The organism is Streptomyces tamarix, from assembly GCF_032423885.1.
Taxonomy (GTDB): Bacteria; Actinomycetota; Actinomycetes; order Streptomycetales; family Streptomycetaceae; genus Streptomyces; species Streptomyces tamarix.
Genome location: NZ_JAWCTQ010000031.1, coordinates 1 through 83,635, shown reverse-complemented (window position 1 = coordinate 83,635; position 83,635 = coordinate 1). Strand labels below are relative to the sequence as shown.

70 protein-coding genes are annotated in these 83,635 nt (G+C 74.3%); 32 read left to right on the top strand and 38 right to left on the bottom strand.

Annotated features, from left to right (window positions below):
• Window positions 1–330: 330 nt before the first annotated feature.
• Window positions 331–1,338, bottom strand: coding sequence for a stage II sporulation protein M (locus RND61_RS22485; RefSeq protein ID WP_315879851.1), 1,008 nt, complete (start codon window positions 1,336–1,338; stop codon window positions 331–333).
• 119 nt (window positions 1,339–1,457) lie between these two features.
• Here RND61_RS22485 and RND61_RS22480 point away from each other — a divergent pair, with 119 nt between their 5' ends.
• On the top strand, window positions 1,458–2,411 hold the full coding sequence (locus RND61_RS22480; RefSeq protein ID WP_315879850.1) for an RDD family protein: 954 nt from the start codon (window positions 1,458–1,460) through the stop codon (window positions 2,409–2,411).
• A 20-nt stretch (window positions 2,412–2,431) separates the two neighbouring features.
• On the opposite strand, the gene RND61_RS22475 is transcribed toward RND61_RS22480, so the two are convergent.
• From RND61_RS22475 to RND61_RS22440, 8 genes are all read right to left on the bottom strand, one after another.
• Window positions 2,432–3,046 (bottom strand): hypothetical protein, encoded by a 615-nt coding sequence (locus RND61_RS22475; protein WP_315879849.1) that lies wholly within the window; start codon window positions 3,044–3,046, stop codon window positions 2,432–2,434.
• A gap of 148 nt (window positions 3,047–3,194) precedes the next feature.
• A complete protein-coding gene (gene ahcY / locus RND61_RS22470; protein ID WP_315879848.1) occupies window positions 3,195–4,652 on the bottom strand; it encodes an adenosylhomocysteinase in 1,458 nt (485 codons plus the stop codon).
• A gap of 314 nt (window positions 4,653–4,966) precedes the next feature.
• Complete coding sequence (locus RND61_RS22465; protein WP_315879847.1) at window positions 4,967–5,884, bottom strand: cation diffusion facilitator family transporter; 918 nt, start codon at window positions 5,882–5,884, stop codon at window positions 4,967–4,969.
• A 96-nt stretch (window positions 5,885–5,980) separates the two neighbouring features.
• Window positions 5,981–7,156, bottom strand: coding sequence for a mannose-6-phosphate isomerase, class I (gene manA / locus RND61_RS22460; protein ID WP_315879846.1), 1,176 nt, complete (start codon window positions 7,154–7,156; stop codon window positions 5,981–5,983).
• 163 nt (window positions 7,157–7,319) lie between these two features.
• Window positions 7,320–8,462 carry an SIS domain-containing protein gene (locus RND61_RS22455; RefSeq protein ID WP_315879845.1) on the bottom strand — a complete coding sequence of 381 codons (1,143 nt, stop codon included), beginning with the start codon at window positions 8,460–8,462 and terminating at the stop codon, window positions 7,320–7,322.
• 47 nt (window positions 8,463–8,509) lie between these two features.
• Window positions 8,510–8,692, bottom strand: coding sequence for a Trm112 family protein (locus tag RND61_RS22450; RefSeq protein WP_315879844.1), 183 nt, complete (start codon window positions 8,690–8,692; stop codon window positions 8,510–8,512).
• 310 nt (window positions 8,693–9,002) lie between these two features.
• Window positions 9,003–10,364: a phosphomannomutase/phosphoglucomutase gene (locus tag RND61_RS22445; protein ID WP_315879843.1), complete on the bottom strand. Its 1,362-nt coding sequence runs from the start codon at window positions 10,362–10,364 to the stop codon at window positions 9,003–9,005.
• 165 nt (window positions 10,365–10,529) lie between these two features.
• The gene (locus tag RND61_RS22440; protein WP_315879842.1) at window positions 10,530–10,958 is read right to left on the bottom strand and encodes a DUF3499 domain-containing protein; all 429 of its coding nucleotides are present in this window, start codon (window positions 10,956–10,958) and stop codon (window positions 10,530–10,532) included.
• A 285-nt stretch (window positions 10,959–11,243) separates the two neighbouring features.
• On the opposite strand from RND61_RS22440, the gene RND61_RS22435 reads away from it, so the two are divergent.
• Entirely contained in the window at window positions 11,244–11,672 is a 429-nt protein-coding gene (locus RND61_RS22435; protein ID WP_315879857.1) for a metallopeptidase family protein, read from the top strand.
• 69 nt (window positions 11,673–11,741) lie between these two features.
• On the opposite strand, the gene RND61_RS22430 is transcribed toward RND61_RS22435, so the two are convergent.
• The 3 genes from RND61_RS22430 to RND61_RS22420 form a co-directional block, all read right to left on the bottom strand.
• Window positions 11,742–13,355, bottom strand: a complete 1,614-nt coding sequence (locus tag RND61_RS22430) for a DUF5719 family protein (protein ID WP_315879841.1) — start codon at window positions 13,353–13,355, stop codon at window positions 11,742–11,744.
• Window positions 13,352–17,083 (bottom strand): glycosyltransferase family 2 protein, encoded by a 3,732-nt coding sequence (locus tag RND61_RS22425; RefSeq protein ID WP_315879840.1) that lies wholly within the window; start codon window positions 17,081–17,083, stop codon window positions 13,352–13,354. The genes RND61_RS22430 and RND61_RS22425 overlap by 4 nt, the downstream gene beginning before the upstream one ends.
• A gap of 228 nt (window positions 17,084–17,311) precedes the next feature.
• Window positions 17,312–17,575, bottom strand: coding sequence for a WhiB family transcriptional regulator (locus RND61_RS22420; protein WP_023588371.1), 264 nt, complete (start codon window positions 17,573–17,575; stop codon window positions 17,312–17,314).
• A gap of 678 nt (window positions 17,576–18,253) precedes the next feature.
• Here RND61_RS22420 and RND61_RS22415 point away from each other — a divergent pair.
• Genes RND61_RS22415 through RND61_RS22405 form a run of 3 tightly spaced genes read left to right on the top strand, consistent with a single transcriptional unit; the run spans window position 18,254 to window position 21,051 of the window.
• Entirely contained in the window at window positions 18,254–18,781 is a 528-nt protein-coding gene (locus RND61_RS22415) for a cysteine dioxygenase (protein ID WP_315879839.1), read from the top strand.
• A gap of 12 nt (window positions 18,782–18,793) precedes the next feature.
• The gene (gene cofD / locus RND61_RS22410; RefSeq protein WP_315879838.1) at window positions 18,794–19,750 is read left to right on the top strand and encodes a 2-phospho-L-lactate transferase; all 957 of its coding nucleotides are present in this window, start codon (window positions 18,794–18,796) and stop codon (window positions 19,748–19,750) included.
• A complete protein-coding gene (locus RND61_RS22405) occupies window positions 19,747–21,051 on the top strand; it encodes a coenzyme F420-0:L-glutamate ligase (protein WP_315879837.1) in 1,305 nt (434 codons plus the stop codon). Before cofD ends, RND61_RS22405 begins: the two co-directional genes overlap by 4 nt.
• Window positions 21,052–21,131: 80 nt before the next feature.
• Here the strand turns inward: RND61_RS22405 and RND61_RS22400 are convergent, their stop codons facing one another.
• The 3 genes from RND61_RS22400 to RND61_RS22390 form a co-directional block, all read right to left on the bottom strand.
• Window positions 21,132–22,223 (bottom strand): DNA-3-methyladenine glycosylase family protein, encoded by a 1,092-nt coding sequence (locus tag RND61_RS22400; RefSeq protein WP_391653910.1) that lies wholly within the window; start codon window positions 22,221–22,223, stop codon window positions 21,132–21,134.
• Window positions 22,224–22,424: 201 nt separating this feature from the next.
• On the bottom strand, window positions 22,425–23,507 hold the full coding sequence (locus RND61_RS22395; protein WP_315879835.1) for an NDP-sugar synthase: 1,083 nt from the start codon (window positions 23,505–23,507) through the stop codon (window positions 22,425–22,427).
• A gap of 153 nt (window positions 23,508–23,660) precedes the next feature.
• Window positions 23,661–25,340: a peptidoglycan recognition protein family protein gene (locus RND61_RS22390; RefSeq protein ID WP_315879834.1), complete on the bottom strand. Its 1,680-nt coding sequence runs from the start codon at window positions 25,338–25,340 to the stop codon at window positions 23,661–23,663.
• 128 nt (window positions 25,341–25,468) lie between these two features.
• Between RND61_RS22390 and RND61_RS22385 the strand changes: the two genes are divergently transcribed.
• From RND61_RS22385 to RND61_RS22370, 4 genes are all read left to right on the top strand, one after another.
• Window positions 25,469–26,242: a TIGR03089 family protein gene (locus RND61_RS22385; RefSeq protein ID WP_315879833.1), complete on the top strand. Its 774-nt coding sequence runs from the start codon at window positions 25,469–25,471 to the stop codon at window positions 26,240–26,242.
• A 289-nt stretch (window positions 26,243–26,531) separates the two neighbouring features.
• Window positions 26,532–27,752 (top strand): LCP family protein, encoded by a 1,221-nt coding sequence (locus tag RND61_RS22380; RefSeq protein ID WP_315879832.1) that lies wholly within the window; start codon window positions 26,532–26,534, stop codon window positions 27,750–27,752.
• Between the two features lie 258 nt (window positions 27,753–28,010).
• Window positions 28,011–29,816 (top strand): LCP family protein, encoded by a 1,806-nt coding sequence (locus tag RND61_RS22375; RefSeq protein WP_315879831.1) that lies wholly within the window; start codon window positions 28,011–28,013, stop codon window positions 29,814–29,816.
• 29 nt (window positions 29,817–29,845) lie between these two features.
• On the top strand, window positions 29,846–31,678 hold the full coding sequence (locus RND61_RS22370; protein WP_315879830.1) for an LCP family protein: 1,833 nt from the start codon (window positions 29,846–29,848) through the stop codon (window positions 31,676–31,678).
• Between the two features lie 70 nt (window positions 31,679–31,748).
• Here RND61_RS22370 and RND61_RS22365 read toward each other — a convergent pair whose 3' ends face one another.
• A complete protein-coding gene (locus RND61_RS22365; RefSeq protein ID WP_315879829.1) occupies window positions 31,749–33,032 on the bottom strand; it encodes an LCP family protein in 1,284 nt (427 codons plus the stop codon).
• A gap of 119 nt (window positions 33,033–33,151) precedes the next feature.
• Between RND61_RS22365 and RND61_RS22360 the strand changes: the two genes are divergently transcribed.
• Entirely contained in the window at window positions 33,152–33,685 is a 534-nt protein-coding gene (locus tag RND61_RS22360; RefSeq protein ID WP_315879828.1) for an acyl-CoA thioesterase, read from the top strand.
• Window positions 33,686–34,000: 315 nt separating this feature from the next.
• Here the strand turns inward: RND61_RS22360 and RND61_RS22355 are convergent, their stop codons facing one another.
• Entirely contained in the window at window positions 34,001–35,527 is a 1,527-nt protein-coding gene (locus tag RND61_RS22355; protein WP_449343281.1) for an LCP family protein, read from the bottom strand.
• A 205-nt stretch (window positions 35,528–35,732) separates the two neighbouring features.
• Between RND61_RS22355 and RND61_RS22350 the strand changes: the two genes are divergently transcribed.
• Entirely contained in the window at window positions 35,733–36,743 is a 1,011-nt protein-coding gene (locus RND61_RS22350; protein ID WP_315879826.1) for a glycosyltransferase family 2 protein, read from the top strand.
• Between the two features lie 216 nt (window positions 36,744–36,959).
• Here the strand turns inward: RND61_RS22350 and RND61_RS22345 are convergent, their stop codons facing one another.
• Window positions 36,960–38,117, bottom strand: a complete 1,158-nt coding sequence (locus tag RND61_RS22345; RefSeq protein WP_315879825.1) for an acyl-CoA dehydrogenase family protein — start codon at window positions 38,115–38,117, stop codon at window positions 36,960–36,962.
• A gap of 197 nt (window positions 38,118–38,314) precedes the next feature.
• Between RND61_RS22345 and RND61_RS22340 the strand changes: the two genes are divergently transcribed.
• Complete coding sequence (locus RND61_RS22340) at window positions 38,315–39,658, top strand: UDP-glucose dehydrogenase family protein (RefSeq protein WP_315879824.1); 1,344 nt, start codon at window positions 38,315–38,317, stop codon at window positions 39,656–39,658.
• A gap of 183 nt (window positions 39,659–39,841) precedes the next feature.
• On the opposite strand, the gene RND61_RS22335 is transcribed toward RND61_RS22340, so the two are convergent.
• Genes RND61_RS22335 through RND61_RS22325 form a run of 3 tightly spaced genes read right to left on the bottom strand, consistent with a single transcriptional unit; the run spans window position 39,842 to window position 42,724 of the window.
• Complete coding sequence (locus RND61_RS22335) at window positions 39,842–41,056, bottom strand: dipeptidase (RefSeq protein WP_315879823.1); 1,215 nt, start codon at window positions 41,054–41,056, stop codon at window positions 39,842–39,844.
• Window positions 41,053–41,550 (bottom strand): 5-(carboxyamino)imidazole ribonucleotide mutase, encoded by a 498-nt coding sequence (gene purE, locus RND61_RS22330; protein ID WP_315879856.1) that lies wholly within the window; start codon window positions 41,548–41,550, stop codon window positions 41,053–41,055. Before purE ends, RND61_RS22335 begins: the two co-directional genes overlap by 4 nt.
• A 28-nt stretch (window positions 41,551–41,578) precedes the next feature.
• Complete coding sequence (locus tag RND61_RS22325; RefSeq protein WP_315879822.1) at window positions 41,579–42,724, bottom strand: 5-(carboxyamino)imidazole ribonucleotide synthase; 1,146 nt, start codon at window positions 42,722–42,724, stop codon at window positions 41,579–41,581.
• A gap of 153 nt (window positions 42,725–42,877) precedes the next feature.
• On the opposite strand from RND61_RS22325, the gene RND61_RS22320 reads away from it, so the two are divergent.
• Complete coding sequence (locus tag RND61_RS22320) at window positions 42,878–43,420, top strand: GtrA family protein (protein ID WP_315879821.1); 543 nt, start codon at window positions 42,878–42,880, stop codon at window positions 43,418–43,420.
• Window positions 43,421–43,505: 85 nt separating this feature from the next.
• Here the strand turns inward: RND61_RS22320 and RND61_RS22315 are convergent, their stop codons facing one another.
• Entirely contained in the window at window positions 43,506–44,795 is a 1,290-nt protein-coding gene (locus RND61_RS22315) for an ATP-binding protein (protein ID WP_315879820.1), read from the bottom strand.
• Window positions 44,796–44,807: 12 nt separating this feature from the next.
• A complete protein-coding gene (locus RND61_RS22310; RefSeq protein WP_315879819.1) occupies window positions 44,808–45,485 on the bottom strand; it encodes a response regulator transcription factor in 678 nt (225 codons plus the stop codon).
• Window positions 45,486–45,907: 422 nt separating this feature from the next.
• Here RND61_RS22310 and RND61_RS22305 point away from each other — a divergent pair, with 422 nt between their 5' ends.
• From RND61_RS22305 to RND61_RS22295, 3 genes are all read left to right on the top strand, one after another.
• Window positions 45,908–47,428 (top strand): peptide MFS transporter, encoded by a 1,521-nt coding sequence (locus RND61_RS22305; RefSeq protein ID WP_315879818.1) that lies wholly within the window; start codon window positions 45,908–45,910, stop codon window positions 47,426–47,428.
• 176 nt (window positions 47,429–47,604) lie between these two features.
• The gene (locus tag RND61_RS22300) at window positions 47,605–48,729 is read left to right on the top strand and encodes an LCP family protein (RefSeq protein ID WP_315879817.1); all 1,125 of its coding nucleotides are present in this window, start codon (window positions 47,605–47,607) and stop codon (window positions 48,727–48,729) included.
• 346 nt (window positions 48,730–49,075) lie between these two features.
• Window positions 49,076–49,864 (top strand): CDP-alcohol phosphatidyltransferase family protein, encoded by a 789-nt coding sequence (locus tag RND61_RS22295; RefSeq protein ID WP_391653903.1) that lies wholly within the window; start codon window positions 49,076–49,078, stop codon window positions 49,862–49,864.
• Here the strand turns inward: RND61_RS22295 and RND61_RS22290 are convergent.
• The gene (locus RND61_RS22290; RefSeq protein ID WP_315879816.1) at window positions 49,818–50,327 is read right to left on the bottom strand and encodes an adenylyltransferase/cytidyltransferase family protein; all 510 of its coding nucleotides are present in this window, start codon (window positions 50,325–50,327) and stop codon (window positions 49,818–49,820) included. The two genes, RND61_RS22295 and RND61_RS22290, sit on opposite strands and share 47 nt — an antisense overlap.
• Window positions 50,328–50,466: 139 nt before the next feature.
• On the opposite strand from RND61_RS22290, the gene RND61_RS22285 reads away from it, so the two are divergent.
• The 3 genes from RND61_RS22285 to RND61_RS22275 are packed head-to-tail and all read left to right on the top strand — an operon-like array spanning window position 50,467 to window position 54,778.
• Window positions 50,467–51,795: a glycosyltransferase gene (locus tag RND61_RS22285; RefSeq protein ID WP_315879815.1), complete on the top strand. Its 1,329-nt coding sequence runs from the start codon at window positions 50,467–50,469 to the stop codon at window positions 51,793–51,795.
• The gene (locus RND61_RS22280) at window positions 51,792–53,525 is read left to right on the top strand and encodes a lipopolysaccharide biosynthesis protein (RefSeq protein WP_315879814.1); all 1,734 of its coding nucleotides are present in this window, start codon (window positions 51,792–51,794) and stop codon (window positions 53,523–53,525) included. Before RND61_RS22285 ends, RND61_RS22280 begins: the two co-directional genes overlap by 4 nt.
• 26 nt (window positions 53,526–53,551) lie before the next feature.
• Complete coding sequence (locus tag RND61_RS22275; RefSeq protein WP_391653917.1) at window positions 53,552–54,778, top strand: hypothetical protein; 1,227 nt, start codon at window positions 53,552–53,554, stop codon at window positions 54,776–54,778.
• A gap of 12 nt (window positions 54,779–54,790) precedes the next feature.
• Here RND61_RS22275 and RND61_RS22270 read toward each other — a convergent pair whose 3' ends face one another.
• Window positions 54,791–56,431, bottom strand: a complete 1,641-nt coding sequence (locus RND61_RS22270) for a hypothetical protein (protein WP_391653900.1) — start codon at window positions 56,429–56,431, stop codon at window positions 54,791–54,793.
• A gap of 33 nt (window positions 56,432–56,464) precedes the next feature.
• Here RND61_RS22270 and RND61_RS22265 point away from each other — a divergent pair, with 33 nt between their 5' ends.
• Together RND61_RS22265 and RND61_RS22260 are read left to right on the top strand one after the other, a co-directional pair.
• Window positions 56,465–57,004, top strand: coding sequence for a WcaF family extracellular polysaccharide biosynthesis acetyltransferase (locus RND61_RS22265; protein ID WP_315879812.1), 540 nt, complete (start codon window positions 56,465–56,467; stop codon window positions 57,002–57,004).
• Between the two features lie 11 nt (window positions 57,005–57,015).
• On the top strand, window positions 57,016–58,149 hold the full coding sequence (locus RND61_RS22260; protein ID WP_315879853.1) for a glycosyltransferase: 1,134 nt from the start codon (window positions 57,016–57,018) through the stop codon (window positions 58,147–58,149).
• On the opposite strand, the gene RND61_RS22255 is transcribed toward RND61_RS22260, so the two are convergent.
• From RND61_RS22255 to gmd, 3 genes are all read right to left on the bottom strand, one after another.
• The gene (locus RND61_RS22255) at window positions 58,128–58,868 is read right to left on the bottom strand and encodes a hypothetical protein (RefSeq protein WP_315879811.1); all 741 of its coding nucleotides are present in this window, start codon (window positions 58,866–58,868) and stop codon (window positions 58,128–58,130) included. The genes RND61_RS22260 and RND61_RS22255 overlap by 22 nt on opposite strands.
• 305 nt (window positions 58,869–59,173) lie before the next feature.
• Window positions 59,174–61,888: a CBM96 family carbohydrate-binding protein gene (locus RND61_RS22250; protein ID WP_315879810.1), complete on the bottom strand. Its 2,715-nt coding sequence runs from the start codon at window positions 61,886–61,888 to the stop codon at window positions 59,174–59,176.
• 148 nt (window positions 61,889–62,036) lie between these two features.
• Entirely contained in the window at window positions 62,037–63,050 is a 1,014-nt protein-coding gene (gmd, locus tag RND61_RS22245; RefSeq protein ID WP_315879809.1) for a GDP-mannose 4,6-dehydratase, read from the bottom strand.
• A 122-nt stretch (window positions 63,051–63,172) separates the two neighbouring features.
• Between gmd and RND61_RS22240 the strand changes: the two genes are divergently transcribed.
• Window positions 63,173–64,189, top strand: a complete 1,017-nt coding sequence (locus RND61_RS22240; RefSeq protein ID WP_315879808.1) for a GDP-L-fucose synthase family protein — start codon at window positions 63,173–63,175, stop codon at window positions 64,187–64,189.
• 19 nt (window positions 64,190–64,208) lie between these two features.
• On the opposite strand, the gene RND61_RS22235 is transcribed toward RND61_RS22240, so the two are convergent.
• The 3 genes from RND61_RS22235 to RND61_RS22225 all read right to left on the bottom strand — a co-directional run bounded on the left by RND61_RS22235 (window position 64,209) and on the right by RND61_RS22225 (window position 66,949).
• Window positions 64,209–65,717 (bottom strand): sugar transferase, encoded by a 1,509-nt coding sequence (locus RND61_RS22235; protein ID WP_315879807.1) that lies wholly within the window; start codon window positions 65,715–65,717, stop codon window positions 64,209–64,211.
• Window positions 65,718–65,880: 163 nt separating this feature from the next.
• Window positions 65,881–66,405 carry an ATP-binding protein gene (locus RND61_RS22230; protein ID WP_315879806.1) on the bottom strand — a complete coding sequence of 175 codons (525 nt, stop codon included), beginning with the start codon at window positions 66,403–66,405 and terminating at the stop codon, window positions 65,881–65,883.
• Window positions 66,406–66,580: 175 nt separating this feature from the next.
• Window positions 66,581–66,949, bottom strand: coding sequence for an STAS domain-containing protein (locus tag RND61_RS22225; RefSeq protein ID WP_315879805.1), 369 nt, complete (start codon window positions 66,947–66,949; stop codon window positions 66,581–66,583).
• A 255-nt stretch (window positions 66,950–67,204) separates the two neighbouring features.
• Here RND61_RS22225 and RND61_RS22220 point away from each other — a divergent pair, with 255 nt between their 5' ends.
• The gene (locus tag RND61_RS22220) at window positions 67,205–68,086 is read left to right on the top strand and encodes an RNA polymerase sigma factor SigF (RefSeq protein WP_315879804.1); all 882 of its coding nucleotides are present in this window, start codon (window positions 67,205–67,207) and stop codon (window positions 68,084–68,086) included.
• A 370-nt stretch (window positions 68,087–68,456) separates the two neighbouring features.
• Here RND61_RS22220 and RND61_RS22215 read toward each other — a convergent pair whose 3' ends face one another.
• The 5 genes from RND61_RS22215 to hutU all read right to left on the bottom strand — a co-directional run bounded on the left by RND61_RS22215 (window position 68,457) and on the right by hutU (window position 74,470).
• On the bottom strand, window positions 68,457–68,705 hold the full coding sequence (locus RND61_RS22215) for a DUF4287 domain-containing protein (protein ID WP_315879803.1): 249 nt from the start codon (window positions 68,703–68,705) through the stop codon (window positions 68,457–68,459).
• An 89-nt stretch (window positions 68,706–68,794) separates the two neighbouring features.
• Entirely contained in the window at window positions 68,795–70,090 is a 1,296-nt protein-coding gene (gene hutI, locus RND61_RS22210) for an imidazolonepropionase (RefSeq protein WP_315879802.1), read from the bottom strand.
• Window positions 70,091–70,116: 26 nt separating this feature from the next.
• Window positions 70,117–71,460, bottom strand: coding sequence for a formimidoylglutamate deiminase (locus RND61_RS22205; protein WP_315879801.1), 1,344 nt, complete (start codon window positions 71,458–71,460; stop codon window positions 70,117–70,119).
• Window positions 71,451–72,653, bottom strand: a complete 1,203-nt coding sequence (locus tag RND61_RS22200) for an allantoate amidohydrolase (protein ID WP_315879852.1) — start codon at window positions 72,651–72,653, stop codon at window positions 71,451–71,453. Before RND61_RS22200 ends, RND61_RS22205 begins: the two co-directional genes overlap by 10 nt.
• 149 nt (window positions 72,654–72,802) lie before the next feature.
• On the bottom strand, window positions 72,803–74,470 hold the full coding sequence (gene hutU, locus RND61_RS22195) for a urocanate hydratase (RefSeq protein WP_315879800.1): 1,668 nt from the start codon (window positions 74,468–74,470) through the stop codon (window positions 72,803–72,805).
• 139 nt (window positions 74,471–74,609) lie between these two features.
• Here hutU and RND61_RS22190 point away from each other — a divergent pair, with 139 nt between their 5' ends.
• The 5 genes from RND61_RS22190 to RND61_RS22170 all read left to right on the top strand — a co-directional run bounded on the left by RND61_RS22190 (window position 74,610) and on the right by RND61_RS22170 (window position 78,187).
• Window positions 74,610–75,944: a diaminopimelate decarboxylase gene (locus tag RND61_RS22190; protein ID WP_315879799.1), complete on the top strand. Its 1,335-nt coding sequence runs from the start codon at window positions 74,610–74,612 to the stop codon at window positions 75,942–75,944.
• Between the two features lie 146 nt (window positions 75,945–76,090).
• Entirely contained in the window at window positions 76,091–76,525 is a 435-nt protein-coding gene (locus tag RND61_RS22185) for a hypothetical protein (protein WP_315879798.1), read from the top strand.
• The gene (locus tag RND61_RS22180) at window positions 76,525–77,262 is read left to right on the top strand and encodes a transcriptional regulator (protein WP_315879797.1); all 738 of its coding nucleotides are present in this window, start codon (window positions 76,525–76,527) and stop codon (window positions 77,260–77,262) included. Before RND61_RS22185 ends, RND61_RS22180 begins: the two co-directional genes overlap by 1 nt.
• 39 nt (window positions 77,263–77,301) lie before the next feature.
• Window positions 77,302–77,739 carry a roadblock/LC7 domain-containing protein gene (locus RND61_RS22175; RefSeq protein ID WP_315879796.1) on the top strand — a complete coding sequence of 146 codons (438 nt, stop codon included), beginning with the start codon at window positions 77,302–77,304 and terminating at the stop codon, window positions 77,737–77,739.
• 73 nt (window positions 77,740–77,812) lie between these two features.
• Window positions 77,813–78,187 (top strand): hypothetical protein, encoded by a 375-nt coding sequence (locus tag RND61_RS22170; RefSeq protein WP_315879795.1) that lies wholly within the window; start codon window positions 77,813–77,815, stop codon window positions 78,185–78,187.
• A gap of 130 nt (window positions 78,188–78,317) precedes the next feature.
• Here the strand turns inward: RND61_RS22170 and RND61_RS22165 are convergent, their stop codons facing one another.
• Together RND61_RS22165 and RND61_RS22160 are read right to left on the bottom strand one after the other, a co-directional pair.
• Window positions 78,318–78,884: a hypothetical protein gene (locus RND61_RS22165; RefSeq protein ID WP_315879794.1), complete on the bottom strand. Its 567-nt coding sequence runs from the start codon at window positions 78,882–78,884 to the stop codon at window positions 78,318–78,320.
• 94 nt (window positions 78,885–78,978) lie between these two features.
• On the bottom strand, window positions 78,979–79,845 hold the full coding sequence (locus tag RND61_RS22160) for a MurR/RpiR family transcriptional regulator (RefSeq protein ID WP_315879793.1): 867 nt from the start codon (window positions 79,843–79,845) through the stop codon (window positions 78,979–78,981).
• A gap of 319 nt (window positions 79,846–80,164) precedes the next feature.
• Here RND61_RS22160 and RND61_RS22155 point away from each other — a divergent pair, with 319 nt between their 5' ends.
• The 4 genes from RND61_RS22155 to RND61_RS22140 form a co-directional block, all read left to right on the top strand.
• Entirely contained in the window at window positions 80,165–80,644 is a 480-nt protein-coding gene (locus RND61_RS22155; RefSeq protein ID WP_315879792.1) for a hypothetical protein, read from the top strand.
• 34 nt (window positions 80,645–80,678) lie between these two features.
• Window positions 80,679–82,109 carry a hypothetical protein gene (locus RND61_RS22150; protein ID WP_315879791.1) on the top strand — a complete coding sequence of 477 codons (1,431 nt, stop codon included), beginning with the start codon at window positions 80,679–80,681 and terminating at the stop codon, window positions 82,107–82,109.
• A 10-nt stretch (window positions 82,110–82,119) separates the two neighbouring features.
• Window positions 82,120–82,731 (top strand): hypothetical protein, encoded by a 612-nt coding sequence (locus tag RND61_RS22145; RefSeq protein WP_315879790.1) that lies wholly within the window; start codon window positions 82,120–82,122, stop codon window positions 82,729–82,731.
• A 76-nt stretch (window positions 82,732–82,807) separates the two neighbouring features.
• Window positions 82,808–83,635 (top strand): histidine kinase (locus RND61_RS22140; RefSeq protein ID WP_315879789.1); only part of this gene is annotated, 828 nt, incomplete at its 3' end.

Below are 83,635 nucleotides of genomic sequence, written 5' to 3'. Positions count from 1 at the left end.
GTTTCCAACTCTACCAGATCCGTTTTCCGTTCCGTTCCCGGTCCGAATTTCGTATCCAGTGGCCGTTGGAGGGCCTTTTGTCTTTCGACTTGATTCGACTTTATCAGACTCATCTCCGCCGATTGAAATCGGCTTCGCGATCCGAATGAGGAATCAATTTGCTCCGGCGAGAACCTGTCCGGTTCACTGCGGAGCGAGAGAGATATTAACCGTCGCACTTGAGCTTGTCCAGCTCCCGGCAACCGTTTAAATCTACCTCCCCGTCTCACCTGTGTCAACAGGTTTGGCGGGCGAAGAGGACAGTAGCAGGTCGGAGGGGCCGGACGCACATCAGGCGGCGGTCGGCAGCTCCGCGCTGCGGTCGGCGGACACGACGTCGCCCGCCTCGCCGGCCCGGGCCGCCCGGCCGCCGAGCACGTACACGTACAGGAGGAAGGCGGCCTCGGCCGCGACGCCGATGGCGATGCGGGCCCAGGTGGGGAGGCCGGACGGCGTCACGAAGCCCTCGATGACCCCGGACACGAACAGGACCAGGGCCAGGCCGATGGCCATGCCGATCGCGGCGCGCCCCTGCTGGGCGAGGGCCGCGCGGCGCGAGTACGGGCCCGGGTCCACGAGGGTCCAGCCGAGGCGGAGGCCCGTACCGGCGGCGACGAAGACGGCCGTCAGCTCCAGCAGGCCGTGCGGGAGGACCAGGCCGAGGAAGGTGTCGAGGCGTCCCGCGGAGGACATGAGGCCGATGCCGATGCCGAGGTTGAGCATGTTGAGGAAGAGGACCCACAGCACCGGTACGCCGAAGAAGGCGCCGAGGACCAGGCACATGGCGGCGGCCTGCGCGTTGTTCGTCCAGACCTGGGCGGCGAAGGAGGCGGCCGGGTGGCTGGAGTAGTACGTCTCGTACTCGCCGCCGGGGCGGGTCATCTGGCGCAGCTCCTCGGGGGCGGCGATCGCTGCCTGGACCTCGGGGTGCGTACCGATCCACCAGCCGATGACCGCGGCGAGGAGGGTGGAGAGGACCGCAGTGGGGATCCACCAGTGCCGTGAGCGGTAGACCGCGGCGGGGAACCCGGCGGTGAGGAAGCGGGCGGCGTCGCGCCAGGAGGCGCGGCGGGTGCCGGTGACGGCGGCGCGGGCGCGGGCGACGAGCTGGGTGAGGCGGGCCGTGAGCGCCGGGTCGGGCGCGGTGCTCTGGACGACGGAGAGGTGGGTCGCGGTGCGCTGGTACAGCGCGACGAGCTCGTCCGCCTCGGCGCCGGTCAGCCGGCGGCCGCGGCTCAGGAGGTGGTCCAGGCGGTCCCACTCGGCGCGGTGGGCGGTGACGTAGACGTCGAGGTCCATGATCGGCTGATGCTCCAGTGCACGGGGTGCGTACGGTTCGTACTACTGCGGCGCGCTGCCGGTCAGCTTGGCAGACTGGCGTGGGGAGCGGTCGGGCAAGGTCGGAGAGGGTGGGCGGCGTGAGTGAGGTCGTGACGGGGGACGCGGTCGTGCTGGGGCTGCGACCGGCCCGGTTGCCGAGCCGGGCGCTGGCGCTGCTGATCGACCTCGTCGTCGTGTGGACGGCGTACCTGCTGATATCCATCGGGCTCGTCTTCGCGTCGGCGTCGCTCGACGAGGCGGCGATGACGGCCGTGTCGATCGCGTCGTTCCTGCTGGTGCTGGTGGGCGGGCCGGTCGCGGTGGAGACGCTGAGCCACGGGCGGTCGCTTGGGAAGCTGGCGTGCGGGTTGCGGGTGGTGCGGGACGACGGGGGGCCGATCCGGTTCCGGCACGCGCTGGTGCGGGGGCTGATCGGGGTCGTGGAGATCCTGATGACCTTCGGGGTGATCGCGTGCATCGCTTCGCTGGTGTCGGCGCGGGGGCGGCGGATCGGCGATGTGTTCGCGGGGACGCTGGTGGTGCGGGAGCGGGTGCCGGTGGGTCGTACGGCGCCGGTGCCCCCGCCGCCGCCGTGGTTGGTGGGGCGGTTCGCGCAGTTGGACCTGTCGGCGGTGCCGGACGCGTTGTGGCTGGGGATCCGGCAGTACCTGACGCGGATGGGGCAGTTGGATCCGGAGGCGGGCCGGGCTCTGGCGGAGCGGCTGGCGGACGAGTTGGCGGCGCGTACGGGGACGCCGCCGCCCCCGGGGGTACCCGCCGCGGCGTTCCTGGCGGCGGTCGTGCACGAGCGGCAGGCGCGGGACGCGCGGCGGGTGGTGCCCGCGGGGGCGGGTGTCGGTGCCGGTGGGGTTGCCGGTGGGGGTGGGGCTTCTGTGTTGGCTGGCTCGATTGTTTCGGTTGGGGCGGTCGGCGCGGGTGGTTCTGCAGGGGTGGCCGTGGGGGGTGCCGGGGCTTCTGCGGCGCGGTCTGCGGCGGAGGTGGGGGAAGGGCTGCCCCGGGGGTCCGGCACCGGGTTCGTGCCGCCTGCCTAGCGACGGGGAGCGCGGGACCGTCAGGGGAAGACGGACGGCGGGGTCTGGAGGTCCTCGAGCTCGACGCCCGGGGCCGCGAGGACGACGTCGCCGGCGATGTGGACGCCGTGTCGCTCGCCCGTGTCGAGGGCGGTGACCTGGTACTCGTCCACGGTCAGGGGGCCGTTGTCAGTGGTGTGCGTTTCACTGTTCACCAGGGCCCAGGACTGGTCGACGGTGAGGGGGGCGAGGACCGGGTCCGTGAAGGCGACGAGGCGGACGCGGGTCGAGCCGGAACGGGGGGTGAGGCGCAGGAGCCGGGTGAGGGCCACGAGGAAGGCGGGGGAGCTGCCGGTGAAGGCGTGGGCGCGCACGTTGCCTTCCGCGGCGTGCGAACCGGTCGGGTCGGTGCGGACCCAGGTGACGCCGTCGAGGGCGGCGCCGCGTACCTGCCAGGCGCCGGCGTGGAGTTCGAGGCGGATGGGGCGGCCGAGGTCGTCGAGGGCGAGGTCGACGGAGCCGGCGTGGTCGCCGGAGGGGGTGGTCCGTTGCGAGACGTAGCGCCAGCCGGAGGGGCCGGGCGCGCAGTGGAAGTGTTCTTCGCCGAGGGGGGTGCGGTCGTGCGGATCGTGGAGCGAATAGCGGCCTCGGGGCATGGGTCCTCGGGGTTCTGGTCGGGGTCTCGGCGCCGCCGCTGAGCGGTGGTCGGGCCGGCCGGGTACGGGGCAGGCCCCCGGCACGGGGGTGCGGGGGCCTGCCTGGGTACCTGCTGCCGGTGCGGCCGCGGGGCGGTCGCGGGGCCGGTCAGTAGCGGTAGTGGTCCGGCTTGTACGGGCCTTCGACCTTGACGCCGATGTAGTCGGCCTGCTCCGGGCGGAGCGTGGTGAGCTTGACGCCGAGCGCGTCCAGGTGGAGGCGGGCGACCTTCTCGTCGAGGTGCTTGGGCAGGACGTACACGTCGGTCGGGTACTGCTCCGGCTTCGTGTAGAGCTCGATCTGGGCCAGGGTCTGGTCCGCGAACGAGTTGGACATCACGAAGGACGGGTGGCCGGTGGCGTTGCCCAGGTTCAGCAGGCGGCCCTCGGACAGGACGATGATCTTCTTGCCGTCGGGGAAGGTCCAGGTGTGGACCTGCGGCTTGACCTCGTCCTTGACGATGCCGGGGATCCTGGCGAGGCCGGCCATGTCGATCTCGTTGTCGAAGTGGCCGATGTTGCCGACGATGGCCTGGTGCTTCATCTTGACCATGTCCGAGGCCATGATGATGTCACGGTTGCCGGTGGTGGTGATGAAGATGTCGGCGGTCTCGACGACCTCGTCGAGGGTGGTGACCTGGTAGCCGTCCATCGCCGCCTGGAGGGCGCAGATGGGGTCGATCTCGGTGACGATGACACGGGCGCCCTGGCCGCGGAGGGACTCGGCGCAGCCCTTGCCGACGTCGCCGTAGCCGCAGACGACGGCGACCTTGCCGCCGATCAGGACGTCGGTGGCGCGGTTGATGCCGTCGACCAGGGAGTGGCGGCAGCCGTACTTGTTGTCGAACTTCGACTTGGTGACCGCGTCGTTGACGTTGATCGCCGGGAAGAGCAGCGTGCCGTCGCGGTGCATCTCGTACAGGCGGTGGACGCCGGTCGTGGTCTCCTCGGTGACGCCGCGGATCTCGGACGCGAGGCGGGTCCACTTCTGCGGGTCCTCGGCGAGGGTGCGGTTGAGGAGGCGGAGGATGTGGCCGTACTCCTCGCTGTCCGCGGTGGACGGGTCCGGGGCCTGGCCGGCCTTCTCGAACTCGACGCCCTTGTGGACGAGGAGGGTGGCGTCACCACCGTCGTCGAGGATCATGTTGGGGCCGCCGGTGGAGCTGTCCGGCCAGGTCAGGGCCTGCTCGGTGCACCACCAGTACTCCTCCAGCGTCTCGCCCTTCCAGGCGAAGACGGGGACGCCCTTCGGGTCGTCCGGGGTGCCGTCGGGGCCGACGGCGACGGCGGCGGCGGCGTGGTCCTGCGTGGAGAAGATGTTGCAGGAGGCCCAGCGGACCCGGGCGCCGAGGGCGACGAGGGTCTCGATGAGGACGGCGGTCTGCACGGTCATGTGCAGGGAGCCGGTGATGCGGGCGCCGGCCAGGGGCTGGGCGTCGGCGTACTCCTTGCGGATCGCCATCAGGCCGGGCATCTCGTGCTCGGCGAGGGTGATCTCCTTGCGGCCGAACTCGGCCAGGGAGAGGTCGGCGACCTTGAAGTCCTGTCGGTTGTCGACAGTCGTCATTTCGTGCTGCTCCTCGTTGTCGGGTCGAGGTGGGTACGGCTGGCTCCGCGCCGGCGGACACAAGGATGCCCGGGCACGCGCGGTGCAGTCGTCGGAGGCCCTCTCTCCCTCGGCCGGTCCGTCGGGACCGCCCGACCGCCATCAGCAGCGACGTCTGGCTCGGTATTCGAATCTACACCGATCGGGTGCGCGGTCTTCAAGTCCGCCGGGGGCGGGTTCCGGCCGTCGCGCGGGAGGGGCGGAAGCCGAAGGCCCCGGCGGGGGGCCGGGGCCTTCGGATGCCGGGCGGGCCGGCGGGGTGGTGCGGTGGGCGTTCAGCGGGTGGCGCGGAGGATGTCGGGCTCCAGGTAGATGACCCGGGCGATGGGGACGGCGGCGCGGATGCGCCCCTCCGCGGCGTCGATCGCGGCGGCGACCTGCGCGGCGGTCTCGTCGTGCTCGACGGCGATCTTGGCGGCGACGAGGAGTTCCTCGGGGCCGAGGTGGAGGGTGCGCATGTGGATGACGCTGGTGACGGTGGTGCCGTCGACGAGGGCTTCCTCGATCTTCCGGACCTCGTCGAGGCCGGCGGACTCGCCCAGGAGGAGCGACTTGGTCTCGACGGCGAGGACGATGGCGATCAGGATGAGCAGCGCGCCGATGCACAGGGTGCCGATGCCGTCCCAGACGCCGTCGCCGGTGACGAGGGCGAGGCTGACGCCGACGAGGGCGAGGATCAGGCCGATGAGGGCGCCGAGGTCCTCCAGGAGGACGACGGGCAGTTCGGGCGCCTTGGCGGTGCGGACGAACTCCTTCCAGGAGCGCTTGCCGCGGAGTTCGTTGGACTCCTTGATGGCGGTGCGGAAGGAGAACGACTCGGCGATGATCGCGAAGACGAGGACGCCGACGGGCCAGTACCACGCCTCGATCTCGTGGGGGTGCTTGATCTTCTCGTAGCCCTCGTAGAGGGCGAACATGCCGCCGACGGAGAAGAGGACGATGGAGACGAGGAAGGCGTAGATGTACCGCTCGCGGCCGTAGCCGAAGGGGTGCTGGGGGGTCGCCTCGCGCTGGGCCTTCTTCCCTCCGAGGAGCAGGAGCCCCTGGTTGCCGGAGTCGGCGAGTGAGTGCACCGATTCGGCGAGCATCGACGACGAGCCACTGAAGACGAACGCCACGAATTTGCTCGCGGCGATCGCGAGGTTGGCGACGAGTGCTGCCACGATCGCCTTGGTTCCGCCTGACGCGCTCATGCGTGTCCTGTCCCTTCGCTGGTCCCCGGTGGGTTCGTGGGTTCGGCCGGTTCTGTACGGCGGGACATTGTTGCAGCACCGGATGGCGGCGGTGGATCAGGGCATCGCCGTGGCCCTGAAGAGAGTGCCGACACCCGACAGTTCGACGGCCTCCCCGGCCGGGACGAAGACGGAGTGGCCGGGGGCGAGGGTGAGGTCGCCGAGGCGCGGGGTGCCGGCGGTGGCGAGGAGGATCTGCGGGGTCGGGGCGGTGAGGTCGGCGGGGGCGGCGCCTTCGGGGCGCACGTACCGGGAGAGGCGGAACTCGTCGACGGGGGCGTCGTACACCTCCTCGCCGGAGGGGGACGCCTCGGGGCGCAGGACGCCGGGGTCGCCGGCCTCGAAGCGGACGACGCGGAGGAGTTCGGGGACGTCGACGTGCTTGGGGGTGAGGCCGCAGCGCAGGACGTTGTCGGAATTGGCCATGATCTCGACTCCGAGGCCGCCGAGGTAGGCATGGGGGACGCCGGCGCCGAGGTAGAGGGCTTCGCCGGGTTGGAGCCGTACGTGGTTGAGGAGGAGGGCGGCGAGGACGCCGGGGTCGCCGGGGTAGTGGTGGGCGAGGGTGGCGTACGGGGCGTGGGCGCCGCCGAGGCGGGCGCAGGCGGCGGCGGTGTCGTGGACGGTGGCGGCGATGCCGTCGGGATCGGCGGTGAGGACGGCGGTGAGGACCTCGCGGAGGGCGGCGTCCTCGGGGTGGGCGTGGAGGAGGTCCACGTACGGCTTGAGGGAGTCGACGTCGAGGGCGGCGAGGAGGTCGGCGGTCCGGGCGGGGTCGCGGAAGCCGCAGAAGCCCTCGAAGGGGGTGAGGGCGCAGATGAGTTCGGGTTTGTGATTCGGGTCCTTGTAGGTGCGGTGCGGGGCGTCGAGGGGGATGCCGGCGCGTTCCTCGGCGGCGTAGCCGGCCCGGGCCCGGGAGAGGTCGGGGTGGACCTGGAGGGAGAGGGGGGCCGCAGCGGCGAGGATCTTCAGCAGGAAGGGCAGGCGGGGGCCGAACCTGGTGACGGTGGCGGGGCCGAGCTCCTTGTCGGGGTCGGCGGCGATGACCTCGTCGAGCGGCTGTTCGCGGGCGCCTTCGGGGGTGGGGCGGGTGATGCGGGAGGGTGCGCCGGGGTGGGCGCCCATCCACATCTCGGCCTGGGGCTCGCCGGTGGGGGCGGTGCCGAGCAGTTCCGGGATGGCCGTCGTGGAGCCCCAGGCGTAGGGGCGGACGGTGGTGGAGAGGCGGTCCATGGGCGGCGGGCTTTCCGTGTGCGGGCGGCGGCGGGTGCGGCCGGGGCGCGGCGGTCCGGGGGGGGCGGGGCGGATTCGGGCTCGGAGGGTCCGGGTCCGGGCTCGGAGGGTCCGGGGCTCGGGGTTCCGGGCGGGGCGGTCGCGGGGCGGCGGCCGGGCGGGGTCAGAGGCGGCGGCCGGAGGCCAGGGCGAGGTAGCAGGCGGCGAAATCGGTGACGGCGAGGAGTTCGGCGAGGGCTTCGAGGGGGTTGCTGCCCTCCTCGGGCTCCAACTCGCTGAAGGGCGTGTCGTGGGCGAGGGCGAGCTCGCGGGCGGCGGGGGCGGCGGTGAGGCCGCCGACGTCTGCGGGGCGGTCGCGAAGGAGGACGACGCGCGCGTGCAGCGCCTGCGGGTCCTCGACGCGGTCGCGGAAGAAGTCGTCGGGGTCGGCGCCCCCGGCGAAGTCGCCGGCGAGGAGGCCGCTGTGGGCGGCGAGCGCCTCGGGGAGCTCCCCGGCGAGAGCGGGGCGGCCGGCGAGCTCGGCGAGGACGGCGGCGAAGCGGCGGCCCACGGGCGCGGCGGCGGTGCCCTCGGTCCAGATGAGGGGCAGCGCGTCGGAGAGTTCGGCGGCGAGGGTCTTGGCCGGGTTGCTGTACGTGGCGACGGCGGGGCCGCAGCGTTCGGCGGTGCGGTCGAGGCGGTCGGCGACCGTCTCCAGCGTGCCGGCGGGGGCCGTGAACAGGCCGACGCGGTCGAGGAGGGCGAGGAGCGGGGTGAACAGCGCCCACAGGGCGCCGGGGCCGGCGGCCTGCGGTTCGTCGTACAGCTCGTGGGGCGCGGTCGCCATGGGGACGACGAGGCCGTGGGTGTTGCCGACGGCCTCCGCGATGGGCGAGCGCCGCGGGGCGACGGCGACGACGGTGACGCCGCGGCGGTACGCCTGCTCGGCGAGCGTGGCGAGACCGGGTTCGGAGCCGTCGTTGGTCGGGATGAGCAGCAGGTCGACGGCGCCGGCCCAGCCCGGGAGGGTCCAGCGGAGCGCGCCCGCGGCCGGGGCGACGCCGGTGGGGCACAGCCGGATGACGGGCGCGGAGGCCCCGGCGAGGGCGGAGATCAGGTCGGCGGCTCCGGTGGCCGCCGTACCGGTGCCGGCGACGAGGACGGTACGGGGGCGCCCTTCCGGCTGGAGGGCGGTGATGCCGGCCTCGGCCGCGTGCCGGGCGGCCGTGCGTACCCGGGCACCGGATTCGGCGGCGCCGCGCAGGAGTCCGCGGCGGTCCGCCCGGGCCAGTCCCTCAGGAGCGTCGAGCAACGAGTCGTCGAGCATGGGCGGGATCTCCGATCGCCGGTGCGGGATGTCGCCGGGCGTGGGGGTCAGACGGGGCGGCGGGCCTCGTCGACGAGGAGTACCGGGATGCCGTCCCGTACGGGGTAGGCGAGGCCGCAGTCGTCGCTCGTGCAGACCAGCTCGGGGGTCTCGTCGGCCGTGCGGTCGCTGAGGGGGGCGCGGCAGGCGGGGCAGGCGAGGATGTCGAGGAGGCCGGCTTCGAGCGGCATGGAGCGGTTCCCTTCGGGTGCGTTCGTGGCGCCGGCGGGGCCGGGGTGTGGGTCCGACCGGTCCGGCGCGGTGTCGCGGTGTGCTGCGGTTTCCTGGCGTCGTCAGCCTACCGCCGGGGAGCGGAGGGCGTCGGGTCGGCGGGAGGCCGGGACGCGGGCGCCCGCGGGGGCGGGATGCCTGGAGGTGCCGCCCGGTGCCGGCGCCCGTCCGCGTGGGTGCGGGACGGGCGCCGGTGCCGGGGGCGGGCGCCGGGGCCGGGTGTCATAGGGCGGTGGCCGGTGGGGCGGAGGCCCGTGGGGCGGAGGCCGGTCAGGCGCGGACGAGGGCGAGGACCTCGTCGCGGACCTCGGCCATGGTGGCCTCGTCCTTGGCCTCGACGTTGAGGCGGAGGAGCGGCTCGGTGTTGGACGGCCGGAGGTTGAACCACCAGCCGTCGCCGCTGATGGTGAGGCCGTCGAGCTCGTCGACGGTGACGCCCTCGCGGGACGCGAAGGCCCCGCGTACGGCGGCGGTGCTGGCGGCCTGGTCGGTGACGGTGGAGTTGATCTCGCCGGAGGCCGCGTAGCGGTCGTACTCGGCGACGAGCGCGGACAGCGTGCCCTCCTGGCCGCCGAGCGCGGCGAGGACGTGGAGCGCGGCGAGCATGCCGGTGTCGGCGTTCCAGAAGTCGCGGAAGTAGTAGTGCGCGGAGTGCTCGCCGCCGAAGATCGCGCCCGTGCGGGCCATCTCGGCCTTGATGAAGGAGTGGCCGACGCGGGTGCGGACGGGGGTGCCGCCGTTCTCGCGGACGACCTCGGGGACGGACTGCGACGTGATCAGGTTGTGGATGACCGTTCCGCCGGAGTGCTTGGCCAGCTCGCGGGCGGCGACCAGCGCGGTGATCGCGGACGGGGAGACGGGCTCGCCCCGCTCGTCCACGACGAAGCAGCGGTCGGCGTCGCCGTCGAAGGCCAGGCCCAGGTCGGCGCCCTCGGCGCGGACGCGCTGCTGGAGGTCGACGATGTTGGCGGGGTCGAGCGGGTTGGCCTCGTGGTTGGGGAACGTGCCGTCCAGCTCGAAGTACAGGGGGACGAGCGTCAGGGGCAGGCCCTCGAAGACGGTGGGGACCGTGTGGCCGCCCATGCCGTTGCCCGCGTCGACGACGACCTTCAGGGGACGGATGGACGTGAGGTCGACCAGGGACTTCAGGTGGTCCGCGTAGGCGGTGAGGGTGTCCGTCTCGGTGATCTCGCCGGGGGTGGCGGCCGGGGCGGGCGCTCCGGAGTCCCGCCACGTCTCGACGAGGGCGCGGATGTCGGCGAGGCCGCTGTCCTGGCCGATGGGGGCGGCGCCGGCGCGGCACATCTTGATGCCGTTGTACTGGGCCGGGTTGTGCGACGCCGTGAACATGGCGCCCGGCAGGCCCAGGTGGCCGGAGGCGAAGTACAACTGGTCGGTGGAGCACAGTCCGATGAGGGTGACGTCGGCGCCCCGGGCGGCGGCTCCGCGCGCGAAGGCACCGGACAGGCCGGGGGACGACGGGCGCATGTCGTGGCCGACGACGATCGCGTCGGCACCGGTCACCTGGACGAAGGCCGCGCCGAACAGCTCGGCGAGCGCCTCGTCCCACTGATCCGGCACCACTCCGCGGACGTCGTACGCCTTGACGATCTGCGACAGATCAGCAGTCACTGACCAACCTCCTGCGAGCCTGTGTGGGGTACACAAGCTACCCGCAGAGGTGACGGGAACGTGCGGAGGGACCTACGGGGCGTCGTCGGCGGCGGCGGACGGCCGGACGGCACCGGGGCCGGGGCGTCCCGGGCGCGGCGTCAGGAGTCGGTCCCGGGCGCGGTGTCAGGAGTCGGGGGAGCGCAGCACGCGGAGGTGGCCGCGGCGGCCGACCTCGACCGGGTCGCCGGGCCGGGCGCCGCCCTTGCCCTCGGCCTGGACCGCGCGCTCCTGGGGGCGGGCCGCCTCGCGCACGGCGTTGGCGAGGGCCTCCAGGTCGTCGCCGCTGGGGCGGGTGGGGCCGGAGGCGTCGGACAGCCGGACGACCTCCCAGCCGCGGGGCGCGGTGAGGCGCTCGCTGTGCTCGGCGCACAGGTCGTAGCAGTGGGGTTCCGCGTAGGTGGCGAGCGGGCCGAGGACCGCGGTCGAGTCGGCATAGACGTACGTCAGTGTCGCGACGGCAGGGCGGCCGCACGCGGTGCGCGAACAGCGACGTACAGGGCTCACGACGTTGGACGGTACCGCACTCTTGAGCGGGCCGCGACGACTCTCCACCAGGTCACTCGCCCGTGTCGCGGTGTGACGTCGGGCACAGAGGGGTTTCGGTGGGCCGCCGTGACCTGCGCGGGGAGGGGGCGGAGGGGGCCCGGGGACGGGCGGGGCGGTCGTCCGGGCGGGCGGTTCGGCGAACGAATCCGGTCATTTCCCACGGGCAGGTCGATCCGGCAAGGGTGCCGGAACACGCCCCCGCGTGGCTGGAACACCCACCCGGCGACATGCCGGGGCGCGGGGCCGGACGGGCAACGCCGCGCCTCCGGGCGGACTACGCTGCGTCAGGTGATGGACAGTCCAGGAGCAGCCCGCCCGACCGATCCGCGACCGCGCCGCCGTGATCGCCACGGCCGGGGGATGCGCGGCCCCGTGGCACCGCCCCAGGTTCCCCTGTCCGCCACGCGGGCGGACACTTTCCGTGACCTGGTGCAGGACTCCGTGGAGCGGCTGGAGCGGCGGTGGCCCCAGCTCGCCGAGGTCGACTTCATGGTGCTGGAGGTGCCGGCGCCGCAGGACGACTCCGTGCCGCTGGGCAGTTCGGCGCCGGCGACACGGGACCGGCACGCGCGCGTGGTCGTGTACCGGCGGCCCGTGGAGCTGCGGGCCAAGAGCCGGGACGAGCGGGCGCTGCTGGTGCACGAGGTCGTGGTGGAGCAGGTCGCCGAGCTGCTGGGCCTGGCGCCCGAGTCGGTGGACCCGCGCTACGGGCAGGACTGAACCGGCGGCGGCCGGCCCCGGGAGCCGGTGAGCCCGTGCGGGCGTGCCGGGCCGGGTCCGCCTGCTCGTCTACTCCTCCAGGACGGCGAGGTCCTGTTCCGCCTCCGGCACGGCCACCTTCGCGTGGTCGTCGGCGAAGGTCTGCAGGGTGAACATCGCGATGCCGTCCTGCGGCAGCGCCAGCATGCGGGCCGCGTGGACGGGGCCGCCGGACAGGGTCTCGACGGTCAGGGCGTAGGAGCCCTTGAGACCGGCGGGTACGGGCGGGGCGACCGCCAGGGTCGTGCCGGCCTTGACGGTGTACGTCTTGGTGGCCGGCGTGCCGCCCTCGGTGCCCGGGGAGGCGGTGACGCGGACCTCGGCGGTCTTGCCGGGCGCGGTCAGCGACAGGGTGGTGCCCTTGGCGCGGTTGTCGGCGACGGTCGCCCGCTCCCCCACCGGGCCGGTGGCCGGGATGAAGGCGACCTCCTGCTTCTCGCCGGAGCCGCGCACCACGCGCAGCGCGGCGACGACGGGGGTGGCGCGCCCCGCCTGGGCCGGGGTCAGCAGCAGGGCGCCGGCCTCGCCGCTGGTGAGGTCCTTCAGGTCGGCGGAGGCCGTCATCCCGGACTTCACGCGGATCGTCTGCTGGACGGCGGGGGTGATGGTGCCCGTGGCGCCGGCGAGCTGGATCTTCAGCTCGGCGTCGTCCTCGCCGGGCGCGTACGCCGTGAGCTGCACGGACGTGGCGTCCGCCGGGATGCCGGGGAGGACCAGGGAGGGGGCGGGGTCGGCGGAGGCCGGCAGCCAGTCGCTGCCGAGCTGGTCGACGGCGGAGCGGATGACCGCGCCGACGCGGCCGCTGCGGGTGGTGACGTGGACGGTGACGTCGGAGGTGGCCGGGTCCGCGGTGAGCGTGGACAGCAGCACGGGGACGCTGGACCGGGCGGGGACCGGGATGCCGTCGGTGAGCTGCGACTTCAGGGCGCCTTCGGGCCCGTACAGCTCGATGTCGACGACGGCGGCGGTGTCGTCGGGGTTGGTGAGGTGGACGTAGTCGCGGCGGTTCTCGGCGGTGGAGGTGCCGGGGAACCAGAAGTCCGTGTCGGGGGGCGTGCAGGTGACGCCGAGGAGGCCGCGGGCGCCCCCGGCGGGGACGACGGTGGTCTGCTGCGTGGTCCAGCCGGGGGCGAGCCGGCCGGAGGCGACGCCGACGAGGGCGGGCACCTCGGCGCCGTTCGCCTCCGCCGCCACGGGCGTTCCGGGGGTGGTGGCGGTGATGACGGCCTTGTCCGCGGCCGGTTTCCTCGCGGCCGCCGCGGTCTTCTTCTCGTCCTTCCGCGCCTTCTCGTCCCTGTTCCCGTCGTCCTTCTTCGGGGCGACGGTCGTCGTTTCCTGCGTGGCGGCGGACGGCTTCAGCTCGGCCTTGTCCGGCAGCGCGTCCTTGCCGGCCGGGGCGCCCGCTCCGGGCTTGCCGGCGTCGCCGGTGGTGGCGGGCGTGAACGAGGTGTACGTCGTCTCGGCGACCTCGGAGGAGCTCGGTGCCGGGCACAGGAGGCTGCTGCGTTCGACGGGCAGCCTGGCGGGCGCCGCGCCGGCCGCCGGGGCGGAGCCGTCCGCGCCGGGGGACGTCAGGGCGGCGAGGCCGGTGAGGGCGGCGAGAGCGGTCGCGGCCGCGAGGAGGGAGAGGGCGCTGCGGTTCACTGGTGGCTGCTCCCGTCGGGACGCTGCTCGTTCTCGTAGCCGTACGGGTCGTACGGGTCGTACGGGCTCTGCTGCTGGTACGGGTACGGCTGCTGGTCGTACCCCCCGGTGTACGCGGCCGGGTCGTACGGGTCCTGTTGGTACGGGTCCTGCTGGTACGGGGTCCCGTCGTAGGGCTGGTCGTACGGCCGGCCGTGGGGCTGTTCGCCGTACGGCGCCTGCTGCCCGTGGTCCTGGTCGCCGTAGTGCCCGTACGGCTGCTGCTCGCCGTACCCCTGCTCGGCGGGGTGGACGGGCGGCGTGTCGGGCCAGTCGGTGCCGGGCCGCCCCTGGGGCGGGGTCCGCGGGGCGGGCATGGCGTACGGATCGGCGTCGGTGTCGGACGCCGGGTCCGGTACGGGGGCGGGGGCGGCGTCCGCGTCGGCGGCCGCGGCGCGGAGCCTGCGCGCGCGGCGCCCGTCGCCCGTCGCGTCCTGGGCCGGGACGACCGGGGCGACCTCCTCGGGCAGGTCGTCGTCGATGTCGCGGCGGCGGCCCGGCAGGGCGAGGACGAGCAGGACGACGGCGAGGGCGCACTGGGTCCAGATCCACGCGGTGTGGGTGAGCGGCGCGTCGTAGGTCAGGTCGAGGCGGCCGCCCTGGGCGGGCAGCTCGAAGCCCTGCGCCCAGCCGTCGACGGTGGTCTTCTCCAGGGGTTTGCCGTCGAGGGTGGCCTGCCAGCCGTCGTCGGCGCGGTCGGCGATGCGCAGGACGCGGCCCTCGCCACCGGCGGGGATGTCGCTGTGCGCCTCGACGGGGCCGGAGCCGACGGGGAGGGGTTCGGTGGCCGCCTCGGCGCTCCCGGCGGCGCCGGCCGCGGCGGGGACGACGACGGCGCGGGCGACCTGGCGGTCGACGCGCCACAGGGCGCTGCCGTCGCGCTGGCTGAGCCGGCTGAGGCCGGGTGTCGCGTCGAGGACGCGGCCCATCTCGCGGGGCGCGCCGTCGCGTACCAGCACGTAGCGGATGGCGAAGCCGCTGAGCTCGGCGGTCTGGTCGGCGCCGGAGCCGGCGACGAGGTGGGCGACGACCTTGTCGAGGCGCGGGTCGCTGCCGCCCGCGGCGGTCAGTTCGGCGTCGCCGAGGCGGGCGCCGGAGCCGCGGACGAGGGCGTAGGTGACCTTGGCGGCTGACGAGCCGTCGAGGACGAGGGTGCGGGGCTGGTCGCGGGTGATGCTCTCCTCCGCGACGAACGCGGGCACCTGGACGGGGTCGCGGCGCTCCAGGGGGCCCGCGGCGCCGCCGATCATCCAGTTGGCGGCGGAGACCAGGGGGCCGACGGCGGCGGCGAGGGCGACGAGGGCGGCGACGGGCTGGCGCCAGCCGAAGCTCTGCGCGGCGACGCGGGTGCGGCCGCCTTCGGCGCCGAGCACGCCGGCGGCGAGGAGGGCGAGGCCGTAGACGAGGGTGGCGGGGCCGGCCCAGCCGGTGGCGCGGTCGCCGGAGCCGTTGGTGAGGACGGCGAAGAGGAGGGCGACGAGGGCGACGGCCCAGGCGCTGCGGATGGCGAACCGGCGCTCCGCGCGGAGCAGGGCGGCGAGGGCGGCCAGGACGAGGCCGAGGAGGACGAGGCCGCCGACCGTGCGGGGGCCGCCGGGGCTGGCGCCGAGCAGGTCGAGCGCGGAGGCCGGTCCCGTGCGGATCTCCGTACCGGCTTCCTTGAGGAAGGCGGCCGGGTCGGTCAGCAGGGACAGCGACCAGGGGGCGAGGACGAGCAGCGGGGTGCCGGCCACGGCGAGGAGGCGCAGCCCGTACGCGGTGATGTCGTCGCGGCGCAGGACGAGGGCGGCGACGCCGAGGACGGCGGCGAGCGGCCAGACGACGGGCGTGAAGGCCGTCGTGACGGTGAGGAGGAGCGTGTACGCCCAGGTGGCGCGCCAACTGCCGCGGGGGGCGCCGGTCCCGCCGCCGCGCAGCCCGTACGCGGCGACGGCGGCGCGGGCCATGAGGGGCAGCAGGACCGCGAGGACGGCCGTGCCGAGACGGCCGGTGGCGAGGGCGCCGGTCGCGGCGGGCAGGAAGGCGTAGGCGACGGCGGCCCACGCGCGCAGGAGCCGCGACTCGACGAGGGGGCGGGAGGCGAAGTACGCGGTGAAGCCGGCGAGCGGTACGGAGCACACCAGCAGCAGGGTGAGCGCGAAGCCGGTGGAGCCGAGGAACAGGCCGGACAGGGCGGCGAGCAGGGCGAGGTAGGGCGGGGCGCTCTGGGTGCCGCCGGTGCCGAGGGGGTGCCAGGCGTCGGCGTACCGGCTCCACAGGTCGCCGACGCCGTCGGGGACGGGCAGCAGGGCGCCGCCGGCGAGGGAGCCGCCGCCGAAGAGGCCGCGGCAGGCGATCAGGGAGACGAGCAGGAGCAGGGCGAAGAGGACGGGGCCCGGTTTGCGGGCGATCTTCTTGAGCCGGGCGAACTGCTCGATCTCCAGGTAGTCGGCGTCGTCGCCGCCGGGGCCGGACTCGACGGCGCCGTGCCGGGAGCCGCCGGCGTCGGCGTCCGTGCCGCCGAAGTTGGAGGCGACCTGTTCGACCGTGGCGCGGACGGTGGCGCCGGGCGGCGGGAAGAGGGGGCGCAGCTCGGCGGGGTCGGCGGCGCGGGAGGCGCGTCTGCGGCGGGCGGCGACGATCCGCTCGGGGCGGAGGAGGACGCCGCACAGGCCCATGACCTCGTCGACGGCCTGGACGGGGGCCTTTCCGACGAGGTAGGCGAGGGTGCGCAGGAGGGTGCCGACGACGAGGCGGACGAGGACGTACGGCAGGGCGGCCGCGCGCGCGTTGGCGAGGAGGGTGTAGACGGCGCCCGCCTTGTCGACGCGGTGCGGGTTGGCGACGGAGCGGCCGGCGCAGTCGACGGTGCGGCGCTCGCGGGAGGCGGCCTCGGCGTGGCGGAGGACGGCGTCGGGGGCGACGAGGACGCGGTGGCCGGCGGCGTGGGCGCGCCAGCACAGGTCGACGTCGTCGCGCATGAGGGGCAGGCGGCGGTCGAAGCCGCCGAGTTCTTCGAAGACGTCGCGGCGGATGAGCATGCCGGCGCTGGAGACGGACAGGACGGGGCGGATCTGGTCGTGCTGCCCCTGGTCCTGTTCGCGGCGGTCGAGGCCGGTCCAGCGGCGGCCGCTGTTGGCGATGGTGACGCCGACTTCGAGGAGCTGCTTGCGGTCGTACCAGCCGAGGAGCTTGGGGCCGATGACCGCGGCGTACGCGTCGGAGTCGGCGACGCGGAGCAGTTCGGCGAGGGCGTCGGGGGCGGGCGCGCAGTCGTCGTGGAGGAGCCACAGCCACTGGACCGGGTCGCCGTGCGGCAGGTCGGGCATCTCGTGGGCGTCGTCGCGCCAGGTCCTGCTGACGGGGTCCCAGCCGCTGGGCCGCTTCAGGTAGGGCAGGTCCTCGGGGCCGAGGAGGGGCGCGGTGCGGACGGCCTCCTCGACGGCGGTGCCGAAGCCGGTGCGGCGGGCGAGGTGCAGGACCCGGTCGTCGCCGATCGCCTCGCCGACGAGCCGGGCGGATTCGTCGGCGCTGCCGGTGTCGGCGGCGACGGCGTACTGCACGGGGCGTTCCTGGCCGAGGAGTCCGGCGAGGGCGTCCGGCAGCCAGCGCGCCCCGTCGTGGGAGACGATCACGGCGGTGACGACGTGCCGCGGGAACTCGGGCTGCGGCGGAGAAGCGGCGGAAAACGCGGCTGTGGTGGCGGACATCGGGGTACGGGCCCTCCGGCCAGGGGGTCGCCCGCGTCGCGGGGCGTCGGAGCGTCTTTGACGGGGCTCCACACTAATGGCTGGCACGGCAGCGGTCCGCCGCCTGTGGACGGAGCACAGGGGGCGGACCGTCGGGCGGGCACGCGCGGGTGGTCTCCGCGGTCGGGCGGCGGCGGGCAGGGGAACGGCGCCTGCGGGCCGCGGGGGCCGCAGGGGCCGCGGGGAGGGTCAGACGGCGGCCTTCTTCAGGCGGCGGCGCTCGCGCTCGGACAGGCCGCCCCAGATTCCGAACCTCTCGTCATTGGCGAGTGCGTATTCGAGGCATTCCGAGCGGACTTCACAGGCGAGACAGACCTTCTTGGCCTCGCGGGTGGATCCGCCCTTCTCGGGGAAGAAGGACTCGGGATCGGTCTGGGCGCACAACGCGCGCTCCTGCCAGCCGAGTTCCTCGTCCGCGTCCTCGACCAGCAGTTCCTGGAACAACTCGGTCATCTGCGCCCCTCGTCTGTCTCTATACGTCCCCGTGATGCCGCCGTTTCCCATTTCCGGCCGAACGACACGAGCGAAATTACAAGTGTGTAGCTCCGGGGCAGTCAAGCTGAGATCTGCTATTGGGCCCGGTATTCACTCTGCGGAACCAAGGTGGTGCGGAAAGTGTTCAAATCAGCAAAAATGAGACACTGCCCGCCGCCTGTCCCGCGCTCCGCCGCCGGACGCCCCTCGCCATGGAGGACGATCCGGGCCGCGATCCTGTTGCGATCGGGCCGGCGAAGCGACCCGGATCACAGCCGGGTCACGGACCCCTGGCGGTGTTTGCGCGGGTGGTTCCTGCGCCATGTGTCCCGGACCCCGCCAGCACAAACCTTTCTTCTGACGCCCTGACCGGATGAGGTGAATCACTGCCGCCGAACCGGTCACCGATTTGACAGGAGGAATCGGGCCGGTCCACCGTGGGGGCATGCCAGCGACCACAGCGCTCCTCGCGACCCACGGTGCCCGTGGGTTCCGGCGCGCTGTCCACGCGCGCTGTTGCTGTTCGTGCTGTTGACGCCGTAGCGCTCCAGCCCCTCCCCCAGGCGAGTCCCACGCCGCACCCGCGCACGCCCGTTCCCCCGGCGCACGCGCGGGCCCGTACCCGCCGAACCGCTCCGCCGAGGACACCCAGCACCCATGAACAGCGACAGCGACCTCCAGATCGCCGGCGACATCCTCGCCGTCCAGCACCTCCTCCAGCCTGCCAAGGAACACCCGAGCACCGTCGCGGAGTTCGCCGGTCTCGCCCGCTCCATCGCGGCCGACCGCGCCCTGTGGGCGCCGCTCGTCGCGTACGACGCCACGACCCGCTGGTACCGCCGGCTGCGCACCGGGCCCGGCTACGAGGTGTGGCTGCTGTCGTGGCTGCCCGGCCAGGGCACGGGGCCGCACGACCACGGCCGTTCGTCGGGTTACTTCACCGTGCTGGAGGGCGAGCTGACGGAACGTACGGAAGGGGGCGTGCGGACGCTCGCCGGGGGCGCGCAGGGGGCGCCGGGCCGGGTCGTCACCCCCGGCCGGGTGCACGAGCTCGTCAACGACTCGCTCGAACCGGCCGTCAGTCTGCACCTCTACTTCCCGGGCCTCACCGACATGCCGATGCACGACACGGCCGGAGTTATCCACAGTTTCGCCCCGAGCGCCCGGAGTGTCGTCCCCGCCTGACAGACTGCCCGCATGCGCATGGTGGTTCTGGCCGGTGGCATCGGTGGTGCCCGTTTCCTGCGCGGCCTCAAGCGGGCCGCGCCCGACGCGGACATCACGGTCATCGGCAACACAGGTGACGACATCCATCTCTTCGGGCTGAAGGTCTGCCCCGACCTGGACACGGTGATGTACACCCTCGGCGGTGGCATCGACGAGGAGCAGGGCTGGGGCCGTGCGGACGAGACCTTCACGGTCAAGGGCGAACTCGCGGCGTACGGGGTCGGACCGGAGTGGTTCGGCCTCGGCGACCGCGACTTCGCCACGCACATCGTCCGTACGCAGATGCTGGGCGCCGGTTACCCGCTCAGCGCCGTCACCGAGGCGCTGTGCGACCGGTGGCGGCCCGGCGTGCGGCTGCTGCCGATGTCCGACGACCGGGTCGAGACGCACGTCGCGGTCGAGATCGGCGGCGAACGGCGGGCGGTGCACTTCCAGGAGTACTGGGTGAAGTTGCGCGCCTCCGTCGACGCGCACGCGGTCGTGCCGGTCGGCGCCGAGCAGGCCAAGCCCGCGCCCGGCGTGCTGGAGGCGATCGCCGAGGCGGACGTGGTGCTGTTCCCGCCGTCCAACCCGGTGGTGAGCATCGGCACGATCCTCGCCGTGCCGGGCATCCGGGAGGCCGTCGCGGAGGCCGGCGTCCCCGTCGTGGGCCTGTCGCCGATCGTCGGGAACGCGCCGGTGCGCGGCATGGCCGACAAGGTCCTCGCGGCGGTGGGCGTGGAGGCGACGGCCGCCGCGGTCGCCCGGCACTACGGCTCGGGGCTGCTGGACGGCTGGCTCGTCGACACGGTCGACGCGGACGCGATCGCGGAGGTGGAGGCCGCGGGGATCCGCTGCCGGTCCGTTCCGCTGCTGATGACCGACGTCGACGCGGCCGCGGCGATGGCGCGCGAGGCGCTGGCCCTCGCCGAGGAGGTGCGCGGATGACCGTCTCGTACCGGGTGTGGGCACCGGACGGGATCCCCGAGGTCACGAAGGGCGACGACCTGGCCGCGCTGATCGCCGCGGCCGAGCCGGACCTCGCGGACGGCGACGTCGTCCTCGTCACGTCCAAGGTCGTGAGCAAGGCGGAGGGGCGGGTCGTCGCCGCCGAGGACCGCGAGGCGGCCATCGACGCGGAGACCGTCCGGACCGTCGCCCGGCGCGGCACGCTCCGGATCGTCGAGAACCGCAACGGGCTGGTGATGGCCGCGGCCGGTGTCGACGCGTCCAACACGCCCGCCGGGACGGTCCTGCTGCTGCCCGAGGACCCCGACGCGTCCGCCCGCGCTCTCCGCGCCGGGCTGCGCGACCTGCTCGGCGTCGACGTCGGCGTCGTCGTCACCGACACGTTCGGCCGGCCCTGGCGCAGCGGGCTCACGGACGTCGCGATCGGCGCGGCCGGTGTGCGCGTCCTGGACGACCTGCGGGGCGGCACCGACACGTACGGCAACCCGCTCGTCGCGACGGTCGTGGCCAGTGCGGACGAGCTGGCCGCCGCCGGCGACCTGGTCAAGGGCAAGGCCGCCGGGCGGCCCGTCGCCGTCGTGCGCGGCCTGCCGCACCTGGTGGCCGGGGACGGTGAGGACGACCCGGGCGCGCGGGCGCTGGTGCGCGACGCGGGCAGTGACATGTTCCGGCTCGGCACCTCGGAGGCGGTGCGCGAGGCGGTCACGCGGCGCCGCACCGTACGGGCGTTCACCGACGACCCGGTCGACCCCGGTGCCGTACGGCGCGCGGTGGCCGCGGCGGTGACGGCGCCCGCGCCGCACCACACGACGCCGTGGCGGTTCGTGCTGCTGGAGAGCGCCGCGTCGCGGACCCGGCTCCTGGACGCGATGCGGGAGGCGTGGATCGCCGACCTGCGGCGGGACGGGCGGGACGAGGAGTCCGTCGCCCGGCGCGTCCGCCGCGGCGACGTCCTGCGGAACGCGCCGTACCTGGTGGTGCCGTGCCTGGTGACGGCCGGCGCCCACCACTACGGGGACGCGCGCAGGGACACCGCCGAGCGGGAGATGTTCGTGGTCGCGGCGGGCGCCGGGGTGCAGAACTTCCTGGTGGCGCTGGCGGGCGAGCGGCTCGGCTCGGCGTGGGTGTCGTCGACGATGTTCTGCCGCGACGTGGTGCGGGAGGTGCTGGACCTGCCGGACGACTGGGACCCGATGGGCGCGGTCGCGATCGGTCGGCCCGCCGAGCCGGCGAAGCCCCGGCCGGAGCGGGACCCGGAGGACTTCCTCACCGTCCGGTGAGGCCCCGCGGGCCGCGCGGGCCGGTCCGTCGTGGGCGGGGTCGGCCGGTCCGTCGTGGGCGGGGTCGGGTGGGGGGCGGGTCAGAGGGGGGCGATGTCGCGCGGTGTCATGCGTGGGGCGCGGCGGGGCGGGGTGCGGCCACTGAGCAGGATCAGCCGGGCGGCGCGGTGCCGCTGCCCGGCGTACGGCTCCAGCAGCTCCAGCATCTCCGCGTCGTCCGCGTCCCGGCGGCCGGCCAGGGCGTGGCCGACGATGCCGGGCAGGTGGTAGTCGCCGGTCGTGACCGCGTCGGGCGCGCCGTTGCTGCGCTGGACCGTCTCGGCGGACGTCCACGGGCCGATGCCGGGGACCAGCTCCAACCGGCGCCGGGCGTCCTCGGGCGCCATGCCGGCCGCCTCCTCCAGGCGGGGCGCGACCCGTACGGCGCGGAGCACGGTCGCCGAGCGCTTGCCGTCGACTCCCGCGCGGTGCCACTCCCAGGACGGGACGAGCGCCCACGTGCGGGGTTCCGGCACCACGGAGAGGCGGAGCGCGGCGGGGGCGCCGGGCGCGGGGTCGCCGTACCGGCGCACGAGCAGTCGCCACGCGCGGTACGCCTCGTCCGTCGTGACCTTCTGCTCCAGGATCGACGGGACCAGCGACTCCATCACCAGCCCGGTGCGTACGAGCCGCAGGCCGGGGAGGCGCCGCCGGGTCAGGGCGAGGAGGCGGTGGCGGGGCGTGAACGCGTCCGGGTCGTCCCGCTCGCCGAGCAGGACGGGCAGCCGGTCCAGGAGCCAGTCCGCGCCGCTCCCCCACGCCTCGGCCTCGACGGCGCCGCCGCTCGCGGTGATCCGCAGCGTGCCGGGCCCCTCGGGCGTACGGCACGTCCGCCAGAACGCGCCGTCGGGCGTGGCCCGGAAGGTGGGGTCGCCGGGGCCCCGCCGCAGCGGGCCCAGCGTGAGCCCGAGGTCCAACGGCCACGGCGGCACCCAGCAGCGCCGCCGGGACCGCGCCGCCGGGGCGCCCGTCGGGCCCGGGGCCCGGGCCGGAACGCGCGTGGAGTGCCCGGCCGTCGTCCCCGCCGCCCCCAGCCGCCCGGGAGGGCCGGAAGTGCCGGGAGGGCCCGCGGGTACGCCCGGGCCGCCGGGCGCGGGGGTGCGCCGGGGGCGGGGGGCGTAGCGGCCGGCCACGGGGGCTCCAGTGGTGCGGGAAGGTCGGATCCCCGACAGGGTCGGGTCTCCGACAGGGTAGTCCCCGGACGCGTCCGGCTGCCGGTCGTTCCGCCCCGGTCACCACCCCGCAACGCCGTAACCCCCGGAGGCGACCGGCTACTGGCTCGTCCCGCCCGGGTTCACCACCCCGTAACGCCATGGCCCCCCGGACGCGCCCGGCTACTGGTCGGAGGAGAAGCGCACCGACGCGTCGGGCAGGCGGGCGCCGCACCAGACGCGGACGCCGTCGCGCAGTTCGTTGTCGGCGCCCACGTGCGCGCCGTCGCCGATCACCGCGCCGTGCAGCACGGTGCGGGCGCCGATCCGGGCGCCCTCGCCGACGAGGGAGTCGGTCACCACCGCGCCGGGCTCGACGACCGCGCCCGCCATGACGGCGCTGCCGTCGATCCGGGCGCCCTCGCCGACCGTGGCGCCCTCTCCGATGACCGTACCGCCGGTGAGCTTGGCGTCCGGCGCGACGGTCGCGCCGGCCACGACCAGGCGGTCGCCGCAGCGGCCCGGTACGGCCGGGGAGGGGGCGCGCCCCAGGACGAGGTCGGCGGAGCCGCGGACGAACGCCTGCGGGGTGCCGAGGTCGAGCCAGTACGTGGAGTCGACCATGCCCTGGAGGTGGGCGCCGTCCGCGAGGAGGCCGGGGAACGTCTCGCGTTCGACGGAGACGGGCCGGTCGGCGGGGATCGTGTCGATGACGGACCGGCGGAACACGTACGCGCCGGCGTTTATCTGGTCGGTGACGATCTCCTCCGGCGTCTGCGGCTTCTCCAGGAACGCCGTGACGCGTCCGGTGGGGTCCGTGGGGACGAGCCCGAACGCCCGCGGGTCCTCGACCCGGGTCAGGTGCAGGGAGACGTCGGCGCCCGAGGTCTCGTGGGTGTCGACCAGGGCGCGGATGTCGAGGCCGGTGAGGATGTCCCCGTTGAAGATGAGGACCGGCTCGTCCGGCCCCGACGTGAGCCGCGGGGCGACGTTGCGTATCGCACCGCCGGTGCCGAGCGGCTCCACCTCGGTGACGTACTCCAGGTGGAGCCCGAGCGACGACCCGTCGCCGAAGTACGGTTCGAACACCTCGGCCAGGTACGAGGTCGCCAGCACGATGTGCTCGACGCCGGCCGCGCGGGCCCGGGCGAGCTGGTGCGTGAGGAACGGCACGCCCGCCGCCGGGACCATCGGCTTCGGTGTGTTCACCGTCACCGGTCGCAGCCTGGTTCCCTTGCCGCCGACCAGGAGGATCGCTTCTGTCACCTGTCGTCTCTGCTTCCTGCTGGGCCGGTCGTGGGGTGGTGGCCGGTCCGGCGCTCCGGCCCCGGCCGGGGAGCGCTCATATGATCGGCACGACCAGGCAGTGTAGGCAGATCCTAGGCAGACCTGGACGGACGGTCCGACACGGCGTTTCGGTCAGGGCCTGCCCTGGTAGCCGGCGGAGGCGGCACGGATCGTGCCGAGCTTGCCGTACAGCTTGGCTCCGGGGCAGGTGGTGGAGTAGCCGTCGCGGTGTCCGGAGATGGTGTTGAACTGAACCTTCGTGCCCTTCTTGTACCGGTTTCCGCCGCCCGACGTCAGCGTGCTCTTGCCGCGCGGGTCCTTTCCGTAGAGGCCCAGTTTCCAGGCCGTCAGCTTCGCGACGGCGGTGACGGCTTTGGCGGGCGGGGTGGTGGAGGAGAACGAGCCGAGCACCGCGATGCCGGTGGTGTTGGTGTTGAACCCGAGGGTGTGGGCGCCCTGGACGGGCTTGGCCACGCCGCCCGCGCGGCCCTCGTAGATGGTCCCGCACTTGTCGATGGCGAAGTTGTAGCCGAGGTCGCGCCACCCCATGCTCTGGACGTGGTAGCGGTAGATGCCGCGCAGGACGGAGGGGGCCTGGGCGCAGGTGTAGTTGTTGCCGGTGGCGCTGTGGTGGACGAAGGCCACCTGGACGGACTTCGTGTACAGGAAGTTCGGTTCGCGCAGCTTCTCGTCGGCGCCCCAGCCCTTGCGGGTGACGATCCGCGGGCGCGCGCCGATGTACGGCTTGGCGGCGGTGGTGCTGGGGAGGTCCGCCTCCGTCTCGGCCTTGGAGAGCGCCGGGATCTCGGTGGCGCCGAGGGGGGCGAGGTCGGCGTTGACGGCCGAGGCGGCCGACTCCTCCGGGGTGAGCGCGCCGGCGTCCTGATCACCCTCCACGGGCCCGGTGGGACCCTCGTCCATGTCGGTGTCGGTGTCGGTATCCGTGTCGGTGTCGGTGTCCGTGTCGGTGTCACCGCCGTCGTCGGTGTCGGTGTCACCGCCGTCGTCGGTGTCGGTGTCACCGCTGTCGTCACCGTCGCCGTCGGTGTCACCGTCGTCGCCATCGGCGTCACCGCCGCCGTCGTCACCGTCGTCGGGGTCCGTATCGTCGGGGTCCGTGTCGTCGGGGTCCGTGTCGTCGGGGTCCTCGTCCGTTGCCGGGTCGTCGTGCGGGGCGTCGTCCTGCGGCGCGGCGTCCAGGCCCTGTCCGGCGCCCCCGGCGCCGGGCTCCGCCGCACCGGCCGGGTCATCGCCCGGGTGCACCAGCTCGACGCGCAGACCGCGCGGCAGGGCCGGCGCCGCGGCACCGCGCCCCTCGGACGTCTCGGGCGCCTCGGGCCGTACGCGCACCTCGACGCCGTTCGAGTCGCCCACCCACAGCGGCGCGGTCCCGCCGCGCACCGCCTCCGAACGGGCTTCGGCCGTACCGGGGTCGGCGCCGTGGTCGTGCTGGTGGGCCTCCAGGTCCTGCCAGGCCGACCAGGCGCCGGTCGCGGTGGACCGCGTGCGCACCTGGACGGTGCCGTGCAGTTCGGCGTCGGGTTCGTCCCAGACGACCCCGACCATCGAGAACGGTTCGACGTCCCGGCGCGGCAGGCCCTGGGCGGCGCGGGTGCCGGGGGGCGCGCTGCGCTCGGGGTCGGGCAGCGGCACGAGGGGCAGGGAGCGGGTGGAACCGGGATCCGGCACGTCGCCCGCCGCGGGCGCGGCGACGGCCGATGTGGACAGGGTCAGGGGCAGTGCGAGGGCGGAGCCGGAGGCGGTGGCGACCGCGACCGCTACGCCGATCAAGGGAACTCGAATGGAACGCATAGCCAGATAGTGGACATTTCACCGGAGTTGCGCTTCTCGATTTCCCTGACGCCCCATCGGTCCTTCCGGCGTACGGGATCACCCGCTCGGCCCCGCCGCGCCCGCCCCGCCCGCGTACCCTTGGCCGCGTGAACGCCAGCGACCGCACCCCCGCCGACCTGCTGCGATCCGCGCTCGCCGCGGACCCGGCCCGCCCCTTGGTCACGTACTACGACGACGCCACCGGTGAGCGCGTCGAACTCTCGGTGGCCACCTTCGCCAACTGGGTGGCCAAGACGGCGAACCTGCTCCAGGACGGGCTCTCCGCCGAGCCCGGCGAGCGGGTCGCCCTGCTGCTGCCCGCGCACTGGCAGACCGCCGTCTGGCTGCTCGCCTGCGCGTCCGTGGGCGTGGTGGCCGACCTCGACGGCGACCCGGCCGGCGCGGACCACGTGGTGGCCGGCCCCGACCGGCTCGACGAGGGCCTGGCCTGCACCGGCAGCCGCCTCGCCCTGTCGCTCGCCCCGCTGGGCCGCCGCTTCCCCGTGCCGCCCGCCGGCTACGACGACTACGCGGTCGAGGTGCCGAGCCAGGGCGACCGGTTCGCCCCGTACGCCCCCGTCGACCCGGACGCCCCCGCCCTCGCCGTACGCGACTCCTCGGGCGGCCGTACGGAGCTGACGGGCGCCGCCCTCGTCGAGCGGGCGCGCGCGGACGCGGCGCGGCGCGGCCTCGGCCCCGGGTCGCGGCTGCTGTCCGGGCTGCCCTGGGACTCCTGGGAGGGCGTGGCCGCGGGGCTGTACGCGCCGCTGGCTGCGGGCGGCTCCGTCGTCCTGTGCCGCCACCTGGACCGGCTGGCGCCCGAGGCGCTGGCCGCGCGGATCGGGAGCGAGCGCGTCACCGACCGGGCCGACGCCGCCTGACGCGGCCGGGCCCACGCCGTCCGACACGACCGGGCCGACACCGCCAGACACCGCCAGACACCGCCAGGACGACACCGCCCGACACCGCCGGCGCGGCCGGACCCCCGGCCCGCCGCCGTCCACCCGTCCGGCGGACCGCGTGCCGAGTCCGCCGGGTTCCGGGGTCCCGTCCGGTACATCATCGGCGGTACGCCTCACCGGGCGCACAACCCCGCGCGGGGTTCGGCCGTCTCACCATGCGACGGCCGCCCTGGGTGCCGCCGACGCCTTCTAAGGACGGACTGACGACGTGACGGACACCGCCGGCACTCCCCCCGACCCGGACACCTCGGCCGGACACCGGCCGACGTGGCTGCGCTGGGCGGCGCTGGGCTCGTCCGTCGTCGTCCTCGTGGCGGCCGGCGCCGGCTGGTGGCTGTACCGGAAGCTCGACGGCAACATCACCACCGACGCGGCGGCGGTGGCCGAGCTGAAGCGCTACGAGCGGGAGCGCCCCCTGCCCGTCCCGCGCGGCGGCAGGAACATCCTGCTCATCGGCTCCGACACCCGGGCCGGGGAGAACGCCGAGTACGGGCAGGACCAGGGCACGCAGCGGTCCGACACGACGATCCTGTTGCACCTGTCGGCACGCGGCCACGGCGTGACGGCCGTGTCGCTCCCGCGCGACCTGATGGTGGAGCTCCCGGGCTGCCGCACGAGCGCGGGCAAGCGGTCCGCGCCGCGGTTCGCCCAGTTCAACCTGGCGTTCCAGGCGGGCGGGACGGCGTGCACGGTCCGTACGGTCGAGAAGCTGACCGGCATCCGCGTCGACCACCACGTGGTGGTCGACTTCCGGGGGTTCAAGGACATGGTGGACGCGGTCGGCGGCGTGCGGGTGTGCGTCCGCGAGCCCATCGACGACCCGGACGCCAAGCTGGAGCTGCCGGCCGGGCCGCAGACGCTCGACGGCGAGCAGGCCCTCGGCTACGTGCGGGCCCGCAAGTCCCTCGGCAACGGCAGCGACACGGAGCGCATGAGCCGGCAGCAGGAGTTCCTCGGCGCGCTCGTCACCAAGATGCAGAGCAACGGCGTCCTGCTCAACCCGGCCCGGCTGTACCCGGTCCTGGACGCGGCGACCAAGGCGCTCACCACGGACCCGGAGCTCAACTCGCTGAAGGACCTGTACGACCTGGCGCGGCGGCTGCGCAGCGTACCCACCGAAAAGGTGCAGTTCCTGACGGTTCCCCGGAAGCCGTATCACGCCAATCCGAACAGGGACGAACTAGTACAGCCGGACGCGGGGCTGCTGTTCAAGCGGCTGCGCGTGGACGCGCCGGTGGCGGTCGTCCCGGCCGCCGAGCGGGACGGCCGCGGGGCGACGCCCTCGGCACCGGCGACCGGGGGGCCGACCGGGGCCTCCGGGACCCCCGGGGCGGGCACCGCGCCGGGCGCTTCGCCGAGGGCCTCCGGGGCCCCCGCCCCGGTGCCCACGTTCACCGGAACCAATGCGGCCGCGAACGCGTGCCCTTGATGCGCGGGCCCGTCGGGGGCCCGCGGGGAGGTGTGAGGAAAATCGTGACGGGGGCGACGGAGTATGACGATTGGGCGGAATGCCCGCTTGTAAGGGGCGTGGAATTTGTCACGGACGTCGCCCGGCGCTGAACTGGGCGGATAGTGTGACGCGATCCGGTGCGAGCGACCGAGCAGGACGCGCACCCGTGGATCGAAAGACCGAGCGCCCGATGGGGGAGGGCGCCTCGCGTGGCACCGACGGAGGACTCAGGCGACCGTGGACGCGCACAGCCGTGGAGGGGCGGAGGGCATCGACCCCGCCGACCAGTGGGTACTGAACCCGCAGACAGGCAACTACGAACTGCGACTGGACCACTCCGAAGGGCAGCAACCCTCCACCGCCCCCCACCCCGCGGCCCCGCCCGCCCAGGGGCGCCGGGCCGCCCGTACGCCGTCCTCGTCCGCCGCGCCGGCCGCCCCGGCCGAGAAGTCGCCGGCGGGCCCCCGGCGCCGTGCGGCGGAGGTCCCCGGGCAGCGCAGGCGCCGGACCACCGAGCCGCCCGCGCAGGGCGGCGGACGCCGCGCCGCGGCCCCGGCGGCGGCCGGCCGGCGCCGGGGGAAGGCGAAGGGCGGGAAGACCCGTACGAAGAAGGCGCTCATGTGGACGGGCGGGGTCACCGCGTTCGCCCTCCTCACCACCGGTGCCGTCGCCTACTACCTGTACGAGCGGCTCGACGGGAACCTCAGCACCATCGACGTCGCGGGCGCGGGCGGCGGCACCGGCTTCAAGAAGGACCAGGCCATCAACATCCTGGTCATCGGCACCGACAAGCGCACCGGTGACGGAAACTCCGGCTACGGCGACAAGAACAGCCCCGGACACGCCGACACGACGATCCTCCTGCACGTCTCCAAGGACCGGACGAACGCCACGGCGCTGTCCATCCCGCGCGACCTGATCACCGACATCCCCGAGTGCACGACGAAGCTCGACGACGGCACGGAGAAGAAGATCCCCGCCCAGAGCGGCGTGCGGTTCAACACGAGCCTCGGCCAGATGGACCGGAACCCCGGGTGCACCATGGCCACCGTCCACGAGCTCACCGGCGTCCCCATCGACCACTTCATGATGGTCGACTTCAACGCCGTGAAGACGCTGTCGTCGGCCGTCGGCGGGGTCGAGGTGTGCGTCGAGCAGCCCGTGAAGGACAAGAAGTCCGGGCTGGACCTGCCCGCCGGAACGAGCGTCATCGAGGGCGAGCAGGCACTGGCGTTCGTCCGCACCCGGCAGGCGTTCGGCAACAAGAGCGACCTGAGCCGCATCCAGACGCAGCAGCAGTTCATGGGCTCGATGTTCCGGAAGATGAAGTCGAGCGACACGCTGACCAGCCCGTCGAAGCTGCTGGACCTCGCGGACGCGGCGACGAAGGCGCTCACCGTCGACGACGGCATAGGCAGTGTCAAGAAGCTCCAGGAACTGGGCATGGAGGTCGCCAAGGTCGACCCGAAGAACATCACCTTCGCCACGGTCCCGGTGCTCGACAACCCGGCCGAGACGGTCAAGGCGACGGTCGTCCTCGACGAGGCCAAGGCCGAGCCGCTCTTCTCCATCATCAAGAACGACATCTCGCTCACCGAGGTGGAGCAGAAGGAGAAGGACGCCAAGAACGCCCGCAAGGAGGCGCAGGCCGCGCTCCTGGAGGGCCCCCGCGCCAAGGCCGCCGACGTACGGGTCGACGTGTACAACGGCAGCGGCGTGCGCGGCGGGGCCCAGTCGACGATCAGTTGGCTGCAGAACTCGGCGGGCGTCCTCAAGTCGACGAACAAGGCGAACGCCCCGGCGGAGATCGCGAAGACGACGCTGGAGTTCGCGCCGAACCAGGCGGACCAGGCCCGCGCGCTCGCGGACCTGATGGGCCTGCCCGCGACGGCGCTGAAGCAGGGGGCGGAGGACGCCGGGGAGCGCGAGCCGATGACGCTCACCCTCGGCAGGGACTTCAAGGGCGCGGGCGTCCCCCTCACCGGACCGGCGAAGGCGCCGGAGGGCGCGATGGCAGCGGACAAACAGGTGTGCGCGAAGTGACGCGGACCTGATCAACAGGGGAGACGTGGGTGGGACACAGCAGCGTGCGTGGGGAGGGGACGCGGGACGGCGTTCCGCACGCCCGGGACGCCCGTGACCCGGGGCGGGACGACGGTCCCGACGGAGCGGGCCCGTCGTACGACCGGACCGGCGGCGACGGCGCCGTCGCGACGGACGGGGGTACGGGCGCGGGCACGACGGCCGGCACCGGGCGCGGGGGTGCCCGGCGCGCGGGCGGCGGCGCCCCGGACGGGGGGAAGGACGGCGGGCCGGGCGGTGGGGCCGGGCGCGGCGCGCGGAGCGCCGGCGGTGGCCGCCGCCGGGCGGGCCGGCCGCCTCAGCGGCGCGCCCGCAGCGGCAGGCGGCGGGTGCTGCGCTGGGCCGCCTCGCTGCTGTCGCTGCTGATATTGGGCACCGCGGGCGCCGGGTACCTCTACATCGAGCACCTCAACGGCAACATCCGCAGCGGCGGCCGCAGCGGCGGCGACAGCGGCGTGCAGAAGGCCGCGCCCGACGCGTCCGGCAACACCCCGCTCAACATCCTGCTGATCGGCGCGGACGGCCGTAACTCCAAGGAGAACCTGGCGCTCGGCGGCGCCAAGGACACCGTCGGCGACAAGCCGCGCGGCGACGTCCAGATGCTCCTGCACGTCTCCGCCGACCGCAGGAGCGCCGCCGTGGTGAGCATCCCGCGCGACACCCGCGTCGACATCCCCGCCTGCAAGGACACCGAGACGGGCGAGGAGTACCCGCCGACCAACCGGATCATCACCGAGTCGCTGCAGCGCGGCGGGCCCGGCTGCACCCTCACCACCTGGGAGAAGCTGACCGGGGTCTACATCGACCACTGGATGATGGTCGACTTCGCCGGCGTGGTGCGGATGGCCGACGCGGTCGGCGGCGTCCCCGTGTGCGTGAAGGCGAACGTGTGGGACCGGCCGACCGCGCAGGTCCCGGGCGGCTCCGGGCTGAAGCTGCGGAAGGGCGAGACGTACGTCAAGGGCGAGCAGGCGCTGCAGTGGCTGCGCACCCGGCACGCCTTCTTCAACGACCAGGGCCGCGCCAAGGCCCAGCACATGTACATGAACGCGATGCTGCGCCAGCTCAAGGAACAGAACGCGTTCACGGACACCGGCCGGATCATGGACCTCGCGGAGGCGGGGACGAAGGCGCTGCAGGTGTCCGAGGAGCTCGGTACGGTGGACGAACTCTTCGCCCTCGCCATGGAGTTGAAGGACGTCCCCACCAACCGCATCACCATGACGACGCTGCCGACGGTCGAGGACCACCAGAACCGCGCGCACCTGCTGCCCGTGGAGAAGTCCGCGCAGCGGATCTGGCGGATGCTCCGCGAGGACATCCCCTTCGACAGCAACGGCGGCCCCTCGACGGCGGCGGCGAAGCCGTCCACCGCGCCGAAGGAGACCGGGCCGGCCGCCGCCGCGCCGTCCTCCCTCGCCGTCACGGTCGTCAACGGCACCGGGACGGACGGGCAGTACGCGGTGAAGGGCCGCGCCAGCGGGGTCGCCGAGGCGCTGCGCGGCAAGGGCTTCACCCGGGCCGCCGCCTCCCGGGACGCGACGCCCGCGGCGGAGACGGTCCTCGCCTACCCGAAGTCGTCCGGCGCGCAGGGGAAGGCGGACGCGCTGTCCGTGGCGGCGGCGGTCGGCCTGCCGGCCGGCGCGGTGCGGGCCGCCGACGACGTGGACGGGCTGAGGCTGACGGTCGGCGGGGACTGGCGCGAGGGCGACGCGTTCCCGAAGCAGGAGGAGCCCAAGGCCGGCGACCTGCCGTCGGACGCCGAGAACTCCAACGGCGCCAAGGCCGACTGCATGGACGTGTACAAGCCCTACCAGTGGTAGCGGGCCGCACGACGAGGGGCGGGGCCGGTCACCGTACGCGGTGACCGGCCCCGCCCCGTGTCCACGGCGGTCAGTTGCCGGTGACGGTGACCTTCTCGTCGTTCTGGATCTGCCGCACGAGCTCCTTCACCTTCGCCCTGTCCCAGACGAGGTTGCCGCCGCGGCTGCCCGAGACGGGCATGTTCATGGACTTCCCGTCACCGCCGTTGACGCTCTTCATCGCGAAGAACATCTCGGCGAGGTCGAACAGCGACATGTCCTTGTCGACGATGAGCGTGTCGAGGCCGGCGCCGAGCGTCGGGTACAGCGCGAACGGGTTGAGGACCGTGCCCGGCGTCGCCGCCTGGTTGGCGAGCGCCGCGAGGAACTTCTGCTGGTTCTTCGTCCGCGCCAGGTCCGACTCGGCGAAGGCGTAGCGGGTCCGGACGAAGGCGAGCGCCTGCTCGCCGTCGAGGGTCTGCTTGCCCGCCTTGAAGTCGGCGCCGGACTTCTTGTCCTTGAAGCCCTTCTCGATGGTCAGCTCGACACCGCCGAGCGCGTCGACGATGTTGGCGAAGCCGGCGAAGCCGATCTCCGCGTAGTGGTCGATGCGCAGCCCGGTGTTGTGCTCGACGGTGCGGACGAGCAGTTCGGGGCCGTCCTCGGCGTACGCCGCGTTCAGCTTCACCCGGCGGCCGGTGCCCTGGAACGTCTTGCCGGACTCCGAGCCGACGAACGTGGGGATCTCCACGTCCGAGTCGCGCGGGAGGGAGATCATCGTGTTCCCGCTGCCGCAGGCGGCGAGGATCATCATCGAGTCGGTGCGCTTGCCGTCGGCGGAGCCGGTGTGCAGGCGCTTCTTGTCCTCGGCGGTCATGCCCTCGCGGCTGTCGGAGCCGACGATGAGGTACGTCGTGCAGTCGCCTTCCTGGGGGCGCTCGACGACCTTGGCGAGGTCCACCTCGCGGCGCATCTTGCCGTCGGCCCAGAAGTACGTGCCGATCGTCGTGGCCAGGAGGACGGCGACGACCGTGATCGAGCCGACCTTGAGGCGGCGGCCCCAGTCCGGCGCGGGGCGCGCGCCGGGGCCGTACGGCGGCGCGGGCGGTGTGCCGGGGCCGTGGCCGCCGCCCGGGCCCCCGCCGCGGCCGCCGTGGCCGCCCCGGGGGATGCCGTAGACCTGGCCCGTGTTGTAGCCGCTGTCGTACGGCGCGGCGTGGCCGGCCACGTCGTCGTACCCCTGCCGCTGCTGCGGCGGGACGGAACCGGGCCGCACGTGGGGCATCACCCGAGCGCCCTCGGGCTGGGCGTCGGCGCTGCCGCGGCCGTGACGCCCCTGACGGTCGCCGGACCGTCCTCCAGGCCAGTCATTCATGCGCACCAGTGTGCCGCGCGCCCGCGCGGCCCTTACAGGGCGGGTGGGAAATAGGCGCCCCGCTGTAGCGAAGCTGATGCAATGCGGGCCCTCCCGACTCGGGGCATATGGTAGAGGGCATGACAGACCAGGCCACCCCCGAGGGCAAGCCGACCTCGGCGTCCCGCACCACGCTCAGCCACATCATGACGGGCAACGACACGAACCTGCTCGGCACGGTGCACGGCGGAGTGATCATGAAGTTGGTGGACGACGCGGCGGGCGCGGTCGCCGGACGCCACTCCGGCGGGCCCGCGGTGACCGCCTCCATGGACGAGATGGTCTTCCTGGAGCCCGTCCGCGTCGGCGACCTCGTCCATGTGAAGGCGCAGGTCAACTGGACCGGCCGGTCCTCCATGGAGGTCGGCGTGCGGGTGCTGGCCGAGCGGTGGAACGAGTCCACGCCGGCCACGCAGGTCGGCTCGGCGTACCTGGTGTTCGCCGCCGTCGACGCGGACGGCAAGCCGCGTACCGTCCCGCCGGTGATCCCGGAGACCGAACGCGACAAGCGCCGCTACCAGGAGGCCCAGATCCGCCGCACCCACCGGCTGGCCCGCCGCCGCGCCATCAAGGAGCTGCGCGAGCGCCGGGCGGCGGAGGGCATCGACGACTGAGCCACCGCTCCGGGCCGGTCAGGGGGCGGACGCCACCCGGCGACCGGGCCACGACCGGCCGCAGACGCCCCCGGGCCGGTCAGGGGCAAACGCCGTCCCGCGACCGGGCCGCGACCGGCCGCAGACGCCACCCCGAGCCTGGCGGGGGCGGACGCCACCCGGCGACCGGGCCGCGACCGGCCGCAGACGCCCTCGGGGCCGGTCAGGGGCAAACGCCGTCCCATGACCGGCCTCAGCCGCCGCCCCGGACCCACCAGGGGCAAACACCGCCCCGCGACCGGGCCGCGACCGGCCTCAGCCGCCACCCCGGGCCGGTCAGGGGCAGACGACCTGGTCGCCGGTGCGCGCCTCGTACCCGCCGGGCCACCGCACGGGGGCCACGGCGCGCACCGGCCGTACGGCCTCGAAGTCCGCGCCGGCCGTGACCTTCATCAGCGGCCCCTGACCGGGAGCGGCGCTCAGCCGGGCGCCGGGCAGCGCCGCCGCGAGGGACTTCGCCGAGCGGTCCCAGCGCGGGTCGTACGCGACGAGGGTCCGCCGCACGTCCCGCCGGTCGCCGTTGTGCGGGGCGCGGGTCGTGTCGAAGCCCGCCGCCCGCAGCGCGGCGTCCACCCGGGCCCCCAGGCCGCGGATCCCGGTGCCGTTGTACACCTGGACGCGGACGTTCCGCGGCGGGACGTCGACGTCCCCGCGGCGCGGCGCCGGCGTGGTGGGGCGGGCGGTGAGGGGCCGGTCCTCGCGGATCGACGCGAACAGCTCCTGCGCCCGGTCGGCGTCCCACCTCACCGTCGACCCGATGCCGTCGATCCGCACGCCGGCCGCCTCGACCGGCACGGACGTGAACTCGGACGACGCCGTCGTGAAGCCGCGCATCGCCCGGGCCAGCGCCAGGACCTCCTCCGTGCCGAACCCCCGGTCCGCGCGGACCGACCCGGACAGGGCGCCGAGGACCTTCCGGAACCGCACCGGGTTGAGCAGCGCGCCGCTGCTCGTCGCCCGGTCGATCAGCGCGGCGACGAACTGCTGCTGCCGCCGCATCCGCCCCAGGTCGGACCCCCCGTCGACGTGGCGGGACCGCACGTACTGCAGGGCCTCGCCGCCGTCGAGGACGTGCGTCCCGGCGGGCAGGTCGAGGCCCGTGTACGGGTCCTTCATCGGGCGGGCGGTGCAGATCCGGACGCCGCCGAGGGCGTCGACGGTGCGCATGAAGCTGGTGAAGTCGACCTCCAGGTAGTGGTCGATCTTCACGCCGGTCATCCGCTCCACGGTCCGGATGGTGAGGTTGGGGCCGCCCTCGGCGTAGGCGGCGTTCAGCTTGACCGGGTGGCCGTGGTGGCGCTCGCCGGTGGTCGCGTCCGTGTGCTCGGGCAGTTCGGCGTACGTGTCGCGGGGCAGGGACACCAGGCTGGCGCGGCGGCGGTCCGCCGAGATGTGCGCCAGCATGATCGTGTCCGTGCAGCGGCAGGGGGCGCCGCCGAGCCGGTACCGCTTCCTGTCCGCGGGCGTGACCTTGTCGCGGCCGTCCGTGCCGACGAGGAGGATGTTCGTGCCGTGGCCGGACGCGGGACGGTTGTTCATGTCCTTGAACGCGTCGACCCGGCCGATGCCCGTGTCGAGGCTGGTGAAGAGGGCGTGGCCGATGCCGCCGGTCGCGAGGACCAGGACGGACAGGGCCGTCGCCATCCGCGCCCCCCACCCGGGCCGCTCCCGGCGCCGCCGCGGCCTCCCCCGCCGCTCCGGCTGCCGCCGCGGCGGTTGCGCCCCGGGGGCCACCGGCCGTCTCGCACCGCGGGCCGGCGGCCGGGGGACCGGGCGGGCGGGTCGGCGGGGCGGGACGGGCACGAAGGACACCTCCGCGGGCGGATGGGGGGACCGCCACAGTAGGCCCATACGATCAGCTGCCGGCCGCACCACCCCGGGCGGCGCGCACCCGGGTCGCCCGTTCGCGGTAACGTGGCGGGCGTTACCGCTGTCCGTCCACCGGGGCCGGCCCCCGGGCCCCCGGCCGTCGCCGCCCCGGGACGTCCTTACGTACCTCCGAGGAGCCATGCCCCTGCCCCCGGTCTCCGTGATCATGCCGGTCCTCAACGAGGAACGTCATCTTCGCAACGCGGTCCGCCACATCCTCGAACAGGAGTACGGCGGTGAGATGGAGGTGGTGATCGCGCTCGGCCCGTCCACGGACCGTACCGACGAGATCGCCGCCGAGCTGGTCCGCGAGGACCCGCGCGTACACACCGTGCCCAACCCGTCGGGCCGTACGCCCGCCGCGCTGAACGCGGCGATCAGGGCGTCGCGCCACCCGATCGTGGTGCGCGTCGACGGGCACGGCATGCTGTCGCCGAACTACATCGCGACGGCGGTGCGGCTGCTGGAGGAGACCGGCGCGCAGAACGTCGGCGGCATCATGCACGCCGAGGGCGAGAACGCCTGGGAGGACGCCGTCGCCGCCGCGATGACGTCCCGGATCGGCGTGGGCAACGCCGCGTTCCACACGGGCGGCGAGGCGGGCCCGGCGGAGACGGTGTACCTGGGCGTGTTCCGCCGGGAGGCGCTGGAGCGGCAGGGCGGGTACAACGAGGAGTTCATCCGCGCGCAGGACTGGGAGCTGAACTTCCGCATCCGCGAGGCCGGCGGGCTGATCTGGTTCTCCCCGGAACTGCGCGTGCAGTACCGGCCGCGGCCGTCCGTGCGGGCGCTCGCGAAGCAGTACAAGGACTACGGCCGCTGGCGCCACGTCGTCGCCCGCTACCACCAGGGCTCCATCAACCTGCGCTACCTGGCCCCGCCGGCGGCCGTCTGCGCCATCGCGGCCGGCCTCGCCGTGGGCGCGACGCTCACGCCGCTGGGCTTCGTCGTGCCGGGCGGGTACCTCGCGGCGATCACGCTGGGCTCGATCCCGGCGGGCCGGGGCCTGCCCCTGAAGGCCCGGCTGCGGATACCGGTGGCGCTGGCGACGATGCACATGTCGTGGGGCTACGGCTTCCTGACGAGCCCCCGCTCCCTGGCGAAGAAGGTCATCGCCAGCCGCCGCCCCCCGGTCCGCACGACGGCCTGACCCCGGCGTCGCGCGACGAGCCCCCGGCGTCGTGCCGGGGGCCGTTGTGTTCGTACGGGTCAGGGGCCCTGCCCGGTCCGGCGCCGGCCCGGGACTTCCCCGGGGTGACGCCGGGGACTCCCCGAACGGGCCGGAAGCCGAATGGGCCCGAGCGGACCGGAGGCCGGTCACGGCTCCAGGACCACCCGAGAGGGCCGCTGACCTGCGAAAACCCTGCTACGGCAGGTTGCGGGCCATGACGATGCGCTGGACCTGGTTCGTGCCCTCGTAGATCTGGGTGATCTTGGCGTCGCGCATCATGCGCTCGACCGGGTAGTCGCGGGTGTAGCCGTAGCCGCCGAGGAGCTGGACGGCGTCCGTGGTGATCTCCATGGCGACGTCGGAGGCGAAGCACTTGGCGGCCGCGCCGAAGAAGGTCAGGTCGGCGTCGACGCGCTCGGACTTGGCCGCCGCCGCGTACGTGAGCTGGCGGGCCGCCTCCAGCTTCATCGCCATGTCGGCGAGCATGAACTGCACGCCCTGGAAGTCGGCGATGGCCTTGCCGAACTGCTTGCGCTCCTTGACGTAGCCCTTGGCGTAGTCGAGGGCGCCCTGGGCGATGCCGATGGCCTGGGCGGCGATGGTGATGCGGGTGTGGTCCAGGGTCTTCATCGCCGTGGCGAAGCCCGTGCCCTCCTCGCCGATCATGCGGTCGGCGGGGATGCGGACGTTGTCGAGGTACACCTCGCGGGTCGGGGAGCCCTTGATGCCGAGCTTCTTCTCCGGGGCGCCGAAGGAGACGCCCTCGTCGGACTTCTCGACGACGAAGGCGGAGATGCCCTTGGAGCGCTTCTCCGGGTCGGTGACGGCCATCACCGTGTAGTACTCGGAGACGCCCGCGTTGGTGATCCAGCGCTTCACGCCGTTGAGGACGTAGTGGTCGCCGTCGCGGACCGCCTTCGTCTTCATGCCGGCCGCGTCGGAGCCGGCGTCCGGCTCGGACAGGCAGTACGAGAACATCGCGTCGCCCTTGGCGAGCGGGCCCAGGTACTTCCTCTTCAGGTCCTCGGAGCCGGAGAGGATCACGGGCAGGGAGCCCAGCTTGTTCACGGCCGGGATCAGGGAGGACGACGCGCAGACGCGGGCCACCTCCTCGATGACGATCACGGTCGCGAGGGCGTCGGCACCGGCGCCGCCGTACGTCTCGGGCACGTGCACCGCGTGCAGGTCGGAGGAGACGAGCGCGTCGAGCGCCTCCTGCGGGAAGCGGGCCTCCTCGTCCACGGCGGCGGCGTACGGCGCGATCTTGGCCTCGGCGAGCGAGCGGACGGTGTCCCGGAGCATGTCGTGCTCCTCGGACGGGCGGTACAGGTCGAAGTCAGGCGTTCCCGCCATGTCTGGCTCACTCCCCTGGGCTGCAGTGCTAACTACCGTTAAGTAACCCGAATTTTAGTGGGCGCCCGCCCGTCCGGCACATGTGGGGATCACGTGAGCTTGCTGACAGCCGACGCGCCGCCGGATCCCTGCCCAGCGCCCCGCCCGACTATGCTCGGGCACGCATTCCCGGCACGTACAGCACTGGAGCAGCACACATGGCCCTGAAGATCACCGTGATCGGCACCGGTTACCTCGGCGCCACCCACGCAGCGGCCATGGCGGAGCTCGGCTTCGAGGTGCTCGGGCTCGACATCGTCCCCGAGAAGATCGAGATGCTGGCGCAGGGCCGCGTCCCCCTGTACGAGCCGGGGCTGGAGGAGCTGCTGCGCAAGCACGTCGCCGGGATCGAGGGGTCCACGGGGCGGCTGCGCTTCACCACCTCCTGGGAGGAGGTCGGCGACTTCGGCGACGTCCACTTCGTCTGCGTGAACACGCCGCAGAAGCACGGCGAGTACGCCTGCGACATGAGCTTCGTCGACGCCGCGTTCGGCTCGCTCGCCCCCCACCTGAAGAAGCCGTCGCTGGTCGTCGGCAAGTCGACCGTGCCGGTCGGCACCGCGGAACGGCTGTCGCTGCTGCTGGCGCAGCGGGCGCCGGCGGGCGCGGACGTGGAGCTGGCGTGGAACCCGGAGTTCCTGCGCGAGGGCTTCGCCGTGCAGGACACGCTGCACCCGGACCGGATCGTCGTCGGCGTCGAGAGCGAGCGCGCGGAGAAGGTCCTCCGCGAGGTGTACGAGGTGCCGGTCGGCGAGGGCGCGCCGTTCGTCGTGACGGACTTCCCGACCGCCGAACTGGTGAAGACCGCGGCGAACTCCTTCCTCGCGACGAAGATCTCCTTCATCAACGCGATGGCGGAGGTCTGCGAGGCGGCCGGCGGCGACGTCGCCAAGCTCGCGGAGGCCATCGGCCACGACGAGCGGATCGGCGCCAAGTTCCTGCGCGCCGGCATCGGCTTCGGCGGCGGCTGCCTGCCCAAGGACATCCGGGCGTTCATGGCGCGCGCGGGCGAGCTGGGCGCGAACCAGGCGCTGATGTTCCTGCGCGAGATCGACTCCATCAACATGCGGCGCCGCAGCCAGATGGTCGGCATGGCGCGCGAGGCGCTCGGCGACGGGACGTTCCTCGGCAAGCGGGTCGCGGTGCTCGGCGCCGCGTTCAAGCCCGACTCCGACGACGTGCGGGACTCGCCGGCGCTGAACGTCGCCGGGCAGATCCACCTGCAGGGCGGCCAGGTCACCGTGTACGACCCGAAGGGCATGGACAACGCCCGCCGCGTCTTCCCGACGCTCGGCTACGCGGACAGCGTCCTGGAGGCCGTGCGCGGCGCGGACGTGGTGCTGCACCTCACCGAGTGGCGGGAGTTCCGCGAGGTCGACCCGAAGGAGCTCGGCGAGGTCGTGAACGCCAGGATCATCCTGGACGGCCGCAACGCCCTGGACGCCTCCCTGTGGCGCGCGGCGGGCTGGACGTTCCGCGCGATGGGCCGCCCGCGCGCGTAGCCGCGACGGGCCGCCCGCGTACGCGGGCCCCGTACCCTCGGCCCCGGTCCTCGGCCCCGGTCCTCAGCCCGCGGCAGCCGGGCGGGCCGCCCGCGCAGGCCCCGTACGGCGCGCCCGTGCCCGCCCGCCTCCGCCGGGGCGGAGACCGGGTGGGCCCGGGGCGCGGGTGCGCCGGCGCGGGGTTCAGCCGTCCAGCGCGGCGAGCGTGGCGGTGGACGGGCCCCGGCGCGCGGACGCGTCACGGGCGACGGCCTCCGCGTCGCGCAGGACGCGGACCGCGTTGCGCCAGGTCAGTTTGGACACGTCCGTACGGGACCAGCCGCGGGCGAGGAGCTCCGCGACCAGGTTCGGATAGCCGGCCACGTCCTCCAGGCCCTCCGGGGTGAAGGCCGTGCCGTCGAAGTCCCCGCCGATGCCGACGTGGTCGACGCCGGCGACCTCCCGCATGTGGTCGAGGTGGTCGGCGACCGTCGCGACCGTGGCGACCGGGCGCGGGTTCGCCTCCTCGAAGGCGGCGTGCAGGCGCATCGCCTCCGGGGTCGTGTCCAGGGGGTGGAGGCCGTGCGCCCGCAGGTTCTCGTCCGCGCGCGCCGTCCACTCCGCCGCCGCGGGCAGGATGAACTTCGGTACGAACGTGGCCATGGCGACGCCCCCGTTGGCGGGGAGCCGCTCCAGCACGTCGTCGGGGACGTTGCGCGGGTGGTCGCACACGGCGCGGGACGACGAGTGGGAGAAGACCACCGGCGCCTCGCTCGTGTCCAGCGCGTCCCGCATCGTCGTCGCGGCCACGTGCGAGAGGTCCACCAGCATGCCCAGGCGGTTCATCTCCCGGACCACCTCGCGGCCGAACGGCGACAGCCCGCCGGCGCGGGGCCCGTCCGTCGCCGAGTCCGCCCACGCGATGCTGTCGTTGTGGGTGAGCGTCATGTAGCGCACGCCCAGCGCGTACAGGGCGCGGAGGGTGGCGAGGGAGTTGTTGATGGAGTGGCCGCCCTCCGCGCCCTTCAGCGACGCGATGCGGCCCTGGGCCCGGGCGGCCTCCATGTCGTCGGCCGTCAGCGCGGGGGCCAGCTCCGCGGGGTGGCGGGCCAGCAGCCGGTCGACGCAGTCGATCTGCTCCAGCGTCGCGCTGACCGCGTCGTCGCCGGCCATGTCGGCGCGCACGTACACCGACCAGAACTGGGCGCCCACGCCGCCCGCGCGCAGGCGCGGCAGGTCGGTGTGGAGGCGGCCGGTCTGGTCGGCGGCCACGTCGAGGCGGTCCAGGTCGTACCCGGCCTGCTCGCGCAGCGCCCACGGCAGGTCGTTGTGGCCGTCGGCGACGGGGAACTCGGCGAGCAGCCCGCGGGCCGCGCCGAGGTCCCGCCCGCCGGCCGCCGGGCCGCCCCCGCCGGTCACTTCGCGAAGCCGAAGGACGCGGAGCCCTCGACCTTCGCCCGCAGGCGCCTGCCCTTCTCCGAGGCCTGGTCGTTCAGCTCCTGCTGGAACTCCTTCATCCGCGCCAGCAGGTCCGCGTCGTGCGCGGCGAGCATCCGCGCCGCGAGCAGCCCGGCGTTGCGGGCGCCGGCCACGGAGACCGTGGCGACGGGGACGCCGGCCGGCATCTGCACGATGGAGAGCAGCGAGTCCATACCGTCGAGGTACTTCAGCGGCACCGGCACGCCGATGACCGGCAGCGGCGTGACGGAGGCGAGCATGCCGGGCAGGTGCGCGGCGCCGCCGGCCCCGGCAATGATCGCCTTCAGTCCGCGGTCGGCGGCCTGCTCGCCGTACGCGACCATCTCGCGCGGCATGCGGTGCGCGGAGACGACGTCCACCTCGTACGGGATCTCGAACTCGTCGAGGGCCTGCGCGGCGGCCTCCATGACGGGCCAGTCGGAGTCGGAGCCCATGACGATGCCCACGAGCGGCACGAGTGCATTACTCAACGATCGTTCCTCGCAGATAGTCGGCGGCGTGGCGGGCGCGCTCCAGCACGTCGTCCAGGTCGTCGCCGTAGGTGTTGACGTGGCCCACCTTGCGGCCGGGCTTCACGTCCTTGCCGTACATGTGGATCTTGAGCTGCGGGTCGCGGGCCATGCAGTGCAGGTACCCCTGGTACATGTCCGGGTAGTCGCCGCCGAGGACGTTCGCCATGACCGTCCAGCGGGCGCGCGGGCGCGGGTCGCCGAGCGGGAGGTCGAGGACGGCCCGGACGTGGTTGGCGAACTGGGAGGTGACCGCGCCGTCCTGGGTCCAGTGGCCGGAGTTGTGCGGGCGCATCGCCAGTTCGTTGACGAGGACGCGGCCGTCGCGGGTCTCGAACAGCTCGACCGCGAGGTGACCGACGACTCCGAGCTCCTCGGCGACGCGCAGGGCGAGGCGCTGGGCCTCCAGGGCGCGGTCCTCGGGCAGACCGGGCGCCGGGGCGATGACCGTGTCGCACACGCCGTCGACCTGCCGCGACTCGACGACCGGGTAGGCGACGGCCTGGCCGTGCGGGGAGCGGACGACGTTCGCCGCGAGCTCCCGGACGAAGTCGACCTTCTCCTCGGCGAGGACGGGCACGCCGGCGAGGAACGGGGCGCGGGCGTCCTCCTCGGAGCGGACGATCCACACGCCCTTGCCGTCGTAGCCGCCGCGCACCGTCTTCAGGACGATCGGGAAGCCGCCCCCCTCGACCTCCGTCGCGAACGCCACCGCGTCGGCCGGGTCCGTCACGATGCGGTGGCGGGGGCAGGGCACGCCGATCGCGTCGAGCCTGGCGCGCATCACGCCCTTGTCCTGGGCGTGCACGAGCGCCTCGGGCCCGGGGCGGACGGGGATGCCCTCCGCCTCCAACGCCCTGAGGTGCTCGGTCGGCACGTGCTCGTGATCGAAGGTGATCACGTCACAGCCGCGCGCGAAGTCACGCAGCGTGTCCAGGTCGCGGTAGTCGCCGATGACGACATCGCTCACGACCTGGGCCGCGGAGTCCTGCGGAGTGTCACTGAGAAGCCTGAATCTGATGCCGAGGGGGATGCCCGCCTCGTGGGTCATGCGGGCGAGCTGTCCGCCGCCGACCATACCGACTACCGGGAACGTCACCCTCCTAGGGTATCCGCCGCTCGTAGCGGGGTGTGACGGTGGCCGCCGGACGCGGGTTTCCGCGGGCTCGCTCACCCGCGCGTACCGACCGGGTGATGGTTAGCATGACGGGGTTGACGCACATGGCCGGCGGACGGGACTGAAACGATCATTATGACGGAACAGAGCGCCCTGCGGGTGCGGCTGGAACAGCTCGTCCGGGAGATAGCGAAATTCGGTCTCGTCGGCGGAATCGGCCTGCTGGTGAACATGGCGGCCTTCAATCTCCTGCGCCAGGCCACGGACCTGCCCGTCGTCCGGGCGAGCCTGCTGGCCACGGTCATCGCCATCGCCTGCAACTACCTCGGTTTCCGCTATTTCACCTACCGGGACCGGGACAAGACGCGGCGCACGCGCGAGGCGATGTTGTTCTTCGTGTTCAGCGTGGCCGGAATGGTGATCGAGAACGGAATCCTGTACGCGGCGACGTACGGGTTCGGCTGGGACAGCCCGCTCCAGAACAACTTCTTCAAGTTCTTCGGCATCGGCATCGGCACGCTGTTCCGGTTCTGGTCCTACCGCACGTGGGTGTTCCGGGCGCTCCCGGAAGCCGGGGCGGAGGACGGCGCCGGCCCGCCCGGGGAACCGGCCGGGCCGGCGCCGATCCTGGGGCAGCGGAAGCCGCAGGACAGCCCCGCTCCGGCGGGCCGCCGCTGACGGCAGGCGGGACGGCCGACGAGCGGGACGGCCGGCGGTTGGACGGACAAGGCGGGACGGACGAGGCCGGGCGGGCTCCCCGCGGCTAGCGGATCGGGCGGGGCGGCAGGGCGTCGTCGTCGCGGTGGTCGCCGTCCCTGCGGGCGGTCTCACGGCTGAGGAAGAGCGCGAACACGGCGGGCTTCAACTGGACGAGCTCCAGCCGGCCGCCGTCCGCCTCCGCGAGGTCGCGGGCCACGGCCAGGCCGATGCCCGTGGAGTTGCGGCCGCTGATGGTCCGCTCGAAGATCCGCGCGCCGAGGTCCTCGGGGACGCCCGGCCCCTCGTCGGTGACCTCGACGACGGCCTGGTTGCCGGTGACGCGGGTGCGCAGGGCCACCGTGCCGCCGCCGTGCATCAGGGAGTTCTCGATCAGCGCGGCGAGCACCTGGGCGACCGCGCCGGGCGTGCCGACGGCCCGCATGCGGGTCTTCCCGGACCGTACGATCGCCCGGCCCGCGCTGCGGTAGGCCGGCCGCCACTCCTCGATCTGCTGCTTGACGACCTCGTCGAGGTCGAAGGCGACCGCGGAGCCTGTACGGGGGTCGCGGGAGTTCGTGAGCAGCCGCTGGACGACGTCCGTGAGCCGTTCGACCTGCGCGAGCGCGATCGTCGCCTCCTCGCGGGCCGTGTCCAGGTCGTCGGTGACCGCGATCTCCTCCAGCCGCATCGACAGCGCCGTCAGCGGGGTCCGCAACTGGTGGGAGGCGTCCGCGGCGAGCCTCCGCTCGGCGGTGAGCATCCGCGCGATCCGCTCGGCGGACGCGTCCAGCACGTCCGCGACCCGGTCCAGCTCGGGCACCCCGTAGCGCCGGTGGCGCGGCCGGGGGTCGCCCGAGCCCAGCCGCTCGGCGGTCTCGGCGAGGTCGGTGAGCGGGGAGGCGAGCCGGTTGGCCTGCCGCACGGCGAGGAGGACGGCCGCCACGACGGCGAGCAGCGCGACCGCGCCGATGATCAGCAGCGTACGGCCGACCTCGCGGGTGACCGACGAGCGGGACTCCTCGACGGTGACCTCCTCGCCGTGCTCCCCCACGGCCGTGCCGCGGATGACGCTGCCCTGGGGGCGGCTGCCGACCTCGATGGCGGGGCTGCCGGGGATCTCGATCCGGGCGTACCGCTGGGCGCCGCCGTGGTCGGAGAGGATGTCCGGGTCGACGGGCTCGCCGCCGACGAGACGGCTGTCGACGATGCTGGCGAGCCGCAGCGCCTCGGAGTCGACGCTCTCCTGGGCGCTGCTGGTGATCGTCCGGGTCTCGACGATGACGAGGGAGACCCCGAAGACGGAGATGACGACCAGCACCACGGCGAGCGTGGAGCTGATCAGGCGCCGGCGCACGGAGAGGTCGCCTCAGCTCTTCTCGAAGCGGAAGCCGACACCGCGCACGGTGGCGATGTAGCGCGGGTTCGCCGCGTCGTCGCCGAGCTTCTTGCGGAGCCAGGAGATGTGCATGTCGAGGGTCTTCGTGGACGACCACCACGTCGTGTCCCACACCTCGCGCATCAGCTGGTCGCGGGTGACGACCCGGCCGGCGTCGCGGACGAGGACGCGCAGCAGGTCGAACTCCTTCGCGGTGAGCTGGAGCTCCTCGTCGCCCATCCAGGCGCGGTGCGACTCGACGTCGATGCGGACGCCGTGCGTCGCCGGCTGCGGGGCGGGCTCGGCGGCGCCGCGCCGCAGCAGGGCCCGGACGCGGGCGAGGAGCTCGGCGAGCCGGAACGGCTTGGTGACGTAGTCGTCGGCGCCGGCGTCGAGCCCGACGACGGTGTCGACCTCGTCGGCGCGGGCGGTCAGGACGAGGATCGGCACCGTGTGCCCCTCGGAGCGCAGCCGGCGGGCGACCTCCAGGCCGTCCATGCCGGGCAGTCCCAGGTCGAGGACGACGAGGTCGACGCAGCCCTGCAGCCCCGTGTCGAGCGCGCTGGGACCGTCCTGCCGCACCTCGACCTCGTATCCCTCGCGCCGCAGGGCGCGGGCCAGCGGTTCCGAGATGGATGCGTCGTCCTCGGCGAGCAGTACACGCGTCATGCAGTGATGGTAGTCCGCGCGGCGCACAGGTCACGGGGAGATCGAGTCAAGATCATCACCGCCTGCACGACAGAGGTGGCATCCTGGATGGGACCTTTGATTGTGCGCCCGCGGTTCCAGGGAAGCCTGTGATCCATCTCTCAAGTCCTTCCATATGCCACGCTGTCGTGGCGTATGGTGGCGAGACGCTCGAAGTGGTAAACGGGGACCTTTGGCGCCATCAGTCATTGACGCACCAAAGGTCTCTTTTCTGCTCGGCGAAAGAATGACCTGTGGGCCGGGCTCCGCGACGCGACGTTCGATTCGAACGCGCGGCGGGGTGTGGATCCCGGTACGGCCCCCGCCGTACCGGTGCCGGCCGCCCGAAGCGGGCGCGGGTCGCCCAAGAAGCGACACGCGTCCCGAACGAACAAGGATCGACCATGGCGTCCAGCCTGACGAAGGACTCGGCGAACACCCCCGTCACCGAGAAGACCTTCTTCGGCCACCCCCGCGGCCTGGCCACACTCTTCATGACCGAGATGTGGGAGCGCTTCAGCTACTACGGCATGCGCGCCCTACTCGTGTACTACCTGGTGTCGGGCGGCGCGGACGCCGCCACGGGCAGCCAGGGGGGCGGCCTGGCGATGACCGCGGCCACGGCGACGGCGATCTACTCCGTCTACGTGTCGATGGTCTACCTCATGGCCATGCCCGGCGGCTGGTTCGGCGACCGCGTCTGGGGCGCCCGCAAGACCGTCACCATCGCCGGCGCGGTGATCATGGCGGGCCACCTCTCGCTGGCCCTGCCCGGCCAGGCGATGTTCTTCGTCGGCCTCGCGCTCGTCGCCGTGGGCTCCGGCCTGCTGAAGGCCAACATCTCCACGATGGTGGGCCACCTCTACGAGGGTCCCGAGGACCCGCGCCGCGACGGCGGCTTCACGCTGTTCTACATCGGCATCAACCTCGGCGCCTTCGTCGCCCCGTTCGTCATCGGAACGGTCGGCAAGGAGTACGACTGGCACCTCGGCTTCGCCCTCGCCGCGCTCGGCATGGGCCTGGGCCTCGTCCAGTTCCTCTTCGGCACGCGCCACCTGAGCGCCAAGAGCAGCGTCGTCCCGAACCCGCTGTCGGCCGAGGAGCGCCGCGGCGTCCTGGTCAAGGCCACCGTCGCCGTCCTCGTCACCGCCGCCTTCTACGGCGCGGTCGTCGCCCTCGGCGTCTTCACGCTGAACTGGGCCCTGGTGCCGCTCACCCTCGCGGGCCTGATCATCCCGGTGGCCGTGCTGGCGCGCATCAAGCGCGACAAGGAGCTGTCGGCGACCGAGCAGTCGAAGGTCAACGGCTACATCTGGTTCTTCGTGGCCGCCGCCGTCTTCTGGATGATCTACGACCAGGGCGGTTCGACGCTGTCGCTGTTCGCGGACAGCAAGACCGCGGACTCCGTCTTCGGCATCGGCTTCTCCGCCACCTGGTACCAGTCGCTGAACCCGCTGTACGTCATGGCGCTGGCCCCGGTCTTCGCCTGGCTGTGGCTGTGGCTCGCCCGCCGCAACCAGGAGCCGAGCACCATCGTGAAGTTCGCGATGGGCCTCGTCCTGGTCGGTGCCTCCTTCTTCGTCTTCGTCGTGCCCATGGGCATGGCGGGCGACGGCACCAAGGTCTCCCCCATGTGGCTGGTCTCCATCTACATGATCCAGACCATCGCCGAGCTGTGCCTCTCCCCGGTCGGCCTGTCGGTCACCACGAAGATGGCGCCGCAGAAGTACGCCTCGCAGATGATGGGCGTCTGGTTCCTCGCGGTCACCGCCGGTGACTGCACGACCGGTCTGCTCTCCCTCGCCGGCGTGGACCTCAACGGCACCTGGATCATCGCGATGGAGGCGTCCCTCGCCGTCGTCGCGGGCCTGGCGGTCTACATGTACCGCAAGAAGGTCCAGACACTCATGGGCAACGTGCACTGACCGTCCGGTGAGCCCCTGGGGCCCCGCCGCGCCGACACCGGCCGCGGCGGGGCCCTCCGCCGTTTCCGGGCGCCTTCCGGGGGCTGTGGCCGTCCGCCCCGGCCCTCCCCCGCCATGGGGGCGACGCCTATAGTTCACCGACCGGCCGGGGGCCGGGGTTCGCGGGGAGGGGAACCATGGCGGAGAGCGCGGAGAGCGCGGAGAGCACCGGGGCGGGCGGCGAGGGCGGCCGGCGGGGCCGGGGCCGGCACGGCGGGAAGCCGGGGCGGGCACGCGGACGGACCCGGCGGCGCGTGTGGCGGGGCGCCGGAATCGGGTGCGCCGCCGTGCTGCTCGCCACCGTCGCCGGCGGCTGGTGGGCGTACAGCAGCCTCGACGGGAACATCAAGGGCGTCGACATCGGCGAGGCCCTCGGCGACGACCGGCCGCACAGGGCGCCCGGCGCGGCCGGCGCGACGAACCTGCTCGTCCTCGGCTCCGACTCGCGGGCCGGGGACAACGCGCGGCTCGACGGCGGCGCCGTGGGCGGCGCCCGCTCCGACACCGCCCTCGTGGTGCACGTGTCGGGGGACCGTACGAAGGCCGTCGCCGTGAGCATCCCCCGCGACACCCTCGTCGACCGCCCGGCCTGCGGGAAGCCGGGCGGCGGCGGGACCGGCCCGGCCGGCCGCGTGATGTTCAACTCCGTCTACGCGACGGGCGGCGCGCCCTGCGTGGTGAAGACGGTCGAGAAGATGTCGGGGGTCCGCATCGACCACTACCTGGAGATCGACTTCGCCGGGTTCAAGGACCTCGTCGACGAGCTGGGCGGGGTGACCGTCGAGGTCCGCGAGCCGATCCGGGACACGAAGGGCGGCTTCTCCCTGGAGCCCGGCACGCACCGGCTGAACGGCACCGACTCGCTGAAGTTCGTCCGCACCCGGTACGGCTACCGGGACGGCAGCGACCTGGGGCGCATCGGCCTCCAGCAGCAGTTCCTCACGGCGCTCCTCCGCGAGGTGCAGCGGCAGGACCTGCTGGGCAACCCGGCGAAGTCGTTCCGGATCGCGCGGTCCCTGACCGGGTCGCTGACCACGGACTCCGAGCTGGCCTCCCTCCCCGCGCTCGTCGACTTCGGCCGGAGCATGCGCGGGATCGACCCGGCCACGATGGACACGATCATGCTGCCCGTCGCGTACGACAGGGCCGACCCGAACCGGGTCGTGCCGGCCGAGCCGCAGGCGGGCGCGGTGTGGAAGGCGATCCGGGAGGACGCGCCCGTACCGGACTCGGCGCGGAGGTCCCCGGCGTCGGCACGCTGATCGACCCGGCCGAGCCGACCGGCGGGGCCCGGGGCGGCGGGGACGCCGGGCGCCGGACGGAAGCGCCGGGCAGGAGCGTCGGGCACCGGGCGTGAAGGTCGGCACGCTGACCGGTCCGGCCGGTCCGATCGGTGAGACCGGCCCGCCCGGCGGGGGCCGGTGGCGCCGGGCAGGGGTGCCGAGGGCGGCGGGCAGAGGCGCCGGGGGCGGGAGCGTCGGCGCGCTGACCGGCCCGGCGGGTCCGACCCGCGGAAGCGCCGGGGCGGCGGGCGGTGCCGTACTCGCGGGGTCGGGCGCCCTGTCATCATGAACGCTCTCACGGGGAGATCCGACGCAGGGGGTGGCGATGGCCGGGACGGCGAGCGGCGCGGCCGCGGAGGCGGCGCGGATGACGTGGGGCGAGGCCCTGCGGCGGCTGGGCGGGGCCCAGAAGACGGCCAAGGGGGTGTCGCTGTACTCCCGGTTCGTGAACCGGCCGGTGGGCCGGGTCCTCGCGGCCGGCTCGTATGTCGTCGGACTCACGCCCAACCAGGTCACCCTGGTCAGCGCGGCGTTCAGCTTCACCGGGATCGCGGTGCTCGCGCTGGCCGCGCCCTCGTGGTGGGCCGGGGTGCTCGTGTGGCTGGCGCTGGCCGTGGGGTTCGCCTTCGACTCGGCGGACGGCCAGCTCGCGCGGTTGCGGGGAGGTGGCAGCCCGGCGGGCGAGTGGCTGGACCACGTGGTGGACTGCGCCAAGACGACCGCGCTGCACACGGCCGTGCTGATCGCCTTCTACCGCCACCCCGGCCGCTTCGGCACCGGGTCCGACGGGTGGCTGCTGGTGCCGCTGGTGTTCCTGCTCGCCTCGATCGTCACGTTCTTCGGCGGGCTGCTCACCGAGCAGCTCAAGCGGAAGGCCGCGCCGGGGAGCGCGCCGCCCGCGCCGTCGACGCTGCGCGCGGTGGCGCTGCTCCCCGTCGACCACGGCGTCTTCTGCCTGGTGTTCCTCCTGCTGGGCGGCGGCCCGCTGTTCCGTTGGGGGTACGGGCTGCTGGGCGCCGCGGCCGTGCTGTACCTGCCGCTGTTCCTGGCGAAGTGGTTCCGGGAGCTCAGCCGCCCGGCCGCGCCAGCTCCCGCGCCGGGTCCGGCCCGCTGACGTGCTCGGCGGGCGGGGCGGCGGCCGGCTGCCGCGTCAGGGCGTCCAGCGCGCGGCGCAGTTGCGTGCTGGAGGTGTGCACCGTGTACGGGAAGTAGACGACGTCGACGCCCACGGCCGCGAAGTCCCGCTCCAGCTTCCGGCCGCGCGGGGTGCCGCGCCAGTCGTCGCCCTTGAACAGCACGTCGAACCGGACCTGCTGCCAGGTCTCCAGCTTGTCGGGGACGGTCTCGACGAACGCGGCGTCCACGTACTTGATGTTGCGGACGATCTCCAGCCGCTCGATGAGCGGGATGACCGGGCGGTGGCCCTTGGCCCGTTCCGCCATCTCGTCCGAGACGACGCCCGCGACGAGGTAGTCGCAGTGCTGCCGGGCGTGCCGCAGGATGTTCAGGTGGCCTATGTGGAAGAGGTCGTAAGCCCCCGGGGCGTACCCCACCCGGTATGGTTTGCGCTCCGGCATGACTCGCTTGTCCCCCTCTGAAACGGTCCGCCCCCCGTGTCTGGGCTCGTCCCGGCAGACAGTACCGTGCACACTTCGCGGAGGACAGGTGAACGATTAGGGTGCGGCGAGCGATCGTTCGTCACAAGGGGGGCTTCGGATGCGGGACGCGGACGTGGACGCGACCGGCCGGGACGGCGGCGGACGGCGGCGCCTGCTGCTGGTGTCCACCAACTACGCGCCCGAGCACACGGGGATAGGCCCGTACGCGACGCAGGTGGCCGAGCACTGGGCGGCGGGCGGACACGAGACGCACGTCCTGGCGGGCATGCCGCACTACCCGTCCTGGTCGGTCGACCCGGCGTACCGGGGTGCGTGGCGGCGCACGGAGGTGCGCGGGGGCGTGACCGTGCACCGCAGGCGCCACACGGTGCCGCGCCGGCAGACGGCGGTGCGGCGCGCGCTGTTCGAGGGCTCCCTGCTGGCGCACCAGCTCGCCGCGCCGCCCCGGATGCCGCGGCCCGACGCGGTCGTGGCCCAGGTGCCGAGCCTCGCCGGGGGCGTGGTGGCCGCCCGCCTCGCGGCGCGCTGGCGGGTGCCGTACATACCCGTGGTGCAGGACCTGATGGGCGCCGCCGCCGCGCAGAGCGGCATCGAGGGCGGTGACCGGGCGGCGGCGGCAGCGGCGCGCGTCGAGGCGTACGTACTGCGCCGGGCCTCGCTCGTCGGCGTCATCCACGAGACGTTCACCGCACGGGTGACCGCGCTGGGCGTGCCGCCGGAGCGCGTCCGCACGGTGCCGAACTGGTCGCACGTGGCGGCCCCGGCGCGACCGCGCCAGGAGACGCGGCGCCGCCTGGGGTGGGCGCCGGCCGACACGGTGGTGCTGCACTCCGGGAACATGGGCCTCAAGCAGGGCCTGGAGGTGCTGGTCGGTGCGGCCCGCCTCGACCCGGGGGTGCGCATCGTGCTGATGGGCGACGGCAACCAGCGGGGGGCGCTGGAGCGGCTCGCCGCGGACGTGCCCAACCTGGAGTTCCTCCCGCCGGTCGACGACGCCGACTTCCCCGAGGTGCTGGCCGCCGCGGACGTGCTGGCGGTGACGCAGCGGGCCTCGGTGCTCGACATGAGCGTGCCGTCCAAGCTGACCTCGTACTTCGCCGCCGGGCGGCCGGTCGTGGCGTCGGTCGCCGACGGCGGCGGCACGGCGCAGGAGGTGCGGCGCTCGGGCGCGGGCGTGCTGGTGCCGCCGGAGGACCCGGCCGCGCTGCTGGGGGCCGTACGGAGGCTGGCGGCCGACCCGCGGGCGGCGGACGCGCTGGGCGCGGCGGGACCCCGACACGTCGAGGCGCACCTGAGCCGGGCGGCGGGGTTGGCCCGGTACGACGCGCTGCTCGACGAGGTGCTGGCGACGGGCGCGGGGAGCACCGGAGGTGCCGGGAGCACCGGGAGCACCCGGGGTGCCGGGGTGGAAGGAGCGGACAGGTGACGCAGGCGCAGGGCGGGACGGCGGCGGGGGTGCCGCCGGTCCTGGTGGACGACGAACCGGACCTCCTGCGGGACCAGTTCCGGCAGCTCCTGCGGTACCCGCGGCTGATAGCCGGCGGGGTGCTGCTCGGGCTGCTGGGTGGTGCCTGGCTCGGGTACAGCACCTCGGACACGTACGTGGCGACGAGCGACGTGGTGCTGCGGGTGCCGACCGAGGACCCGTTCAACCCGTCGATCGCCGTCGAGAAGACACTCGACATGAACACCGAGCGGCAGGCCGCCACCAGCCGCCGCACCGCCGAACGCGCCGCCGAGGCCCTGGACTTCCCCGGCGACCCGGCGAGCCTGGTGACCGGTCTCCAGGTCACCAACCCTCCCAAGTCGCAGGTGCTGCGGTTCAGTTACACCACCGCCGACCCGAAGTTGTCGGCGCGCCGGGCGAACGCGCTGGTCGCGGCGTACCTGGCGGACCGCAAGGAGCAGACCGAGCAGACCCGCGACGCGATGATCAAGGGCCTCCAGGCGCAGCTCGACCCGATCGCCAGGCAGCACGACGAGCTCGCGCGGGAACTCGACGGCAGGACCCCCACCGAGGCGGAGGCGGACTTCTCGGTCAAGGCCAACCTGCTCAACCGGATCACCGAGCTGAGCAACCGGATCAGCAAGCTGAAGGCGCTCGACGTGACACCCGGCAAGGTGATCAGGACGGCGACGCCGCCCACCTCGTCGGACGGGCCGGGCTGGGCGCTGTCCCTGGGCCTCGGCGGGGCCATCGGCATCGCGCTCGGGCTGCTGATGGCCTGGGTGCGGCTGGTGTTCGACCCGGCGGCCCGCTCGGAGGGCGACGTGGCGCGGGCGCTGCGCGCGCCCGTCCTCGGCTCGCTGCCGCGCACCCGTGAGACGGACCCGCTGCTGACGGAGGACCGCGAGGAGTCGCCGCTCGCCGAGGAGTACCGGTCCATCGCCTACCGGCTCGCGTACGACCAGCGGTTCGCCGACCGGCGGCGGCTGCTGGTGGCGGCGCCGCGCGGCTCCAGCCGTACGGCGGCGGCCGTGGCGGTCAACCTGGCGGCGTCGTTCGCGGAGACCGGCAAGCGGGTGCTGATCGTGGAGGCGGAGCTGCGGCGGCCGTCGCTGGAGAACCAGTTGCGGGCGCGGGAGATCGGCGGCCCGTCGTGGACGCGGGACGGCGAGGGCGAGGGCTGGCCGAACGGGCGGCGGCTGGCCGTGGACGCCGGGGAGTCGGGCGGCTTCGAGCTGGTTCCGGGCGCCCGGGTGCGCAACGTGGCGCGGGCGCTGACGTCACCGGAGATGTCCCGGCTGGTGGAGGAGGCCGACGACCCGAACGTCACGGTGATCGTGCTGACGCCGCCGGTGTTCGCGTACGCCGACGCGCTGGCGCTGGTGGACCGGGTGGACGGCGTGCTCGTCGTGTGCGACCCGCGCGGGGTGCACCGGTCGCAGCTGGCCCGGCTGCGGGACCTGATCACGGGCGCGGGCGGCACGGTGCTCGGCACCGTCATGCACCGCGGGCAGCACGGCAAGGACGGGCGGCGGGGGCGGAAGGGCTCCCGGGGCGCCAAGGGGTCGCGCGGGCAGTCGCGCGGCGCCGCGCGGCCGCCGTCGGACACGGGCCGCGCGGGCGGCCGGGGCGCGGGGGCGGGCGTACCCGACGACGAGGCGTCCACGACGATGGCGCTGCGCGCCGTCACCCCCTCCGACCGGCAGTGAGCGGCGCGCGGGGCGGTGGCGGGCCGCTGCGAGGCCGTACCGCCGCCGTCGCCTCGGTCCTCGACCAGGGCGCGGCGGGGCTGACGAACATCCTGGTGCTGGTGCTGGCCGCGCGGCTGTCGACGGCGGCGGGGTTCGCCGAGTTCTCCATGGTGTACCTGGTGTTCACCGTGGTGCTGGGCCTGTTCATGGCGTACGTCGGGCAGGAGCTGGTGCTGGTGCGCGGCGGTGCGGGCGCAGCGGCGGCGGCCTGCCGCTCGGCGCTCGGCTTCACCGCGGCGGGCGCGTCCGCGGTGGGCGCGGTGCTGGTCGCGGTGGGCCTGGCGCTGCCGCCGGGCGGGCGGGCCCTGGTGGCGCTCGGCGCGGTGCTGCCGGTGGTGCTGCTCCAGGACGCGGCCCGGTACTGCTTCTCGCTGCTGGGGCGCCCGCACCACGCGCTGGCGGCGGACGGGCTGCGGCTCCTGTCGACGGTGGCGGTGCTGGCGGCGCAGCCGTCCGGGGCGTCGCCGGGGCGGCTGGTGCTGGCGTGGGGGCTCGCCGCGCTGCCGGGGCTCGCGGCGGCGGTCCTGCTGCTGCGGCGGCCGTTGGCGGGGGCCCGTGCGGAGTTGCGGCGGTACCTGCGGCGGGGGCACCTGGGGCGGCGGTTCGCCGTCGAGTTCGCCGTGGGCAACGGCTCCGGCCAGGTCGCGGTGGTCTGCCTCGGCCTGCTGGGCAGCCCCCTCGCGGTGGGCGCGCTGCGGGGCGCCTCGGCGCTGTTCGGACCGCTGAACGTGTTCTTCGGCGCGGCGAACGGCTTCGGGCCGCCGCTGCTGAACCGCCTCGGCGGCGGGCGCTCCGTGGTGCGGGTGACGCTGCTGCTGGGGTGCGCGCTGGCCGCGGTGGGCGCCGTGTGGGGCGGGGTGTGGTGGCTGCTGCCGGACGACTGGGGCCGCGGCGTGCTGGGCGGGACGTGGCCGGCCGTCGCGGCGCTGCTGCCCGCGTCGACGGCCCAGTACACGCTGATGGGTCTCGGGGTGAGCGCGCTGCTCACGCTGCGGGTGCTGAGCCCGCGCGAGACGCTGCCGGTGCAGGTCGTGTTCTCGCTGCTGTCGGTGGCGCTGCTGTACGCGGGGTTCGCGGCGGGCGGCGCGGTGGGCGCGGCGTGGGGGCTGGCGGGCGGTTCGGCGGCGAAGGCGCTGGCCGCGTGGGTGCGGGTGGCGCGGGTGCGCCGCCGGGCGGGCGCCCCGGGGGCCGCCGTCGCCGCGGGGCCCTGACGGGGCGGCGGGTCAGCCGAGCCGGGCGCCCCGGTCGCGGCGGTGCGTGGCGATGAGCGCGAGGCACAGGGCGGCGATGGCGACCTTGCCGGTGGCCTGGAGGAGCGGGCCGCGCACGAGGATGAAGGAGTACCCCGCCACCAGCGGCGCCGTGATCAGCAGCAGGCTGCCCGTCGGCGAGCCCCGTACGGCGCGGCGCGCCACGCGCCGGTCGACGCGGGCGGCGGCGTATCCGACGGCGGCCATGCCGGCCGTCATGCCGACGGGCCCGAAGTCGATCCACAGCTCCGCCCACACCGGTGAGGACAGGTTGGTGTTGACCGCGCCCATCCACTCGCCGACCATCACCCCCGTGTCGGACGGCTTGCCCGCCCACACGGAGCGGGGCACGGCGAACAGCAGCGAGCCGGCGAGCTGGTGGCCGTACGTGTGGCCCTGCCCGGACTCCACGTAGGTGATCGTGTTGGCGAACATGCCGACCTGGTCGTAGTCCTTGAGCGCCAGCGGCTCCAGGAACGACGTCGTCTCGATCTGCCGCGCGTTGTTCTCGTCGTACCGGAAGCGGTCGGCGAACGGGAAGACGAGCAGCGCGACGACCACGCCGAGGCTCAGGGAGGCCCGGTACATGGCGGCGCTCGCCGGGAACGCGGTGAACAGCAGCGCGAACAGCACCGTGAGGAACCAGTACCGGGGGTTGGAGACCGGGTTGTTCACGACGGCGTTCAGGACGACGAGGGCGCCGAACACCGCGACGACGGACCAGGTGCGGCGGGCCCGCCGGGACGTGACCAGCCAGCGCGTGTACACGAGGAGGGCGATGAGCGGCGGCACGGTGCCGAAGCCGCGCAGGAACGCCTGGCCGGCCTGGGAGCCGTCGCCGGAGACGCCGGCGTCCTCGATGCTGGCGATGATCTCCTGCCGGCTGCTGAAGAAGACGGCGGGGCCGCCGAGCTTGACGATGAGCAGGCCGCCGCAGGCGAAGGCGGCCAGCACCAGCAGCAGCAGGCGCCGGCGGTGGATCAGCAGCGGCCGGTCGTCGGGGGCGGCGCCCCGCTCCCCGGACCGCCCGTCGACGGACCGGCCGGCCCGGCCCCGGCGGTGCCAGGGGGTGCGGTACCGGGCGAGCAGGGCGCCCACGTCGAAGGCGAAGCAGCCCAGCAGGACCAGCGAGACGGCCTGGACCAGGTCCTCGCGGGGGCCGACGACCGGGGTGGGGACGCGGCCGAGGACCGCCTGGGCGAGCGGGGCGACGCCCATCGCCATGTAGCAGAACATCCAGAACGTCGCCTGGAGCAGCTTGCGGCGGACGGTGAGCACCATCGCGGACAGCCGCACGCCGCAGTACACGGTGAGGACGGCCTGGAGCCAGAACGCGGCGTCGCGGGGGCCCTCGCCCGACTGGGAGACCACGACCAGCGGCAGGAAGCACGACAGGCCGAGGACGAGCGGCACGGAGAGCGCCCTGGACAGCAGCGTCCGCGGCCGGAACGGCGGCGGCAGCGGGACGGTCCGGGGCGTGGCGCGGGGCACGGCTCGGGGCGTCGTGTCGACCGTCACTCCGTACCCCCCGCCACCGTGTCCCGCGCAGTCTAACGAGCACCCCCGGGGGACGCCCTGCGTGCGGGACGGTACAACCGTTAATCTGATGGTCATTCCGCAGGGGGTCACAGGGGGGAGTCCGACGCCATGCGCGACCTGTCCGCGTTCACACTGGCCGGGTACGACAAGGGCCGGGGCAGGTTGACCCAGGCCCTGTGGTTCGCGGTGCTGAACCTGGTCTTCATGGCCTGGTGGTGCCCGGCCCGGCTGCGGGTGGCCCTGCTGCGCGCGTTCGGCGCGACGATCGGCGAGAACGTGCTGATACGCCACCGGGTGCGCGTCCTGTGGCCCTGGAAGCTGACCGTGGGCGACCACACCTGGATCGGTGAGGGCGCCTGGCTGCTCAACCTGGAGCCGGTCGTGCTCGGCGCCCACGTGTGCGTCTCCCAGGAGGCGCTGCTGTGCACCGGCGGCCACGACCACCGCGCCGCCGACTTCCGGTACCGCAACGCGCCCATCACCGTCGAGGACGGCGCCTGGGTCGCCGCCCGCGCCACCGTCCTGGCCGGCACCCGCGTGGGCCGCCACGCCGTCGTCGGCGCCGGCGCCGTGCTCCACCGGGACCTGCCGGAGCTGACCCTGCACACCGCGGACGGCACGCGCCGCCCCGTCGAGGAGCCCGTGTGACCACCGCGTCCCTGCGCGTCCTGCACGCCGTCACCCTGCACTCCCCCACCGGCGCGTTCGGCGGCCCCGTCCGGGTGGCCCTGAACCTGGCGCACGGGCTGCGCGACCGGGGCCACGCCCCGCGCCTGCTGGCCCTGGCCGACGGGTTCGGGCCCGTGCCGCCCGCCGACGTGGAGGGCGTGCCCGCCCGGCTGTACCCGGCCCGCCGGTTGCTGCCGCTCGGCTTCAGCGGCATCACCTCGCCGGCGCTGCTGGCGGAGGCGGGGCGGCTGGTGCGCGGCGCGGACGTCGTCCACGTGCACCTCGCCCGCGACCTGGTGACGCTCCCCGTGGCGCTGGCGGCGCTGCGCGCCCGGGTGCCGCTGGTGCTCCAGACGCACGGCATGGTCGACCCCAGCGACCGGCTCCTCGCCAGGGCCCTCGACGCGCTGGCCGTACGACGGGTGCTGCGCGGCGCCGCCGCGGTGCTGCACCTGACGGGGCACGAGCGGCGCGACCTGGACGCGGTCGCCGGGGTGCCCCTGCCGCACGCGGTGCGCCTGGTCAACGGCGTTCCCCGGCAGGAGCCGCGCCCCGCGCCAAAGGGGCCGCCGAGGATCCTGTACGCGGCGCGCCTCCAGGCCCGCAAGCGGCCGTGCGACTTCGTGGCGGCCGCGCCGGAGGTGCTGCGCCACCACCCCGACGCCCGGTTCGTCGTCGCGGGCCCCGACGAGGGCGAACTGCCCGCCGTACGGGCGCTGATCGACGAGCTGGGGCTGCGGGGGCGCGTCACCTGCGTGGGGGCGCTGAGCGCGGCGGAGGTGCTGGACGAGCTGCGCCGGGCGCACGTGTACGTGCTGCCGTCGGTGGACGAGCCGTTCCCGATGTCGGTCCTGGAGTCACTGTCCGTGGGCACCCCGGCCGTGGTGACCGTGTCGAACGGGCTGGCGTCGGCGGTCCGGGAGGCGGGCGCGGGCCGGGTCGTGGCGGACGCGTCGGGCCTCGCGGGCGCCGTGCTGGAGCTGCTGGAGCCACAGGCCGCCGGGAAGGCGTCGGCGGCGGCGCACGCGCTGGCCGGGACGGCCTTCTCCATGGACGCCGTGGTGGACGGGCTGCTGGCCGTGTACGGCCGCGCGGTGGACCGTCAGCCGCGCAGCCAGGCGTAGCAGCCGGTCGAGACGAACCGGGCGGCTCCGGCCGGGACGGTCAGGGTGTGCCGGCCGCCGGCGGCGCCGGGTGCCGGTCCGCCGGCCAGTTGGGCGCCCCCGGCGTCGGTGACCTGCCAGGAGCAGCCGGGGGACGCGGACACGGCCCGGTAGCGGCCGGCGGCCGGGGAGGCGTGGACGCCGTCCGGGTAGCCGCCCTTCGCCGCGTCGAGGACGGGGCGCTGCTCGGGGCAGAGGTGGGCGACGGCGTCGGCGGCGTCGCGGATCTCCCCGGCGACGACGGCCGCGGCGGCGGCGTCCTTGTCGTGCCTGGCGGTGCGGGAGATCCGCTGGCAGGACTCCTTGCCGATGTCGAGGACGGCGGCGGGGTCGGCGGACCGCGGCACCCGGCCGCTCAGGTACTCCTTCTCCTTCGGGGTGAAGGAGCCGGTGGCGGGGGTGAGCGCCGCGTCGGGCCGCACGTCCCCGGCGGGGGCGGACCCGCGCGGCGCGGGGGCGGACCCCGCGGGGGCGGCGGTCGGGCCGGCGGTGGGACCGGCCGCGGTCGTGCCGTCCTGCTCCCCCGCGACGCGGTCGGCCGCCGACAGGGAGGGCGCGGACGCCGAGGGCGCCGCCGCCTCCGTACGCCCGGAGGCGCCGTCGGAGGAGCAGCCCGCCACGGTGAGCACCGCCACCAGCAGCAGCGGGGCGGCGGCGGGACGGCGGAGGGGGATGGGCATGGGGCGCTCCTGGTGGGTGGGTGCGGGACGGGGCGGCGCGCCGGAGGGCGCGCGGGGTTCGGGAGGGCACGCCCGCGGGCCGCTCGCGGAACCGGGTGACGGTGGTGCCGGGTGACGGATGTACGGAAGGGAAGGGCGCCCCCGCGGGCCCCTCGCGGGGCCGAAGGGACGCGCGGGTGCCCGGAGGACGGCCACACGCGGACGCGCGGGTGCCGGGAGGACGGCCACGCGCGGGCGCGAAGCGCCGCACACGTGCGTCCTCCCGGCACCCGCTCACAGCGCCCGGGAGGCGCGCCGCGCCCGGATCACAGCGGCGAGAAGGTGAGGACCAGCCGGGGCGTGCCGCCCGAGGCGGGTGCCTCGCGCGACCACAGCCACAGGGCGTCCGTGCCCTCACCGGTCAGCGCCAGGCTGTAGTCGCCGCCCAGCGCGGCGCCGACGGCGGCCTGGTCGAGCTGGACGGAGGCGCTGGTGCCGGAGGTGGCCGGCGGGGTGAGCGTGCCCAGGAGCGGGGTGCCGAGCGCCGGCTTGGAGGCGTACGTGACCTCGTTCTCCGACCAGGCGCCCGTGACGGGCCGGACCAGCACCGGGTCGGTGGACCCGGCCGTCGACGACGAGTCGGTGCGGACCTCCAGCGCCGCCCCGGTGAGCCGCGTCCCGGCGGGCGCGGCGGGCAGCGCGAAGCGGAGGTACGTCTCGTAGGCGGTGGTGCCGCGCACGGCGAGGGAGGTCGCGGCGCCGTAGTTGGTGCCGGTGGAACCCCCGTTGACGTACGTGTCGGCGGCCGGCTGCACGGTGGTGACCGTGTCGCCCTGCTGGGAGGCGCGCGCGTAGTGGCCGGCGACCTGGTCCGCGGTGAGCGCGGTCGGGTAGACGGCGGTCTCGTCGAGCTGACCGGCGAAGTAGTTGCTCGACGGGCGGGACGGCCAGCTGCCGACGACGTCGCCGCCGACGTGCCAGTAGCCCGCGTACCGCTCGTGGCCGGAGCGGGTGTTGCCGCCGACGCGCTTGCCGTCGATGTACAGGTTCATCCCGGCCGGGCTCTGCGTGCCGACGACGTGGTGCCACTTGCCGTCGTTGTACGTCCCCGGGGTGTTGAGGGTGCGGGCCGTGCCGTCGTAGGCGCCGAAGTACAGCTGCCCCAGGTTGTTCATGTAGATGTGCTTGTCGTAGCGGCTGCTGTTGCGGGTGGTGTTGTTGCCGAACCCGATCAGCTTGCCGCCGCGCGTCGTGGTGGTCTTGAACCACGTCTCGATCGTGTACGCGTCACCGACCGTGACGCGGCGGTCGCTGTGGATCTTGGCGTCGACGCCGTCGAAGGCGAACGCCTTGCTGCCGTCCGCGATGGCGCCCGGGCCCTGGCCGAGGACGGGAGCGCCGGCCTGGAGGCCGCTGGTGTTCCCGGTCGACGAGTCCGCGACGTACGGGGTGGCCGTGTCGTCGTACCGCCAGTACAGCTGGGCGCCGTCCGCGATGACCCGGGAGGCGTACGGCTGCGGGGAGACCGCGACCGTGGCGGTGACGGTGGCGGACAGGCCGCTCACGTTGCCGGCGCCGTCCGTGGCGGTCACCCGGTAGGTGTGGGTGGTGCCGGGGGTCAGACCCGTGTCGGTGAACGACGCCTGCGGGCGGTGCCAGGGCAGCGAGTCGGCGGTGACGGTGGCGATCGGCGTGGCCGCGCCGTTCCGGTACACCTTGTACGTCAGGCTACTGTCGTCCAGGTCGAGGCTGGTGCGCCAGCGGACGTGGACCTCGCCCGGCTGCACGCTGGCCGCGCTCGCGACGGGCGTGGTGGGCCGGCCGGTGTCGCCGGTGGAGGCGAAGCGGGTGAGGCCCTGGGCGGGGGCGCCGTTGACGGTGGTGAACTCGCCGCCGGACCAGAGGTACTCGACGCCGTCCTTGGCGGCGATCGTCATCACGCGCGGGCCGATGCCCTCGCCGAGGCCGTCGTTGGTGTCCGGGAACCAGCCGAGCTTGCCGACCGAGGTCGTGGGCTGCGCGAGGAAGTGGTAGCGGCGTCCGTCGGGGAACTCCCCGACGCTGCCGCAGTCGTGCGCGTGCGACGCGCTGTACAACACGCCCTTGTGGGACTCGACCGCCTGCGTCGCGCCCAGGCAGGTGTCCCGCCAGCGCTGCTCGAAGCCGTTCAGCTCCAGGGCGATCCGGCCGTCGAAGCCGCCCGTCCCCTCGTTGGCGGTGTAGAAGCCGGTCGCGTCGGTGTCGATGTCCTTGACGACCGAGCTGTCCATGATGAAGCCCGGGTACGTCTTGGCGTTGGCGCCGGTCGTGGCGTCGACGACGGCCAGGGCGTGCGAGGAGGCGCCGTTGACGGTGAAGAAGTCGCCGCCGAGCAGGGCGTGCCGCCCGTCCGGGGTGAGCTCGATGGCCCGGCCCGGCTCGTCGGCGTCGGCGCGGAACGGCCGCAGGGCGCCCGTCGTGGCGTCGACCGCGGCGAACCGCTGCCGCGTCTCGCCGTTGACCTGCCCGAAGTCGCCGCCCGCGTACACGGTGTCCTCGGTGACGGCGAGGGCGCGGACGGTGGCGGGGAAGGCGGCGTTGAAGCCGTTCTTCGGGGTGCAGGTGGCGATGTCGATGGCGGCGGCGCTGGACACCGGCATGCCGTTGACCGCACCGAAGTAGCCGCCCGCGTACAGGGTGCGCTTGTCCGGCGACACGGCGAGGGCGCGCACGGTGGCGGTGCCCGAGGAGACCGTGAAGGACAGTTCGCAGTCGGTGGGGGCGCCCGTCGCGGCGTCCAGCGCGACGAAGTTCAGCGCCTGCCGCTCGGTTCCGGACGCTCCCTCGGGGGGCCGTACGGCGGAGAACGTGCCGCCCGCGAAGACCACGCCGTCCACCTGGGCGAGGGCCCAGACGATGCCGTTGGTCTGCCAGGTGGGCAGGTCGTCCGCGGTGAAGGCCACCGGCTCGGTGAGCGCGGTGGCCTGCGGGGCGGCGACCGCTCCCAGACCGGCCGCCAGGGACAGGGCGAGGGCGGCGTGCAGCCCTCTGGATCTCTTCATGTACCCCCCAAGACCGGAGTCTTGACGCCATGGGCGGACACCGGCGCGTTCCGAACGCCCGGTCGATCGCCCAAAAGAGTGAATAAGCCGTAGAGTAGCGCCCCTTGGGCTATTTCTGGCCAACTCCATGGAAAATCCCGGCCCCGCCTCAGCGGTCGACGCGGACCGTGACGCCGGCCAGTTCGTCCTGGACCTGGCGGACGTCGGCGTCGACCATGATCCGGGCGAGCTCGTCGACCCGCACCTCGGGCTTCCAGCCGAGCAGCTCCTCCGCCTTGCCGGCGTCGCCGATCAGCGCGTCGACCTCGCTGGGGCGCTCGTACTTGGCGTCGTGGCGGACGTACTCCCGCCAGTCGAGGCCCGCGTGGCCGAAGGCCGTCTCCAGGAACTGGCGGACGGTGGCCGGGACGCCGGTCGCGACGACGTAGTCGGTCGGCTCGTCCTGCTGGAGCATCCGCCACATCGCGTCGACGTACTCGGGGGCGTACCCCCAGTCGCGGACGGCGTCCAGGTTGCCGAGGTACAGCTCGCTCTGCAGGCCCGCCTTGATCCGGGCGACCGCCCGCGTGATCTTCCGGGTCACGAAGGTCTCGCCGCGGCGCGGGGACTCGTGGTTGAAGAGGATGCCGTTCACCGCGTACATCCCGTACGCCTCGCGGTAGTTGACCGTCGACCAGTAGCCGTAGACCTTGGCGACCCCGTACGGGCTGCGCGGGTGGAACGGGGTCCGCTCGTTCTGCGGGGGCGGGGTCGCGCCGAACATCTCCGACGACGACGCCTGGTAGACGCGGGTGTCGATGCCCGACGCCCGGACCGCCTCCAGCAGCCGCAGCGCGCCGAGCCCGGTGACGTCCCCCGTGTAGAGGGGCGCGTCGAAGGAGACGCGGACGTGGGACTGGGCGCCCAGGTTGTACACCTCGTCGGGGCGTATCTCGCGCAGCAGGTTCACCAGCGCCACCCCGTCGGTCAGGTCGGCGTGGTGCAGCACGAACGACCGGCCGGTCTCCTGCGGCCCCTGGTAGATGTGGTCGATCCGCTCGGTGTTGAAGGTGGACGAGCGGCGCACGAGGCCGTGCACCGTGTACCCCTTCGACAGCAGCAGCTCCGACAGGTACGAGCCGTCCTGCCCGGTGACCCCCGTGATCAGCGCGGTCCTGCTCATGCGTGGCATCTCCTCCCGGAGGAGCCGCGCGCCGGCCCCGTTCCCGTTCGTCCTCTTGCGTGTGTGCGGAAAACATGGTGACGGATGCGGGCCGCGCCGCCGCTCCTGGCATGATCCGGCCCATGACCGAATCGCAGGCGGCACCGCCGCCCCCCGCCCCGTCGTCGCCGTACCTGCCGCGGCAGGCCCGGATATTCGTCGCGGGCCACCGCGGACTCGTGGGGTCCGCGATGGTCCGTCGGCTGACCGCCGGTGGCCACGAGGTGATCACCCGCGACCGCGCGGCGCTCGACCTCCGCGACGCCGACGGCACCGCCGCGTTCCTGGCGGACGCGCGGCCCGACGCGGTGGTCCTGGCCGCCGCCAAGGTCGGCGGCATCCTCGCCAACAGCACGCAGCCCGTGCCGTTCCTGGAGGACAACCTGCGCATCCAGCTCAGCGTGATCGCGGGCGCGCACGCGGCCGGCGTGCCGCGGCTGCTGTTCCTCGGCTCGTCGTGCATCTACCCCAAGCACGCGCCCCAGCCCATCCGGGAGGACGCGCTGCTGACCGGCCCGCTGGAGCCCACCAACGAGCCGTACGCGCTGGCGAAGATCGCCGGCATCTGCCAGGTCCAGTCGTACCGGCGGCAGTTCGGCGCCGCGTACATCTCGGCGATGCCGACGAACCTGTACGGCCCGGGCGACAACTTCGACCTGGAGACCTCGCACGTCCTGCCGGCCCTGGTGCGCCGCTTCCACGAGGCCCGCGAGGCCGGCCGGGACGAGGTGACGCTGTGGGGGTCGGGCACCCCGCGCCGGGAGTTCCTGCACGTCGACGACTTGGCGGACGCCTGCGTGACCCTCCTGGAGTCGTACGACGGCGACGCCCCGGTCAACGTCGGCTGCGGGCAGGACCTGACCATCCGCGAGCTGGCGGAGACGGTCGCCGACGTGACCGGTTTCACCGGCCGGATCGCCTGGGACACCGGCAAGCCCGACGGCACGCCCCGCAAGCTGCTGGACGTGTCCCGGCTGACGGAGCTCGGCTGGCGGCCCCGCATCCCGCTGCGGGAGGGCATCGCCGCGACGTACGCGTGGTGGCTGGCCCGGCGGGACGGCACCGGCCCGGCGGACGGCCGGTCCGCCGCGGGTGGCTGAGCGCGCCATCCCCGGCCCCTCAGTACGCTCCGCGGCCGTCGACGACGGCCCGGAGCGTACGGCTCATCACGTCGAGGTCACTGCTGAACGACCAGTTGTCGACGTAGTGGAGATCGAGCTGAACCGTTTCGTCCCAGGACAGATCGGACCGGCCGCTGACCTGCCACAACCCCGTCATCCCGGGCTTCACCCGCAGGCGGCGCAGCGCCGTCGCGTCGTACTCCGCGACCTCCTCGGGCAGCGGCGGGCGCGGACCCACCAGGGACATGTCACCCCGGAGGACGTTGAACAGCTGCGGCAGCTCGTCCAGGGACGTGCGGCGCAGGAAGCGTCCCACGCGCGTGACGCGCGGGTCGCGGCGCATCTTGAACATCAGCCCGTCGGACTCGTTGCGCGGGGCGAGGTCGCCCTTGCGGCTGTCGGCGTCGGGGACCATGCTGCGGAACTTCCACATGGTGAACGTCTCCTGGTCGCGGCCCACCCGGCGCTGCCGGTAGAGCGCGGGCCCCGGCGAGTCCAGCCGTATGAGCAGCGCGAGGAGGAACAGCAGCGGGGCCAGCAGCAGCAGCCCGAGGGCGGCGCCGCAGCGGTCGACGGCCGACTTCAGCGCGGCCTGCGCGCCGTCGCCGAGCGGCGGTTCGACGCGCAGGACGGTGAGCCCGGCGACGGAGGAGGCCGTCAGCCGCTTCACGGACGTCTCGACCAGGCCGGGCGTGAGCGCGACCTCCAGGCCGGCGTCGTGGAGCGCCCAGCACAGCTCGCGCAGCCGGTCCCCGGTGAGGCAGCCGCCGGGGGCGAGCAGCACCAGTTCGGCGCGGTGGCGGCGGGCGGCGTTGACCAGGCGGTACCCGGCCACGCGGCCGTCCAGCTCCGGGCCGAGCCACTCGGCGCCGGCCGTCCCGCCGGGGAGGGCGCCGTCCCCGGGGAGGGCGCCCCCGCTCCCCGCGAGGACGGTGCCGACGACGGCGTACGGGTGGTCCGTGCGCGACGCGAGGCGCTGGACGGCGCTCTCCAGGGCGCCCGGCCCGCCGACGACGAGGACCCGGTCGACGGCCTCGGCGGCGCGCCGGGCGGCGGTGAGGTGGCGGTGGAGGCGGCGCTGGCACACCACCGCGCCCACCAGGCCGGGCAGGAGCGCGACGAGCGCCGGGTACGGCTCCGGGGTGCGGGCGGTGGCGACGGCGAGGACGGCGAGCACGGCCACCAGGATCAGCCAGTCGTGCAGGACCGGCAGGGCCCCGCGCGACTCGCCGAGCTCCCCGGTCCGGTAGCGGCGCCGGAACGCCCGGACCGCGATCCAGGTCGCGGTGGCGACGGCGGCGGTCCCCAGCGGGTGCGGCTGCCCCGCCCGGTCGAGGACCAGGGCGACGGAAGCGGCGGTAACGGCGGCGTCGGCGCCGAGGACGGCCGGCAGGTACCAGCGCGGCTTGGCGCGGCGGCCCGCCGGCGCGCGCCGTCCGCCGTCCGCGGCGCCCCGGAGGGCGGACGGACGTATGGTGCGCGCGTCGTAGGTTCCGGTGTCTCCCAAGATTCGTATGCCCCCCCCAGGCCTGGAAAACCGTGCGTCCCGCTCGGGCTGCTCCAGCGGTTCGCACAATTTCTTCACGCGAGGGCACACTACGGCACGCGGACGTCCTACAGAACACGTCCTTTCGTAAGCTTTCGTATGCGTACCGTTTCCGGTCGCTCGCCTACGCCGGTACGGCCAACTCCGCCCAGACGGTCTTCCCGGGCGCTCCCGGGGCCCTCGTGACGCCCCAGTCGAGGCAGAGCCGCTGCACGATGAACATGCCGTGCCCGCCGGGCCGGCCGGCGCGGTGGGGGGTGCGCGGCTCGGGCTGTCCGGCGCCGCGGTCGTCGACCTCCAGGCGCAGCGCCTTGGCGTTCAGGGAGACCCGCAGCTCCTCGGGGCCGTCGGCGTGGAGGCAGGCGTTGGTGACGAGCTCGGAGACGACCAGCAGGACGTCCTCGGCGGCGGCGCGGCGGTCGGCGGAGGCCGCGGGCAGCCAGCCCCAGTCGTAGAGCGCCTGGCGGGTGAAGTCGCGGGCGAGCGGGACGATGCCGCTCGCCCCGTCCAGCGAGAGGCGGCGCGTCTCGCGGTGCGGACCCCGCTCGCCGGACGCGCCGTAAGGTGCCACGCGCTGCACGGAGGGGTCGCCGGCGCGGTCCGGCTCGGGGCCGAGGCCGCTCGGCGGTTGCTGCTGGGTGGCACCCATCAGCGCGTCACCTCACCGATCACCAGGTCGTCATTGCGTCGACGTCGACTTCGTTTACAAAGAGTGTGTCCCCCCGGCAACCCGCCGCGGGGCCTTTTGGCTTCTTCTGCCCGTCCGTCTGCGGGCGACACCCGCCAGATCGTCCGGACCCGGCCTTCGGCGCCGATACGCCGTCCTACCGGGTCAGCGCCGCCTCCAGGGAATCGTGGATCTCGAAGACCACGCTGGCGCCGGTGATCTCGAAGACCCGGGCCACGGCGGGCCGCATCGCGGCCAGGTGGACCGCTCCGCCCGCCGCCTCGGCCTTCAGCCGCGCGCCGAGGAGCACGTTCAGCCCCGTCGAGTCGCAGAACTCCAGCTCCGAGCAATCGACCACCAGGCGTGCGCGGCCCTGCGCGATCGCCGCCTCCAGGGGTTCGCGCAGCAGCTCCGCGGTGTGGTGATCGAGCTCACCCGCCGGTGTCAGGATCTCGCTCGAACCTTCCGTCCGGACCCCGACGCGGAGCCGGCCCTGATTCGCGCTGCCGACCGTCTCGCGGCCCATTCCGCCCCTCTTCGCCGATGCCGTTGGGTCGGGAGAACCCTACGACGAATTCGCCCCCGCGGGTAGTCGGAGGTCCCCGTAAAGGGTACATACGGGATAAAAGACATAGCTCCCCCCCCCACTTGCACCGGCACCGGCGTACCGGGTAGGGCTAGTAGGGCAACCCCCCGACACGGCCGGCTTTGGAGGCGCCGCACACCGTAATCCGACGTATGGGCATCGGCGGCCATATGCCGAGAACGATGGAGGACAACCATGTCACCCCGGCTCGACGAAACGCGTACCCCGTACGCGGCGTCGGCAACATCCCTTCGCACGATCGATCCGTCCGACCTCCGGGACCTCCCGGAGATCCCTCCGTACGACGAGGTCGACCCCCTCGACGCGCGAGCGCTCTCCAAGACGCTCTTCGCCCGGCTGGAGGCCCTTGAGGAGGGCACCCCCGCGCACGCGTACGTCCGCAACACCCTGGTCGAGCTGAACCTGGCCCTGGTGAAGTTCGCCGCCTCCCGCTTCCGGACGCGCAGCGAGCCGATGGAGGACATCATCCAGGTCGGCACCATCGGTCTGATCAAGGCGATCGACCGCTTCGAGCTGAGCCGCGAGGTCGAGTTCCCGACCTTCGCGATGCCGACGATCATCGGTGAGATCAAGCGGTTCTTCCGCGACACGTCCTGGTCGGTGCGCGTCCCGCGGCGCCTCCAGGAGCTCCGGCTCGACCTGGCGAGGGCCGGCGACGAGCTGGCCCAGGAGCTGGACCGCTCCCCGACCGTCAAGGAGCTCGCCGAGAAGCTCGGCATCGGCGAGGACGAGGTCGTCGAGGGCATGGCGGCGAGCAACGCCTACACCGCCAGCTCGCTGGACGCCCAGCCCGAGGAGGACGACTCCGAGGGTGCCCTGGCGGACCGGATCGGCTACGAGGACCACGGCCTGGAGGGCATCGAGTACATCGAGTCCCTGAAGCCGCTGATCGCGTCGCTGTCGCCGCGGGACCGCGAGATCCTCTCGCTGCGGTTCGTCGCCGGGCTCACCCAGTCGCAGATCGGCGAGGAGCTGAACATCTCGCAGATGCACGTGTCCCGGCTGCTCACGCGCACCCTCGCGAAGCTCCGCAAGGGCCTGACCGTGGAGGAGTGACCCGCCTCCCGCCCGAGGGCCCGTCCCCGCGTCCGGGGGCGGGCCCTCGGGTGTTCCCGCGGGGCCCGGGCATGTACGGCGGTTCCGGCGCGCGTGCGGCGGAGCCGGGGCGGCGCGGGTCGCGGGCCGGTGGGGCGGGGCCATGACGACGGGCGTGCGGCAGGAGGCGTTCCTCCGGCGGCGCCACGCCGAACGCCCGGGGGTCACCGGGGGGGCCTCGGGCGTTCCCGCGGGGCCCGGGGGGTCGCCCGGCCCGGGGTGCGGGGCGGGGTGCTGCTGGAGCCGCTCGCCGGACCGGACGGGCGCGTCCCGTGCGTGATGCGCGTCCGCCTCGCCCGGGCGGTCCTCCCGCCGCGGTGGGGCCGGGCGGTCACCCGCGCTCCGCGAGGGTGTGCGCCACCAGGGCGTTGGCGTGGCCGTGGCCGAGGCCGTGCTCGGACTTGAGCCAGGCGACGAGCTCCATGTGCCGGGTGAGCGGGGAGGAGCGGATGAGGTCCTGCCACTGTGCGACCGGACGGCCGTACTTCTTCTCGATCGACGGGAAGTAGCTCGCGGGGCCCTTCACCCGCGCCTCCGCCTGCCGCTGCGCCTGTGCCTGTGCCTGTGCCTGCTGCGTCATCTCCGGTCCTTCCCGCCGCCGTGCGCGTGCTGTCGGGGGGTGGACCGGGCGCCGCCCCCGGACTCATCGGAGGCGGCGCGTGACGTGCGTCACACGGCGACGGGGACGCCCGCGCGCCAGACCCGGGTGACCAGCGGGACGCCCGGCCGGTAGGCGAGGTGGACGTGGGACGGGGCGTCCAGGACGGCCAGGTCGGCGCGGGCACCGGGGGTGAGGCGGCCGATGTCGGTGCGGCGGAGGGCCGCCGCGCCTCCGGCCGTCGCGGACCACACGGCCTCGTCGGGCGTCATACCCATGTCCCGTACCGCCAGGGCGATGCAGAACGACATCGACGAGGTGAACGACGAGCCGGGGTTGCAGTCCGTGGACAGCGCCACCGTCACGCCCGCGTCCAGCAGGCGGCGCGCGTCGGGCCACTCGGCGCGCGTGGAGAACTCGGCGCCGGGCAGCAGCGTCGCGACGGTCGAGCTGTTGGCGAGGGCGTCCACGTCCTCGTCCGTCAGGTGCGTGCAGTGGTCGGCGCTCGCCGCGTCCAGCTCCACCGCGAGCCGCACGCCGGGCCCGTACGACAACTGGTTGGCGTGGACGCGCGGGTGCAGGCCGCGGGCCATGCCGGCGGTGAGGACCGCGCGGGCCTGGTCGCCGTCGAAGGCGCCCTCCTCGCAGAACACGTCGATCCAGCGGGCGTGCGGTGCGCACGCGTCGAGCATCTCCCCGGTGACCAGGGCCACGTACGCGGCCGGGTCGTCGGCGTGGTCCGGGGGGACGACGTGCGCGCCGAGGTACGTGACCTCGTCGGTGTGGCGGGCCGCGATGCGCAGCGCCCGCGCCTCGTCCTCGACGGTCAGGCCGTAGCCGGACTTCGTCTCGAAGGTGGTCGTGCCCTGGCGGAGCGCTTCCCGCAGGTAGCGGGTGAGGTTCGCCTCCAGTTCGGCGTCGGTCGCGGCGCGGGTCGCGGCCACCGTCGTGCGGATGCCGCCCGCCTCGTACGGCCGGCCGGACATGCGGGCGTGGAACTCGGCGGTGCGGTCGCCGGCGAAGACGAGGTGCGAGTGGGAGTCGACGAAGCCGGGGACGACGGCCCGGCCGCCCACGTCGACGCGGTTGTCAGTGGCGGGTGCTTTGCTGGCCTCACCGATCCAGACGACGCGGTCGCCCTCGATGGCGACCGCCGCGTTCCGGATCAGTCCGAGGGGGGTTCCTCCCCCGTTCTCGAACTTGCTCGAGCGGGGGGACCCCCATCCCAGGGAGGGGTCGTTGGTGACCAGGCCGGCGATGTTGGTGATGAGCGTGGCCGCGGTGGCCGCCGGGGCGACGGCGCTGTTCGTCGTGTCGGGGCCCGCGGTCGCGGGGGCGCTGTTCGTGGGTTCGTTGCCGCTGTTCATGGTGCGGGAGTTCTCCTTCGGCCGGGTCAGTCGTGCAGGGCGGCGATCGCGTCCCGCAGCGCCCGCGGCACGTCCGGTACGAGGGCGTGGGCCCCGTCCCGTACGACGTGGCGACCGCCCACGACCGTGTGCCGCACGTCCGCGGCCGACGCGGCGAATACCGCTGTCTCGGCTGCCAGACGCGGTGGCGGCCCGGCCGTCCTGACGGTGTCCAGCGCGATCGTCGTGAAGTCGGCGAGCGCGCCCGCCTCCAGGCGGCCCGCGTCGGGCCGGCCCAGCGCGGCGTGCCCGTCGGCGGTCGCCGCGCGGAGCAGCGCGGCGGCGGTCCAGTTGCCGCGGGTGCGGGTGCGCAGCCGCTCGTCCAGCTCCATCGCGCGCGCCTCCTCCAGGAGGTCGATCACGGCGTGGCTGTCGGACCCCAGCGACAGGGGGCTGCCCGCGCGCTGGAGGGCGGCGGCCGGGCCGATGCCGTCGGCGAGGTCGCGTTCGGTGGTGGGGCACATGCACGTGCCGGTGGCGGAGCCGCCGAGGAGGGCGATGTCCTCCTCGGTGAGGTGGGTGGCGTGGACGGCGGTGGTCCGCTCGCCGAGCGCGCCCCGGTCGGCCAGCAGCCGGGTCGGGGTGGTGCCGTGCGCGGCGAGGCACGCCTCGTTCTCGGCGGGCTGCTCGGAGAGGTGGACGTGCAGGGGGGCTTCCCGGTCGCGCGCCCAGTCGGCGACGGTGGCGAGCTGGTCGGCGGGGACGGCGCGTACGGAGTGGATGGCGGCGCCGACGCGTACGCCGTCGGTGCCCGTGTCCTTCAGGGCGGAGGCGCGCTCGGCCCACGCGTCGGCGGTGCCGTCGGAGAAGCGCAGTTGGTGCTCGTTCGGGGGCTCCCCGAAGCCGGACGACAGGTAGGCCGTGTCGAGGAGGGTGATGCGGATGCCCGCGTCGCCGGCGGCGGCGATCAGCGCCTCGCCCATGGCGTTGGGGTCGGCGTACGGCGTGCCGCCGGGCGCGTGGTGCAGGTAGTGGAACTCGCCGACGGCGGTGACGCCCGCGAGGGCCATCTCCGCGTACACGGCCGTCGCCAGGGCGCGGTACGTGTCGGGGGTGAGCCGGGAGGCCGCCCGGTACATGGTGTCCCGCCACGTCCAGAAGGTGCCGCGGCCGGCCTGGACCCGGCCGCGCAGGGCCCGGTGGAAGGCGTGGCTGTGGGCGTTGGCCAGCCCCGGGAGCGTCAGCCCCCGCAGGGGCGTGGCGCCCGGGGGCGGGGTGGCCGTGTCCGGGCGGACGGCGGCGATCCTGCCGTCCGCCACGTCCAGGGCGACGCCGGAGGAGACGGCGCCGCCCAGCCAGGCGTGTTCCAGCCAGTACGTCGTCATCGGCATGCCAGGCCCTCCAGGACGTCGGCCAGGGCGTGCACGCCGGCCACGCAGTCGTCCTCGGCGGCGAACTCGGCCGGGGAGTGCGAGACGCCCGTGGGGTTGCGGACGAACAGCATCGCGGTCGGGACGGAGGCGGACAGGATGCCCGCGTCGTGTCCGGCGCCCGTGCCCAGGACCGGCACCGGGCGGTCGCCGCCCCGGTCGAGGAGCTTCGCGAGCTCGTCGCGCAGGGCGTGCGCGAACTCGACGACCGGGGTGAACGACTCGCGTACGACGGTGAGGTCGACGCCCTGCCGGTCGGCGGCCTCCCGCGCCGCGGCCTCCACCGCGGCCGTGACCGTGTCGAGCGTCGCCTGGTCGGCGGCGCGCGAGTCGAGCCAGCCGCGGACGAGGGACGGGATGGCGTTGACGCCGTTCGGCTCGACGGCGACCTTGCCGAACGTGGCGACGGCGCCCGCCAGTTCCGCCTCGCGGCGGGCCGCCAGGACCGTCTGGGCGTACGGCAGCATCGGGTCGCGGCGGTCCGCGAGGCGGGTCGTCCCGGCGTGGTTCGCCTCGCCCCGGAAGTCGTACCGCCAGCGGCCGTGCGGCCAGATCGCGGAGGCGATGCCGACCGGGTCGCCGGACAGGTCCAGGGCCCGCCCCTGCTCGACGTGCAGTTCGACGAACGCGCCGACGCGTGCCAGCCGCTCCGGGTCCGGGCCGATGGCCGACGGGTCGTACCCGGCGGCCTCCATGGCCTCGGGCAGGCTCGTCCCGTCGCCGTCGCGCAGCGCGTGGGCGGCCTCCCGGGTCAGCTGCCCGGCGGTGAGCCGGGAGCCGACGCAGGCGAGGCCGAAGCGGGCGCCCTCCTCGTCGCCGAAGTTCACGACGGCGAGGGGGCGGGTGGGGGCGGCGCCGCGGCGGAGGAGTTCGTCGACGGCGGCGAACGACGAGACGACGCCGAGGGGGCCGTCGAACGCGCCGCCGTCCGGGACGGAGTCCAGGTGGGAGCCGGTGACGACGGCGTCCGTGCCGTGCGGGTCGCCCAGCCAGGCCCACTGGTTGCCGTTGCGGTCGGTCTCGTAGGCGAGACCCCGGGCCTCGGCCTGCTCCTGGAACCAGGTGCGGCAGTCGGCGTCGGCGCCGGTCCAGGCGTAGCGGCGGTAGCCGCCGGAGCCGGCGTCGCGGCCGATGCCGCGCAGGTCGGCCCACATCGTGTGGAACGACGTGCCCGCGCGGGGCGCCGCCGCGCCGGCGGCGGCCTCCCGCCGCGCCCGCGCTCCCGCGGGGTCCCGGTCCGGTTCGACCCGGGCGGGATCCCGCCGCCCCGCGGTGCGCCGCTCCTCGGCGGGGCGGCCGTCGGTCACGCCTCCTCCCGCATGGGGACGCGGACGCCGCGCTCGGTGGCGACCTCGTCGGCGCGGTCGTAGCCCGCGTCCACGTGGCGGATGACGCCCATGCCGGGGTCGTTGGTGAGGACCCGGCGGATCTTCTCGCCGGCCAGCTTCGTGCCGTCCGCGACGGTGACCTGGCCCGCGTGGATGGAGCGGCCCATGCCGACGCCGCCGCCGTGGTGGAGGGAGACCCAGGAGGCGCCGGAGGCGACGTTGACCATGGCGTTCAGCAGCGGCCAGTCCGCGATGGCGTCCGAGCCGTCGCGCATCGCCTCGGTCTCCCGGTACGGGGAGGCGACGGAGCCGCAGTCGAGGTGGTCGCGGCCGATGGCGAGCGGGGCGGCCAGTTCGCCGGAGCCCACCATGTCGTTGAAGCGCTCGCCCGCGCGGTCGCGCTCGCCGTAGCCGAGCCAGCAGATGCGGGCGGGCAGGCCCTGGAAGTGGACGCGCTCACCGGCCATCTTGATCCAGCGGGCCAGCGACTCGTTCTCCGGGAACAGGTCCAGGATCGCCTTGTCGGTCTTGGCGATGTCGGACGCCTCGCCCGACAGGGCCGCCCAGCGGAACGGGCCCTTGCCCTCGCAGAACAGCGGGCGGATGTACGCGGGGACGAAGCCGGGGAAGGCGAACGCCCGGTCGTACCCGGCGAGCCGCGCCTCGCCGCGGATGGAGTTGCCGTAGTCGAAGACCTCCGCGCCGGCGTCCATGAAGCCGACCATCGCCTCGACGTGCCGGGCCATCGACTCCCGCGCGCGGTCGGTGAACCCGGCCGGGTCCTTCGCCGCGTACGTCGCCATGTCGTCGAAGGCGACGCCGACCGGCAGGTACGACAGCGGGTCGTGGGCCGAGGTCTGGTCGGTGACGATGTCGATGGGGGCGTTCATCGCGAGGAGCTGCGGCACCAGCTCGGCGGCGTTGCCGAGGACGCCGATCGACAGGGGCCGGCGTGCGTCGCGGGCCTCGACGGCCAGGTGGAGGGCGTGGTCGAGCGAGTCGGCCCGCACGTCCAGGTAGCGGTGCTCGATGCGGCGCTCGATGGCGCGCGGGTCGCAGTCGATGCAGAGGGCGACGCCGTCGTTCATGGTGACGGCGAGCGGTTGGGCGCCGCCCATGCCGCCGAGGCCGGCGGTCAGGGTGATCGTCCCGGCGAGGGTGCCGCCGAACTTCTTCGCGGCGACGGCGGCGAACGTCTCGTACGTGCCCTGGAGGATGCCCTGCGTGCCGATGTAGATCCACGAACCGGCGGTCATCTGCCCGTACATGGTGAGGCCGAGGGCCTCCAGGCGACGGAACTCCTCCCAGTTCGCCCAGTCGCCGACCAGGTTGGAGTTGGCGATCAGGACGCGGGGGGCCCACTCGTGGGTCTGCATGACGCCGACCGGGCGGCCGGACTGGACGAGCATCGTCTCGTCCTGCTTCAGGGTGCGCAGCGTGCGGACCATGGCGTCGAAGGAGCGCCAGTCGCGGGCCGCCTTGCCCGTGCCGCCGTAGACGACGAGCTTGTCGGGGTGCTCGGCGACCTCGGGGTCGAGGTTGTTCTGCAGCATCCGCAGGGCGGCCTCCTGCTGCCATCCCAGGGCGCTCAGTCCCGTACCGCGCGGGGCCCGTACGGGTCGGGGTCCTGACTGTCCTGACATGGGGGTGCCTCCTCGGGCGCTCGACCTGCGGCCACCGGGGCGGCGGCCACCTCTGTGAGTGAGTTATTCATATCCTGCGCGCCTGAATAGTTGTAGTCAACAGCTGCGCGGCCGCGCTGCGGGTGTTTGGCTGGGGGGCATGGCTTCCGACCGTCGCGATCAGGCCGTCCGCGCAGCCGTCGAGCACGCGCTGCTCTCCGAATCCGAACCCGTCGTCGCCCTCCTCGACACCGCCGGCGTCCGCGCCTCCGCCGCCGCCCTCCGCGCCGCCTTCGCCGCCGTCACCGGGGCGCCCGTGCTGCACGCCTTCGCCGTCAAGGCGTCCCCGCTCGTGCCCGTCCTGCGCCTGCTGTACGAGGAGGGGCTGGGCGTCGAGGTCGCGAGCCCCGGCGAGCTGGCCCTGGCGCGCGCGGCCGGCGTCCCGCCGCACCTGACCGTCCTCGACTCGCCCGCCAAGACCACCGCCGAACTGCGGGAGGCACTGGCCCTCGGCATCGCCGTCAACGTCGACAACCCGCAGGAGCTGGCCCGCCTCGACACGCTCCTCCCGGCCGCGGCGACGGGACCCGCCGCCCCGCCCCCGCCCCTCGGCCTCCGGGTGAACGCCCAGGTCGGCGGCGGCACGATCGACGCCATGTCGACCGCCACCGACACGTCCAAGTTCGGCGTCGGCCTGCGCGACGCCGGGGCGCGCGAGTGGATCGTGCGGGCGTTCCTGGACCGCCCGTGGCTGACGCGCCTGCACACCCACTCCGGCTCCCAGGGCGTCCCGCTCGACCGCATGGCGGCCGGGGTCCGCGCCGTGTACGAGCTCGCCGAGGAGATCAACGCGGCGGCCGGCCGGCGGCAGGTCGACACGATCGACATCGGCGGCGGGCTCCCGGTGAACTTCGCGTCGGACGAGGAGGTCCCGACGTACGGGGCGTACGCGCGGCTGCTCGCCGCCGAGGTGCCGGGGCTGTTCGACGGGCGGTACGGGCTGGTCACCGAGTTCGGCCGGTCGCTGCTGGCCAAGCACGGCACGGTGCTCGCCCGCGTCGAGTACACCAAGACGTCCGGTGCGCGGCCCATCGCCGTCACGCACGCCGGCGTCCAGGTCGCCACCCGCACCGTGTACGCCCCGGCGTCCTGGCCGCTGCGCATCGCCGCGTACGACGCCGGGGGGCGGCCCAAGGACGGTCCGGCCGTGGAGCAGGACGTGGCCGGGCCGGCGTGCTTCGCCGGCGACCTGCTGGCCGTGGCCCGGCCGCTGCCGCGGCTCGCGCCGGGCGACGTGGTGGCGGCGCTGGACACCGGCGCGTACTACTTCGCCCACCACTACGCGTACAACTCCCTGCCCCGGCCCGGCGCGTACGGGTACGCGGTCCGGCCGGACGGGACGGTGCGGTTCACCACCGTGCGACCGCCGCAGCCGCTCGCGGAGATCGTCGCCGAGTCGGGCGGGGACCGGAGGGACGCGCTGGTACGGGAGTAGCGGTCCGGTGCGGGAGGGGTGGCGGAGCCTACCGCGCGGGAGCACGTTCCAAAGGAAAATGCCAGAAGTCCCGCCCAGAGGTGGTGCGTTGCGTAACCTCTCCGCTACCGAGGTCGCCGCGACCGCGCCATGGGAGGGGAGCCCGCGTGCCCGGAATCGACGAGTGCTTGCTGGAAGCGATGGCCCTGCCGGGTGCGCGCGGCGCGGCCCTCGTCGACTGGACCAGCGGGCTGGCCCTCGGCACGGTCGGCGAGTCCCCGGTCGGCGACCACGAGACCAGCGCCGCCGAGGCGGCCGAACTGGCCCGCGCGGCGGCCGAGTACGAGTCGTTCGCCCCCGCCCCGGACCCCGGCGGCGCCCCGGACCCCGGCGGCGGACCGGGCGGTGGCCCCGGCGACGACGGGACCGCCCCCGTCGAGGACCTCATCGTCACCACCCGCACCGGCTACCACGTGCTCCGCTTCGTCACCACGAACTTCGACAGCAGCCTCTTCCTGCACCTGTGGCTCGACCGCACCACCGGCAACCTGGCCCTCGCCCGATTACGCCTGCGGGACCTCGCCGAGCGGCTGGTGCTGTGATGACCGGCGGCGTCTCCCCCCTGCTGCGGCGCCTCGCGGCCGACCGGGCGACCGGCGCGCTCGTACGCGACCTCGGCACCCTCCACCTCGTCGACGGCCAGGTCGTGCACGCCGAGAGCCCCGTCGCACCCGGCCTCGACGTGCTGCTGGCCGGCGGCAGCGACCGCCTCTCGGCGGCCCGGGCGCACGGCGTCCGCGCCGTGCGCACAGGCGCCGGCGAGCGCGAGATCTGCCGGCTGGGAGCCCTGTTCGACGCGGCGTTCTTCGCGCTCGCGCCCGGTCGCGGCCCGGCCCGCTTCCGGTACGGCGCCGACCCCCGCCACGCGGGCGCGGGCCGCCCCGTACCGGCCGCCGCGGTGGAGCGGGAGACCCTGCGCCGCCGCGAACTGCTCGACAGCGTCTGGCCGTACCCCGCCCTCGACACCGCCCCCGTCGTCCCCCGCCCCGCCGCGCCCGGCCAGAGCGTCACCGCCCGCGGTCGCGCCCTGCTGGCCCGCGCCGACGGCGTCCGCACCCCGGCCCAGCTCGCCTGGATCCTGGGCCGGCCGGCCTTCCACACCCTGCTGGAGGTGCGGCGCCTGGCCGCCGCCGGACTCGTCGAGACCCCCCTCCCGGACCCCGCCCCCGGCGCCGGCCCCGGCTCCGCGCCCGTACCGCCGGGCGCCGCCCCCGCGGCCGGTCCCCCCGACATCGCCCTGCTCCGCCGAGTCCGTGACGCCCTGGAGGCACGCCTGTGACCACCCGCTCCGCCCCCCTGCCCTCATGAGGTCCGCGTCATGAGGCGCGCCCTGCGGCAGCGCGCCGAGAGGAGACAACTGATGACGGCCGAACCGTACGTGCTCGGGGAGCTGCGCCGGCTCCGCGCGCGCGTCCCCCAGGTGACCGGGGCGCTCGTCGCCAGCGTCGACGGGCTGGTCCTCGCCCAGGACACCGGGGACGTGGAGCCGGAGGGCGTCGCCGCGCTGACGGCGGCCGCGCTCGGCATCGCCGTACGGCTGACCGACGCGACGGGACGGGGCGGGTTCCGCGAGCTGCTGGTGCGCGGCGAGCACGGCTACGTGGCGACGTACGCGGCGGGCGGCGCGGCGGTGCTGACGCTCCTCGCGGAGGACCGCGTCAACGTCGGCCGGCTCCACCTGGAGGGGCGCCGCTCCGGCGCGCGCATCGCGGAACTCGTGGACGGCGCCCTGGAACGCCCCGACCTCGCCCCCTGACGAACCCCGGCGGCCCGGGACACCCGGCCCGCCCCCACCCCCGCTCATCCACCCGGAAAGGAAGTGCGCGTTCATGGCCAACGCGGAGACGGCACTCAAGGAAGCGACCACGGTGATCGACGGCGCCCTGGGCGCGGCGCTCGTCGACTACACGAGCGGCATGGCCCTCGGCACGGTCGGCGGCGGCAAGGGCCTGGACCTCACGGTCGCCGCCGCCGGGAACACCGACGTGGTGCGCGCGAAGGTGCGCACCATGGAGATGCTCGGCCTGCAGGACGAGATCGAGGACATCCTGATCACGCTGGGCACCCAGTACCACCTGATCCGGCTCCTCAAGGGGCGCGGCGCGGGCGGCCTGTTCCTCTACCTCGCGCTCGACAAGAACCGGGCGAACCTGGCGATGGCCCGCCACCAGCTCAGGAGGATCGAGAGCGAACTGGAGGTCTGACCGGCGCCGCGCCAGGCGTCCCGGCGCCGCGCCAGGCGTCCCGGCGCCGCGCCAGGCGTCCCGGCGCCGCGCCAGGCGTCCCGGCGCCGCGCCAAGTGTCCCGGCGCCCCGGCGCCCCCGCACCCCGCCGTCAGCGGCGCCGCGCCCCTCCGGGTGCGGCGTCGCCCGCGGCGATGCCCGTCGTCCGGTACGCGGTGACCTGCCGGCCGGCCGGGCCGCCGCCCTTGGCGAGCTGGTCGGCGCAGACCCACAGCAGCCGGTCCTCGGCGACCTCGCGGCGGCCGATCCACACCGCCTTCAGCCACAGCCCGGCACCCAGCCCCGCGATGAGCAGCCCCACCGCCGCGGGCACCGCGAACGACGACGCGACGGCCACCGGGAACGCCGGGAACAGCCACCAGCGGCGGGCGCGCCGCCGGTTGCGGGCGGTCACGGCCCGGTCCTGGAGGATGTCCGCGCGGGCCGCCCGCACGGCGCCGGCGGCCAGCTTCGCGTACCGGCCGCGCCGGGCGAGGAACACCGCCGCGGCCGCGATCAGGAACAGCGCGGCCCCCGCGAGCAGGCCGACGCGCCGCCCCGTCAGTCCGGGCGGCAGCGTCCCCACGGCCGCCCCGAGGATCCCCGACCACCACAGGGGCGCCGCCCCGGCCCGTACCGCCACGGCCACTCTCGCCAGCGCCTGCCCTCCGCGCGCCACGTCCCGTCCTCCTTCTGCCTCGGTTGCGATGCGGGTGTGCGCCGGGCAGGGTACAGGCGGTCCGTGAGAGTTCCCTGAGAGAACCGGCCCCGCGCTACTCGACGAACAGCCCGCGCGCGGCGGCCCGCGCGTCGAACTCCTCCAGCCGCGCCTGCGCGTCCGGCAGCCCGTCGCACATCGCCTCCAGCAGCACCCGTCCGAGCAGCATCGGCCCGCACGCCGTGTCGAAGGCGAGGGCGGTGCCGACGGCGGCCGGGAGCAGCAGGTCGCTGTGGCGGGCGACCGGCGCGAACGCCGAGTCGGCGACGGTCACCACGGTCAGCCCGGCGGCCCTGGCGTACTCCAGGGCGTCGACGACCTCGCGCGGGTGGCGGGGCAGCGCGAAGCAGAGCAGGGCGGTGGCCCCGGCCCGTACGGCGGTGTCGATCCGGTCCGTGAGCATCGAGCCGCCCTCGTCGAGCAGCCGGACGTCCGGGTGGACCTTGGCGGCGAAGTACGCGAAGCCGCGGGCCTGGGCGGCGGCGGCGCGCAGGCCGAGGACGGGCAGGGGGCGGGAGGCGGCGAGCAGCCGGCCGGCCCGCTCGGCGGGCGCGGGGTCGGCGAGCAGCTCCGCGAGGTGGCGGAGGTTCTCGATCTCGGCGTGGACGGCCTGCTGGTACTCGTTGGCCGCGGTCTCCCCGGTGGGCGCGCCGCCCGTGCCCGTGCCCGCGCGGGCCGGCTCGGCGGGGGCGACCTCGCGGAGGTACCGGCGCAGCGCGGGGTAGCCGTCGAAGCCGAGGGCGACGGCGAAGCGGGTGACGGAGGGCTGGCTGACCCCGGCCAGCTCGGCCAGCTCCACGCTGGACAGGAACGGCACGTCGGCGGCGCGCCGCACCATCCAGTGGGCGATCCGCCGCTGTGTCGGCGTCAGCCGGTGGCCCTCGAAGAGCGCCTGGAGCCGCGCGCCGGGGGTGTCGCTCATGCCGGTACCCCTGTCCTCCGCCTCTGGTCTATTCAGTCGTCCCTCTAACTGAATAGACCATATGCAAGGGCGGGGGCGGTACGGAACCGGGGTCCGGCCCCGCCACCGGCGACCCGCCCCCCGGCGCGGCGGCGCGGCCCCCGCCGTACGGGCCCGGGGGCGGGCGGTCCGGCACCGGCGCCCGGCAATTCCTCCATCTTCTCCACGGGCCCCCCACAGATCCGCAATTCCCGCGGCGTACGGTCGAGTTGCCCCGCGGGAACCACGGGCGGCCCCCCTGCGTGATCGCTCCCGGGTGCCTTACGGTGCCGTACATACAATGCGACTCGAAATCGCGATCACCAGCATCGGGGGTTGGCGCACCATGGGGTTCGACGAGGAATGGGCCCAGCTGCGGGCCGAGGCGGCAGAGCGGCACGACGCGTCGATGCGCCTGAACCAGTTGCCCGCGGACCAGGGCGGTTCGGGGGGTGGCGGCGGGAAGCTCGCCTCGACGCCCGCCGAGAAGAACGCCGCCGCGAACACCATCGACACCGAGCTGCTGACCAAGACCCAGACCGCGGGCAAGCACGCCGACGAGGCCACCAACAGCGCCGCCGGCGCCCTCGGGGGCTGGGCCACGGGCACCGCCCTGAAGAAGGTGCAGACCACGTGGGAGGGTCAGGTCAAGACCCTCATGGGCCGGCTGAGCAAGGAGCGCGACGGCCTGCGCGGCACCGTCACCACCCTCGGCGGGGTCGACGCCGACCGCGGCAGCAGGATCCGCCAGGTCAAGTCGCCGTTCGCCGAGTACAACTGAGCCGGGAACCAGCATGCTGACGTATCACGAAGTCATGACGACCGACTTCGGGAAGCTGTCCGCCGCCGCCGAGAAGTGGCAGTCGATGGCCGAGGAATTCGGGAAGGTCGAGAAGCGGTACCGGGACAGCGTCCAGAAGATCACGCTCGGGGAGACCTGGCAGGGCGAGAGCGCGAACGCGGCTTCCCTGAACTTCGCCGCGACGCGTTACGAATACCAGGCCGCGCAGACCCAGGCGAAGGCCACGGCGACGCTGCTGCGCAACGCCCACCAGCAGTTGACCGACCTGAAGAAGCGGCTGGAGACCGCCCGCGCCGACGCCGTCAAGGAGGGCATGAAGGTCTCCGAGCAGGGCAACGTCTCCTTCGACCTGGAACGGGCCACCCAGGCCCAGCGCGACGCCCTGCGCGACGACCCCGACTACGCCAAGGGCGTCCGCGAGAGCGAGCAGTCCTGGGCCGACTACATCAAGGCGTGCGTCAAGGCCGTCGACGACGCCGACAAGGACCTCCAGAAGGACCTCGAAGCGGTCGTCAAGGACTCCGGCGGCGGCAAGGGCGACGGCACCGCCGGCGGCTTCAACGGCAACGCCGCGGCGGTCGCCCAGGCGGACGACAAGCAGCGCCAGGACCGCATGGACCTCGCCTCGTTCGCGATGCGCGACGGCGAGACCCTGGAGGACTGGCTCGCGCGCATCCAGCGCGACGGCGTCGAGAAGCTGACCGGCAACAAGCAGCTCGCGGACCTGCTCGCCGGCGTGCAGAAGGGGACGGTCACGGCCGGCGCCTTCGCCCTGGCCCTCGGCACGACCGTCAAGGGCGGCTTCAAGCTGTTCCAGTACCTCAAGAACGGCAAGACGATCACCGCGCCGGGCACGTTCCTGACGAGCCGCATCAACGAGCGGATGATGCTCGCCCAGTCGGGCAGCGTCTGGAGCAGGCTGCCGCCCGGCCTCGTCTCCGCCCTCACCGGCTCGGAGGAGGCGGCGGCGCTCGGCGGGTACATGAAGAACGGCCGGTTCTTCATCCCGACCGCGGCGGAGGCCAACCTCGCGCGCGTCGCCCAGCAGGGCGGCCTCGCCAACGCCGCCAAGGCCGCGGGCTGGCTCCGCGGCGCCGGTGTCGTGGGCGGCGCGGCGGCCACCGCGTTCGGCGTGGCCAACCTCGCCACGTACGACATGGACATGATCAAGGCGAACCCGTCGAAGTTCGCCACCGACCTCAGCGGCACGGCCTTCAACGCCTCGCTCACCGCCCTCGCCGTCGCCCCGAACCCGGTCACGGTCGGCGCGGCCATCGGTACGGGCCTGGTCTACGGCGGCTGCCTCATCTGGGACAACCGCGAGGCCATCGGGGACGGTCTGGAGAAGGCGGGAGACTGGATCGGCGACAAGGCCTCGGACCTCGGGGACGGCATCGCCAGCGGGGCGAAGAAGCTCGGTAGCGCCCTCAACCCGTTCGACTGACGAGGGAGACATGCACACCACCATCACCCCGTTCACGCTCGCGTACGAGAAGCGCCGCGAGCCGGGCGGCCGGCCGCAGTACGGCTGGCGGGGCACGTCCCCGGAGTTCGGCGACGTCCACGTCGTCTGGCCGGCGCTCCCGCACGCCTCCGGCGTCATCGTGACCGAGGCGGGCGGTGGTGGCATCCCCACCGCCAGGTTCGAGACCCGCGGCCTGCTCTCGGACCTGGTCGCCATGCCCACCCTGAACCGCGCGACGTGCCGGGTCGACGGCCGGCTCGCCGCCATGGACCGGCACCGGTGGGCCGTCACCCACCGGGGCCGCTCCCTGCGACTGCGGTACCTGGGCGACGACTACCGGCTGACGGCCCTCACCAAGCGCGCGTACCGGCTGGCGCGGCTCGCCGACGACGAGGACCCCGGGGTCGTCGTCACCGTGCGCCAGTCCGGCATCGGGGGCGGCAGGAGGCTGACCGTGGAGGCGGCGGGGCGGGTGCTGCCCGCCGACCTCGCCCTCGCGGCCCTGTTCGCCGGCGTCGACCGGTCGGTCCTCACGCGGCGGGGAGCCGTGCGGGCCGGTTTCAAGAGGATGTTCAGCTTCTGGGCGGAGGCGACGTACTGACGCGTCCCGGACGGCCCCGTCCGGCCCGCCGCGCGGTGACGTTCCCGCACCGGCCCCGACTACCAAGTGAGTGTGTATGCCTTCGTTTGACGTTTCCCGGTCCCGTTTCCGGCTGACCGACGAGCACCTGATCGTGCTCTCCGAGCTGGCGGCCGGCCGGCCGGTGGACGAGGAGTTCGCCGCGGCGCGCAAGGAGGTCGAGGACAGCGGCCTGGTCACCGCGGACGGACGGCTCCTCCACGCGCTCCTGCCGCTCGTGCAGACCTTCCTCGCGCCGGGCGTGGTCATCTCCCTGGAGGCGGGCGGCCGCCAGGGCAAGCTCCAGCACGGCATGCTCATCGGCGAGGAGCACGTCGTCGCGCACGAGGCGTGGCCGGGCGAGGCCGAGGCCGAGTACTCCCTCGTCGAGCCGAAGACGCTCGTGTGGAAGCTCGCCGACATGGTGAACCTCCGGCAGTCGCCCGCCGCCCGCGGGACGGCCCTCACGGCCGTCGAGACGACCGTCGCCGGGGTCGAGGCCGCCCTCGCCGCCCTGGAGGCCGCCTCGGGCCCCGGACGGAGCGCCGAGGACGAGCGCGCCGCCGTACGGCGGGCGCTGGCCGCGGGCGGCGCGCTCGCCGAGCCGGCCCTCTCCCTCCTGGCCGAGCTGGTGTCGGAGCTGCGGTGCAGCTGGCGGATGACCGCCGCCTGGCACGGCCGCCAGGACGGCCGCGAGGGCGTCGAGGGCCGCGGCTTCGCCGTCTGGGACTGCGGGCCGCTCGGCTACTGGCTCCGCGAGCTGCCGGAGGAGCCCCTCCCGGCCGAGCGGCTCACCCCGGCGAGCCCGTTCCGGCTCGTGCGGACGGACGCGAAGACGATCTGGACGCTCATCACGGACCTGCTGCCGGACGCCGACGAGGTCCGC

Excerpts from the sequence above, each read along its gene's own strand:
- RND61_RS22365 (WP_315879829.1), bottom strand. The coding sequence starts at position 33,032 with ATGAATGACTGGCCTGGAGGACGGTCCGGCGACCGTCAGGGGCGTCAC.
- RND61_RS22145 (WP_315879790.1), top strand. The coding sequence starts at position 82,120 with ATGCACACCACCATCACCCCGTTCACGCTCGCGTACGAGAAGCGCCGC.
- cofD (WP_315879838.1), top strand. The coding sequence starts at position 18,794 with ATGCGCATGGTGGTTCTGGCCGGTGGCATCGGTGGTGCCCGTTTCCTG.
- RND61_RS22450 (WP_315879844.1), bottom strand. The coding sequence starts at position 8,692 with ATGCCGCTCGAAGCCGGCCTCCTCGACATCCTCGCCTGCCCCGCCTGC.
- hutU (WP_315879800.1), bottom strand. The coding sequence starts at position 74,470 with ATGTCAGGACAGTCAGGACCCCGACCCGTACGGGCCCCGCGCGGTACG.
- RND61_RS22160 (WP_315879793.1), bottom strand. The coding sequence starts at position 79,845 with ATGAGCGACACCCCCGGCGCGCGGCTCCAGGCGCTCTTCGAGGGCCAC.
- RND61_RS22425 (WP_315879840.1), bottom strand. The coding sequence starts at position 17,083 with ATGTCCGCCACCACAGCCGCGTTTTCCGCCGCTTCTCCGCCGCAGCCC.
- RND61_RS22225 (WP_315879805.1), bottom strand. The coding sequence starts at position 66,949 with ATGGGCCGCGAGACGGTCGGCAGCGCGAATCAGGGCCGGCTCCGCGTC.
- RND61_RS22435 (WP_315879857.1), top strand. The coding sequence starts at position 11,244 with ATGGACAGTCCAGGAGCAGCCCGCCCGACCGATCCGCGACCGCGCCGC.
- RND61_RS22475 (WP_315879849.1), bottom strand. The coding sequence starts at position 3,046 with ATGCCCCGAGGCCGCTATTCGCTCCACGATCCGCACGACCGCACCCCC.
- gmd (WP_315879809.1), bottom strand. The coding sequence starts at position 63,050 with ATGAGCAGGACCGCGCTGATCACGGGGGTCACCGGGCAGGACGGCTCG.
- RND61_RS22295 (WP_391653903.1), top strand. The coding sequence starts at position 49,076 with ATGGCCGGGACGGCGAGCGGCGCGGCCGCGGAGGCGGCGCGGATGACG.
- RND61_RS22170 (WP_315879795.1), top strand. The coding sequence starts at position 77,813 with ATGGCCAACGCGGAGACGGCACTCAAGGAAGCGACCACGGTGATCGAC.
- RND61_RS22305 (WP_315879818.1), top strand. The coding sequence starts at position 45,908 with ATGGCGTCCAGCCTGACGAAGGACTCGGCGAACACCCCCGTCACCGAG.
- RND61_RS22310 (WP_315879819.1), bottom strand. The coding sequence starts at position 45,485 with ATGACGCGTGTACTGCTCGCCGAGGACGACGCATCCATCTCGGAACCG.
- RND61_RS22200 (WP_315879852.1), bottom strand. The coding sequence starts at position 72,653 with ATGTGGGCCGACCTGCGCGGCATCGGCCGCGACGCCGGCTCCGGCGGC.
- RND61_RS22340 (WP_315879824.1), top strand. The coding sequence starts at position 38,315 with ATGGCCCTGAAGATCACCGTGATCGGCACCGGTTACCTCGGCGCCACC.
- RND61_RS22485 (WP_315879851.1), bottom strand. The coding sequence starts at position 1,338 with ATGGACCTCGACGTCTACGTCACCGCCCACCGCGCCGAGTGGGACCGC.
- RND61_RS22215 (WP_315879803.1), bottom strand. The coding sequence starts at position 68,705 with ATGACGCAGCAGGCACAGGCACAGGCACAGGCGCAGCGGCAGGCGGAG.
- RND61_RS22265 (WP_315879812.1), top strand. The coding sequence starts at position 56,465 with ATGCGCGACCTGTCCGCGTTCACACTGGCCGGGTACGACAAGGGCCGG.
- RND61_RS22230 (WP_315879806.1), bottom strand. The coding sequence starts at position 66,405 with ATGGGTGCCACCCAGCAGCAACCGCCGAGCGGCCTCGGCCCCGAGCCG.
- RND61_RS22345 (WP_315879825.1), bottom strand. The coding sequence starts at position 38,117 with ATGGCGGGAACGCCTGACTTCGACCTGTACCGCCCGTCCGAGGAGCAC.
- RND61_RS22270 (WP_391653900.1), bottom strand. The coding sequence starts at position 56,431 with ATGACCATCAGATTAACGGTTGTACCGTCCCGCACGCAGGGCGTCCCC.
- RND61_RS22320 (WP_315879821.1), top strand. The coding sequence starts at position 42,878 with ATGACGGAACAGAGCGCCCTGCGGGTGCGGCTGGAACAGCTCGTCCGG.
- RND61_RS22390 (WP_315879834.1), bottom strand. The coding sequence starts at position 25,340 with ATGCGTTCCATTCGAGTTCCCTTGATCGGCGTAGCGGTCGCGGTCGCC.
- RND61_RS22350 (WP_315879826.1), top strand. The coding sequence starts at position 35,733 with ATGCCCCTGCCCCCGGTCTCCGTGATCATGCCGGTCCTCAACGAGGAA.
- RND61_RS22360 (WP_315879828.1), top strand. The coding sequence starts at position 33,152 with ATGACAGACCAGGCCACCCCCGAGGGCAAGCCGACCTCGGCGTCCCGC.
- ahcY (WP_315879848.1), bottom strand. The coding sequence starts at position 4,652 with ATGACGACTGTCGACAACCGACAGGACTTCAAGGTCGCCGACCTCTCC.
- RND61_RS22240 (WP_315879808.1), top strand. The coding sequence starts at position 63,173 with ATGACCGAATCGCAGGCGGCACCGCCGCCCCCCGCCCCGTCGTCGCCG.
- RND61_RS22455 (WP_315879845.1), bottom strand. The coding sequence starts at position 8,462 with ATGCTCGACGACTCGTTGCTCGACGCTCCTGAGGGACTGGCCCGGGCG.
- RND61_RS22405 (WP_315879837.1), top strand. The coding sequence starts at position 19,747 with ATGACCGTCTCGTACCGGGTGTGGGCACCGGACGGGATCCCCGAGGTC.
- hutI (WP_315879802.1), bottom strand. The coding sequence starts at position 70,090 with ATGAACAGCGGCAACGAACCCACGAACAGCGCCCCCGCGACCGCGGGC.
- RND61_RS22220 (WP_315879804.1), top strand. The coding sequence starts at position 67,205 with ATGTCACCCCGGCTCGACGAAACGCGTACCCCGTACGCGGCGTCGGCA.
- RND61_RS22255 (WP_315879811.1), bottom strand. The coding sequence starts at position 58,868 with ATGCCCATCCCCCTCCGCCGTCCCGCCGCCGCCCCGCTGCTGCTGGTG.
- RND61_RS22465 (WP_315879847.1), bottom strand. The coding sequence starts at position 5,884 with ATGAGCGCGTCAGGCGGAACCAAGGCGATCGTGGCAGCACTCGTCGCC.
- RND61_RS22420 (WP_023588371.1), bottom strand. The coding sequence starts at position 17,575 with ATGACCGAGTTGTTCCAGGAACTGCTGGTCGAGGACGCGGACGAGGAA.
- RND61_RS22300 (WP_315879817.1), top strand. The coding sequence starts at position 47,605 with ATGGCGGAGAGCGCGGAGAGCGCGGAGAGCACCGGGGCGGGCGGCGAG.
- RND61_RS22290 (WP_315879816.1), bottom strand. The coding sequence starts at position 50,327 with ATGCCGGAGCGCAAACCATACCGGGTGGGGTACGCCCCGGGGGCTTAC.
- RND61_RS22415 (WP_315879839.1), top strand. The coding sequence starts at position 18,254 with ATGAACAGCGACAGCGACCTCCAGATCGCCGGCGACATCCTCGCCGTC.
- manA (WP_315879846.1), bottom strand. The coding sequence starts at position 7,156 with ATGGACCGCCTCTCCACCACCGTCCGCCCCTACGCCTGGGGCTCCACG.
- RND61_RS22175 (WP_315879796.1), top strand. The coding sequence starts at position 77,302 with ATGAGGCGCGCCCTGCGGCAGCGCGCCGAGAGGAGACAACTGATGACG.
- RND61_RS22205 (WP_315879801.1), bottom strand. The coding sequence starts at position 71,460 with ATGCCGATGACGACGTACTGGCTGGAACACGCCTGGCTGGGCGGCGCC.
- RND61_RS22155 (WP_315879792.1), top strand. The coding sequence starts at position 80,165 with ATGCGACTCGAAATCGCGATCACCAGCATCGGGGGTTGGCGCACCATG.
- purE (WP_315879856.1), bottom strand. The coding sequence starts at position 41,550 with ATGGGCTCCGACTCCGACTGGCCCGTCATGGAGGCCGCCGCGCAGGCC.
- RND61_RS22150 (WP_315879791.1), top strand. The coding sequence starts at position 80,679 with ATGACGACCGACTTCGGGAAGCTGTCCGCCGCCGCCGAGAAGTGGCAG.
- RND61_RS22285 (WP_315879815.1), top strand. The coding sequence starts at position 50,467 with ATGCGGGACGCGGACGTGGACGCGACCGGCCGGGACGGCGGCGGACGG.
- RND61_RS22250 (WP_315879810.1), bottom strand. The coding sequence starts at position 61,888 with ATGAAGAGATCCAGAGGGCTGCACGCCGCCCTCGCCCTGTCCCTGGCG.
- RND61_RS22190 (WP_315879799.1), top strand. The coding sequence starts at position 74,610 with ATGGCTTCCGACCGTCGCGATCAGGCCGTCCGCGCAGCCGTCGAGCAC.
- RND61_RS22180 (WP_315879797.1), top strand. The coding sequence starts at position 76,525 with ATGACCGGCGGCGTCTCCCCCCTGCTGCGGCGCCTCGCGGCCGACCGG.